This is a genomic window from Neorhizobium sp. T7_12 (genome assembly GCF_002968535.1).
Lineage (GTDB): Bacteria > Pseudomonadota > Alphaproteobacteria > Rhizobiales > Rhizobiaceae > Neorhizobium > Neorhizobium tomejilense.
Genome location: NZ_PVBK01000004.1, coordinates 53,161 through 163,860 on the forward strand (window position 1 = coordinate 53,161; position 110,700 = coordinate 163,860).

General features: G+C 62.8%; 118 protein-coding genes, 1 tRNA gene and 1 pseudogene (2 of these 120 cut by a window edge). 69 read left to right on the plus strand and 51 right to left on the minus strand.

What is annotated here, in order from left to right; genetic code table 11:
- A protein-coding gene (gene cysN / locus C5J26_RS11770; protein ID WP_105401934.1) for a sulfate adenylyltransferase subunit CysN crosses the window boundary here: on the plus strand, window positions 1-37 show its 3' end. Its footprint begins 1,463 nt before the window's first position; the window shows 37 of its 1,500 coding nt (coding positions 1,464-1,500); its start codon lies off the left edge, out of view; its stop codon occupies window positions 35-37.
- Between the two features lie 65 nt (window positions 38-102).
- Here the strand turns inward: cysN and C5J26_RS11775 are convergent, their stop codons facing one another.
- Together C5J26_RS11775 and C5J26_RS11780 are read right to left on the minus strand one after the other, a co-directional pair.
- The gene (locus C5J26_RS11775) at window positions 103-1,128 is read right to left on the minus strand and encodes a LacI family DNA-binding transcriptional regulator (RefSeq protein ID WP_105401935.1); all 1,026 of its coding nucleotides are present in this window, start codon (window positions 1,126-1,128) and stop codon (window positions 103-105) included.
- Between the two features lie 278 nt (window positions 1,129-1,406).
- Window positions 1,407-1,483, minus strand: a tRNA-Pro gene (locus C5J26_RS11780).
- A gap of 259 nt (window positions 1,484-1,742) precedes the next feature.
- On the opposite strand from C5J26_RS11780, the gene C5J26_RS11785 reads away from it, so the two are divergent.
- Together C5J26_RS11785 and C5J26_RS11790 are read left to right on the plus strand one after the other, a co-directional pair.
- A complete protein-coding gene (locus C5J26_RS11785) occupies window positions 1,743-2,099 on the plus strand; it encodes a hypothetical protein (RefSeq protein WP_046664491.1) in 357 nt (118 codons plus the stop codon).
- A gap of 222 nt (window positions 2,100-2,321) precedes the next feature.
- Window positions 2,322-3,233 carry an MBL fold metallo-hydrolase gene (locus tag C5J26_RS11790; protein WP_105401936.1) on the plus strand — a complete coding sequence of 304 codons (912 nt, stop codon included), beginning with the start codon at window positions 2,322-2,324 and terminating at the stop codon, window positions 3,231-3,233.
- 99 nt (window positions 3,234-3,332) lie between these two features.
- On the opposite strand, the gene C5J26_RS11795 is transcribed toward C5J26_RS11790, so the two are convergent.
- Complete coding sequence (locus C5J26_RS11795) at window positions 3,333-4,226, minus strand: DUF1499 domain-containing protein (RefSeq protein ID WP_105401937.1); 894 nt, start codon at window positions 4,224-4,226, stop codon at window positions 3,333-3,335.
- Window positions 4,227-4,335: 109 nt separating this feature from the next.
- Here C5J26_RS11795 and C5J26_RS11800 point away from each other — a divergent pair, with 109 nt between their 5' ends.
- A complete protein-coding gene (locus C5J26_RS11800) occupies window positions 4,336-4,614 on the plus strand; it encodes a hypothetical protein (RefSeq protein ID WP_105401938.1) in 279 nt (92 codons plus the stop codon).
- Between the two features lie 77 nt (window positions 4,615-4,691).
- On the opposite strand, the gene C5J26_RS11805 is transcribed toward C5J26_RS11800, so the two are convergent.
- Both C5J26_RS11805 and C5J26_RS11810 read right to left on the minus strand, forming a co-directional pair.
- A complete protein-coding gene (locus C5J26_RS11805) occupies window positions 4,692-5,051 on the minus strand; it encodes a VOC family protein (protein WP_105401939.1) in 360 nt (119 codons plus the stop codon).
- 75 nt (window positions 5,052-5,126) lie between these two features.
- Window positions 5,127-5,558 carry a GNAT family N-acetyltransferase gene (locus C5J26_RS11810; protein ID WP_105402184.1) on the minus strand — a complete coding sequence of 144 codons (432 nt, stop codon included), beginning with the start codon at window positions 5,556-5,558 and terminating at the stop codon, window positions 5,127-5,129.
- Between C5J26_RS11810 and C5J26_RS32665 the strand changes: the two genes are divergently transcribed.
- Both C5J26_RS32665 and C5J26_RS11820 read left to right on the plus strand, forming a co-directional pair.
- Window positions 5,550-5,864, plus strand: coding sequence for a hypothetical protein (locus C5J26_RS32665; protein WP_172745834.1), 315 nt, complete (start codon window positions 5,550-5,552; stop codon window positions 5,862-5,864). The two genes, C5J26_RS11810 and C5J26_RS32665, sit on opposite strands and share 9 nt — an antisense overlap.
- Complete coding sequence (locus tag C5J26_RS11820; RefSeq protein WP_105401941.1) at window positions 5,857-6,144, plus strand: type II toxin-antitoxin system RelE/ParE family toxin; 288 nt, start codon at window positions 5,857-5,859, stop codon at window positions 6,142-6,144. The genes C5J26_RS32665 and C5J26_RS11820 overlap by 8 nt, the downstream gene beginning before the upstream one ends.
- Before the next feature lie 16 nt (window positions 6,145-6,160).
- Here C5J26_RS11820 and ppdK read toward each other — a convergent pair whose 3' ends face one another.
- From ppdK to C5J26_RS11840, 4 genes are all read right to left on the minus strand, one after another.
- Complete coding sequence (gene ppdK, locus C5J26_RS11825; protein ID WP_105401942.1) at window positions 6,161-8,830, minus strand: pyruvate, phosphate dikinase; 2,670 nt, start codon at window positions 8,828-8,830, stop codon at window positions 6,161-6,163.
- Between the two features lie 441 nt (window positions 8,831-9,271).
- Window positions 9,272-12,733, minus strand: coding sequence for a chromosome segregation SMC family protein (locus tag C5J26_RS11830; RefSeq protein ID WP_105401943.1), 3,462 nt, complete (start codon window positions 12,731-12,733; stop codon window positions 9,272-9,274).
- 36 nt (window positions 12,734-12,769) lie between these two features.
- Complete coding sequence (locus C5J26_RS11835; RefSeq protein ID WP_046664499.1) at window positions 12,770-13,474, minus strand: DsbA family protein; 705 nt, start codon at window positions 13,472-13,474, stop codon at window positions 12,770-12,772.
- A 144-nt stretch (window positions 13,475-13,618) separates the two neighbouring features.
- Window positions 13,619-14,122, minus strand: coding sequence for a DUF721 domain-containing protein (locus tag C5J26_RS11840; RefSeq protein ID WP_046631622.1), 504 nt, complete (start codon window positions 14,120-14,122; stop codon window positions 13,619-13,621).
- An 87-nt stretch (window positions 14,123-14,209) separates the two neighbouring features.
- Between C5J26_RS11840 and mutY the strand changes: the two genes are divergently transcribed.
- Window positions 14,210-15,295: an A/G-specific adenine glycosylase gene (gene mutY, locus C5J26_RS11845; protein ID WP_105401944.1), complete on the plus strand. Its 1,086-nt coding sequence runs from the start codon at window positions 14,210-14,212 to the stop codon at window positions 15,293-15,295.
- A gap of 18 nt (window positions 15,296-15,313) precedes the next feature.
- Entirely contained in the window at window positions 15,314-15,928 is a 615-nt protein-coding gene (locus tag C5J26_RS11850; protein WP_105401945.1) for an HAD family phosphatase, read from the plus strand.
- Between the two features lie 25 nt (window positions 15,929-15,953).
- Here the strand turns inward: C5J26_RS11850 and C5J26_RS11855 are convergent, their stop codons facing one another.
- Both C5J26_RS11855 and C5J26_RS11860 read right to left on the minus strand, forming a co-directional pair.
- Window positions 15,954-16,718: a S24 family peptidase gene (locus tag C5J26_RS11855; protein WP_172745835.1), complete on the minus strand. Its 765-nt coding sequence runs from the start codon at window positions 16,716-16,718 to the stop codon at window positions 15,954-15,956.
- 252 nt (window positions 16,719-16,970) lie between these two features.
- On the minus strand, window positions 16,971-18,101 hold the full coding sequence (locus C5J26_RS11860) for a site-specific DNA-methyltransferase (RefSeq protein ID WP_046631201.1): 1,131 nt from the start codon (window positions 18,099-18,101) through the stop codon (window positions 16,971-16,973).
- 181 nt (window positions 18,102-18,282) lie between these two features.
- On the opposite strand from C5J26_RS11860, the gene C5J26_RS11865 reads away from it, so the two are divergent.
- On the plus strand, window positions 18,283-18,477 hold the full coding sequence (locus tag C5J26_RS11865) for a hypothetical protein (RefSeq protein ID WP_105401947.1): 195 nt from the start codon (window positions 18,283-18,285) through the stop codon (window positions 18,475-18,477).
- Window positions 18,474-18,926, plus strand: a complete 453-nt coding sequence (locus tag C5J26_RS11870; protein WP_105401948.1) for a hypothetical protein — start codon at window positions 18,474-18,476, stop codon at window positions 18,924-18,926. Before C5J26_RS11865 ends, C5J26_RS11870 begins: the two co-directional genes overlap by 4 nt.
- Before the next feature lie 3 nt (window positions 18,927-18,929).
- Here C5J26_RS11870 and C5J26_RS11875 read toward each other — a convergent pair whose 3' ends face one another.
- Window positions 18,930-19,277 carry an antibiotic biosynthesis monooxygenase gene (locus C5J26_RS11875; RefSeq protein ID WP_105401949.1) on the minus strand — a complete coding sequence of 116 codons (348 nt, stop codon included), beginning with the start codon at window positions 19,275-19,277 and terminating at the stop codon, window positions 18,930-18,932.
- Window positions 19,274-19,603 carry an NIPSNAP family protein gene (locus C5J26_RS11880; protein WP_105401950.1) on the minus strand — a complete coding sequence of 110 codons (330 nt, stop codon included), beginning with the start codon at window positions 19,601-19,603 and terminating at the stop codon, window positions 19,274-19,276. Before C5J26_RS11880 ends, C5J26_RS11875 begins: the two co-directional genes overlap by 4 nt.
- A gap of 72 nt (window positions 19,604-19,675) precedes the next feature.
- Between C5J26_RS11880 and C5J26_RS11885 the strand changes: the two genes are divergently transcribed.
- Window positions 19,676-20,359: a helix-turn-helix transcriptional regulator gene (locus tag C5J26_RS11885; protein ID WP_105401951.1), complete on the plus strand. Its 684-nt coding sequence runs from the start codon at window positions 19,676-19,678 to the stop codon at window positions 20,357-20,359.
- Here C5J26_RS11885 and C5J26_RS11890 read toward each other — a convergent pair.
- The 3 genes from C5J26_RS11890 to C5J26_RS11900 form a co-directional block, all read right to left on the minus strand.
- A complete protein-coding gene (locus C5J26_RS11890) occupies window positions 20,310-20,780 on the minus strand; it encodes a DUF1284 domain-containing protein (protein ID WP_105401952.1) in 471 nt (156 codons plus the stop codon). The two genes, C5J26_RS11885 and C5J26_RS11890, sit on opposite strands and share 50 nt — an antisense overlap.
- A complete protein-coding gene (locus tag C5J26_RS11895; protein WP_105401953.1) occupies window positions 20,777-21,364 on the minus strand; it encodes a biotin transporter BioY in 588 nt (195 codons plus the stop codon). Before C5J26_RS11895 ends, C5J26_RS11890 begins: the two co-directional genes overlap by 4 nt.
- A 191-nt stretch (window positions 21,365-21,555) precedes the next feature.
- Complete coding sequence (locus tag C5J26_RS11900) at window positions 21,556-22,224, minus strand: GntR family transcriptional regulator (protein WP_105401954.1); 669 nt, start codon at window positions 22,222-22,224, stop codon at window positions 21,556-21,558.
- Between the two features lie 147 nt (window positions 22,225-22,371).
- On the opposite strand from C5J26_RS11900, the gene C5J26_RS11905 reads away from it, so the two are divergent.
- Window positions 22,372-23,061 carry an HAD family hydrolase gene (locus C5J26_RS11905; RefSeq protein WP_105401955.1) on the plus strand — a complete coding sequence of 230 codons (690 nt, stop codon included), beginning with the start codon at window positions 22,372-22,374 and terminating at the stop codon, window positions 23,059-23,061.
- A 24-nt stretch (window positions 23,062-23,085) separates the two neighbouring features.
- On the opposite strand, the gene C5J26_RS11910 is transcribed toward C5J26_RS11905, so the two are convergent.
- Entirely contained in the window at window positions 23,086-23,655 is a 570-nt protein-coding gene (locus C5J26_RS11910) for a PilZ domain-containing protein (RefSeq protein WP_105401956.1), read from the minus strand.
- 126 nt (window positions 23,656-23,781) lie between these two features.
- Here C5J26_RS11910 and thrC point away from each other — a divergent pair, with 126 nt between their 5' ends.
- The 4 genes from thrC (at window position 23,782) to C5J26_RS11930 (ending at window position 30,068) form a co-directional block, all read left to right on the plus strand.
- Window positions 23,782-25,185 carry a threonine synthase gene (gene thrC, locus C5J26_RS11915; protein ID WP_206051181.1) on the plus strand — a complete coding sequence of 468 codons (1,404 nt, stop codon included), beginning with the start codon at window positions 23,782-23,784 and terminating at the stop codon, window positions 25,183-25,185.
- 33 nt (window positions 25,186-25,218) lie between these two features.
- Window positions 25,219-26,517 carry a pitrilysin family protein gene (locus C5J26_RS11920; protein ID WP_105401957.1) on the plus strand — a complete coding sequence of 433 codons (1,299 nt, stop codon included), beginning with the start codon at window positions 25,219-25,221 and terminating at the stop codon, window positions 26,515-26,517.
- Between the two features lie 30 nt (window positions 26,518-26,547).
- Window positions 26,548-27,159, plus strand: coding sequence for a GNAT family N-acetyltransferase (locus tag C5J26_RS11925; protein WP_046607106.1), 612 nt, complete (start codon window positions 26,548-26,550; stop codon window positions 27,157-27,159).
- Window positions 27,160-27,230: 71 nt separating this feature from the next.
- Window positions 27,231-30,068, plus strand: coding sequence for an EAL domain-containing protein (locus tag C5J26_RS11930; protein WP_245437344.1), 2,838 nt, complete (start codon window positions 27,231-27,233; stop codon window positions 30,066-30,068).
- Between the two features lie 6 nt (window positions 30,069-30,074).
- Here C5J26_RS11930 and C5J26_RS11935 read toward each other — a convergent pair whose 3' ends face one another.
- On the minus strand, window positions 30,075-30,779 hold the full coding sequence (locus tag C5J26_RS11935; protein ID WP_105401959.1) for a helix-turn-helix domain-containing protein: 705 nt from the start codon (window positions 30,777-30,779) through the stop codon (window positions 30,075-30,077).
- A gap of 293 nt (window positions 30,780-31,072) precedes the next feature.
- Here C5J26_RS11935 and C5J26_RS11940 point away from each other — a divergent pair, with 293 nt between their 5' ends.
- The 6 genes from C5J26_RS11940 to C5J26_RS11965 all read left to right on the plus strand — a co-directional run bounded on the left by C5J26_RS11940 (window position 31,073) and on the right by C5J26_RS11965 (window position 34,424).
- Complete coding sequence (locus C5J26_RS11940; RefSeq protein WP_046631613.1) at window positions 31,073-31,396, plus strand: helix-turn-helix transcriptional regulator; 324 nt, start codon at window positions 31,073-31,075, stop codon at window positions 31,394-31,396.
- Window positions 31,393-31,824 carry an SRPBCC domain-containing protein gene (locus C5J26_RS11945; RefSeq protein WP_105401960.1) on the plus strand — a complete coding sequence of 144 codons (432 nt, stop codon included), beginning with the start codon at window positions 31,393-31,395 and terminating at the stop codon, window positions 31,822-31,824. The genes C5J26_RS11940 and C5J26_RS11945 overlap by 4 nt, the downstream gene beginning before the upstream one ends.
- Before the next feature lie 74 nt (window positions 31,825-31,898).
- Window positions 31,899-32,114, plus strand: coding sequence for a hypothetical protein (locus tag C5J26_RS11950; protein ID WP_105401961.1), 216 nt, complete (start codon window positions 31,899-31,901; stop codon window positions 32,112-32,114).
- An 11-nt stretch (window positions 32,115-32,125) separates the two neighbouring features.
- Window positions 32,126-32,593, plus strand: a complete 468-nt coding sequence (locus C5J26_RS11955) for a DUF1801 domain-containing protein (protein ID WP_105401962.1) — start codon at window positions 32,126-32,128, stop codon at window positions 32,591-32,593.
- 21 nt (window positions 32,594-32,614) lie between these two features.
- A complete protein-coding gene (locus C5J26_RS11960; RefSeq protein WP_105401963.1) occupies window positions 32,615-33,067 on the plus strand; it encodes a DUF1801 domain-containing protein in 453 nt (150 codons plus the stop codon).
- A 202-nt stretch (window positions 33,068-33,269) separates the two neighbouring features.
- The gene (locus C5J26_RS11965) at window positions 33,270-34,424 is read left to right on the plus strand and encodes an acyl-CoA dehydrogenase family protein (protein WP_105401964.1); all 1,155 of its coding nucleotides are present in this window, start codon (window positions 33,270-33,272) and stop codon (window positions 34,422-34,424) included.
- Between the two features lie 243 nt (window positions 34,425-34,667).
- Here C5J26_RS11965 and C5J26_RS11970 read toward each other — a convergent pair whose 3' ends face one another.
- The 3 genes from C5J26_RS11970 to C5J26_RS11980 form a co-directional block, all read right to left on the minus strand.
- Entirely contained in the window at window positions 34,668-35,735 is a 1,068-nt protein-coding gene (locus C5J26_RS11970; protein ID WP_105401965.1) for a putative zinc-binding metallopeptidase, read from the minus strand.
- Window positions 35,736-35,827: 92 nt separating this feature from the next.
- Window positions 35,828-36,019: a CsbD family protein gene (locus C5J26_RS11975; RefSeq protein ID WP_046631166.1), complete on the minus strand. Its 192-nt coding sequence runs from the start codon at window positions 36,017-36,019 to the stop codon at window positions 35,828-35,830.
- A 93-nt stretch (window positions 36,020-36,112) separates the two neighbouring features.
- On the minus strand, window positions 36,113-36,718 hold the full coding sequence (locus C5J26_RS11980) for a YqgE/AlgH family protein (RefSeq protein ID WP_105401966.1): 606 nt from the start codon (window positions 36,716-36,718) through the stop codon (window positions 36,113-36,115).
- 162 nt (window positions 36,719-36,880) lie between these two features.
- Here C5J26_RS11980 and C5J26_RS11985 point away from each other — a divergent pair, with 162 nt between their 5' ends.
- The 7 genes from C5J26_RS11985 to C5J26_RS12010 all read left to right on the plus strand — a co-directional run bounded on the left by C5J26_RS11985 (window position 36,881) and on the right by C5J26_RS12010 (window position 41,621).
- Window positions 36,881-37,738 carry a protein-disulfide reductase DsbD domain-containing protein gene (locus C5J26_RS11985; RefSeq protein ID WP_245441156.1) on the plus strand — a complete coding sequence of 286 codons (858 nt, stop codon included), beginning with the start codon at window positions 36,881-36,883 and terminating at the stop codon, window positions 37,736-37,738.
- Window positions 37,739-37,877: 139 nt separating this feature from the next.
- Window positions 37,878-38,363, plus strand: coding sequence for a peroxiredoxin (locus C5J26_RS11990; protein ID WP_046631163.1), 486 nt, complete (start codon window positions 37,878-37,880; stop codon window positions 38,361-38,363).
- A 119-nt stretch (window positions 38,364-38,482) separates the two neighbouring features.
- Window positions 38,483-38,764, plus strand: coding sequence for a hypothetical protein (locus tag C5J26_RS11995; RefSeq protein ID WP_046631161.1), 282 nt, complete (start codon window positions 38,483-38,485; stop codon window positions 38,762-38,764).
- A gap of 172 nt (window positions 38,765-38,936) precedes the next feature.
- On the plus strand, window positions 38,937-39,059 hold the full coding sequence (locus tag C5J26_RS33520) for a hypothetical protein (protein ID WP_256386077.1): 123 nt from the start codon (window positions 38,937-38,939) through the stop codon (window positions 39,057-39,059).
- Window positions 39,056-39,823, plus strand: a complete 768-nt coding sequence (locus C5J26_RS12000) for a metal ABC transporter ATP-binding protein (protein WP_105401968.1) — start codon at window positions 39,056-39,058, stop codon at window positions 39,821-39,823. Before C5J26_RS33520 ends, C5J26_RS12000 begins: the two co-directional genes overlap by 4 nt.
- Window positions 39,820-40,692 (plus strand): metal ABC transporter permease, encoded by an 873-nt coding sequence (locus C5J26_RS12005; protein ID WP_105401969.1) that lies wholly within the window; start codon window positions 39,820-39,822, stop codon window positions 40,690-40,692. Before C5J26_RS12000 ends, C5J26_RS12005 begins: the two co-directional genes overlap by 4 nt.
- 29 nt (window positions 40,693-40,721) lie before the next feature.
- On the plus strand, window positions 40,722-41,621 hold the full coding sequence (locus C5J26_RS12010) for a metal ABC transporter solute-binding protein, Zn/Mn family (RefSeq protein WP_105401970.1): 900 nt from the start codon (window positions 40,722-40,724) through the stop codon (window positions 41,619-41,621).
- Between the two features lie 42 nt (window positions 41,622-41,663).
- Here the strand turns inward: C5J26_RS12010 and C5J26_RS12015 are convergent, their stop codons facing one another.
- From C5J26_RS12015 to C5J26_RS32670, 9 genes are all read right to left on the minus strand, one after another.
- Window positions 41,664-41,972, minus strand: coding sequence for a Dabb family protein (locus C5J26_RS12015; RefSeq protein ID WP_105401971.1), 309 nt, complete (start codon window positions 41,970-41,972; stop codon window positions 41,664-41,666).
- 63 nt (window positions 41,973-42,035) lie between these two features.
- Complete coding sequence (locus tag C5J26_RS12020) at window positions 42,036-42,845, minus strand: endonuclease/exonuclease/phosphatase family protein (protein ID WP_206051176.1); 810 nt, start codon at window positions 42,843-42,845, stop codon at window positions 42,036-42,038.
- A 3-nt stretch (window positions 42,846-42,848) separates the two neighbouring features.
- Window positions 42,849-43,577, minus strand: a complete 729-nt coding sequence (locus C5J26_RS12025; protein WP_105401972.1) for a bifunctional 2-polyprenyl-6-hydroxyphenol methylase/3-demethylubiquinol 3-O-methyltransferase UbiG — start codon at window positions 43,575-43,577, stop codon at window positions 42,849-42,851.
- A gap of 24 nt (window positions 43,578-43,601) precedes the next feature.
- Entirely contained in the window at window positions 43,602-44,042 is a 441-nt protein-coding gene (rnhA, locus tag C5J26_RS12030) for a ribonuclease HI (protein ID WP_105401973.1), read from the minus strand.
- On the minus strand, window positions 44,039-45,022 hold the full coding sequence (locus tag C5J26_RS12035) for a homoserine kinase (RefSeq protein WP_105401974.1): 984 nt from the start codon (window positions 45,020-45,022) through the stop codon (window positions 44,039-44,041). Before C5J26_RS12035 ends, rnhA begins: the two co-directional genes overlap by 4 nt.
- Window positions 45,023-45,164: 142 nt before the next feature.
- Window positions 45,165-46,172 (minus strand): 4-hydroxy-3-methylbut-2-enyl diphosphate reductase, encoded by a 1,008-nt coding sequence (ispH, locus tag C5J26_RS12040; RefSeq protein ID WP_105401975.1) that lies wholly within the window; start codon window positions 46,170-46,172, stop codon window positions 45,165-45,167.
- A gap of 4 nt (window positions 46,173-46,176) precedes the next feature.
- Window positions 46,177-46,368 (minus strand): DUF1304 family protein, encoded by a 192-nt coding sequence (locus C5J26_RS33525; RefSeq protein ID WP_256386078.1) that lies wholly within the window; start codon window positions 46,366-46,368, stop codon window positions 46,177-46,179.
- Between the two features lie 59 nt (window positions 46,369-46,427).
- Complete coding sequence (locus C5J26_RS12050) at window positions 46,428-47,078, minus strand: invasion associated locus B family protein (protein WP_105401976.1); 651 nt, start codon at window positions 47,076-47,078, stop codon at window positions 46,428-46,430.
- 236 nt (window positions 47,079-47,314) lie between these two features.
- Window positions 47,315-47,524: a hypothetical protein gene (locus C5J26_RS32670; protein WP_172745837.1), complete on the minus strand. Its 210-nt coding sequence runs from the start codon at window positions 47,522-47,524 to the stop codon at window positions 47,315-47,317.
- Between C5J26_RS32670 and coxB the strand changes: the two genes are divergently transcribed.
- From coxB to C5J26_RS12090, 9 genes are all read left to right on the plus strand, one after another.
- Window positions 47,490-48,374 carry a cytochrome c oxidase subunit II gene (gene coxB / locus C5J26_RS12055; protein ID WP_046631144.1) on the plus strand — a complete coding sequence of 295 codons (885 nt, stop codon included), beginning with the start codon at window positions 47,490-47,492 and terminating at the stop codon, window positions 48,372-48,374. The two genes, C5J26_RS32670 and coxB, sit on opposite strands and share 35 nt — an antisense overlap.
- An 18-nt stretch (window positions 48,375-48,392) precedes the next feature.
- Window positions 48,393-50,099: a cytochrome c oxidase subunit I gene (gene ctaD, locus C5J26_RS12060; RefSeq protein ID WP_046664526.1), complete on the plus strand. Its 1,707-nt coding sequence runs from the start codon at window positions 48,393-48,395 to the stop codon at window positions 50,097-50,099.
- 67 nt (window positions 50,100-50,166) lie between these two features.
- The gene (locus C5J26_RS12065) at window positions 50,167-51,123 is read left to right on the plus strand and encodes a heme o synthase (protein WP_105401977.1); all 957 of its coding nucleotides are present in this window, start codon (window positions 50,167-50,169) and stop codon (window positions 51,121-51,123) included.
- Window positions 51,123-51,260 (plus strand): hypothetical protein, encoded by a 138-nt coding sequence (locus tag C5J26_RS32675; protein ID WP_172745838.1) that lies wholly within the window; start codon window positions 51,123-51,125, stop codon window positions 51,258-51,260. Before C5J26_RS12065 ends, C5J26_RS32675 begins: the two co-directional genes overlap by 1 nt.
- Before the next feature lie 9 nt (window positions 51,261-51,269).
- Window positions 51,270-51,905 carry a cytochrome c oxidase assembly protein gene (locus C5J26_RS12070; protein WP_105401978.1) on the plus strand — a complete coding sequence of 212 codons (636 nt, stop codon included), beginning with the start codon at window positions 51,270-51,272 and terminating at the stop codon, window positions 51,903-51,905.
- 51 nt (window positions 51,906-51,956) lie between these two features.
- Window positions 51,957-52,832, plus strand: a complete 876-nt coding sequence (locus C5J26_RS12075) for a cytochrome c oxidase subunit 3 (protein ID WP_046664530.1) — start codon at window positions 51,957-51,959, stop codon at window positions 52,830-52,832.
- A 67-nt stretch (window positions 52,833-52,899) separates the two neighbouring features.
- Window positions 52,900-53,670: an SURF1 family protein gene (locus C5J26_RS12080; protein WP_206051177.1), complete on the plus strand. Its 771-nt coding sequence runs from the start codon at window positions 52,900-52,902 to the stop codon at window positions 53,668-53,670.
- A gap of 93 nt (window positions 53,671-53,763) precedes the next feature.
- Complete coding sequence (gene tldD, locus C5J26_RS12085) at window positions 53,764-55,179, plus strand: metalloprotease TldD (RefSeq protein ID WP_046664532.1); 1,416 nt, start codon at window positions 53,764-53,766, stop codon at window positions 55,177-55,179.
- Window positions 55,180-55,185: 6 nt separating this feature from the next.
- Window positions 55,186-55,701 carry a GrpB family protein gene (locus tag C5J26_RS12090; RefSeq protein WP_105401979.1) on the plus strand — a complete coding sequence of 172 codons (516 nt, stop codon included), beginning with the start codon at window positions 55,186-55,188 and terminating at the stop codon, window positions 55,699-55,701.
- Window positions 55,702-55,733: 32 nt separating this feature from the next.
- Here the strand turns inward: C5J26_RS12090 and C5J26_RS12095 are convergent, their stop codons facing one another.
- Window positions 55,734-56,042 (minus strand): pyrophosphatase, encoded by a 309-nt coding sequence (locus C5J26_RS12095; RefSeq protein WP_105401980.1) that lies wholly within the window; start codon window positions 56,040-56,042, stop codon window positions 55,734-55,736.
- 128 nt (window positions 56,043-56,170) lie between these two features.
- Between C5J26_RS12095 and C5J26_RS12100 the strand changes: the two genes are divergently transcribed.
- Window positions 56,171-56,962 (plus strand): sulfite exporter TauE/SafE family protein, encoded by a 792-nt coding sequence (locus C5J26_RS12100; protein WP_105401981.1) that lies wholly within the window; start codon window positions 56,171-56,173, stop codon window positions 56,960-56,962.
- Window positions 56,963-57,034: 72 nt separating this feature from the next.
- Window positions 57,035-58,111 carry a polysaccharide deacetylase family protein gene (locus C5J26_RS12105; protein WP_245441157.1) on the plus strand — a complete coding sequence of 359 codons (1,077 nt, stop codon included), beginning with the start codon at window positions 57,035-57,037 and terminating at the stop codon, window positions 58,109-58,111.
- A gap of 15 nt (window positions 58,112-58,126) precedes the next feature.
- Here the strand turns inward: C5J26_RS12105 and pdxH are convergent, their stop codons facing one another.
- The gene (gene pdxH, locus C5J26_RS12110; protein ID WP_105401982.1) at window positions 58,127-58,747 is read right to left on the minus strand and encodes a pyridoxamine 5'-phosphate oxidase; all 621 of its coding nucleotides are present in this window, start codon (window positions 58,745-58,747) and stop codon (window positions 58,127-58,129) included.
- A 64-nt stretch (window positions 58,748-58,811) separates the two neighbouring features.
- Between pdxH and C5J26_RS12115 the strand changes: the two genes are divergently transcribed.
- The 4 genes from C5J26_RS12115 to C5J26_RS12130 all read left to right on the plus strand — a co-directional run bounded on the left by C5J26_RS12115 (window position 58,812) and on the right by C5J26_RS12130 (window position 62,277).
- Window positions 58,812-59,270 (plus strand): RT0821/Lpp0805 family surface protein, encoded by a 459-nt coding sequence (locus C5J26_RS12115; RefSeq protein WP_046664537.1) that lies wholly within the window; start codon window positions 58,812-58,814, stop codon window positions 59,268-59,270.
- Window positions 59,271-59,543: 273 nt separating this feature from the next.
- Window positions 59,544-60,698, plus strand: a complete 1,155-nt coding sequence (locus C5J26_RS12120) for a DnaJ C-terminal domain-containing protein (protein ID WP_105401983.1) — start codon at window positions 59,544-59,546, stop codon at window positions 60,696-60,698.
- Window positions 60,699-60,848: 150 nt separating this feature from the next.
- Window positions 60,849-61,667 (plus strand): enoyl-ACP reductase FabI, encoded by an 819-nt coding sequence (fabI, locus tag C5J26_RS12125; RefSeq protein WP_046631120.1) that lies wholly within the window; start codon window positions 60,849-60,851, stop codon window positions 61,665-61,667.
- 22 nt (window positions 61,668-61,689) lie between these two features.
- On the plus strand, window positions 61,690-62,277 hold the full coding sequence (locus tag C5J26_RS12130) for a histidine phosphatase family protein (RefSeq protein WP_105401984.1): 588 nt from the start codon (window positions 61,690-61,692) through the stop codon (window positions 62,275-62,277).
- A gap of 57 nt (window positions 62,278-62,334) precedes the next feature.
- Here C5J26_RS12130 and C5J26_RS12135 read toward each other — a convergent pair whose 3' ends face one another.
- Window positions 62,335-62,595: a DUF1344 domain-containing protein gene (locus C5J26_RS12135; RefSeq protein WP_037084286.1), complete on the minus strand. Its 261-nt coding sequence runs from the start codon at window positions 62,593-62,595 to the stop codon at window positions 62,335-62,337.
- Between the two features lie 298 nt (window positions 62,596-62,893).
- On the opposite strand from C5J26_RS12135, the gene C5J26_RS12140 reads away from it, so the two are divergent.
- The 5 genes from C5J26_RS12140 (at window position 62,894) to C5J26_RS12160 (ending at window position 69,051) form a co-directional block, all read left to right on the plus strand.
- Entirely contained in the window at window positions 62,894-66,055 is a 3,162-nt protein-coding gene (locus C5J26_RS12140; RefSeq protein ID WP_245441158.1) for an EAL domain-containing protein, read from the plus strand.
- Between the two features lie 134 nt (window positions 66,056-66,189).
- Entirely contained in the window at window positions 66,190-67,287 is a 1,098-nt protein-coding gene (aroC, locus tag C5J26_RS12145; RefSeq protein ID WP_046664542.1) for a chorismate synthase, read from the plus strand.
- Window positions 67,288-67,298: 11 nt separating this feature from the next.
- A complete protein-coding gene (gene ribB / locus C5J26_RS12150; protein WP_105401986.1) occupies window positions 67,299-68,399 on the plus strand; it encodes a 3,4-dihydroxy-2-butanone-4-phosphate synthase in 1,101 nt (366 codons plus the stop codon).
- A gap of 89 nt (window positions 68,400-68,488) precedes the next feature.
- Window positions 68,489-68,737, plus strand: a complete 249-nt coding sequence (locus C5J26_RS12155; protein WP_105401987.1) for a BrnT family toxin — start codon at window positions 68,489-68,491, stop codon at window positions 68,735-68,737.
- Window positions 68,734-69,051 (plus strand): BrnA antitoxin family protein, encoded by a 318-nt coding sequence (locus tag C5J26_RS12160; RefSeq protein WP_105401988.1) that lies wholly within the window; start codon window positions 68,734-68,736, stop codon window positions 69,049-69,051. Before C5J26_RS12155 ends, C5J26_RS12160 begins: the two co-directional genes overlap by 4 nt.
- 6 nt (window positions 69,052-69,057) lie before the next feature.
- Here the strand turns inward: C5J26_RS12160 and C5J26_RS12165 are convergent, their stop codons facing one another.
- The 11 genes and pseudogenes from C5J26_RS12165 to C5J26_RS12215 form a co-directional block, all read right to left on the minus strand.
- Window positions 69,058-70,059, minus strand: coding sequence for a Gfo/Idh/MocA family protein (locus C5J26_RS12165; RefSeq protein ID WP_105401989.1), 1,002 nt, complete (start codon window positions 70,057-70,059; stop codon window positions 69,058-69,060).
- Window positions 70,060-70,255: 196 nt separating this feature from the next.
- A pseudogene (locus tag C5J26_RS12170) lies at window positions 70,256-70,465 on the minus strand (mannonate dehydratase); the annotation flags it as partial.
- Window positions 70,466-70,561: 96 nt separating this feature from the next.
- Window positions 70,562-71,629, minus strand: a complete 1,068-nt coding sequence (locus C5J26_RS12175) for an ABC transporter ATP-binding protein (RefSeq protein WP_105401990.1) — start codon at window positions 71,627-71,629, stop codon at window positions 70,562-70,564.
- A 4-nt stretch (window positions 71,630-71,633) separates the two neighbouring features.
- Complete coding sequence (locus C5J26_RS12180) at window positions 71,634-72,860, minus strand: hypothetical protein (RefSeq protein ID WP_105402190.1); 1,227 nt, start codon at window positions 72,858-72,860, stop codon at window positions 71,634-71,636.
- Between the two features lie 8 nt (window positions 72,861-72,868).
- Window positions 72,869-73,762: a carbohydrate ABC transporter permease gene (locus C5J26_RS12185; RefSeq protein WP_206051178.1), complete on the minus strand. Its 894-nt coding sequence runs from the start codon at window positions 73,760-73,762 to the stop codon at window positions 72,869-72,871.
- The gene (locus C5J26_RS12190) at window positions 73,759-74,646 is read right to left on the minus strand and encodes a carbohydrate ABC transporter permease (protein ID WP_105401991.1); all 888 of its coding nucleotides are present in this window, start codon (window positions 74,644-74,646) and stop codon (window positions 73,759-73,761) included. Before C5J26_RS12190 ends, C5J26_RS12185 begins: the two co-directional genes overlap by 4 nt.
- Window positions 74,647-74,766: 120 nt before the next feature.
- Entirely contained in the window at window positions 74,767-76,074 is a 1,308-nt protein-coding gene (locus tag C5J26_RS12195) for an ABC transporter substrate-binding protein (RefSeq protein ID WP_105401992.1), read from the minus strand.
- Between the two features lie 88 nt (window positions 76,075-76,162).
- Complete coding sequence (locus C5J26_RS12200; RefSeq protein WP_105401993.1) at window positions 76,163-77,434, minus strand: neutral/alkaline non-lysosomal ceramidase N-terminal domain-containing protein; 1,272 nt, start codon at window positions 77,432-77,434, stop codon at window positions 76,163-76,165.
- On the minus strand, window positions 77,431-78,570 hold the full coding sequence (locus tag C5J26_RS12205) for an N-acetylglucosamine-6-phosphate deacetylase (RefSeq protein WP_105401994.1): 1,140 nt from the start codon (window positions 78,568-78,570) through the stop codon (window positions 77,431-77,433). The genes C5J26_RS12200 and C5J26_RS12205 overlap by 4 nt, the downstream gene beginning before the upstream one ends.
- Before the next feature lie 2 nt (window positions 78,571-78,572).
- Entirely contained in the window at window positions 78,573-79,352 is a 780-nt protein-coding gene (locus tag C5J26_RS12210; RefSeq protein WP_105401995.1) for a sugar isomerase domain-containing protein, read from the minus strand.
- Window positions 79,345-80,133: a 6-phosphogluconolactonase gene (locus C5J26_RS12215; RefSeq protein WP_245441159.1), complete on the minus strand. Its 789-nt coding sequence runs from the start codon at window positions 80,131-80,133 to the stop codon at window positions 79,345-79,347. Before C5J26_RS12215 ends, C5J26_RS12210 begins: the two co-directional genes overlap by 8 nt.
- A 240-nt stretch (window positions 80,134-80,373) precedes the next feature.
- On the opposite strand from C5J26_RS12215, the gene C5J26_RS12220 reads away from it, so the two are divergent.
- From C5J26_RS12220 to glgB, 7 genes are all read left to right on the plus strand, one after another.
- Entirely contained in the window at window positions 80,374-81,366 is a 993-nt protein-coding gene (locus C5J26_RS12220; RefSeq protein WP_105401997.1) for a LacI family DNA-binding transcriptional regulator, read from the plus strand.
- A 64-nt stretch (window positions 81,367-81,430) separates the two neighbouring features.
- Complete coding sequence (locus C5J26_RS12225; RefSeq protein ID WP_105401998.1) at window positions 81,431-81,724, plus strand: DUF3175 domain-containing protein; 294 nt, start codon at window positions 81,431-81,433, stop codon at window positions 81,722-81,724.
- Between the two features lie 25 nt (window positions 81,725-81,749).
- A complete protein-coding gene (locus tag C5J26_RS12230; RefSeq protein WP_172745853.1) occupies window positions 81,750-82,268 on the plus strand; it encodes a cupin in 519 nt (172 codons plus the stop codon).
- 333 nt (window positions 82,269-82,601) lie between these two features.
- The gene (locus C5J26_RS12235; protein WP_172745839.1) at window positions 82,602-83,582 is read left to right on the plus strand and encodes a tripartite tricarboxylate transporter substrate binding protein; all 981 of its coding nucleotides are present in this window, start codon (window positions 82,602-82,604) and stop codon (window positions 83,580-83,582) included.
- 258 nt (window positions 83,583-83,840) lie between these two features.
- Entirely contained in the window at window positions 83,841-87,095 is a 3,255-nt protein-coding gene (locus C5J26_RS12240; RefSeq protein WP_105402001.1) for a maltotransferase domain-containing protein, read from the plus strand.
- Between the two features lie 18 nt (window positions 87,096-87,113).
- Window positions 87,114-90,419 (plus strand): maltose alpha-D-glucosyltransferase, encoded by a 3,306-nt coding sequence (gene treS / locus C5J26_RS12245; protein ID WP_371681919.1) that lies wholly within the window; start codon window positions 87,114-87,116, stop codon window positions 90,417-90,419.
- The gene (gene glgB, locus C5J26_RS12250; protein WP_105402002.1) at window positions 90,416-92,623 is read left to right on the plus strand and encodes a 1,4-alpha-glucan branching protein GlgB; all 2,208 of its coding nucleotides are present in this window, start codon (window positions 90,416-90,418) and stop codon (window positions 92,621-92,623) included. Before treS ends, glgB begins: the two co-directional genes overlap by 4 nt.
- Window positions 92,624-92,672: 49 nt before the next feature.
- Here the strand turns inward: glgB and C5J26_RS12255 are convergent, their stop codons facing one another.
- Window positions 92,673-93,866, minus strand: a complete 1,194-nt coding sequence (locus tag C5J26_RS12255; protein ID WP_105402003.1) for a winged helix-turn-helix domain-containing protein — start codon at window positions 93,864-93,866, stop codon at window positions 92,673-92,675.
- Between the two features lie 108 nt (window positions 93,867-93,974).
- On the opposite strand from C5J26_RS12255, the gene C5J26_RS12260 reads away from it, so the two are divergent.
- From C5J26_RS12260 to C5J26_RS12270, 3 genes are read left to right on the plus strand one after another with little or no spacing between them, the layout of a single operon-like run.
- Entirely contained in the window at window positions 93,975-94,652 is a 678-nt protein-coding gene (locus C5J26_RS12260; RefSeq protein ID WP_105402004.1) for an energy-coupling factor ABC transporter ATP-binding protein, read from the plus strand.
- Window positions 94,649-95,254, plus strand: coding sequence for an energy-coupling factor transporter transmembrane protein EcfT (locus tag C5J26_RS12265; RefSeq protein WP_105402005.1), 606 nt, complete (start codon window positions 94,649-94,651; stop codon window positions 95,252-95,254). The genes C5J26_RS12260 and C5J26_RS12265 overlap by 4 nt, the downstream gene beginning before the upstream one ends.
- 30 nt (window positions 95,255-95,284) lie before the next feature.
- Window positions 95,285-95,848 (plus strand): biotin transporter BioY, encoded by a 564-nt coding sequence (locus C5J26_RS12270; protein WP_105402192.1) that lies wholly within the window; start codon window positions 95,285-95,287, stop codon window positions 95,846-95,848.
- A gap of 14 nt (window positions 95,849-95,862) precedes the next feature.
- On the opposite strand, the gene C5J26_RS32680 is transcribed toward C5J26_RS12270, so the two are convergent.
- Complete coding sequence (locus C5J26_RS32680; RefSeq protein WP_172745840.1) at window positions 95,863-96,261, minus strand: thioesterase family protein; 399 nt, start codon at window positions 96,259-96,261, stop codon at window positions 95,863-95,865.
- Window positions 96,262-96,408: 147 nt separating this feature from the next.
- Here C5J26_RS32680 and C5J26_RS12280 point away from each other — a divergent pair, with 147 nt between their 5' ends.
- From C5J26_RS12280 to dxs, 9 genes are all read left to right on the plus strand, one after another.
- The gene (locus C5J26_RS12280) at window positions 96,409-97,341 is read left to right on the plus strand and encodes a histone deacetylase family protein (RefSeq protein WP_105402007.1); all 933 of its coding nucleotides are present in this window, start codon (window positions 96,409-96,411) and stop codon (window positions 97,339-97,341) included.
- A gap of 3 nt (window positions 97,342-97,344) precedes the next feature.
- Window positions 97,345-97,599: an exodeoxyribonuclease VII small subunit gene (locus C5J26_RS12285; protein WP_105402008.1), complete on the plus strand. Its 255-nt coding sequence runs from the start codon at window positions 97,345-97,347 to the stop codon at window positions 97,597-97,599.
- 125 nt (window positions 97,600-97,724) lie between these two features.
- The gene (locus C5J26_RS12290) at window positions 97,725-98,696 is read left to right on the plus strand and encodes a TAXI family TRAP transporter solute-binding subunit (RefSeq protein WP_206051179.1); all 972 of its coding nucleotides are present in this window, start codon (window positions 97,725-97,727) and stop codon (window positions 98,694-98,696) included.
- Between the two features lie 185 nt (window positions 98,697-98,881).
- Window positions 98,882-100,990, plus strand: a complete 2,109-nt coding sequence (locus C5J26_RS12295; protein WP_105402009.1) for a TRAP transporter permease — start codon at window positions 98,882-98,884, stop codon at window positions 100,988-100,990.
- Window positions 100,991-101,000: 10 nt separating this feature from the next.
- On the plus strand, window positions 101,001-101,360 hold the full coding sequence (locus tag C5J26_RS12300; RefSeq protein WP_105402010.1) for a DUF1850 domain-containing protein: 360 nt from the start codon (window positions 101,001-101,003) through the stop codon (window positions 101,358-101,360).
- A 40-nt stretch (window positions 101,361-101,400) separates the two neighbouring features.
- Complete coding sequence (locus C5J26_RS12305) at window positions 101,401-101,712, plus strand: nucleotidyltransferase family protein (protein ID WP_046631073.1); 312 nt, start codon at window positions 101,401-101,403, stop codon at window positions 101,710-101,712.
- Window positions 101,713-101,728: 16 nt separating this feature from the next.
- A complete protein-coding gene (locus C5J26_RS12310; protein ID WP_105402011.1) occupies window positions 101,729-102,064 on the plus strand; it encodes a DUF86 domain-containing protein in 336 nt (111 codons plus the stop codon).
- A gap of 10 nt (window positions 102,065-102,074) precedes the next feature.
- Window positions 102,075-102,998 (plus strand): pirin family protein, encoded by a 924-nt coding sequence (locus C5J26_RS12315; protein ID WP_105402012.1) that lies wholly within the window; start codon window positions 102,075-102,077, stop codon window positions 102,996-102,998.
- Window positions 102,999-103,098: 100 nt separating this feature from the next.
- Window positions 103,099-105,018, plus strand: coding sequence for a 1-deoxy-D-xylulose-5-phosphate synthase (gene dxs, locus C5J26_RS12320; protein WP_105402013.1), 1,920 nt, complete (start codon window positions 103,099-103,101; stop codon window positions 105,016-105,018).
- A 24-nt stretch (window positions 105,019-105,042) separates the two neighbouring features.
- On the opposite strand, the gene C5J26_RS12325 is transcribed toward dxs, so the two are convergent.
- The 5 genes from C5J26_RS12325 to C5J26_RS12345 form a co-directional block, all read right to left on the minus strand.
- Complete coding sequence (locus tag C5J26_RS12325; protein ID WP_105402014.1) at window positions 105,043-105,882, minus strand: 2OG-Fe(II) oxygenase; 840 nt, start codon at window positions 105,880-105,882, stop codon at window positions 105,043-105,045.
- A gap of 257 nt (window positions 105,883-106,139) precedes the next feature.
- Window positions 106,140-106,727 (minus strand): YceI family protein, encoded by a 588-nt coding sequence (locus tag C5J26_RS12330; protein ID WP_105402015.1) that lies wholly within the window; start codon window positions 106,725-106,727, stop codon window positions 106,140-106,142.
- Window positions 106,724-107,317 (minus strand): cytochrome b, encoded by a 594-nt coding sequence (locus C5J26_RS12335; RefSeq protein WP_105402016.1) that lies wholly within the window; start codon window positions 107,315-107,317, stop codon window positions 106,724-106,726. The genes C5J26_RS12330 and C5J26_RS12335 overlap by 4 nt, the downstream gene beginning before the upstream one ends.
- 122 nt (window positions 107,318-107,439) lie before the next feature.
- The gene (locus C5J26_RS12340) at window positions 107,440-108,435 is read right to left on the minus strand and encodes a DUF4424 domain-containing protein (RefSeq protein ID WP_105402017.1); all 996 of its coding nucleotides are present in this window, start codon (window positions 108,433-108,435) and stop codon (window positions 107,440-107,442) included.
- Between the two features lie 122 nt (window positions 108,436-108,557).
- Window positions 108,558-110,498 (minus strand): methyl-accepting chemotaxis protein, encoded by a 1,941-nt coding sequence (locus C5J26_RS12345; RefSeq protein ID WP_105402018.1) that lies wholly within the window; start codon window positions 110,496-110,498, stop codon window positions 108,558-108,560.
- 153 nt (window positions 110,499-110,651) lie between these two features.
- Here C5J26_RS12345 and C5J26_RS12350 point away from each other — a divergent pair, with 153 nt between their 5' ends.
- Window positions 110,652-110,700: the beginning of a TlyA family RNA methyltransferase gene (locus C5J26_RS12350; protein ID WP_105402019.1), read on the plus strand. It continues 716 nt past the right edge of the window; the window shows 49 of its 765 coding nt (coding positions 1-49); the start codon lies at window positions 110,652-110,654; the stop codon falls past the right edge of the window.

Below are 110,700 nucleotides of genomic sequence, written 5' to 3' on the forward strand. Positions count from 1 at the left end.
GGCAGAGCTTTTCTCCAACGCCGGCGGAGACATCTGATCCCTTCGATCGGCGGGAAATGGAAAAGGGGCCGGAAGGTCCCTTTTTTCGTTGCCCAGCCCCCGTCAGGCGAGCGGCCGCGTCGAACCGCGCTGGATGAGATCGAACGGCAGCTGGATGACGCGGCTCGGCAGGCATTCGTCGTTGATCGCCCGGACGATGAGATCCGCGGCCTGATAGCCCATCTGGAAACGCGGCACGCGGACGGTCGTCAGCCTCGGCTCGGCGCAGAGCGCGAAATCGAGGTCGTTATAACCGCAGATCCCAAACTCATCCGGCACGCGCAGGCCCGCCCGTTGCGCCTCGAACAGCGCGCCGAGCGCAAGATCGTCGTTCTGGCAGAATACCGCGTCGACATCGGGCGCCGTTTCCAGCAGCCGCTTGAAGAGGTCGCAGCCGAGCTGCATGCTGGTTTGCTTGTGCTCGGTCATGACGAGGCCCGGATCGTAGAGCCCCGCCTCCTGCATCGCCAGCGCATAGCCGTCATGACGCCGTTGGGCGCGAAGATCGCGGCTGCCGCCGATCAGGCCGATGCGGCGGTATCCGCAGGCGAGCAGATGGCGCGTCGCAGTCTCCGCCGCCTCGCGGTGATTGATGCCGACCGCGATACCCGAGGGCAGCAGGTTGAGATCGACGATCTGAACCACCGGGCACGGCGCAAGCTCAAGCAGATCGCTGACCCGCTGGTCCTGCAATCCCGTCAGCAGGATGCCGGCCGGATGCTGTGACAGGAAAAGCTTGACCTGACGGTACTCCTGCTCCGCATCGTGGTTAGTATTGGCATATTGAATACGGAAATCCGTATCGCGCACCCGTTCCTCGATGCCGCTCATGATGCCGAGATAGGCATGATTGGTCAGCGCCGGCGCCAGAACCCCGATAATGCCGTTGTGGCGGCTTGCGAGCGCCCGGGCTGCAAGATCGGGCACGTAGCCCATCTGCTCCACTTGGCGGAGGATCTTCTGCCGAAGCGGCTCGGACACCTTTTCGGGTTCTCGCAGGGCACGGGACACGGTGATCGAACTGATCCCGAGAACGTTTGCAACGTCGAGCAGGGTCACCCGTTCCGATCTGGCGCGTCTAGGCGGCATGCGCTCTGCGGCCCTCTCCACGCCCGGGTGCAGGCGACCACCCGAAGCAGTTCCTGAGCCTGGAAGTCTTTCGACAAGTTACAGGTTCCCGCCGCCATGATGCAGCAATGTCATGTCGAGACCTAGTATATTTTTGCCCCGTGAAGGTGCGGGTTGTGGATAAGAGCAATACGCTGCGCCAAGCTCGGCATAGTCAGCCGGATAGCGGTCCACTGGGACTGCAATTTGATCGGAAAAACTTCGGGAGAAAGGAACCCCTGGAAAGCCAGAGTTCTATCTGGTCGGAGTGAGAGGATTCGAACCTCCGACCCCCACGTCCCGAACGTGGTGCGCTACCAGACTGCGCTACACTCCGTGACCAGCGGCGCCTCTATAGACCAGCATTTTTCATTGCACAAGCGCCGCCCATGAAAAATATGCGACGGCATCGCGATCGCCGGCAACCCGGCTCCGGAAAGGCGGAAAACCAGGGCGTTGCAAAAAAGCGGCGCAGGACAAATTTGATGTCGGCGGACGCGCATCGCCTCGCGAAGCCTGACAAAAATCTGTTACGTGCAGTCTCGAAAACCCTGCCTCCCAGGCACAACAGAAGACATGAAGGATTTTTCAGGATCATGAGCCGCCGCGTCATCGCATCGACTGCCCTTTTCGCGCTCGCCCTTTCGGCCTGCACCACCGTCAGCGTTGCCAGCAATCCGATCGAGACCCGCTGGGTGGGTCATTCGGCCGGCGAGTTCTTCGCGAAATTCAGCCCGCCGATCAGCGATATCGATGAGGGCTCCACGACCGTCTATACTTGGCGTGGCGGCTATAACCGCATCAAGCAGCAGGGCGGCCGCACCGCCAGCGTCAGCTGCACAGCCAAGATCACCGTCTCCTCCAGCTACGTGATCCGCGACATCACCATCATCTCCGATCGTCCGGGCGCCAACGGCCCGAGCTATTGCACGGAACTGCTGACCGCCAGCTGAGGCGCGTGAGCCCGCGCAAGCGGACGACATGAGTCATGAAAGTCGCCAGCCGTCGCCCGACAAGGTGACAGCCGGCGGCGATTTCCGAATGCACCGCAGCGAAAGCGATGCTAGATCTCACGAGCGCCTTGAACAGCTTAAACGACGCGATCAGAGGCCCGGCGCAGAACGGCAATGCCGCGACGGCCGTTATCGAGATCGCATCAGGCGCGGAGGCCCGGCATGGCGGAAGACATTACCTTCGACATGGAATTCACCCCTTCCTATGGCGTGCCGGTTACCGTTGCCGAAGGCGTGCAGCGGCTGACCGTCAACAATCCCTCGCCGTTCACCTTTCACGGCACCAATAGCTACATCGTCGGCGGCTCCTCAGTCGCGGTCATCGATCCCGGCCCCGAGAACGAGGCACATTTCGAAGCGCTGATGGCGGCGCTGAAGGGCCGCGAGGTCACTCATATCTTCGTCAGCCATACGCACCGCGACCATTCTCCGCTCGCCCGCCGGCTGCACGAAGAAACCGGCGCGGTCACCGTCGCCGAAGGACCGCACCGGGCGTCGCGGCCGCTGCATGCGGGCGAGGTCAACCCGTTTGCCGAAAGCGCCGACGGCGATTTCGTGCCCGACATCGCCGTCGCCGACGGGCAGTTGATCGAAGGGGACGGCTGGGCGCTGACGGCCGTGCATACGCCCGGTCACACGGCCAACCATTCCGCCTTCGGGCTGGAAGGAACCGGCGTACTGTTTTCCGCCGATCACGTGATGGCTTGGGCAACCACGATCGTCGCGCCGCCGGATGGGTCGATGGCGGATTTCATGGCTTCGATCGAAAAGCTGCTGCCGCGCGAGGACCGCATCTTCTTTCCGGGCCACGGCGGGCCGGTGAAGGAGCCGGGCTCGTTTCTGCGGGGGCTTCGCACCCATCGGCGCATGCGCGAACGGGCGGTGCTGGAGCGCATCAAGGCCGGCGACCGGCTGATCCCCGACATGGTCAAGGTGATCTATGCCAGCACCGATCCGCGCCTGCATGGGGCAGCTGCCCTTTCCGTGCTTGCGCATCTGGAAGACCTGGTCGAGAAAGGCCGCGTGCTGACCGAAGGCCCGCCGTCGCTTGCGGGCGTCTACTGGCCGGCTTGAAGCGTGCCGCGATCCTTCGGATTCGCGGCACGCTTCAAGTCTTTAGTTTCTCCGCATGCCGTTATCGCAAAACCGCCGCACACTTTTGCGCGACATGCTTTAGTTCCCGGCGATTCCCAGAAGTTCGGTATCGAGCCGGTCGAGGAAATCCTCGGCAATGGCTTCGCTCATCCCGAGGTCATGCGGCCCGTAACGCGAGGCGACACGGATATCGACGGATGTCGTCTCGGCATCTTCGCGCAGCCGGATCACCAGGTCGAAACGCAGGCCGAGAACCAAGGTGCGGGTCTCGCCCTGCAGCAGGACATCGCCGGCATTGACAAAAACCGGTGCGAGCGAGGGTTCCGGGCGTGGCAGCGGGATCGGCGCCACGTCGGGCACCGGCGCCTGTTCGTCCTGCGGCGCGGGGCGCTGGGCGATATCCGGCGCGATCAGTTCGACGCCTTCCTTCTTGGTGATCGCGATCCGGGCGGAAAGCACCGCTTTCTGCACACCCTGATAGACGCGGTCGAGGGCGCCCTCGTAACGCCTGCCGGTGAGGCCGGGATAGGCGGCGAACTGCACCCGCCGATCGGCAGGCGTAATGATCGTCGAGCGCGGCAGCCATTTCTGGCCGGCCTTCGGCTCGGCAACCCATGGCGGCGGGTCGGCAATATCGGTGGAAATGTCAAAGAGCGGCGGCAGGGTGTAATAATAGAAGGCTCCGGTCGCCACCACGGCAAGCGGGACACCGGCATAGATCAGCCCTTTCGTCGCCGCGACGCCGCCGGTTGCGCCGACCTGCCAGAGCCGGATCAGGCCAATCAGCGACAGAGGCACCGAAACGGCGGCAATCGCTGCCGAGAGGAACAGCAGCGCCAGGAAATCCGGGGTCGCCAGCGGGCCAAAACGATGGGCCAGCGCGGCGATGACGAACAATGCCAACGCCGACAAAGCCAGCCTGCGGGCCGTATAGGCCGAATGGGAAAAGGGCCGGACAAAACGGACGGGCATGGGATCGGCAAAGGCTCCATGGCAAAAGCGCTTGCTCCTGTGTAAAACAGCTTCGCCCGGAATGGAATCCCAAGGTTGCAGCCCGGCCGAATGAAAAGGAGTTCATCTCATGCGCCCTCACCGCCTTCTCCTCGTCGCCTCGCTTATTGCCCCGCTAGGCGCCCTGCTGGCCGGCTGCCAGACGATGACGCCGGAGGAACGCCGCGCGGCGGACGAGACCACCTGCGCCAGCTACGGCTTCAGGCGCGGCACGGATGCGATGGCACGCTGCATGCTCGACATCGAACTCGACCGCCGCGCCGAAGGCCGTTCGATGCAGTCCCGCGCCGATGCGATGATGTGGCGGCCGATGGTGGTCGAGCGCCGGGTGATCGTCGAGCGGCGCTGAACCGCCGGCATAAGGGCGGTGCTGTAGAACGGCGCACTCCTCCAAACCAGCTTTCCCGCCGAACGCAGCCCATTCGATTACCGGCGGTATTGCAGCTCGATCTTCACGCCTTCCGGGCCGTAGACGAAGATCTGGCCGATATCGGTATCGGGTATGGCGTCGTGTTCGAAGCGGTAACCTGTCGCTTCAATCTCCCTGACGGCAACATCGTGGTCGTAAAAGGAGAAGGCTACGTGGTCGTAGATGCCGACCGGAGGATCGCCTTCCCGCTCGACAATCAGCAGGTGAATGCAGGAATGGCCGTCGATATAGAGCCAGTGGCCCGGGAAAGGGAATGGCGGCCGAAACCCTTCCTTTGCTCCCAGCACCTTCTCAAGGAACGCCATCATCGGGGCCGCATCGCGGGTGCGGATCGTCACGTGGTCCAAACGCGGCATATGCCCCTCCCCTTTGTCGCACGTCTGTGCCGAGCATAACACGGCAACACAGACGTGTGAGCAAAAGATCGAGAGTCAGAAGTTCTTCATGTTGTAATGCGGAATTCCGACGTCGAAGAACTCTTCCCCATAAGTCTTGAAATCGAAACGTTCGTACATGGAAATCTTGTCGCTCTGGGCCGCCAGATGAAAGCGGTTGTCCCGCGCTTGGCCGTGCGCCTCCATGGCGGCGCGGATCATGGCGCTGGCGACGCCCTTGCCGCGCCACGGGCTGGTGACGGCGACCCGCCCGATCTTGACGCAATCTTCCGCGTAAATGACCCGCAACGTGCCGCAGACCTCGCCGGAGACGACGGCGACGAAGTGGAAGGCGGTCAGGTCGTCGGCATCGAATTCCATGTCGGCGGGCACGTTCTGCTCGACGATAAAGACCTCGCGGCGAAGGCGGAAACCCTCGTTGCAGAGCGTGCTGAAAACGGGGACGGCGAGAACGGTGACTTGGTTCATGATGGCCTCCTCGACCTTCATTTCCGAATACGATTTTGTTTTGCCGGTGACGGCCGGCATGACATAAACATCCCCAATCAGCTTTTAAAAGCGGCTTCGATCTGCCATGATCCTTCCATGAGCGAAACGCAAAAGCCAATTTCGATTGAGGATGCTATTTCGCCGGCGCCGACGGAGGCAGCCGACGATCTGCACGCGTGGCAGGTCAAAAAACTGGCAGAGCGAAAAAAGTCGGCTGATGCCGGACGATTTGCTTCCGCGGAGACAGTGAAGGCAGTGATCCGCAAATTCGTCCCCAATGGATGAACTCGTCTGGCTGGACGAGGCACTGCAAGATCTCGATGAGATCGGCTCCTATATCGCACTCGACAATCCGCACGCTGCCGAAAACGTGGTCCGTCGCATAGTGGAAGCTGTTTCAATGCTCGCGTGGCACCCGAAAGTCGGACGACTGACATCGGATGGAGATACACGGCGCCTCACCATCGCCGGCACCCCCTACATCGCCTTTTATCGCCTCCGCGAACGAGCGGAGATATTGGCCATATTTCACACGTCCCGAAAATGGCCGGACCATCTGAAATAGGGAGTGGCTCTCCGGTTCATCCCTTCCTCCTTTCGATCGCCGCCTGGGCTGCGGCAAGGCGGGCGATCGGCACGCGGAAGGGCGAGCAGGAGACGTAGTCGAGGTCGGCATTCTCGCAGAAGCGGATCGAGGCGGGGTCGCCGCCATGTTCGCCGCAGATCCCAAGCTTGAGGTCATTGCGGGTCCGGCGGCCACGCTCGGCGGCCATCTGGATGAGTTCGCCGACACCGTCGAAATCGAGCGAGATGAACGGGTCATGCTCGATGATGCCCTTCCTCTGATAGGTGGGGATGAAGGCCGCCGCATCGTCGCGCGACATGCCGAAGGTCGTCTGGGTCAGGTCGTTGGTGCCGAAGGAGAAGAACTCAGCCGTCTCGGCGATGACATGGGCGCGGATGGCTGCGCGCGGCAGCTCGATCATCGTGCCGGCGAGATAGGCGATCGGAACGCCGGTTTCATTTGCGACATCCTCGGCGACACGGTCGATGACGCCCTTCACATAGTCCAGTTCCTTGCGCAGGCTGACGAGCGGCACCATGATTTCCAGCTCGACCGGCTCGCCTGTGAGCTTTCCGGCCTCCACCGCCGCCTCGAAAATGGCGCGCGCCTGCATTTCGGCGATCTCCGGATAGGAAATCGCCAGCCGGCAGCCGCGATGGCCGAGCATCGGGTTGAACTCGTGGATGGCGTCGATGCGGCGGGCGAGGAAGGCCGGCGGCATCGCCATCGCCTTGGCGACCTCGGCGATCTCGGCTTCCGTCTTCGGCAGGAATTCGTGCAGCGGCGGATCGAGCAGGCGGATCGTCACCGGCAGGCCGTGCATGATCGAGAACAGCTCGATGAAATCCGAGCGCTGCATCGGCAGGAGTTTTCCGAGCGCGTCGCGGCGGCCCTTCTCATCCTCAGCGAGGATCATCTCGCGCATGACGTGGATGCGGTCGCCCTCGAAGAACATGTGCTCGGTGCGGCACAGGCCTATGCCTTCGGCCCCGAAGGAACGGGCAGCGCGGGCATCCTGCGGCGTATCGGCGTTGGTGCGCACCGTCATGCGGCGGGTCTTGTCGGCCCAGGCCATCAGCTTGCCGAAATCGCCTGACAGCGCGGGCTGGATCATTGGCACCGCGCCCTTCAGCACCTGCCCGGACGAGCCGTCTATGGTGACCGTGTCGCCGCGCTTCAGCGTCACGCCGGCGCCGATCAGGAGTTCGTTGCGCAGGTCGACCCGCATCGAGCCGGCACCGACGACGCAGGGGATGCCCATGCCGCGGGCGACGACGGCGGCATGACTGGTCATGCCGCCGCGGGTGGTCAAAATACCTTCGGCGGCGTGCATGCCGTGGATGTCCTCGGGACTGGTCTCGATGCGCACCAGGATAACCTTGCGGCCTTCGTGTTCCGCCTCGACCGCCTCTTCGGCGGTGAAGACGATCTCGCCGGTGGCGGCACCCGGGGAGGCCGGCAGGCCGGACCCGACCACGTGGCGCTCGACGCGCGGATCGATCGTCGGGTGGAGAAGCTGGTCGAGCGAGGGCGGCTCGATGCGGCAGACGGCCTCTTCCTCGGTGATGACGCCCTCCTCCACCATGTCGACGGCGATCTTCATCGCCGCGCGGGTGGTGCGCTTGCCGGAGCGGGTCTGCAGCATCCATAGCTTGCCGCGCTCGACGGTGAATTCGAGGTCCTGCATTTCGCGGTAATGGGCTTCCAGCCGGTCGCAGATCGCCTTGAACTCGGCGAACGTTTCCGGCATCAGCTTTTCCATCGACGGTTTGTCGGAGCCGGAAGCGATACGCCCTTCCTCGGTGATCGATTGCGGCGTACGGATGCCGGCGACGACATCCTCCCCTTGCGCATTGACCAGAAACTCGCCGTAGAGCGCCTTTTCGCCGGTCGAGGGATTGCGGGTGAAGGCGACGCCAGTCGCCGAGGACGAACCGAGATTGCCGAACACCATGGTCTGGACGTTGACGGCCGTGCCCCACTCCTCCGGAATGCGGTGGAGCATGCGGTAGGTCATGGCGCGCGGGTTCATCCAGCTCGAAAAGACGGCGCGGATGGCGCCCCAAAGCTGCACATGCGGATCCTGTGGAAAGCTGCTGCCCAGTTCGTCCTCGATCATCCTTTTATAGAGGCTGACGACGTGCTGCCATTCGACGGCGGAAAGATCGGTATCGTAGTCGTGGCCGAGCCGGGCCTTCTCGTCCTCGAGTATCTCCTCGAAAATCTCGTGGTCGAGGCCCATCACCACATCGGCATACATCTGGATGAAGCGGCGGTAGCTGTCCCAGGCAAAGCGGGCATCGCCGGCGTCGTGCCCGAGCGACTGCACCGTTTCGTCATTGAGGCCGAGGTTGAGGACGGTATCCATCATGCCGGGCATGGATGCGCGGGCGCCGGAGCGCACGGAAAGCAGCAGAGGCTTCGTCCTGCCGCCGAAGACGCGGCCGGTCAGCCCTTCGATCGCGGTAATGCCTTCGAGGACCTGCGCCTTCAGGTCGTCCGGAAGCGTCCTGCCATTCTCGAAATAGAAAACGCAGGCATCGGCAACGATGGTCAGCCCTGGAGGAACCGGCAGGCCAAGGCTTGCCATCTCGGCGAGATTGGCGCCCTTGCCACCCAGCCGCTCGACATCCGTGGCGCGGCCCTCCGCCTCGCCACCGCCGAAGCGATAGACCCATTTCGACATTGCTGCTCTCCACCCGTCGCAGTCTTTTGCGCAATAACTACAAGTTTTATGACGGTTTGGAAACGGATCTAGGCAGGAATATGTTGCGTCGCAACAAGAGCGGCCGGATACAGGCGTCAAATCGACCTGGCAGCGCTGGAAAACAAAGCTTTGCGGGGCCGGATCACAGGCGGCCCCGCAAAGCTTTCCGCCCGGGACAGGAAACCCGGACGGGGGGTAGGAAACTTTGAGTTGGACTGCGAAGCGTATGGACGCTCAGGCGCGTTCCAATTCCACAGTCCACAAAATAACAATAGTCAGAAAATTACATCCCCCATATGGGTGATTCTACGTAGGTCGCAGGTACTTTACCCCCGGATGCAGCTTTAAAAATTGATGCTAGTCAATGAATTGACGTAAATTACGTCGCGAGAGAATGCAACTCGCAACAACGGCACCCATTCAGCTCGCCTCGCGCAGAAGTTCCGCGGTCTGGAGATCGACGGAAACGAGCTGGGAAACGCCCTGTTCGCCCATCGTCACGCCGAAAAGGCGGTTCATGCGGGCCATGGTGATGGGATTATGGGTGATGATGATGAAACGGGTCTCGGTCGATGCCGCCATCTCGTCCATCAGATTGCAATAGCGTTCCACATTGTGATCGTCGAGCGGCGCATCGACCTCGTCCAGCACGCAGATCGGCGCCGGATTGGTGAGGAAGACGGCGAAGATCAGCGCCATCGCCGTCAGCGCCTGCTCGCCGCCTGACAGAAGCGTCATGGTCTGCGGCTTCTTGCCCGGCGGGCGAGCGAGGATTTCAAGGCCGGCTTCGAGCGGATCGTCCGATTCGATCAGCTGCAATTCCGCCGTGCCGCCGCCGAAGAGATGAGTGAAGAGCCGCTGGAACTGCTCATTGACCACGTCGAAGGCGGCCAGCAGCCGCTCGCGGCCTTCGCGGTTGAGGCTCTGGATCGCACCACGCAGTTTGCGGATCGCATCGATCACGTCGGCGCGCTCGCGCATCAGGTTGTCGAGCTTGTCGGAAAGCTCCTTCTGTTCTTCGTCCGCGCGCAGGTTGACGGCACCGAGCCTTTCGCGCTCCATGCGCAGGCGGTCGACTTCGCGCTCGATCTCGCGGACATCCGGCAGGGCGGATTCGGGCTTCAGGCCCGCCAGCCGCAGGACCTCGTGGGGCGCGACATTGAGCGCCTCGCGGATGCGGTTCTCGCTCTCATGGCGCTTCTCGGCAGCCGAAACCAGACGCTCCTCGGCGCGGCCGCGCTTTTCGCGCACTTCGGCCAGTTCCGACAGCGCGACGGTGGCAATCCGGTCAGCCTCGCGCTGATGGGTTTCCGCCTCGGCCAATCGGTCGGCGGCGGCGCGGCGAGCCTCTTCCGCCTTCTGCAACTCGGTCAGCAGCGCGCGGCGCTTGTCGTCGAACTCCTCGGGCGCAGCTTCGAGGTCGACGATCTCCTCGCGGGCCTCTTCCTCGCGTTCTCGGAGGCTGGCGATATGATCGGCGGCACTCGCCGCCCGGGCCGTCCAGGAGGCGCGCTCCTGGGCGATCGCGGCAAGGCGCCGCTTGCGGGCCTCGGTCTCGCGGCTCAGGCCCTCGTAACGGGCGCGCGCTTCGGCGAGCAGGCCGCGATCGATCGCGACAACCGCCTGCTGGTCGCGCAGCCGGTTATCGAGATGGGAAATATCGGGCGCATCCTCGAGTTCGACGCGGGCGTTTTCCTCCTGGACGCCGAGATCCTCGATCTGCGCGGTCACCTGGTTCACCGCCTCGCCGGCCACATCGCGGCGGCGCATCAGGTCGCCGGCTGCACGTTCGGCAGCGGCCAGCGCATCGCGGGCTTCGGATAGCTGGCGCGCGCCGATGCGGGCGCGATCGCGGGCGTCGGTGAGGCGCCGTTCGGCGGAGGTGATTTCGGATGCGGCGGCGGCGAGCGCCACCTCGGTTTCGGACAGCACGATGCGGGCTTCGTCGATCTCGGCTTCCAGTTCCGAGAGCCGGTTCTTCTGGGATAGGCGCAAGGCAGCCGCACCCGGCGCCTCGGAGCCGGTCACATGGCCGTCCCAGCGATAGACCGCGCCTTCGCGGGTCACCAGGCGCTGGCCGGGCCGCAGCAGGCGCATCATCCGCTGGGCCTCCGCCGAAGCCACGACGCCGATCTGGGCAAGGCTGCGGGACAGTTCCGGCGGCGCAGTGACATGCGCGATCAGCGGCTGAGCGCCCTGGGGCAGGCCGGGATCACCGGAACCGTCGCCATTCACCGACCAGTAGGTCGGAGCCGAGGCATCGACGGGGCTTTCGAGGTCGTCGCCAAGCGCTGCACCGAGAGCTGCCTCGAAACCGCGATCGACTCGGATCATGTCGGCGACCGCGACGAAGTCCCCCGATGTGGCGCCGGCTGCGAGCATTTTCGAAATGGTGCGGGCCTCGGTCTCCAGCGCATTGAGCGCAGAGCGTGCAGCCTCCACCGGGCCGCGGGCCATCAATTCGGCCGAGCGGGCGGAGGAAAGTGCCGCCTCCACGTCTTCGACCGCGATCGTTGCGTCCTCGACGGCGATTTCCGCCGCCTCGACCGCTTCACGCCTTTCGGCCGGATCGTCGAGGGCGGATAGCCGCTCGTTGATCGCGTCAAGCTCGCCCGTGGCATCGCCAAGCTGCCGGTCGAGGCGCTGGCGGCGCTCGGCGAGATCGCGGATCAGCCGTTCGAGCTGGTGACGGCCGGCGGCGGCCTCGGCGCGCTCGGCGGTGATTGCCGAAAACAGCGCCTCGCTGGCGGCAAGCGACGCCGCGGCAGTCTCGAAAGTCTCGCGCATCTCCTCGGCTTCGGCGCCGGAATCGGCAAGCATGTCGTTGAGTTCGGCCTCTTCCTCGCCGAGCTTTTCGAGGAAGGCGGTATTGTCGGCGGCGAGCCGTTCTTCACGGCTGATATCCTCGCCGAGCTGGACGAGCCGGCGGGTCAGTTCGTCGCGGCGCTTCAAAAGGCGGTTTGCCTCTTCCTCCAGCTGGCCGCGGGCGATCTGCAGGCGCTGTAGCGCTGCACCGGCCTTCGCCTCCTCCTCGCGCAGTTCCGGCAGCTTGAGGCTGGCGATCGCCTGTTGCTTGGCGGCCTCCATCTGCGCCTGGGCCTTTTCGGCAACGACGCTGGTCACCTGGTTGAGCGCGCTTTCCGCCTCGCCTTCCGCCTCCCTGGCCTGCACCCAGCGGATATGCAGCAGCATCGCCTCGCGGGCCCGGATATCGGCCGACAGGGTCTTGAAGCGGCTCGCCTGGCGGGCCTGGCGTTTCAGGCTCTCGATCTGGCTTTCGAGCTGCGATAGCACGTCGTCCAGGCGTTCGAGATTGCCTTCGGCGGCGCGCAGCCGCAGTTCCGCCTCGTGGCGGCGCGAATGCAGGCCGGAAATGCCGGCTGCCTCTTCGAGCAGCTGGCGGCGCGCCTGGGGTTTTGCCTGGATCAGTTCGCCGATGCGGCCCTGCCCGACCATGGAAGGCGAGCGGGCGCCGGTCGAGGCATCGGCAAACAGAAGCTGCACGTCCTTGGCGCGCGCTTCCTTGCCGTTGATGCGGTAGACGGAGCCCGACTCCCGTTCGATGCGACGGGTCACCTGGATTTCGTCGGAATCGTTGAAGGCGGCAGGTGCCGTGCGGTCGGAATTGTCGAGATAGAGGCCGACTTCGGCAGTGTTGCGGGCCGGCCGGTTGCCGGAGCCTGAAAAGATCACGTCGTCCATGCCGGACGCGCGCATGTTCTTGTAGGAGTTTTCTCCCATCACCCAGCGCAGCGCCTCGACGAGGTTCGACTTGCCGCAGCCGTTCGGGCCGACCACGCCGGTCAGCCCGCGCTCGATGATAAATTCCGTCGGTTCGACGAAAGACTTGAATCCGAGAACGCGCAGCTTGTTGAACTTCATGCCGCGCCCCTCACCTTCCCGTCAGGGAAGGCGTGCTCACAACAGGCTGTCGATGAGCTTGGACATGGATTCAACAGACATATCTCCCGAATACTTCTTGCCGCCAATCAGGAAGGTCGGCGTGGAATTGACGCCAAACTCGTCCGCGCCCCTCTTAACGACGGCGTTCACTTCATCGAGAAGCTTCTGGTTCGTCAAGCAGGCCTCGAAAGTCTGCTGTGAGTAACCTGCGAGTTTGACCGCCTGGAGCAGCGCATTGCGCACATTTCCGTCCGCGGGCGCCGCCCAGCCGCGCTGCTGCTTGAAGAGCATCGACACCATCGGGAAATACTGGGCGGGCGTCGAAAGCTCGGCGGCGTTCTGCGGGCTGCAGCGGGCAAGCATGAAAGCGGCTGTCGCGACCGGATCGAACGGGAACTCGCGGAGGATGAAGCGCACCTTGCCGGTGTCGATATACTTGGTCTTGATCGTCTCGAAGGTCTTGTTGTGGAAATTGGCGCAGTGCGGGCAGGTCATCGACATGTATTCGATGATCGTGACCTTCGCCTTTTCGTCGCCCAGCGCCATTTCCGGCAGCGGACCCGGCTTCACTGCAGCGGCCATGTCCACGGTGCCCTGGGACTCCGGCAATTCCTGCGCGAAAGCTTCGGAAGCGCCCAGCGGCAAGGCTAGGCAAACAGCGGTGACTGCCACTCCGCCGAGAAGCGCGCGCCTGGTCATGGTCATTTCGTTCATCTGCATGGAACACCCGTGTGCGAGAGATCTTCAATAGAGGTGACATTCCGTATCGCGGCGCCCCAGCGCGAACAAGCTGTCGATAGGCAAATCTCTTCAAAGAATTGTGACAAATCGGAGATCTATCAAGAGGATCGGCGGGTTTCTCTCTCAGACCTTGCGTTTCTGCTGCAGCACGGCGGTGCCGAGCCTTGCCACGGCCTTCCTGAGCGCCTCGCTTTCGATGCCTTCCATCATGGTTTCCAGCCGCTTGGCGGCCTCGCCCTTCAAGGGCGGCGGCTTGCGGGGATGCTTGAAGGTCTGGGAGACCGGCTTCTGGACGATGCGGATCTGGCGCACCGCCGGAAAACCGAAAAAGCCGTTGATGCGGGCGATCAGCTCACCCTGGGCATGGGTGAGGAAAAGCGCCCGCGCCCCTTCGCAGGCGATCGTCAACACGCCCGCCTGATGACCGCCGCCCGAACCGGTGCCCTCGTCGCGTCGCGGCCAGGCGATCTTTTCCGGCCGCGTGCAATCGGCAAAGTCCTCGCCGGCGATCTCGTCCCACGAGCCGAGCAGCGCCGTCGAGATGCCGGCGCGGCGGGCGAGCACCGGATCGATGATGCCGTTCGCGATCTCCGATATCTGCAGCTCGCGTTTCTTGGGATAACTCATGACGCCCGCCATTGCGGCCCCGGCAGGCCTTGATGCCGGCGCACTATTCCCACAACTATACGCCATCTCTTCCCATTACGGCAAACAATGCTCCAGACGATCCACATCACCCATGCGCAGAAGCTGCTGACCTGGTACGACCGGCACCATCGGGAGCTTCCATGGCGGGTAAGCCCGGCTGCGGCAAAGGCCGGTAAACGGGCCGATCCCTACCACGTCTGGCTTTCGGAAGTGATGCTGCAACAGACCACCGTGCAGGCGGTGAAACCCTATTTCGCCAAGTTCCTGACGCTCTGGCCCAAGGTGACCGACCTTGCCGCGGCACCGGTCGAGGACGTGATGGCGGCCTGGGCGGGGCTTGGTTATTACGCCCGCGCCCGCAACCTGAAAAAATGCGCCGAAGCGGTTGCGGCCGAGCATCGCGGTGTGTTTCCCGACACCGAGGAAGGCCTGCGAGCGCTTCCCGGCATCGGCGACTATACGTCTGCCGCCGTCTCCGCCATCGCCTTCAACCGCCAGTCCGCGGTCATGGACGGCAATGTCGAGCGGGTGATTTCGCGGCTCTACGCCATCGACGCGCCGCTTCCGGGCTCCAAACCGGCGATGAAGGCGAGGGTTGCCGAACTGACACCGACTGAGCGGCCCGGCGATTTCGCGCAGGCGATGATGGATCTCGGCGCGACCATCTGTACCCCGAAACGGCCGGCCTGCGCGCTCTGTCCCTTCCGCGACGACTGTCTGGCCCTTGCAGAACACGACCCGGAACGGTTTCCGGTCAAGGCGGCGAAGAAGGAAAAGCCCGTGCGGTTCGGCGCCGTCTTCGTGGCCGTGACGCCGGAGGGCGAAGTGCTATTGCGGCGGCGGGTCGACAGCGGGCTGCTCGGCGGCATGACCGAAGTACCGACCACCGCCTGGACGTCACGCATTGACGGCGGGACCACGACCGACCATGCCCCCTTCCCCGCCGCATGGGAGGCATCGGGCTCCGTCACCCACGTCTTCACCCATTTCGAACTGAGGCTCTCGATCTTCCGGGCGAAGACCGCGAGGGTTGCTAGCGCGGACGGATGGTGGGAGCCGGTCACAAATCTCGAGGCCCAGGCCTTGCCTACGGTGATGAAGAAAGCGATCACCCAGGCTATTCCACTGGCCTTCGAAAAATCCTCGAACTAATATTCCCGGGACCTGTTCATGGCAGCCAAGATCGACCACATCGTCTTCGACATCGGCAAGGTGCTGATCCACTACGATCCGAACCTTCCCTATGCCCGCGTCATTCCGGACGAGGAGGAGCGCAGATGGTTCTTTGAGAACGTCTGCACCCATGAATGGAACCTGGAGCAGGATCGCGGCCGAAAGTGGGAAGATGCCGAGGCGCTGCTGGTCGCGCAATATCCGGAGCGCGAGGAACAGATCCGCGCCTTCCGCAAATGCTGGCACGAAATGGTGCCACATGCCTATGACGGCTCGGTCAAGATCATGGAAAGCCTGATCGACAAGGGCCACGACGTGACGATGCTGACCAATTTCGCCGCCGACACGTTCGCCGAGGCCAGAAAAATCTTCCCCTTTCTCAACAAGCCGCGGGGCGTGACCGTGTCGGGCGAGATCGGCCTGATCAAGCCGGACGTGGGGATCTACGAAAAGCACGCCCGCGACTTCGGCCTGACCCCGGAAGCCTCGATCTTCATCGACGACAGCCATGCGAATGTCGAAGGTGCGCGCGCGGCCGGCTGGCAGGCGGTGCATTTCAAGGATGCCGAGACGCTGCGGCAGGACCTGATCGCCCACGGCATCGAGGTATAATGTTTTCGGGTCGGGGGGCCGGTTCCTAGAGGATCCGGCTCGCGGCGCAGACGCGCCCGACGACCTTCAGCTCCGCCAAAGCGTCCTTCAGGACATGCTGCGAGCGATACCGTTCCAGGTTGTCCGGCAGGAGTTCGATACTGCCATCGGCAAACCGCTGCACCCGCCGGGCGATCAGTTCCGCGCCGGCATCGAACAGATAGACGCTCCCGTCCTCCAACTTGCGGTCGCTGATGTCGACGAAAATAGGCGTACCGCCGACGATCGTCGGCGACATGCTGTCGCCGCTCGCAGATACGACCCGCATGTTTTCCGGATCGACCAAGAGCTTCGCCCAGAAACCTCCGGGGATGGCCGTCCACGTGGTATCGAGGGAAGACTGCCCGGGCACGACGTCTTCATAAGCCGGGATGACTATCCGATCGGCGAGATTCCAGACCGGGCTCGGCTCGAAAAACCCGGCCGGCGGGATTTCCGGAGGTGAAAAATGGATGAGTCCATCCTCGACCGACCAGTCGTTGCCGAGATATTCGATCGGCACCTCGGCGAGTTCCGCCATCATGTTAAGCGTGCTGTGGCGCGGCTCGGTCTTGCCGTGACGGTAGTTGTCGAGCGTGTTGTCGTTGAGGCCCAGCGCATCAACGACGCGCAGGCGGCCGCCGGCCAGTTCGCAGAGGATCAGCATCTTCAGCGCCACGGCACGGCGCGCGGCATCCCTGCCCTCCCAGCTTGGAGAGAACCGCGCCAGCGCACGCTCGATCCGGTGGCGCAACTCGCCATTGACAGGCATGGACATTCTAAAAAACGCTAAATTGGAAATTCGTTCAACCCCGTACAACCTACGATATCAAGCGCAGGTGACGGCGGGAATACCTGAAATTTCGCAAAGTCGAGTTTGGCCGGGGCGGCAGAGGCTGCCAACGCCACGCCGAAAAAAGAAATGGCGCCCGGGATCAGCCTTCCCGGGCGCCAATTATCCTCGTCCGGGACTAGAGGTACAAACCGGACAAGGCATTCGGTCGATATGGCGGGGACCGGTGGATCAGTCCAGTTTCGCCATACCGTTTCGGATCACGGATCGCAGTTCATCGATGGGCTTGAGCGATTGCCCGTCGTCGAAATGCCAGAAAGTCCATCCGTTGCATGCATCAAGGCCCTGCACTTTCGCGCCGAGGCGATGAATGGAACCGGCGTCGCCATTTGCCGAGAGCGTGCCGTCGGCGCGGATGATCGCGCTGTGGCGGCGCTTCGCATCGGTCAGGACCTGGCCGGGCTTGACGAGACCGCTTTCGACCAGCGTGTTGAAGGCGACACGAGGTTCGGCCTTCTTGCCGGTCATGACCGTCAGTTCCGCCTTGCCGAGCGGCTCGACGGAGGCGATGCGGGCAGAAGCCGCATCGATATAATCCTGCTCGCGCTCGATGCCGACGAAATTGCGGCCGAGACGTTTTGCGACGGCGCCGGTCGTGCCGGTGCCGAAGAAGGGATCGAGAATGACGTCGCCCGGCTTGGTCGAGGCCATGATCACACGGGCAAGCAGCGACTCCGGCTTCTGGGTCGGATGGACCTTCTTGCCGTCGTCGCCCTTCAGGCGTTCGCCGCCGGAGCAGATCGGGAACAGCCAGTCGGAGCGCATCTGCACGTCGTCGTTGGAGGCCTTCAGCGCATCGTAGTTGAAGGTATAGCCCTTCGACTTGGCGTCGCGGCTCGCCCAGATCATCGTCTCATGGGCGTTCTGGAACCGGCGGCCCTTGAAGTTCGGCATCGGGTTCACCTTGCGCCAGACGATGTCGTTCAGCAGCCAGAAGTTCAGGTCCTGCATGATCGCGCCGACGCGGAAGATGTTGTGGTAGGAACCGATGACCCAGATCGTGCCATTCGGCTTCAAGACGCGGCGGCAGGCAAGCAGCCAGGCGCGGGTGAAGGCGTCATAGATTTCGAAGGAGGCGAACTGGTCCCATTCATCGTCGACGGCATCGACCAGCGACTGGTCGGGACGGTGCAGCGTGCCGCCGAGCTGGAGATTATAGGGTGGATCGGCGAAGATCGCGTCGACGGAATGATCCGGCAAGGCTTCCAGAGCAGCGACGCAATCGCCCTTGATGATGGAGTTTAGCCAAGTGTCCGGACGGACCTGACGCTTCAGGTCGGCCAGCGGAAGAACTGCTGCCATGTGCTACTCGCTACGCTCTACTCGATACGAATTTTACTGCCTGTTATGGTTACCTATTTTGGTTACCAAAGCCTGAAGCGGTGCACGATTTCGGGAAAAATTTTGAGGCGTGGAAAGATGGTGCCGGCTTGATCATTCCCACACATGCCGTATCTTTGGAGAACAATGATGGAGCGCAATCATGCCCACCACAAAGGCATCCGCAAAGCGAGGCGAGCAGCCGACAAGAAGAGTGCTTCTTGCTCGAGAGCTCAGCGATGCGGAAATGGCAGCGATCCGCGCCGCGCAGGTCAAGGCGGACGTGCCCTATAATCTCGACGATCTCGACGACGAGGGCAATCTTGTCTCCCGGAAACCCTCGGATCGGGCGCGTTGAAAATCCCTCTTTCGGCGCCAGTCGGTAGCATTGTCGCCTACGAATATCTCTGGCATTCCCAATCCGGAACAAGGGACGACGGTGAGAAAACGCGCCCTGCGGTTGTCGTCTTATCCGCCGTCCGCGATGGAAGCAAAGAGATCGTCTATTGCCTCGGCATCTCGCATAGCGAACCGAAGTCTCACCAACGCGCATTACCTCTGCCAACAAAGCTGCTGAGGTATCTCGGCCTCTCGGAGGAGCCGTCCTGGGCTTATACCGACCAGTTGAATGTCTTCATCTGGCCGGGCCCTGATTTACGGCCCGCTTCATGGTTGTCGAGCCGACCGCACACCGACGACAGCTGTGTGATTGGCCATTTGCCGAGCGACTGGTTCGAGTTGCTCAAGATGCATCTTGACGAAAGCCGGCAGCTCGGGAAACTCGCCGCCATCAAACGTAGCGAATAACGTCTAAACCGCATGTACCTCGCGGCTATCCTTCGGCGCCTCGTTCCGCTCGAACATGCCGTAGTCCCTGACGACATGGCCGATGCGCAGGCGGTAATCGGCGAAGACGCCGCCGCGGCCGGCTTTCTGGGCGGCGCGATGGCTTTCGAGGTTGCGCCACGCCTTGACCGCCTCCTCGTCCCGCCAGAACGACAGGGAGAGGATTTTTCCGCGCAGGGTGAGGCTTTCGAAACGCTCGATCGAGATGAAGCCGTCGATGGTTTCCAGTTCGGACCTCAGTTCGCCGGCAAGGTCGAGATATTTGTGGCGCTCGCCCATATAGGGGATGACTTCGAAGATGACGGCGATCATGGCTTTACCAAAGCTCCGTGCGGCATGGAGACGTTCTTGAGGAAGATCCGGTCTTCCTTCAGGATGAAGCGCTCGCGTTTCGAGAACGCGTAGTTTTCCTTGCCCAGCGGATCGGCCATCAGCCGGGCGCGATAGGCTTCGTAGGCGGCGAGGCTGCCGATATTGTAGACGCCGTAGGCCGTCGTCGCCGAACCCTCGTGGGGGCCGAAATAACCGATCAGATCGGCGCCGCAGCGCGGGATCGCCTGGCCCCAGTTGCGAGCATACTCCGTGAATTCAGCCTTCTTGAACGGGTCGATCTCGTAGCGGATGAAACAGGTGATCATGACTTCGTCTCCTTCTGTTGCGAGGTGTTTTGCCATATTGCCGGACGAAGATGCTTCGGTTACGGTCGAAGTATGAAAGAAGGTCCAGACATTGCCCGCATCGGGATGCTGTTCGGTGATCCCGCCCGCGCCAACATGCTGACTGCCCTGATGGGCGGCCAGGCGCTGACGGCGACCGAGCTTGCGCAAGCCGCCGGCGTGACGGTGCAGACGGCGAGTTCGCATCTCTCCAAGCTCGAGGATGGTGGCATTCTCGCCCAGCGCAAGCAGGGCCGGCATCGCTATTTCACGCTTGCAGACGCGGCGGCCGGCACGCTGCTCGAAAATATCATGGGGTTTGCGGCAAGCAGAGGCCATCTGCGCCACCGGCCGGGGCCGAAGGATCCGGCACTGCGCAAGGCGCGCGTCTGCTACGATCATCTCGCCGGCGACTACGGGGTCAGGATGCTCGACAGTTTCGTCGCCCGCGGCGCGATCGAGAGCGACGGCGAGAACCTGACGATGACCGAGGACGGCCGCGCGGAACTCGGCACGCTCGGCATCGATGTGGCATCGCTCACATCCAATCGCCGGCCGCTCTGCAAATCCTGCCTCGACTGGAGCGAGCGGCGTTCGCATCTGGCCGGAACGCTCGGCAAGGCGCTGCTTGCCCATTTCCTTGAAAACGGCTGGGCACGGCGCAGTGAAGAGAGCCGCGCGGTGCTGTTTACGCCGGACGGCGAGCGGAAATTTCTGTCGCTGTTTCCGGCGGGCTGAACTTCATCACCAGCGCGCCTTTGTAATGTTCTCCCGCGATGCGATCGCAGAGGCTGCTCCATTCGCAGCCCGTGCAGGCGTCGCGGGTCACACCGGCAGAGAAGGCGCGGCGCAGTTTCTCGTACAGCGCCTGATCGGGGGCGATCACCGCGCCGGTCTCTAGCTCCCGCCCAAGCAGGCAGGCGATATCCGCCAGCGCCGCTGCATCGCGACCGGCAACCGAAGCACCGAAACAATGTACATCTTCATCCGACAGGAGCGGAGCGCAGATATCGTCGGGACCGGAGACGATCTCGATCGTCTCGCCGGCGGAAAGCCGGCCGGCGAGACGACGATAGTTGGCGACGAAGGCCGGGCTATAGCCTTCGCCGACAAAGGTCAGCATGCAGAGAAGATGATGCGGCCGCAGCCTCACCGTCATTCTGTCGCAGCGCGATTGCGGGAGGCGACGACGGCAAGGACGGCCGCAGCCAGGCCCGATTTCAGTGCAGCACCGAGGATGAACGGGGCAACGCCGGCCCAGAACGCCTTTTCAGCGCCGATCAGTGCCGCGAGCCAGGCCCAGCCGAGCGCAAGGCATAGAAGGTTTGCGATCAGATGTGCCGAGAAGCTGGCGAGTATGCGCCGCCCGGTCCAGCCGCGTTCGGCAAGCCAGCCGGCAACGGCTCCAATCACCGGAAAGGAAAAGAGATAACCCGCGGTCGGCCCGGCGAACACGGCAATGCCGCCCGCCCCACCGGCGAGCACCGGCGCTCCAAGCGCAGCCTCCCCAAGCCACGCAAGCACCGTCAGGGCGCCAAGCCGCCAGCCGTAAAGCGCGCCGATCATGGTCACCGCGAAGGTCTGCATGGTGATCGGGACCGGAACCATCGGCACGGCGATCCGGGATGCGATCGCCAGCACCAGCGTACCTGCAACCACGAACAGGGCTTTGGCGGGCAAGGACCGCTCCACGAGCCGAAAGGGATCGAAAACAAGCGTCTGGGGGGAATTAATCAGGGACATCGAGCTCTCCTTCTCAAATTATAGATAATTTTTATTCCCATCTATTTTATGAGATGAATTTTCGACGGACGCAAGAGCTATGGCGTCGGGTACACGATGGAGGGAACCGAAACGACGGCACAAATCCACCCGAACAGGCCGATGGAAGCCAGTTTTCGCGGAAATAAATTATCTATAATTTCGAGGAGTGACTAACCGACGATGGCGAAAGTCTCGCGCGCGGCACCAGTCTTGGCCGGCTGCGGGCCACGGCCGATCCATTGCACATGTTTCTGCAGGATGGCGGCGGCTTCGTCGGCCTTGCCCTGCCTGAGAGCGGCGAGGATGGCGCGATGGTCGTGGTCGGTACGCTTTTCCCAGCCGGACTGCCAGGCGGAGAACAGGAACCTGGCGCTTGCCGCATGCAGATCGTCGATCGAGGCGAGCAGGCGCTTCATGCCGCAGGGGGCGAGGATCAGCCGGTGGAAACGGCGGTTCGCCGCCTCCCAGGCATGCACGTCGGCAGCGGCATCGCCCTCACGGGCCGCGTCCTCCGCCGCGTCGAGGATGGCCGGGGTCAGGTGGCGGGCGGCATGACGGAGCGCCAGCACTTCCAGCACGGCACGCATTTCCGCCACTTCGCGGACTTCGGCGAGATCGAAGGAGGCGACCCGCACGCCACGCCGCGGCTCGCTGATCGCCAGCCCTTGCGCTTCCAGCCGGCGGAATGCCTCGCGCACCGGTACGTGGCTGGTCTCGAATTCCTCAGCGATATGATCCTGGCGAAGACGGGCGCCGGGGGCGAGCTCGCCACGCACGATGCGGTCGGCAAGCACGCGGCTGATGCGGCTGGCGATGGTGTCTTCCGGTTCCTTGCCCATCAGCGTTCCTTAGTGCGCCGTTTTCCGCTTGTCGAGAGCCGCCCGCTACGCTTGTCCCAGCCATGCGCGGCGGTTGGTTGAGGTTTGTCCTGCCATCGTATAAAAGGCCGCCTCACCTTATATCAGGCCCATGGAAGGCATTTCCTCATGAGCAGCTTCGACCTCATCATCTTCGATTGCGACGGCGTTCTCGTCGATTCAGAAATCATCGCGGCGCAGGTGGAATCCAGGCTGCTCACCGAAGCGGGTTATCCGATCAGCGTCGAGGAAATGGGCGAGCGCTTCGCCGGCATGACCTGGAAGAACATCCTGCTGGCCGTGGAAAAGGAAGCCGATATTCCGCTGTCGGCCTCGCTGCTCGACAAATCCGAGACAATCCTTGACGCACGGCTTGCCCGCGACGTGAAGATCATCGACGGCGTGAAATTCGCGCTGGCAAGGCTGACGACGCAGCGCTGCATCTGCTCCAATTCGAGCACACACCGGCTCGACGTGATGCTCGAAAAGGTCGGCCTGAAACCTTATTTCGCGCCGCATATCTATTCGGCCAAGGATCTTGGGCCGGATCGGGTCAAGCCGAAGCCGGATATCTTCCTGCATGCCGCCGAGCAGTTCAAAGTTTCGCCGGAGAAGTGCCTGGTGATCGAGGATTCCACCCATGGCGTCCATGGCGCCAAGGCGGCCGGCATGCGCGTCGTCGGTTTTACCGGCGCATCGCACACCTATCCGAGCCATGCCGACCGATTGACGGACGCCGGTGCCGAAACCGTGATTTCGCGGATGATGGACCTGCCGGCGGTCATCGCTGCGCTCGGCGAATGGGCCGGGGCGCTCTGAGCGCCCCGATCGGTTGGTTCTCTATCAGCTCCGGCGGGCCGGCTTCTTGGCCGGGCCGGTGTCGTAGCCGAGGCGGACGCGGGTGAAGCGCGAGGCGCCGCCTTGCGCGTTCGGGATCTGCACATCCGCCTTGTTGAAGATGAACTGGGTGCCGCCGGCCGGCATGTCGACCGGGAAGGACACCTTCTGCGAATAGATGACGCTGTCGCCGTCGACCACTTCGATGAGGATCGGCAGAGTGACCGTGCCGGGGACGCCGACCGGGCCCTGGACGAGACGTCCTTGCGCGACGACGTTGATGGTCAGCGTCGTCTCATTGGCGGTGCACTGGCGCGTCGCATCGGCGAGCGAGGCCTGGTAGAGCAGTTTTTCCGGCGTGTTCTCGCCGCCGCGCGCATAGGCGCGGTGAATGGCGGTCTGTTCCAGCATGACGACCGGCGGGCAGAATGCCTGCACCACGGGAGTTGCTGCCTCAGCGGCGGGGGCGGCGGTTGCGGTCGGGGTCAGCCCCTCTGTCGGCGCCGAGGAATTGCAGCTTGCGAGAACCGCCACGAGCGACACCGCCAGAAGACCACGCGAAATCTTTGCAAACACCGTACTCAACCCTCTTCCATCCCAATATCTGGGCCATTTACCTGGCGAACCGGAGCATCACTTTCCGGTCTTTCACCGCCCATTTTCCTGGTCTATATCAGCGGCGCGAATAAAAATCGATTGGGGTTGATGGTCGTGGACTATATTTCTACCCGGGGCGAAGCCGCTCCGCTCGGATTCCGGGATGCGCTGATGGCGGGCCTTGCCCGCGACGGCGGCCTTTACGTGCCACGCCAATGGCCTTCGCTCTCCAAAAAGGAGATCCGCGCCCTGCGCGGCAGGACCTATCAGGAGGTCGCCTTCGAGATCCTCAAGCACTTTGTCGGCGACGAAATCCCCGCCGACAAGCTGAAGGGCATGATTGGCGAGGCCTATGCCACGTTCCGGCATCCGGCCGTAGTGCCGCTGGTGCAGACCGGGCCGAACGATTTCGTGCTCGAACTCTTCCACGGCACGACGCTCGCCTTCAAGGACGTGGCGATGCAGTTGCTTGCCCGGCTGATGGACTATGTGCTGGCCGAGCGCGGCGAGCGCGCCACGATCGTCGGCGCGACGTCGGGGGATACCGGCGGAGCGGCCATCGACGCGTTCGCGGGCCGCGAGCGCACCGACATCTTCATCCTTTTCCCGCATGGCAAGGTCTCGTCCGTACAGCAGCGACAGATGACGACCTCCAGTGCCGCCAACGTGCATGCGATGGCGCTGAAGGGCAATTTCGACGACTGCCAGAACATCGTCAAGGAGATGTTCAACGACGTCGCCTTCCGCGACCGGGTGAAGCTCTCGGGCGTCAACTCGATCAACTGGGCGCGCATCATGGCGCAGGTGGTCTATTATTTCACGGCCGCCGTTTCGCTCGGCGGGCCGGACCGGAAAATCTCCTTCACGGTGCCGACCGGCAATTTCGGCGATATCTTCGCGGGTTATGTGGCCAAGAAGATGGGCCTGCCGATCGACCGGCTGGTGATCGCCACCAACGACAACGACATCCTCGCCCGGACGCTGAAGACCGGCCGCTACGAGATGCGCGACGTCAAGGCGACCACCTCGCCGTCGATGGACATCCAGATCTCGTCCAATTTCGAGCGGCTGCTGTTCGAAGCCTATGGCCGCGACGCCGCTTCGGTGCGCGCCGCGATGGCCGGGCTGAAGCAGTCGGGCAGCTTCGAGATCAAGCCGGAGGCGCTGAAAGCCGTCCGCCGCGAGTTCCGTGCCGGGCGGGCGACGGAGCGACAGGTTGCCGCAACCATCCGCGAAACGCTTTCCGAGACCGGATACCTCCTCGATCCCCATACTGCGACCGGTGTTTTCGTCGCAGGCAAGAACGCAAAACCGGCAAGCCCGATGGTCACTCTGGCCACTGCGCACCCGGCCAAATTTCCGGCCTCGGTAAAATCCGCTTGCGGAATTGATCCGGCGCTTCCATCATGGCTTGCTGATCTTATGCAAAGGGAGGAGCGCTTCGATATCTTGGAGCCTGAGCTTAAGGCCGTCGAAACATTCATCGGCCAGCATGCCCGCGCTAAGTAACAGAGGTATCGGCGGCGCCGGAAAGACGTAAACATGAATGTAGAAATCACCCGGCTCGCCTCCGGGTTGACGGTCGTCACCGAAACCATGCCGCATCTGGAGAGCGTCGCGCTGGGTGTCTGGATCAAGTCCGGATCGCGTAACGAGACCGAGGACGAACATGGGATCGCCCACCTCCTCGAGCACATGGCCTTCAAGGGCACCGCCCGCCGCAGCGCCCGTGACATCGCCGAAGAAATCGAGAATGTCGGCGGCGAACTCAATGCCGCAACATCCACCGAAACCACCTCCTATTACGCCCGGGTGCTCAGGGACAACGTACCGCTCGCGGTCGACATCCTTGCCGACATCCTGACGGAATCAGCCTTCGACGAGGAAGAACTGCGTCGCGAAAAGCACGTCATCCTCCAGGAGATCGGCGCTGCCAACGACACGCCCGACGATGTGGTGTTCGACAAGTTTTCCGAGGTCGCCTATCGCGGTCAGACGATCGGCCGACCGATCCTCGGCACGCCGGATACGGTCAAGGGTTTCACGCCAGGGCAGATCCGCAACTACCTTTCGCGCAATTACACGACCGACCGGATGTTCGTGGTCGCTGCGGGCGCCGTGGATCACACGACGTTCGTCAAGCAGGTGGAAGAGCGTTTTGCCCGCCTGCCCATGACCCCGAGTTCGCCGCCTGTGTTGGAAGTCGCCCGTTACATCGGCGGCGACGTGCGCGAAACCCGCGACCTGATGGACGCGCAGGTGCTGCTCGGTTTCGAGGGCAAGGCCTATCACATGCGCGACTTCTACTGCTCGCAGATCCTCGCCAACATCCTCGGCGGCGGCATGTCCTCGCGCCTGTTCCAGGAAGTGCGCGAACGTCGCGGCCTGTGTTATTCGGTCTATGCCTTCCACTGGGGCTTTTCCGATACCGGCATCTTCGGTATCCATGCGGCAACCGGCGGCAACGAGTTGCCGACACTGGTGCCTGTGATCATCGATGAGCTGCGCAAGTCCTCGGAGACGATCCACCAGCAGGAAATCGACCGTGCCCGCGCCCAGATCCGCGCCCAGCTTCTGATGGGCCAGGAAAGCCCGGCCGCCCGCGCCGGCCAGATCGCCCGCCAGATGATGCTCTATGGTCGCCCCATCCCCAACCCGGAAATGATGGAACGGCTGGAAGGCATCACCACGGAGCGGCTTACCGACCTTGCCGGACGGCTGTTTTTCGATACAGTTCCCACCTTGTCGGCGGTCGGCCCGATCGAACAGCTCGCGCCATTGACCGACATCTCCACGGCGCTTTCCACGCCGGGGATCCAGACGAAGAAGGCTGCCGGTTAAACCGGCCGCCCTGCCCGGAGCAGCGTTAGCATGACCAAATCGGTGTTTCGGTTCCTGTCGCGACAGCCGGACACACCAGAGCTTTATGGCGAAAACCACCTGCTCCGGCTTCCCCGTTATTCCGACTACAAACAGTGGCAGCGGCTGCGCTCGGAAAGCCGGCCGTTCCTGCAGCCCTGGGAGCCGATCTGGCGGCCGGACGAGCTGACCGAAGGGGCGTTCCGCCTGCGCGTCGTCAGAAGCGGCCAGGAATATGCCTCGGGCCTTGCCGTGCCGCTGCTGCTCTTCCGCCGCGACGACCAGGTGCTGCTCGGCGGCCTGACCATCGGCTATATCCGGCGGGGTGCGGCGCAGAGCTGCATGGTCGGCTACTGGATGGGCGAGAAACATTCCGGCCAAGGCCACATGTTGGCCGCATTGAAGGTGGCTATCCCGTATATCTACGGCGGACTTCAGTTGCACCGGATCGAGGCAGCCTGTATTCCGGAGAACTGGAAAAGTGTCCGGCTTTTGGAAAAGGCCGGTTTCGAGCAGGAAGGTCTTTTGCGCAAGTATCTCAAAATCAATGGCGAATGGCGCGACCACCTGATGTTTTCCCGCCTGCCGGAAGACGGCGAGTTCGGGAAGATGCTGAAGCCATGAACGCCTCAGTCTTGCGTCTTGCGTCATTGATCCGCTTTTTTCCGGCAATCATCGCTCTCCTCGCTGCCGCCATGGTCCTGACGGCTGCGCCGGGTGCGCGCGCCGCGGAGCCGGTCAAGATTTCGCGAGACGACACGGCGCTCGACCTCACGAGAACCACCGACATCTACGTCAACCAGGGCGAGGCCTTCCAGGTGTCGACGGCCGCTGCTGCGGATGGCATCCGCCGGCGCATCGAGGTGCGTGCAAGCTCTCCCGGCCACCAGGGCGACTGGGCGGTCTTCGCACTTTCCAACGTTTCGGAAGAACAGCTCGAACGGGTGATCGTCGCGCCGCATTTCCGGCTCGCCAACTCGAAAATGTTCTGGCCGGACCTCGGTTCGCAGCGCATCATCTCGATCACGCCTTCGGAAGGTTTTGCGCTCGACCGGATACCGAGCCCGGATGCCGACGTTTTCCGGATCACGCTGAACCCCGGTTCGACCATCACCTTCGTCGCCGAGCTCGCGACGCCGTCGCTGCCGCAAATCTATCTTTGGCAGCCGGACTCCTACAAGGACACGGTCAACTCGTTCACGCTCTATCGCGGCATCGTGCTTGGAATCGCGGGCCTGCTGGCGGTGTTCCTGACCATTCTCTTCGTCGTCAAGGGCACCTCGATGCTGCCGGCGGCGGCAGCGCTTGCCTGGGCGGTACTCGCCTATATCTGCGTCGATTTCGGTTTCCTGGACAAGCTGATCACCGTCACGTCGGGCGACCAGCGCATATGGCGCGCGGCGGCGGAGGTGGCGCTCGCGTCTTCGCTCGTCATCTTCCTGTTCACTTACCTCAACCTCAACCGCTGGCACGTGCATCTCGGTTACGCGACGCTTGCCTGGGTGGTCGGCCTGGTGCTGCTCGGCGGCGTGGCGATCTACGATCCCTCGGTCGCGTCGGGCATCGCCCGCCTCTCGTTCGCACTGACCGGTACCGTCGGCATCCTGTTGATCATCTATCTCGGCTTCAACCGCTACGATCGGGCGATCCTGCTGGTGCCGACCTGGGCGCTGATCCTGGTCTGGCTGTTCGCCGGCTGGCTGACGGTGACCGGCAAGCTCGACAACGACATCATTCAGCCGGCGCTTGGCGGCGGTCTCGTTCTGATCGTGCTTCTCATCGGCTTCACGGTCATGCAGCACGCCTTTGCCGGCGGCGCCTATCAGCAGGGCCTGTTCTCCGATCTCGAACGGCAATCGCTGGCGCTCACCGGCAGCGGCGACACCGTCTGGGACTGGGACGTGGCCCGCGACCGCGTCGTCACCACGCCCGACATCTCGGCCCGCCTGGGGCTCGACGCCGGGGCCATGCATGGGCCGGTACGCAACTGGGTGCCGCGGCTGCATCCCGACGACCGCGACCGTTTTCGTGCGACACTGGACGTGCTGCTCGAACACCGCCGCGGCCGCCTGAACCACGAATTCCGCATCCGCGCCGAGGACGGGCATTTCCACTGGCTGCAGATCCGCGCCCGGCCGGTGCTCGGCTCGAACGGCGAAATCATCCGCTGCGTCGGCACGATCATCGATGTGACCGAGCAGAAGAATTCCGTCGAACGGCTGCTGCAGGACGCATTGCACGACAACCTGACCGGCCTGCCGAACCGCCAGGTCTTCCTCGACCGGCTGCAATCGGTGCTGACGCTGGCGCCGGCCGGCGACACCGTGCGGCCGACCGTCATGGCGATCGACATCGACCGCTACAAGCAGGTCAACGATAGTCTCGGCATCGCGGCCGGCGACAATATCCTGATCGCGCTGACTCGCCGCCTGCGGCGGCTTCTGAAACCGCAGGACACGCTGGCGCGGCTTGCCGGCGACCAGTTCGGATTGATCCTCGTCTCCGAGCGTGATCCGGCCAAGGTGGCGGATTTTGCCGATGCGGTCTCCAAGGCGATCATGGTGCCGATCAACTTCGCCAACCGCGAAATCATCCTGACAGCCTCGATCGGCCTCTCCTCGTGGGTCGACCAGCAGGAAAGCGCCTCCGGCATGCTGGCCGACGCGGAACTTGCCATGTACCGGGCGAAACGCTCCGGCGGCAACCGCGTCGAGCCTTTCCGCCCCGCCTTCCGGGCCGCCGGCGCCGACAAGCTGCAGATCGAGACCGATCTTCGCCGCGCCATCGAGCGCAAGGAACTGTTCCTCGCCTATCAGCCGATCATCAGCCTGAAGGATGGCGAGATAGCGGGTTTCGAGGCGCTGATGCGCTGGGATCATCCCAAGCGCGGCAGCATACCGCCTTCGGAGTTTATTCCGATTGCGGAAATGTCGGACCTGATCGGCCCGCTCGGCCTGTTCGCCCTCGACCGGGCCGCCTCGGACCTGATGGTCTGGCAGGGCCAGACCGGCGACCTGCCGGTGTTCGTGTCGGTCAACCTGTCGAGCGCCCAGCTTCTCAACGCCGATCTCTACAACGACGTGCGCGCGCTATTGCAGAAGACCCAGGTCAATCCGGGCCAGCTGAAGCTCGAACTCACCGAGTCGCTGATGATGGAGAACCCGGAACAGGCGCGGCTGGTGCTTGGCAAACTCAAGGAGACGGGCCTCAGCCTCGCGCTCGACGATTTCGGCACCGGCTATTCGTCGCTCGCCTACCTTACGCAGTTCCCGTTCGACACGATCAAGCTCGACAAGGCGCTGGTTCGCAACGCAACGGAAAAGCGGGCAGTCCTTTTGCGTTCCGTGATCGCCATGGCCCGTGCGCTGGAAATGACCGTGGTGGCGGAGGGCGTCGAGACCGACGAGGATGCGGCGGAACTTGCCAAGATGGGCTGCCATTTCGGCCAGAGTTATCTGTTCGGCCCGCCTGCCCCGGCAGATGCCGTGCTCCGTCTTCTGAAAGAGCGCTTCCCGCTGACCAAGCGGGCGTAGGCTTTCTCAAGCGGCCTTGCCCGCTCTCGGACGCTCGCGGGCGAAGGGGCTGAGGCCCAGCCATTGCTGCATCGAGCTCGCCATTTCCGGATCGCCGTCCAGCTCCAGCCTTCCCTGCGCCATTTCGGTCCGCACCGTCGCGATACCCATCCAGATGGCGGTCATCGTCCGGAGCGAACTGGTCACGTAGAGGTCGATCTCGAAGCCGGGATCGGTGGAGCAGACATCGACATCGCGGCCGTCGACGACCAGCCAGTAGCGCTGCTGGGCCGCCGGCCGCTCCGGAAAGAGAAAGAGGACCGTGCAACGCCGCGAAGGCATCGGCGTCGGATCGAGGTGGCGGCGCATGTCCCACATCAGCAGCGACGGATCGAGTTTCTGAAGCGAATGCTGGGTCTCGACCCAATGTTGGCCCCAGAAGCCGAGGGTCATCACCACCTCGCGCAAATCCTCGCCGGCCGGCGTCAGATGATATTCCATCACCCCATCGGCCGCCTTGCGGTTTTCGACGATGCCCGCCTGGACCAGTTCCTTCAACCGTTTCGAAAGCAGGGTCGGCGACATGCGCGGCACGCCGCGCCGGAGGTCGTTGAAACGGCAGCTGCCGCACAGAAGTTCGCGGAGCACGAGCGGCGTCCAGCGGGTGCAGAATACCTCCGCCGCCATCGCCACCGGACAGAACTGGCCGTAGCTCGCCGTCACCTCCAACATCGCCATCTCCTCGCATGCCCCGGGGCAGAATAATCCCGTTCCGGAAACCGACCAAGTCCGCTTTATGGACTATTGGCCTGACAACGGGGCGGCTCCGGATGACGGATATCAAACACCTCGTCCGTCCCGGCGCGTGCCGAACGCTCGGACACGATACATAGCTGCCAAGGCATGACGAATCTAAACGCTATCATCACAGAGCAATCGATATAGCATTGCCGCCTCATCCCCTCTTGACTCATTCATAGCTCTAGAGCTATACGTCAATCCATAGCCAATGAGGTATGAATTCAGTGTCGAACGCCCACGATGTGCTCTTTCGAACGCTTGCCGACCCGACGCGGCGAGCCATATTCGAGCGGCTGTGCCGCGAAGGCGAGAGGACGGTCGGGGTCCTGACGGCGCAGGCCGGGGTTTCTCAGCCGGTTGTCTCGAAACATCTCGGGGTGCTGAAGCGGGCCGGGCTGGTGCGCGACCGCCATGAGGGCCGCCAGACCCATTATAGCGCCCAGCTCGGCGCGCTCGCGCCGCTGGTCGACTGGACGAGCCAGATGGCCGGGTTCTGGCAAAACCGCTTCGACCGCCTCGAAGACCTGCTCAAAAGGATGGACCAATGAACGATACTTCGACCCAAACACGCACCGTCGTCGTCGAGCGAGAGATTGCTCACCCGGCGGAAAAGGTCTGGCGGGCGCTCACGCAACAGCACCTGATCGAGGAATGGCTGATGAAGAACGATTTCCAGCCGGTCGTGGGTCACCGTTTCAAGCTTCGCGGCGAGTGGGGCGGCGTCCTGGACTGCGAAGTGCTGGCCGTGGAGCTTCACAGAAAGCTCTCCTACACCTGGGACCATGCGCATGAGGATGCGGCCTACGATCTGAGAAGCGTTGTGACCCTGACGCTTACCCCGACCAGCACAGGAACCCATCTGCGCATGGAGCAGTCGGGCTTCCGGCCGGATCAGACGCTCGCCTATAACGGCGCCCGCCACGGATGGCAGGGGTTCGCCAGTGCGCTGGAGACGGTTCTGGCGAGGATCGACTGACGCCTTGCAGAGGCCGGTGCCCGAACTTTTTTACAGGGCGGCAGTGCCGTCCGTTTTTCGAGGAGGTATTATCGTTGAACTGGAACACGTTAACGCGGCAGGCCCACCGCTGGCTGTCGATCGTCTTTACGGCGACGGTCATTGCGAACTTCGTCGCCATGGGCATCGGAGAGCCGCCCTTGTGGGTCGTCTACTCTCCCCTCATCCCCCTGTTCCTGCTAATGTTGAGCGGTCTTTATCTGTTCGCGTTGCCATACGCCCGTCGTAGCGGGCAACGCGCCAGCGGATAGGAGTGAAAAGAATGGTTGAAAAGACGTCCAGGAAATCCGGGGCTGCCAAGCCGGCACCCGCCAGCCGCGTCGCTGCGGAGCCGGCTCTCCTTTCGGGCGGCAACCCGCAGATCGCCAAGGGTTACGGCGACGCACCCGTGCAGGCCTATATCGCCGCCATGCCGGGCTGGAAAAGCGATGTCGGGCGCCGCCTCGACGCACTCGTCACCAGCACCGTCCCCAACGTCTACAAGGCGGTCAAATGGAACTCGCCGCTCTACGGCATCGAAGGCGACGGCTGGTTCCTCAGCGTCCATTGCTTCACGAACTACATCAAGCTGGCCTTCTTCCGCGGCACCTCGCTCAATCCCGTCCCTCCCGGCACGTCCAAAACGCCGCAGACGCGCTACTTCCATATCCATGAGGGAGAGGAACTCGACGAAACACAACTCGCCGACTGGGTGAAGCAGGCCAGCCAATTGCCCGGCGAACGGATGTAGCGACGGGCGAACGGCGACAGCATGAAGAAAGCGACGGCAACAATGAAAACCATAAACAGCATTTCGGCGGACAAAGACCCCTCTCCGGCGCAGTTGATCGATGCGAGGATCCGCGAGCTTGGCGACTGGCGGGGGGAGACGCTCGCCCGCGTCCGGCTCCTGATCAAGCAGGCCGAGCCCGACGTGATCGAGGAATGGAAGTGGCGAGGGGTCCCGGTCTGGGAGCGCGACGGGATCATCTGCACCGGCGAGACCTATAAGGCAGCCGTGAAACTGACCTTCGCCAAAGGGGCTTCGCTGGAGGATCCTTCCGGCCTCTTCAACGCCAGCCTCGACGGAAATACCAGGCGTGCGATCGATTTTCACGAGGGCGACAAGATCCATGAGGAGGCGCTGAAGGCACTCATTCGGGCCGCCGTGGCGCTGAATACCGCCCGCCCCGCCCGCTCGCAGAAGAAGCCGAAGAGCGCCTAAAAGTACCGGCTAAACGGTGCGGATCGATCCGCTTTCCGATGCCATGATCAAGGGCTCCGGGTTACCGGATTTGCCCCGGTCATCCTCGGTGCCGCGGCGGCGGCTATCCGTGTCCGGCAGGGTCTAGTCCATTTCCTGTACTTGCGGCGGCTCGCCGAGCGGCCAACACTCCGCCCATTCTCGACAAATGGGAGGAGAAAAAATGACAACGGCAACCGAACTCAAACCCGCCCACACGGTCCATTCGAATGCGGTCGGCATTGCCAGGTCGCTCGGGCCGGTCTTTGCCGCACGCGCCGCGGAGTCCGATGACGGCGATGCCTTCGTCGCCGACAATTATCGCGACCTGCGCCATTCCGGCCTGATCGAGGCCGGCGTCCCCGCCGATCTCGGCGGCGGCGGCGCTGAGGTTCGCGAACTCTGCGAGATGATCCGGGAGCTCGCGCACCATTGCGGCTCGACGGCGCTCGCCTTTTCGATGCACACGCATCAGGTGGCGATCCCCGCCTGGCGCTGGACACGTCAGAAGGCGGCACCGGTTATGCCGCTTCTCAAACGCGTGGCAGCGGAGCGGGTCGTCCTGCTCTCGAGCGGCGGCTCGGACTGGATCGAAGGATCGGGCAAGGCCCAGAAGGTCGATGGCGGTTACCGGATCACCGCGCGCAAGATCTTCACCTCCGGCTCGCCGATCGGCGACATCCTGATGACCGGCGCGGTGCTCGACGAACCGGATGGACCGAAGGTCCTGCATTTCGGCCTGCCGATGAAATCGCCGCATGTCAAAGTTCTCGACACCTGGAAGGTGATGGGGATGCGCGGCACGGGCTCGAACGACGTGATGATCGAGGGCCATGTGGTGCCGGAAGAAGCGGTCGCGCTGAAGCGCAACCAAGGCGAATGGCACATGCTGTTCCACATCATCTCGATGATCGCCTTCCCGCTGATCTACTCGGCCTATCTCGGCGTTGCGGAAAGCGCACGCGATATTGCGGTCGAGATGGCGAAGCGGAAGGAGCCGGACGCCCATGTGATCGAGCTTGCCGGGCGGATGGAGACCGAACTCAGGGCCGCGCAATACGCCCATGCCGGCATGATTGCCGCGGCCGAGCGCGGCGAACCTTCGCCGGCCACGACCAACGAGATCATGATCGGCCGCTCGCTGGTCGCCCGCCACGCGATCGCCGCGACGGAACTCGCCATGGAGACAGCAGGCGGCGCAGCCTTCTACCGGGACAAGGGCCTCGAACGCCGGTTCCGCGACATTCAGGGCGCCCGTTATCACCCCATGAGAACCGGACCGCAGCAGGAATTTTCCGGCCGCATGGCGCTGGGTCTCGATACGCTCAGGACCTTTTGAGAAACAAAAGCTTGAGGTGGCGACGTCCAAAAACCAGCATAGGCTGCATTTTTACTCCGGAATGCACGATCAAAAAGGCAACTTCAACTTAAAGTAGCGCCTGTTAAAACATGATAATGCATGTTTTGGAGTTGACGAAATCGTGATCTTGCCCCCTAATTCCCAGGGGTCTCTGAATGCGCCCCATAAACTACTTCCCGCCTTTCGATCCACCGAAAGGCGGGTTTTCTTTTTGGGGCGGGGCTATCCCCTCTGCGCCTGGATAAGCCGGTGAATATATTCCAGCTTGACCATGACGGCCTGCGAGAGAACGAAGGGATAAAGATCCGGCTGGCCCATCGAGCGATGGATGCTGTTGAGGGCCATGCTGAACGGCACCCAGGCTGAGACGAGCTGTTCCGCATCACGTGCCGCATAAGGATTAAAAGCCACTTCCGCCGCCATTTCCGCATGGCCACGCGGCTCGATCACCATGCCATAGGCACGGGCTGTCTCCAACGTATCGACGATATGCAGGTAGTGGGCGAAGCACTCGGCAAAATCTTCCCAAGGATGGGTGCTGGCATAGGTGCTGATGTAGAAATCCTGCCAGCCGGGCGGCGGGCCCAGCTCGTAATTTCTCTGCAGCGCCGCGCTGTAATCGATCGTCTCGTCGCCGAAGATGGCTCGGAACTCGTCCAGCCTGCCGCCGTCGCGTACCAGCTTGTCCCAGATATAGTGACCGGTCTCATGGCGAAAATGCCCGAGCATGGTGCGGTAGGGCTCGTTCATCGAGACGCGCACCTGCTCGCGGGTCGCATCGTCGGCCTCGGCGGCGCGGATCGCGATCAGGCCGTCCTCGTGGCCGGTCATGGCCGGTACGATGGTGCCGTCCGGCTGAACCTCATCAATCAGGAAATCGAAAACGAGACCGCCCTGCGGATCCTCGTCGCGATTGGTGTGCGGCAGGTTCCAGCGCATCAACGAGTAGAAGAGATGCCGCTGCGCCTGGCTGATGCGCCGCCACTGGCTGAGGCCGACCTCGGTCGAGGCATCCGGAACCAGGCGATTATGCCGGCAGGCAGGGCAGAAGGGATGCGGATCGTCAGCGCTGACGGTCCAGTTGCAGATATCCATCGCGGCATTGGGGCAGTGGCGCACCTTGTAGTCCGGCCGGGCGACGAGATGCCATGCCCCCTCCTCTTCATCCTGCGCAAGCGCATGCATGGCCAGATGCTCCGGGACGAAGGCCAGCCGGTGGCCGCAGTTCACACAGGAGCGATTGTCGAAGTGGATGGTCTGGCCGCAATGATCGCAGTCGTAGAGGCGCATGGAACGTCCGTCGGTTTCAAATGGGCGGATACAGAAAACCTGCTCCGGCCGGAGCCGGAACAGGTTCGCATTCTAAGCTTGTAGAGTAACCGTTACATGCGGTCGACAACACCCTTCGCCGCATCCTTGACCTTGCCCTTGGCCTGCTGCGCATGGCCCTTGGCTTCCTGGCCCGCACCCTTTGCCTTGAGCTTCGGATTGTCGGTCATGTCGCCGGCTGCCTGCTTGACCTTGCCGGTCATTTCGTTGGCCTTGCCGGCCATCTTGTCACTGGTGCTGCCCATCGTGCTTCTCCTCGGTGAGGACGCCCATCGTCCTGCTGGGAAAAGAACTCCGGGCTGCAGGCTTCGTTCCGGAAATCTTTCGAAATTGAGCGATCAGGCGTGGCCAGCTTCGCTGGAGAGCATTTCCGGACTGACGCCGAGGAGCGCCAGGGCGCGTTCGTATTTGCCTTCCAGCGCGCGGTCGAAAATCAGCGCGTCGCTGGCAGGACAGTTCAGCCAGCCGTTGTTGGCGATCTCGATTTCCAGCTGGCCGGCACCCCAGCCGGCATAACCGAGCAACATCGTTGCGCGCGCCGGCCCCCGCCCGTCGCAGATGGCGCGGATGATATCGAGCGTGGCGGTCAGCGAGATGTCGTCACTCACCGGAATGGAGGACTCGCTGACGAAATCGTCCGAATGCAGCACGAAACCGCGGCCGGTCTCTACCGGACCGCCGGAAAGGATCGGCAGATCACGGGTCTGCACCGGCAGCATGATCGCATCGGCCTGATCCATGATCTTCAGGTGAAGGAGAACGTCCGTGAACGAAATCTGCTGCGCGCGGTTGATGATGAAGCCCATCGCGCCAGCCGGCGAATGGGCACAGACATAAACGACGGCGCGCGTGAAATTGCTGTCCTGCATGCCCGGCATGGCAATCAGGAACTGTCCGTCCAGGAAGCCCCGTTCGCTCTTGTCCTCGAGGGTCGAGAAAGACATGATGCCTCCAGCCTGCCTTCCGGCCCGGCCAAACGGGCAGGAGAGCGTCAATTGCAATTCCATCAAGATGGGGCAGTCGCCCCGATCAATCAACCGAAAATGATCAGTTTGCGTGGGCTCGTGACTGGTTCGGGCAAGGCCAATCGGTTAAACGCTTGGTCGATGAAGAGAATTTTGCCGAGCAGCATTCCGTCACGCGCGCCAGCAGCGCTCGCCGCCTGCATCACTGCAGGCGCAGTCCTGGGCATTGCCACGATGAGCTGCGCCGAGACCACGCCTTGGGCGAGCAACGAGGGCGGCCGGATGCGGGTGGTGGCGATGCCGCCCGAGCCGGACGGCACGGTGCGTGGCGCGCTGCAGATCGAACCGAAGGCCGGCTGGATCACCTACTGGAAGGAGCCGGGCGATGCCGGCATTCCGCCGCAGATGATGTTTTCCAAGGCAAGCGGCGTGACGCTGAACAGCATGAGTTATCCCGTGCCGAAGCGGATCGACAACGGCAAGCTGCGCGATATCGGCTACGACCATGCGGTCACCCTGCCCTTCGAGCTCAAGATGGAGGATCCCGGCAAGCCGCTGAACCTCGGCGCTTCCGCCTTCGTCGGCCTTTGCCGCAACATCTGCATTCCGTTCCAGGCGGAATTCTCGCTGCAGCTTGGAGCCACCAAGGGCACGCCCGTCGAAGAGGCGATGATCCTCAACGCCGCGGCCTCGAAACTCCCGGAACCGCCCTCGGACGATTTCGCCGTCACCTACTACGCGATGACGCAGGGGCGCGACAAGCTGGCCCTGAAGCTGAAACTGCCGCCCGAGGCCTCGGCATCGCCGCAGGTGATCGTCACCGGTCCGCAGGGCCACGTGCTCTTCGACGGCGTCAACGGCCGACGCGACGGCGACGCCTACGCGCTCGACATGCCGGTCGGCAAATTGCCGAAGAATTACGATATCAAGGGCAAGCGCTGGGGCATTCTGGTGATCGCCGGCAACCGCGCCATGGAAACCTCGCTCGCCTTCGAATGACGTCACGTCCTGTTGATCGGACCTGCCTCCGGCGGCGTGTTGCATTGCGGCCCTTCCCTTGTCTTGCGCCAAGTGCGCTCTATAGTGCGCCGCGAATGGCGGGCCTGAAACAGGCGCTCGCCCAACCGAGGAGAGCCCCATGACGATTGCCATCGGCGACAAACTTCCCCCAGCCAAGTTCAAGGAAAAGACCGCGGACGGTCCGGTGGAGATCACCACCGAACAGCTGTTCGACGGCAAGAAGGTGGTTGTCTTCGCCGTGCCCGGCGCCTTTACGCCCACCTGCACGCTGAACCACCTGCCCGGCTATCTCGAAAACCGCGACGCGATCCTCTCCAAGGGGGTCGACGACATTGCCGTCCTCGCCGTCAACGACTGGCACGTGATGGGCGCCTGGGCGACCCAGACCGGCGGTCTTGGCAAGATCCACTTCCTGGCCGACTGGGACGGCGCCTTCACCAAGGCGCTCGGCCTCGACGCCGACCTTTCGGCCGGCGGCCTGGGCGTGCGCTCGAAGCGTTATTCGATGCTGGTCGAAAACGGCGTCGTGAAATCGCTCAACGTCGAGGAAAGCCCCGGCCAGGCCACCGTCTCCGGCGCCGCCGCGATGCTGGAACAGCTCTGAGCGCCATTGATTTTGCTTCCAAAGGACGCCTGCGGGCGTCCTTTTTGTTTGCGGCAAAGTTCGGAACTTCGAGCAGGTCTTCAGGTTACGCAGTCGAGTAACATCGAGAGGATATCGCAATGGAAAACGCCATGTGGTTATTCGTCGTTGCGGGCGGCGCGGCAATTCTGGGACTGGCCCTCGCCTTCGGGATCATCAAGCAGAACCCGGCCAGGGGGATCGGCGCGATCGCCGGCGCATTCATCGTCGCGATCGGGGCCGTGGGACTGGGATATCTGGTTTCCAGCCAGACCGAGACCGCACCGTCCAAACCATCGGATGCGCAAGGCAGCCAATATGAAGCTCCCGCAAGACCTTCCGATCAGAACGCGCTACCGGGGTTGAACCAGCAGAACCGCTGACATTCTCAATCGCAACCGACGACACCGCGTCTATCCGGCGGTGTGGGGGCCTGCACGGCGACGGAACGCTTTGCCGGGCCCCTCCGGCGATCACTGAATATAGACACCCGCCCTCTTTCTGCCGTATTTGTTATAACATACCTGTAATGTTATTACATAAATGGCGATTGCGATGGCACGACTTCCTCACTCCTCCAGCCTGATCGGCAGTTCGGCCCTTGGCCGCCTCGTCCACGTCGCGCTGCTCCTTGGCCTTCTCTGGTTGGCGATCGCCTGGGCGGCGATGCTTCCGTGAACGCCCTCCTCACGCTCGATAACCTCACGGTCACCTACGACCGTCATCCCGCCGTCCATCACGTCTCGGGTTTCTTCCGGGCCGGCAGCCTGACTGCGATTGCCGGGCCGAACGGTGCCGGTAAATCGACGCTGATGAAGGCGATCATGGGCGAATTGCGGCCGGCGGAAGGGCGGCTGCAGCATCAGCTCGCCCGCAGCGATTTCGGCTATCTGCCGCAGGCGGCGGACATCAACCGGCGTTTCCCGATCTCGGTCCTCGATACGGTGCTGCTCGGTGCGTGGCGGCATACGGGAGCCTTCAGGGCGAACGGAGCGAAGGAACATGCCCGGGCGGCCGGAACGCTCGCCGCCGTGGGCCTCGGCGGGTTCGAACGGCGGCCGATCGGCTCGCTTTCGGCCGGCCAGTTCCAACGGGTGCTGTTTGCACGCCTCCTGCTTCAGGATGCGAAAGTCATCCTGCTCGACGAGCCATTTACCGCAATCGACGCGCGCACGACACAGGATCTGCTCGACATCGTCGCGCACTGGCATGGCGAAGGCCGCACCGTGATCGCCGTGCTTCACGACCTCGAGCAGGTGCGGGCGCATTTTCCCGAGACCCTGCTTCTGGCCCGCGAATGCATCGCCTGGGGGCCGACGGCGGAGGTGATGTCGGCCGGCAATCTGCTCAAGGCGCGGATGATGGCGGAGCGATGGGACGACGGCGCAGGGATTTGCGAGAGCCCAAGCGGAAAGGCCTCGACCAACGGGGTTGTCGCATGAGCGCCTACGATCTGCTGATCGCGCCGTTTGCCGATTACGGCTTCATGCGCCGGGCGCTGGTCGCCTGCCTGTGCCTGGCGCTCGGCTCCGGACCGATCGGCGTCTTCCTGATGTTGCGGCGCATGAGCCTGATGGGCGATGCGATGAGCCATGCGGTGCTGCCGGGTGCGGCGATCGGTTATCTCGTCGCCGGCTCCCTGTCGCTGACGGCGATGGGGATCGGCGGGCTCGTGGCGGGTCTTTCTGTGGCTCTGCTCTCCGGCATCGTCAGCCGGGCCACCGTGCTGCAGGAAGATGCGAGCTTTGCAAGCTTCTACCTGACCTCGCTGGCCTTGGGCGTGCTGATCGTCTCGCTGCGCGGATCCAATATCGACCTGCTGCACGTGCTGTTCGGCACCATTCTCGCGATCGACGGCCCCGCACTCGCCCTCATCGGCTCGATCACATCGGTAACGCTCATCGCCCTCGCGCTGGTCTACCGGCCGCTGGTGGCGGAGTGTTTCGATCCGGGCTTCCTGCGCACCGTCGGTGGCCGCGGGCCGGTCTATCACGCGCTGTTCCTGCTGCTCGTGGTGTTGAACATGGTGGCAAGCTTCCAGGCGCTCGGCACGCTGATGGCGGTCGGGCTGATGATGCTGCCGGCCGCGGTAGCGCAGCTCTGGGGCCGCAGCCTGACCGCGATGATGGTTCTTGCCGCCGGCACGGCGGCCGTCTCCGGCTATGTCGGACTGGTCGCCTCCTATCACCTCGAACTCGCCTCCGGCCCGACGATCATCATGACGGCGGCAGTGATCTACGGCCTTTCCATTCTCTTCTCGCCGTCAGGTTTTGCCCGGCGGCTGTTTCCCAGCCCACATCTGAAGGGCTGATACCACCGGTCAATCTCAAGGAGACCTCGATGATATCCCGCAGACTGCTTCTCTCCGCCGCCATTCCCGCCCTCATGGCCTTTTCCGCCGTGCCGGCCTTCGCCGACACGCTCAAGGTCGTCGCCTCCTTCACGGTGCTCGGCGATGTCGTCTCCCAGGTGGGCGGTAAACACGTGAAGGTGACGAACCTTGTCGGCCCGAACGGCGATCCCCACGAATTCGAGCCATCGCCGACGGACGCCCGGAACCTCAAGACGGCGCAGGTGGCCTTCGTCAGCGGCGAAGGCCTTGAAGGCTGGATGGACCGGCTGATCACCGCCTCGGGCTACAAGGGCAAGCCGGTCGTGGTGTCTGAAGGGGTGAACACCCGCACCATGGACGAAGACGGCAAGACGGTGACCGATCCGCATGTCTGGAACAGCCCGGTCAACGTCAAGGTCTGGGTCGCCAATATCGAGAAGGCGCTGTCGGAGGCAGATCCGGGCGATGCCGCCGCCTTCAAGGCGAATGCCGAAGCCTATCGCCAGAAGCTCGATGCGATGAATGCATACGCCCATTCCAAGTTCGACGCGGTGCCGGCCGACCGCCGCAAGGTGCTGACCAGCCACGATGCCTTCGGTTATTTCGGCCGCGAATACAATGTCAGCTTCCTGGCGCCGCTCGGCCTATCGACCGAGACCGAAGCCTCGGCCGCCGACGTCGCCAAGCTGATCGAGCAGATCAAGGCCGAGGGCGTAAAAACCTACTTCCTCGAAAACTCCAACGATCCGCGGCTTGTGAAGCAGATCGCCAAGGCGACCGCTGCCCAGCCGGGCGGCGAGCTTTATGTCGAATCGCTCTCGGATGCCAAGGGGCCGGCGCCGACCTATGAAAAGATGTTCCGCTATAATGTCGACCAGATCGCCACGGCGATGGCGAAGTCGAGCTGACCCCGCAAGAGTAGGCTGCGGGCAAACGCCCGCGGCCTTTGCTCAAACCGCCATATCGAAAACCAGAAGCCCCGACAGCCCGCCGTCCGCAGAGCCGATGATCCGGTCGCCGACAGCTATGTGGTCCGGATGGACGAGATAGGCGTCGCGCGCCTCGGGTTTCTCGAAGGTCACGATGAAACCGTCGAGAAAGCCGCCGTTCAGGCCTTCCGGCGAAACGTTCTGGCCGAATTTCACGTCGAGGATGCCGGGCGTGACATCTTTAAGCGCGGCGACCGCATCGTAGATCGACTGCTTGTCGGCCTGCTGGATGGCCGCCTTGAACCGAACGAATACGCAATGCAGGATCATGAGCGGACCTCCCCGGGTTATTGGCGGCAGAATAGTGACTGATGCTGCGAGCGCAACAGCGGCTCAGGCGATTTCCAGAAGAAGCGCGCGGTGGTCGGAAACTTCCGGCTCGGCGACCACATCAAAACTCTCGACCTTCACATCCGGCGTCACCAGCAGGTAATCCGCATAACGGCCGTCCTTCGGGTACCAGGAGGTGCGGGTGTCGGTGAAGCCGCGGGTGGTGACAAGATCGGTGAGGCCGAGTTTTCCGAGAATGGCGAAGGTCTCGCTGCCGGGCAGCAGATTGAGATCGCCGCAGACGATCAATTGTTCACCCGGCTGCCAGACCTTTTGGATCAGCGCGACGAGAGCATGCGCCTGGGCCAGCCGGGCCGGCGTGTCGCCCTTTCCGGCAAGATCCCGCAGCCCGTGCATCTGCACGATGGTCACCGCCGAGCCTATCCCGTAGCGGTGGATGCGGACGGCGTGGGCGTTGCGCGAGCGCGGATGTTCGCCCCAGCCGCCGGCCGAAAACTCTCCATGCACGAAACCAAGCTGCTGGCCGATGATGGGCAAAGAACCGCGCACGAACGTGGCGAGGCCGAATTCGGAGCCGACCTCCCGCTCACCCTCGAACAGCGTACCGCGGGCGACCGGAGCGTACATCGCCTCATGGCCGGGCAGAACCGCCTTCACATCCTCGTAGAGGCTGGCCCGCTGCGGCAGTTCGAAGGCGCCGTCGCGGTAGGCCAGCCAGTCGGCGGCTGCATCCGGCGTGCGGGTGACTTCCTGCAGGCAGAGCACATCCGGATCGGTGTCCTTGAGATATTGCATCAGCGGCGCATGGACGCGGCCGCCCCAGGCGTTGAGGGAGATCAGGCGCAGGGTCATCGCTCAGCGCTCCGCGGAAACCATGAGGATCATCGGACGATCCATTTCCTCGGCAAGTGCCGGATTGGCAGCAAGCTGATCCGGCGAGGGATGCCATTCGATGACACGGCGGATGGCAAAACCGCCATCGATCAGCGTGTTCAGCGTCGTGCCGATGGTGCGGTGATATTTGACGACGCCCCTGGCGAGCCAGTCGGTCGTGCGCCGACCCTCGATCGAATAACCATCCACCGGCCAGAATCTCTGGCCCGCGTCATCCGTCCGCCAGCCGGAATTTCGGGAGGCCATGTAGATCGGGTGTTCGATGGTGAAAACGAACTTTCCACCCGGCGCGAGGGCAGAATGAACCTCTTCCACCAGCCGGCGGAAATCCTCAAGGTAGTGGAAGGCGAGCGAGCTGTAGGCGAGATCGAAGGCTGCCGCGGCCAATTCGACCCGCTCCAGATCAGCGATGTCATAAACGATAGCCGGGTGGGCGTTTTCCGTCCGGGCCTTGGCGATCATGTTTTCCGAAAGATCGAGGCCGAGCACCGAGGCAGCGCCCTCCTCCGCCGCAAAACGGGAAAACCAGCCGAAACCGCAGCCGAGATCGAGGATACGCAGGCCGTTCAGCGCGGGAAGCAATGTGCGGATCATCGGCCATTCGGCGGCGCCAGCCAGCCCATGCACCGAGCGGCCGAGCTGGCTGTAGCCCTCGAAGAATTCCGGCGTGTCGTAAACGTTCTGGGCCATCGATCTTCTCCCAGGCTTGGCCGATTATCTCTTCTTGAACGGCGCCATGCCGAGGCGGGCAAGCTCGTCGGCGCGCTCATTTTCCGGATGGCCGGCATGGCCTTTCACCCAGTGCAGCGTCACCTTGTGCTTGTTGCGCGCTTCCTCAAGCTGCTGCCAGAGCTCGGCATTCTTCACCGGCTTCTTGTCGGCGGTCTTCCAGCCGTTCTTCTTCCAGCCGAAGATCCACTTGGATATGCCGTCCATCACATATTTGCTGTCGGTATGAAGGTTGACTTCGCACGGCGTTTTCAGCGCGTTCAGCGCGGAGATCGCCGCCATCAGCTCCATGCGGTTATTGGTCGTCTCGGCCTCGCCGCCGAACATTTCCTTTTCCGTGTCGCCATAACGCAGGATGGCGCCCCAGCCGCCCGGGCCGGGATTGCCGGAACAGGCGCCGTCGGTGAAAATATCTACCTGCTTCATGATGCGGACAGTCTTTCTTCAGTCAGCCCGTATTCGGTGGCCGATGTAATTTGGCGGTGGAAGCGCAGCTTGCGTAGATATTCGAGCGGGTCCTTCTTGACGACCAGCGCGCCGGCCGGCGTCGTCAGCCAGTCGTAGAGCCGCGTCAGGAAGAACCGCAGCGCCGAACCGCGGGCGAGGATCGGCAGGGCCTCGATCTCGCCTGCGTCGAGTGGACGGACGCTCTGGTAGCCTTCGAGCAGCGCCTGGCCCTTGGTGAGGTTGTAGGCGCCGTCCTTTTCGAAACACCAGGCATTCAGGCAGATCGAGACGTCATAGGCGAGCAGGTCGTTGCAGGCGAAATAGAAGTCGATCAGGCCGGACAGTTCGTCGCCGAGAAAGAAGACATTGTCCTGGAAGAGATCCGCATGGATGACGCCGGCGGCCAGGTCCTTTGGCCAGTTCCGGTCCAGGTGATCGAGTTCCGAGGAGATTTCGTCCTGCAGGCCGGTTTCGACCTCGTCGGCGCGCGCGGCGGACTTTTCCCAAAGCGTCTTCCAGCCTTCGACGGAAAGCGAGTTTGGGCGCGTCAGCTCGAAATCCTGGCCGGAGAGGTGCATCCGGGCGAGCGCCTTGCCGACCTCGCGGCAATGTTTCGCCTCCGGCTTCCTCAGCCACATACCTTCGAGGAAGGAGATGAGGGCGGCGGGCCGGCCGGACAGGGTGCCGTAGAGATTTCCGTCGTTGCGCGGCAGGGGCAGCGGGCAGGACAGGCCGCCAGCCGCCAGATGCTGCATCAGGCCGAGGAAAAACGGCAGGTCACGCTCATCCGTCCGCTTTTCGTAAAGCGTCAGGATCAGCGGATCGCGGGTCGTGTGCAGCAGGAAGTTCGAATTCTCGACGCCCTCGGCAATTCCCTTGTAGGAGGTCAATTCGCCGACATCGTACTCGGTCAGGAACTGCTTCAGGTCGTCTTCGGTGATATCGGTGTAAACGGCCAAGGTGTCATCCCGCTTGATTCTGCCGCGCAGATAGGTGATGGGGCTTTCCTAGCGGCTCGCCCGGCCCTTCGCTAGAGGCCGGGGCGTCCGAAGCTGAAATCGGACCACTCTATCGTTTTTTCAGGCTTCGCCGGGCTGCTCCTCACCCATTCACCCAGGCCATGTCATCAACCGTCAGAGGCACGCCGCGCAGCTCGCGGTTGACGAGGAAGTTTTCGGTTTCCTCCGCGGTGATCGCGAGCTCGATCTCGGCCTCGAAACGCTCCTTGAAGGCGGCGATGATCTCGTCGACGATGACTTCCGGGGCGGAGGCGCCGGCGGAAAGGCCGAGCGTGCCGATTTGGCCGATCTCGTCCCAATTCAATTCGGAGGCGCGCTGCACCAGGAGGGAGCGCTTGGCCCCTGCCCTCAGCGCCACTTCGACCAGCCGCTTGGAATTCGACGAATTGGGAGCACCGACGACGATAAAGAGGTCGCAGCCGGGGGCAGCTTCCTTGACCGCTTCCTGGCGGTTGGTGGTGGCGTAGCAGATGCTGTCGGCGGAAGGCGCCGTGAGGTTCGGGAAACGCTCCTGCAGCTTGGCGATGACGCCTGCGGTATCGTCCACCGAGAGCGTCGTCTGGGTGACGTAACCGAGGTTGTCCGGATCTTCAGGGACATAGGCTTCCGCGTCGGCGATCGTGTCGATGAGCGACACCGTGCCCGGCGGCAGCTGGCCCATCGTGCCGATCACTTCCGGATGGCCGGCATGGCCGATCAGCACCACATGGCGGCCGAGGCGCTGGTGGCGCATCGCCTGCTTGTGGACTTTCGAAACCAGCGGGCAGGTCGCGTCGAGATAGAAGAGATTGCGGGCCTCGGCATCCTCGGGCACGGATTTCGGTACGCCATGGGCGGAGAAGACAACCGGCTGCTCGCGATGTTCGGCCGGGATCTCGTCCAGTTCCTCGACGAAAACGGCGCCCTTCGCTTCGAGACCCTCGACCACATAACGGTTGTGGACGATCTCGTGGCGGACATAGACCGGCGCGCCATAGGCTTTCAGCGCCAGCACGACGATCTGGATCGCCCTGTCGACACCGGCGCAGAAACCGCGGGGGCCGCAGAGGCGGATCTTGAGCGGGCTTTTTTCAGGTATGGATGATGCCATCAAATCAGGACGCCAGGACTGTCAGCACGAGAGCGAAAATGGCCGGACCGCGCTGGATGAGCAGGATACGCGGCTTGACCGACCACGCGCCATATATAGCGGCAATGATCGCGCACACAAGAAAGAAGAGCTTCAATTGGAAAGCGAAGGCAGGATCGCGTCGCGCACCATGTCGTCGAAACGCACGGGAAATCACGCCTGCCCTCAAGGCCCATAAAGCTCCGATCGCCTTCTTATGACGTCACGCTTATGACGTCACGGAAGCGCGTCGTAGCCCGGGCCGAAGCCGGTGAGCTCGATCGGAATGCCGACCCGGTCCTGATCTGCGGATTCGCGCAGGGCAAAGACGGCAGCCTTGCCGGCGCGCAGGATGCGCATCAGTTCCTCGTCGATCTCCACTTCCACATAACAGCCCTCGGAGAAGCAGCGGGTGAAATAGGCGCGGCCGATATTGTTGTTGTCGACATAGAGTTCCATGCCGTCCTTCAGGAGCACGCCGAGCGGCGCGAGGATGCGCAGAATGCGCGCCTTGCGGTCGGCGGTCTTCAGCACCACCACCGACAGGCCGACTTCCGGCCGGTCCTCGGCGATGACGTTCTGCATCAGCGCGCACTGGTCCGCGGAAGCGCCGGCCGGCCGGTCGCAGATGATCGACCATGCGCCATGGTTCTCGCGCACGTTGCCCGGGGGCTGCGCCTGCTGCCCCGGAGGCTGCTGGGCCTGCCCGCCGTTCGGCGCCGGCCGGGGTGCCTGCGGTCCCGGCTTGGCGCCCGGTGCCGGAACGGGGGCCGGCTGGGGTGCAGCGGGCCGCGGGCCGGGTTGCGGCTGCTGCGCGAACGCGGGAAGCGAAACGGCGGCTGCAAGCATCACGGCTAGACCGGCGCAGATCAGGGAGGGACGACCCATGGAAACCTCTGGAAGACGAATCAGTGCGGCTATTCTTGTCGTTCACTAGACGAAATGAAAAGCCCTGACCTCTTTCCAGTGGAGTACGGCGAAAGTGGGACCCGCCGGGCCACGTGGCCCAGCCGTCACTTTTATCGGGAAAAAGCCGGATTTTGGCCCTCGTACGGTCTATAATGACGCGGCCGGAGATGTGGAAGGCCGTTGAAATACGATGTCGGCCGGGTCGAAAAAGCGAGCTACAGCCCCTGATTATCGCGGGATTCCGGGCTTATCCCATAGGCGCAAAAATGCCGCACGGGCTTTTCCCGCCAGATATTGCGGCGGCAGGCAAACTGTGATTGAAGCAGACCATATAGCTTGGATTCTGCGTTCGGTTTGATCGAGATCAGACGCATGGGGAGATATGTAGTGATGAACAGGGCTTTTGCAGTGATGACGGCGCTCATCTGTCTGCTCTTTGCTTCCGCAGGTTTTGCGGACCAGCCGCATCCGTGGCAGATTGACTTCCAGGCGGCAGCAACGCCGATCATGCACCAGATCCGCTGGTTCAACCACTATACGCTGTGGTTCATCGTGCCGACCACGCTTTTGGTTCTGGCCCTGCTGGTCGTCGTCGTCGTCAAGTTCCGCGCCAGCGCCAATCCGGTACCATCGCGGACCAGCCACAATACGGCGATCGAGATCATCTGGACGCTTGGCCCGGTTCTCATCCTCTTCTTCCTCGCCATTCCCTCCTTCAATCTCCTGAATGCCCAGCTCGAAATTCCGGAATCGGACATGACGGTCAAGGCCACCGCCACCCAGTGGCAGTGGAATTATGAATATGAAGGCACGCCGGCGCCGGTGGCCTTCGACAGCTTCATGCTGAAGGACCAGGACCGCGCCGCCGCCGGCAAGACCGATCCTGCCGTCTATCCGCGTCTTCTCGCCGTCGACAACGAAATGATCATCCCGGTCAACAAGACCGTGCGCGTGCTGGTGACCGCCGCTCCGTCCGACGTCATCCACGCCTTCGCAATGCCGGCTTTCGGGCTCAAGATCGATGCCGTTCCGGGCCGTCTGAACGAGACCTGGTTCAAGGCCGAGAAGGAAGGCCTCTATTACGGCCAGTGCTCCGAACTGTGCGGCAAGGACCACGCGTACATGCCGATCGCCATCCGCGTCGTCTCGGAAGACAAGTACAAGACCTGGCTCGCAGCTGCTGCGACCGACCTGCCGGGCGCCTACAAGGCTCTCGTGGCTGCGGTCGACAAGCCTGCCGGCAATTTTGCCGTCGCGGCAAATGAATCCAAGTAATACGGAGGAGTGAGGACAATGGCTGGACATTCCGCTCACGACGATCACGCTCATGCTCGCACCTCTCACGATGATGCGCATGCCCACGACGATCATCATGATCATTCGCACACGCCGACCTTTGCTCAGCGTTGGCTGTTTTCGACCAACCACAAGGACATCGGCACGCTCTACCTGATCTTCGCGATCTTCGCGGGCATCGTCGGCGGACTTCTGTCGGTCGCCATGCGTATGGAACTGCAGGAACCGGGCATCCAGATCTTCCATGGTCTGGCCTCGATGGTCTACGGCTTCCAGGGCGACGCCGCGATCGACGGCGGCAAGCACATGTTCAACGTGTTCACCACCGGCCACGCGCTGATCATGATCTTCTTCATGGTCATGCCGGCGATGATCGGCGGTTTCGCCAACTGGATGGTGCCGATCATGATCGGCGCGCCGGACATGGCCTTCCCGCGCCTGAACAACATCTCCTTCTGGCTGATCGTGCCGGCCTTCCTGCTTCTGCTGCTTTCGATGTTCGTCGAAGGTCCGGCGGGTGCTTACGGCGTCGGCGGTGGCTGGACCATGTATCCGCCGCTCGCGACCATGGGTCATCCGGGTCCGGCCGTCGACCTGGCGATCTTCTCGCTGCACGTCGCCGGCGCATCCTCGATCCTCGGTGCGATCAACTTCATCACCACGATCCTCAACATGCGCGCTCCGGGCATGACGCTGCACAAGATGCCGCTGTTTGCCTGGGCCGTGCTGGTCACTGCCTTCCTGCTGCTGCTCTCGCTGCCGGTTCTGGCGGGCGCTATCACCATGCTTCTGACCGACCGCAACTTCGGCACGACCTTCTTCTCGCCGGAAGGCGGCGGTGACCCGATCCTCTACCAGCACCTGTTCTGGTTCTTCGGCCACCCGGAAGTGTACATCCTGATCCTGCCCGGTTTCGGCATCGTCAGCCACATCGTCTCGACCTTCTCCAAGAAGCCGGTCTTCGGTTATCTTGGCATGGCCTATGCCATGGTCGCGATCGGCGCCGTCGGCTTCATCGTCTGGGCCCATCACATGTACACGGTCGGCATGTCGCTCGATGCACAGCGTTACTTCGTCTTCGCGACGATGGTCATCGCGGTCCCGACCGGCATCAAGATCTTCTCCTGGATCGCGACGATGTGGGGCGGCTCGCTGACCTTCTCGACGCCGATGATCTGGGCGATCGGCTTCATCTTCCTGTTCACCGTCGGCGGCGTCACGGGCGTCCAGCTCGCCAATGCCGGCCTCGATCGCTCGCTGCATGACACCTATTACGTCGTGGCCCACTTCCACTACGTTCTGTCGCTCGGCGCGGTCTTCGCCATCTTCGCGGCCTGGTACTATTGGTTCCCGAAAATGTTCGGCTACATGTACAGCCAGCGGATCGGCAACCTGCATTTCTGGGTCATGTTCATCGGCGTCAACCTGGTGTTCTTCCCCCAGCATTTCCTGGGTCTCGCCGGCATGCCGCGCCGTTACATCGACTATCCGGATGCGTTTGCCGGCTGGAACTATGTTTCCTCCATCGGCTCCTACATCTCCTTCGTCGGCGTTCTGATCTTCCTCTATGGCGTCTGGGAAGCCTTTGCAAAGAAGCGCATCGCCGGCGACAATCCGTGGGGCGAAGGTGCGACCACGCTGGAATGGCAGCTTTCTTCGCCGCCGCCGTACCACCAGTGGGAACAGCTGCCGCGCATCAAGTAAGCGCTCAATCCTTGAAAAAGGGCATCGCGGCAACGCGATGCCTTGAAATACCAAGCAGGACGGTTCAATGACGGTTATGGACAATCACGACGCTCTCGGCACCGATGGAGGCTCACGCCTCTCGGAAGCGAGTGCGCGCGATTTCTTCGAGCTCCTGAAGCCGCGGGTGATGTCGCTCGTGGTCTTCACCGCATTCGCCGGTCTCATTCTCGCGCCAGGTCAGATCAATCCGGTCCTCGGCGTGATTTCCATTCTCTGCATCGCGGTCGGCGCCGGCGCCTCCGGGGCGCTCAACATGTGGTACGACGCCGATATCGACGCGATCATGACCCGCACCGCCAAGCGCCCGATCCCGGCCGGCCGCATCCTGCCTCAGGAAGCGCTTGCCTTCGGCCTGACGCTCTCGGTCTTCTCGGTCGTCATCCTCGGCCTTGCAGTCAACTGGTTCTCGGCCGGCCTGCTCGCCTTCACGATCTTCTTTTATGCCGTCGTCTACACGATGTGGCTGAAGCGCTCGACGCCGCAGAACATCGTCATCGGCGGCGCCTCCGGTGCATTTCCCCCGATGATCGGTTGGGCCTGCGTCACGGGCGGCGTGTCGCTCGACAGCATTCTCCTGTTCCTGATCATCTTCCTGTGGACGCCGGCGCATTTCTGGGCACTCGCGCTCTTCAAGATGCGCGACTACGGCTCGGTCGGCGTGCCGATGATGCCCAATGTCGCAGGCGAGGCCTCGACCAAGAACCAGATCATCGTTTATGCGGTGCTGACCGCGGTGATCGCGGTCGCCCCCACCCTCACCGGCCTTGCCGGCCTCGGTTACGGCATCTTCGCCGCCTTGCTCGGCGCGATCTTCGTCATCTGTTCCATCGCCGTCCGGCGCATGCCCGACGGCGATGAGAAGATGATGCCGGCGAAGAAGATGTTCGCCTATTCGATCTTCTATCTCTTTGCGATCTTCTCAGGCCTGCTGGCCGACCGGCTGCTCGCGGGACTGCCGCACCTCGTGGGAGGTCTGCTGTGATGGAAAAAATCAAGCTCAGCGAAGCTCAGAGGAAATCCCGCCGCAACCGCAATATCGCGCTTGGCATCGTTCTCGCCGGGCTCGTGGTCCTCTTCTACATCATGACGCTGGTGAAAATCGGCGGAGTCGGGAACTAGGGTGGAGCGATGACGGACGTCAATCAGAACGGTCAGGCAAAGCGGGTCAGCAACAGCGCGATCTTCGCCGGCTGCGCCGTTTTCGTGGCCGGCATGGTCGGCGCCGCCTATGCTTCGGTCCCGCTCTACCGGCTGTTCTGCCAGGTCACCGGCTATAACGGCACAACCCAGCGCGTCGAGCAGTATTCCGACAAGATCCTGAACAAGCCTATCCAGGTGACGTTCGACGCCAACATCTCGCCGGGCCTGAACTGGGAGTTCAAGCCCGCCAAGGCCGTCAACCCGAAGATCGGGGAGACCGTGCAGATCGAATACACGGCGACCAACCGGTCGTCCAAGCCGACGACGGGCAGTGCCGTGTTCAACGTGACGCCGATGGAAGCGGGCGCCTATTTCAACAAGGTCGAGTGCTTCTGCTTCACCGAGCAGACGCTGCAGCCCGGCCAGTCGGTTCAGATGCCGGTGGTGTTCTTCGTTGACCCGGAGCTCGCCACGGCCCAAGAGACCAAGAACATCAAGACGATCACCCTGTCCTACACCTTCTATCCGAGCGAACCGGGCAAACCGGTTGCGGCTCTGCCGGAAGGCTCGAAGGCAGGCGCCCCGAAGACGGGCGCCCAGAACACAGGCGTGGGGAAACTTTAAGAGGGTTCGCCGGTTTTCCGGCGGAGCAGGCATTCATCCGGGGATTCTGACATGGCCGACGCGCATCAGAAAAATCACGACTACCACATCATCGATCCGAGCCCGTGGCCGATCCTGGCTTCGCTCGGCGCCTTCGTCATGACCTTCGGCGGCGTCGCCTACATGCGCTATCTGAAGGGCGGCGAGTTCCATCTTTTCGGCCTTAACTGGGCGAGCCCATGGTGGTTCTACGGCGGCCTGGCGATCATCATCTACACGATGATCGGCTGGTGGACGGACACGGTCAAGGAAGGCAATTCGGGCGCTCATACCCGCGTGGTTTCGCTGCATCTGCGCTACGGCATGATCATGTTCATCGCTTCGGAAGTGATGTTCTTCGTCGCCTGGTTCTGGGCCTTTTTCGATGCCAGCCTCTACGCCAACGAGGCGATCCAGGCGACCCGCGTCGAGTTCCTCGGCGGTCAGTGGCCGCCGAAGGGCGTCGAGGTGCTCGACCCCTGGCACCTGCCGATCTACAACACGGTCATCCTGCTTCTGTCCGGCACCTGCGTCACCTGGGCTCACCATGCGCTGCTGCACGGCGACCGCAAAGGCCTGATCAGCGGTCTGGCGCTGACCGTCGCACTCGGCATCCTGTTCTCCTGCGTCCAGGCTTACGAGTATATCCACGCTCCGTTCGCGTTCTCGAACTCGATCTACGGCGCGACCTTCTTCATGGCGACCGGCTTCCACGGCTTCCACGTCCTGGTCGGCACGATCTTCCTGGCTGTCTGCCTGCTGCGCGCGATCAACGGAGGTTTTACGCCCACCCAGCATTTCGGCTTCGAGGCCGCCGCCTGGTACTGGCACTTCGTCGACGTGGTGTGGCTGTTCCTCTTCTTCGCCATCTACATCTGGGGTGGCTGGGGCGCACCGCTCGCCCATTGAGCCAGGGGACATGAATTCCGGGAGGGCGGCGACAAGCCGCCCTTCTGCTTTTTGAGGACTGGAACGAATGGCAACCAAGGCTCCCTCGCCAACCGCATCGGATAAGAAGCCCGCCCGCGGCCGTGGCCGGGTGATCGCGACCGCCGTCGTGGTGCTGGCGGCGCTCGCCATCCTGCTGTCGCTCGGCACCTGGCAGGTGGAGCGGCTGCATTGGAAGGAAGGCCTGCTCGCCGATATCGCTCAGCGGCGGGCGGCGGCGCCCGTCGCGCTTTCCGATATCGAGGCGATCAAAAAATCCGGCGGCGATATCGAATACCGCCGGGTATCGGTCACCGGCACGTTCGACCATGCCGGGGAGCGGCATTTCTTCGCGACCTTCGGCGGCCAAACCGGCTTCTACGTCTATACCCCGATGATGCTTGCCGACGGCCGCATCCTGTTCGTCAACCGCGGTTTCGTGCCCTATGAGATGAAGGACCCGAAAACCCGTACCGCCGGGGAGGTTGCCGACCAGCAGACCGTCACCGGTTATGCGCGGGTACGGCTTGGCGAAAAGCCGTCCTCGATCGTCCCGGACAACGATCTCGCCAAGAACATCTTCTATTGGAAGGATCTCGACGCCATGGCCTCCACCACGGGTATCGATGCGTCGAAGGTCGTGCCGTTCTTCGTGGATGCCGATGGGTCGATCGTCAATCCGGGCGGCTGGCCCAAAGGCGGCGTCACCCAGTTCGACCTGCCGAACAGCCACCTGCAATATGCCGTGACCTGGTACGGCCTTGCCGCGGCCCTCGTTGCCGTCGTCATCGGCATGATCTTCCGCCGCAAACACGCCTGAGCCCGCAGGATAGGCTTGCTTCGGTCCCTCCCCGGACCTACATCGGTTGGAGCAGAGCGCGCGTCTTCATAGGGCAGCGCCGAAGGAGCACCCATGAACACCGACCTTCTCAACCTTTTCGACTGCGACGAGACCAAGCTGCGCTCGATCCTCTCCGAGGCGCTTACCGGCGCCGATGACGGCGAGCTTTTCGTGGAACATGCCCAGGCGGAATCGCTGACCTTCGACAACGGCCGCCTGAAGGGCGGTTCGTTCAACACCGACCAGGGGTTCGGGCTGCGCTCGGTCGCCGGGGAAGCGGTCGGTTATGCCCATGCAGGCGAGCTCTCGGCGGCAGCGCTGTCCCGCGCCTCGGATGCGGTGCGGGCCGTCACCGCCGGTTATTCCGGCTCCTACGCGGCGGCTCCCCAGCGCACCAACAAGAAATATTACGGCGACGAGAACCCGATCGGCAGCCCCAGCTTCGAGGAGAAGGTCAAGCTGCTCACCGACATCGACGCCTATCTGCGCTCCAAGGACGACAAGGTGCGGCAGGTGACGGCAACGGTGTCCGCAAGCTGGCAGGTGGTCGACATCCTGCGCGCTGATGGCCACCGCGTGCAGGACATCCGCCCGATGACGCGCATCAACATTTCCGTCGTCGTCGGTGACGGCGACCGGCAAGAGAGCGGTTCGTTCGGCACCGGCGGCCGTATCGGCTTCGGCGATTTCGTGACGGAAGGCAACTGGCAGACCGGCGCCGACGAGGCGCTGCGCCAGGCGCTCGTTAACCTGACCGCCATCGACGCTCCGGCGGGCACGATGGACGTCGTGCTCGGCTCCGGCTGGCCGGGCGTGATGCTCCACGAGGCGGTCGGCCACGGGCTGGAAGGCGATTTCAACCGCAAGAAGACCTCGGCCTTTGCGGGCCTGCTCGGCGAGATGGTCGCGGCCCCCGGCGTCACCGTCGTCGACGACGGCACGATCGACAACCGCCGCGGCTCTCTCACCATAGACGACGAAGGCACGCCATCCGCCTACAACGTGCTGATCGAGAACGGCAAGCTCGTCGGTTACATGCAGGATCGCCAGAACGCCCGGCTGATGGGCGTTCAACCGACCGGCAACGGCCGCCGCCAGGGTTATGCCTATACGCCAATGCCGCGGATGACCAATACCTACATGCTCGGCGGCGACAAATCGCCCGAAGAAATCATCGCCTCGGTGAAAAAGGGCATTTACGCCGTCTCCTTCGGCGGCGGCCAGGTGGACATCACCTCGGGCAAGTTCGTGTTCGGCTGCACCGAGGCCTACATGATCGAAAACGGCAAAATCGGCCCCGCCATCAAGGGCGCCATGCTGATCGGCAACGGCCCAGATGCGATGCGCCGCGTCTCGATGGTCGGCAACGACATGAAGCTCGACACCGGCATCGGCAATTGCGGCAAGGGCGGCCAATGGGTCCCCGTCGGCGTCGGCCAGCCGCATCTGCGGATGGACCAGGTGACGGTGGGCGGGACGAAGGCGTAAGGCCTCATGCCGACGCCGGTCGAGATCGTCGATTACGACCCTTCCTGGCCGGCATGTTTTGCGGAGGCGGCGCATGGGCTTGCGGCGCTTCTCGGCGACATGGTCGTTTCGATCGACCATGTCGGCAGTACCTCCGTACCGGGCCTCGCCGCCAAGCCGCTGATCGACATCGACGTGACACTCCGCTCGACCACCGACATTCCGGCCTCTTCCACCCTTCTTCATTCTCTAGGATACGAGCCGCGCGGCTCAAGGCATGGCGACGGCGTCTGGGCGTTTCTGCTCCGCGGAGAGCCGGGACAGCGCGTCTATCTCTGCCCGCCGGACAACGAGACCCATCGGAAACGAATGCTCTTTCGCGATCGGTTAAGAGCCGATGCCGATCTGGCCGCCGCCTACGAGAGATTGAAACGGGACCTTGCCTTGGAATTCCCGCTAGATGGGGACGGATATACGTCGGCCAAAAGCGAATTCATCCGAGCCGCCATGGGAACGACCACGTCGGTAAAACTCTCATCCTGAAATTCCCGATGCGAGACGGCGGGCAGTAAACCTCACCCCTCATCCGGCCTGAACAGCCATTTCCGCTCGATCGCCGCTGCCAGGTCGATCCGGTTGTTGCGGGCAAACAGCAGGACGTGGCCGAGAAGATCGGCCGTTTCATCGCCGAGGTCGCGGGCGAGATCCTCGTCGCTCCTGCCCTTCTTCCGTCCGCGGCCGGTGGCGCGGTTCCAGGCCTGGGTCAGTTCGCCCATCTCCTCCTGCAGCTTCAGGAGAAACCAGTCGGAATCGCGGACCATCCCATGGGTTTCGGCGTAATCCGCGGATGCGGCCTCGAACTGTTCGGTAAGTTTGCCCAGCATGGCGTTCTCCTTTTGTATCCACAGGAGAATGCCGATTCCCGCGCCGTGTCCATAGGGTTTGCTTGACACCCTCATCCAAATCCCGGCAGGTGCGGGCCACTCGATCCCATCTGCATACGGCATTTTTCATGGATTCCGCCAACCCGATTTCCGCTTTGCTGGACGCATGGATACCGGGCCATGGGACGGCACAGCTCGTCTTTCTTTTCCTCTCGGCGCTGATCGCCGGGCTGGCGCGCGGGTTTTCCGGTTTCGGCGGCGCGTTGATCTTCGTTCCGCTCGCCGGTGCTGCCGTCGGGCCGAAGATCGCCCCTGCCCTGCTGCTGGTCATCGACGGTGTGACGACGCTCGGCATGGTGCCGGACGGCTGGAAGCGCGCCAACCGCCGCGAGGTGGGCACGATGCTGATCGGGACGCTGATCGGCGTGCCGGCCGGAACGACGCTGCTGGCGGTGATCGATCCGACGGCGCTGCGCTGGCTGATCTCGGTCGTTGTGCTCTTTCTGCTGATCTTCCTGATTTCCGGCTGGCGTTACCACGGCAAACCAAGAACGCCGCTGACGATCGGCGTCGGAGCGCTTGCCGGCCTGTTCGGCGGTGCCGCGCAACTCTCCGGGCCGCCAGTCGTCGCCTACTGGCTCGGCGGCGCCATCCCGCCGCTCACCGTGCGCGCCAATCTCATCCTCTATTTCGCGCTTTCGACGGTGATCTCCGCCACCGCCTATATCGTCGGCCACCTTTTGACCCTCGACGTTCTTGCGCTCGCACTGATCGCCGGGCCGGGTTATGGCCTCGGTGTGATCGCCGGTTCGAAACTGTTCGGTTTTGCCTCCGAGGGCACCTTTCGGCGCATCTGTTTCCTGCTGATCGCCATGGCGGCGATCGTCAGCCTGCCGCTTTTCGACGCGCTGCGGCCCTGAGCAGGATTCAGCACAGCATTATTCAGCAAGGCTTAACCCGTCCGGCAGTAGGGTCGCCCACTACGAAGTAACGTGGGCGTGATCGCGGTGGGGAATACCAGGGAGAGGTTTCAGGCGCTTTGGCGCCGGGATATCAAACGCCGGCTTGTCGCCGGTGGCCTCGACATGGCTGCCGCACTTGCGCGTGCCGGAATGATGCCCAACGCCCGGGGCCACGGCGCCATATTCACGCTCCACCATGTGCGGCCGAAACAGAGCCGGTCGCTGCAGCCGAGCGGGCATCTGGAAGTGACGCCGGATTTCCTCGGCGAAGCGATCGAGCGGCTTTCGGCCGAAGGATACGAATTCATCCCCTTGAGCGACGTGCCGGCACGGCTTGCCGCGCCGACCAAGCAGCCGTTCGCCGCCTTCACGCTCGATGACGGCTATCGCAACAATGCCGAATACGCGCTGCCCGTGTTTGCCCGCCACGGCGTGCCCTTCACCATTTTCGTCACCCGCGGATTTGCCGAGCGCAGCCATTCGCTGTGGTGGGAAACGGTCGCCGAACTGCTCGGCCGCGAGCGGGAAGTGACCTTCGATTTCGGCGGCGGTTCCGAAGTCCTCGACCTCACCTCCGAAGCCCGCAAGTTCGACGCCTTCGACCGGTTTTCCAGCTATGTCCTCGAAGTCGAGGAGTCCACCGCCGTCTCGCGGATCGACGCGCTGGCGAGAAAACACGGCGTCGATCCGCTGAAGATCACCGCCGACCTCACCATGAATGCCGAGGAGCTCCGCTCGGTCGCCGCCCATCCGCTGGCTTCGCTCGGTGCCCATACAATAAGCCACCGCGCCGTCGCCCGGCTTTCGGCGGAAGACGCCCGGGCGGAAATGAAGCAGTCCGCCGACTGGATCGAGGCTTTGACCGGCGAACGGCCGGACACGATCGCCTATCCCTATGGCAGCCGCGCCGCGGTCTCCGAGCGCGACTGCGCGATTGCCAAGGAACTCGGCTTTTCGGTCGCGGTGACGACCCAGCCCGGCACGCTCTGCGCCAGATCCATGAACCGGCTTACCGGCCTGCCCCGCATCTCGCTCAACGGCTACTACCAGCAGCCGCGCTACGTCTCGGCCCTCGCCTCAGGCATCCCGTTCGCGATCGGGCGGTGAGAGCCACCCTCCCCTTTACGGATACATCCGCACCTTTTCCCACGGACCGTCGGCGACGGCGCGGCGGAATTCGATGCGGTCGTGCAGGCGGAACGGGCGGTCGTGCCAGAACTCGATCGACAGCGGCTTGATGCGGAAACCGGACCAGTAGGGCGGGCGCGGAATGTCGCCGATCGCGTAGCGCGCGGTGTACTCGGCTACCGATTTTTCGAGCGCGAAGCGGGTTTCGAGCGGGCGGGACTGCTTCGACGCCCAGGCGCCGATTCGGCTGCCGCGGGGGCGCGAGGCGTAATAGGCGTCCGCCTCGGCGTCGCTCACCACCTCCACCTCGCCGCGCAGGCGAACCTGGCGACGCAGCGATTTCCAGTGGAAGCACATCGCCGCCTTTTTCTGGCCGAGGATCTCGCGGCCCTTCTGGCTTTCGAAATTGGTATAGAAGACGAAACCGTTTTCGTCATACCCCTTCAACAAGACCATGCGAACGTTCGGCATGCCGTTTTCGTCGACGGTCGCAACCGCAACGGCATTCGGATCGTTGGGTTCTGAGCTCTCGGCATCCTTCAGCCAGGAACCGAAAAGCGCGAAAGGTTCGTTCTCGGCGGTGAAGTCACCAGTTGTTAACCCGCTCTCAGACATATTGAATAAAATACTCCCAATCTCATGAAAAATGCCCGAGTTTTTCAGTCGGACAGGACGCACGGTGGTAGTGATAGCAAAGTCGAAGAGCCGGACAAAGAGGTCGTTTCTCCTCGGCAGACGGGCAGCCGCCCTCTGCCTTGCAGGGCTTTCGCTTGCCGGTTGTACCAGCAGCCTCGATCTCTTCGGAAGCGCGCCCAAAGTCGACCGCTCGATCGCGACCGGCACCGTGCCTAGCGCGTCTCAGCCTACCGGTGCGACGCTTTCCGACGAGGCGACGGTGCGTAACGCCGTCTCCTCGGCCGATCTTGCCAAGGTCGGAGCGGCCTCAGTTCCGTGGGCGAATACCACGACCGGCAGCGCCGGCGTCGTCTCGCAAATCCGCGAGGCCCGCAACGGCGAGCAGATCTGCCGCGCCTTCACCACCACGCGGCATTCCTACGAGGGTATCGCCATGTTCTCCGGCCAGACCTGCCTGACCGGCAGCGGCGACTGGATGCTGACGGCCTTCGACCGCCAGTAGTCGCGGCCGCCCCTCCCCCAAAAACCGACGCGTTGCAAAATCCGTTTCAGGCATTTCCGTGAAAGCCCGCGGAAACCATTCGTTTACCTTAATGAGTACGACTGGCTACCGCGTAACCACTGATTCACAAGTCCTAACATAGGCTCGCCTGATGTAAGCAGTAATCTGTCCGGAACATGAGGAACCGGCCGATGGCTGTCGGAGTTGTGACGAGTATCGGGGGTCCAAGGATCAAGCGGGGGCCTGCCGTTTCAAGTAACCGGTGGTCCCACAATGCGTGATCCCTATTCTCTTCTCGGCGTGAAGCGCAATGCCGAGCCCGACGAAATCAAGGCAGCCTGGCGCGCCAAGGCCAAGACCGTTCATCCCGACCAGAATCAGGACGATCCGTCTGCGACGAGCCGTTTCGCAGAGATCGGCCAGGCCTACGAGGTCCTGAAGGATCCCGAGCGCCGCAAGCGATACGACAGGGCCGCCGAGATGCACCAGACCATCATGCAGCAGCGCAATGCCGCCCGCGAAGCCGCCGAGCGCGCCAAGGCCGCAAAGGCCAACGCCGAAAAGGTCATGGAAGAACTCGCCAAGACCAATGCGCAAAACGCCAAACCCCAGGCACAGGGACAGGCGCAGGCGCGCGGCCAATCGCAGTCCCAGTCCCAGGCCCAATCTCAGGCTCATCCTCAGAACCAATCCGGCCCGGCAGGAGAAACGCCCGAGGACATGATCGAGCGTATCTTCGGCGCCGCGGCGGCCGACCAGGCAAAATCTCACACGGGCGGCTCGGCACCGGCGAACGGCGATTCGACGGAAACGGCCAAGGCAGATGCATCTGGGAGCGAAAGACCGCCCCTGCCGGCGCTTGCCATCGACCTGATCGCCTCCATCGTGCGCCGCTTCCGCGGCACGACGCCTGCTCCCGAAAAGGCTCCGGATATTTCCGTCGAGGCAACGGTGACCTTGGAGGACCTCCTGAAGCTCAACGCGGTCACGCTGAAGATGGCCGACGACCGCGAAGTCCGCCTTGTGCTGGAAAAAGGCATGACGGAAGGCCATGTGGCGCGGCTCAAGGGCCAGGGCCTCAAGCTCGCCGGCATGAAATCCGGCGATCTTCTCGCCTCGATCAAAGTTTCCCGCGACAGCCGTTTCCGCGTCGAGGGTTTCGATCTTCACACGACCTTGTCGATTTCGCTCGAAGACGCGGTGCTTGGCGGGGACGCGTCGGTCGAGACGCCGGAAGGCAACCGCAGCATCAGCATTCCGGCATGGTCCGGTTCCGACCAGACGGTCCGGCTGAACGGCCTGGGCCTTCATGACGATGCCGGCGGCCGCGGCGATCTCGTCGTCGAACTGCGCGTCGTCCTGTGGGAAAAACCGAACGAAAAGGTCACCGACCTGATGCGGCACATGCGTCACGGGCTGTATGTCTGACGGCATCGTCTAGTATGACAGTTTTGCGTCGGTATTCACCGCTAAGCACCCTTTGTTACGGCTACTAACACGAGATGATCCAAGTCTGCTTGAACCCTTGAGCCGCCTATGTCATAGGCAGCGTTCATCTAAGGTATCAGGGGACTATGAATGGTTCAGGCTTCCGGCCTCATGGCAGGCAAACGCGGTCTCATCATGGGCGTTGCCAACAATCGTTCGATCGCGTGGGGCATTGCCAAGGCCATCCACCAGCATGGGGGGGAAGTCGCGTTCACCTACCAGGGCGATGCACTCAAGAAGCGCGTTGAGCCGCTCGCCGCCGAGTTGGGCGCCTACATGGCCGGCCATTGCGACGTCGGCGACGAATCGACCATCGACGAGGTTTTCGACAACCTCGAAAAACACTGGGGCAAGATCGACTTCCTGGTGCATGCGATCGGCTTTTCCGACAAGGACGAGCTGACCGGCCGCTATGTCGACACCTCGGCGGACAATTTCGCCAAGACGATGCAGATTTCGGTCTATTCCTTCACGTCCGTCGCAAGGCGGGCGGAAAAGCTGATGACCGACGGCGGCTCGATGCTGACCCTCACCTATTACGGTGCCGAAAAGGTCATGCCGAACTACAACGTCATGGGCGTTGCCAAGGCGGCACTCGAAGCCAGCGTCAAATATCTCGCCGTCGATCTGGGTCCGAAGAACATCCGTGTCAACGCGATCTCGGCCGGGCCGATCAAGACGCTTGCCGCTTCCGGCATCGGCGACTTCCGCTACATCCTCAAATGGAACGAATACAATGCGCCGCTGCGCCGTACCGTCACCATCGAGGAAGTGGGCGATGTCGGCCTTTATATGCTGTCCGACCTGTCGCGTTCCGTCACCGGCGAAACCCATCATGCCGATAGCGGTTACCATGTCGTCGGCATGAAGGCCGTCGATGCGCCGGACATTTCGGTCATCAAGGACTGATGCTGTTCCAGGGACGTCTGCCGTGCTCATCTACATGATCCGCCACGGGCAGACGGACTGGAATGCCGAAGGCCGGCTCCAGGGCCAGCAGGATATTCCGCTCAATACGCTCGGCCGTTCTCAGGCAACGCGGAACGGCGAGCGGCTGCGCGAGATGATCGGCGCGGCGGACGGGTTTCGCTTCATCGCCAGCCCCCTGTCGCGGACCCGCGAAACCATGGAACGGCTGCGCACCGCCATGGGCCTCGATCCCCTCGCCTACGGGACCGACGAGCGGCTGATCGAAGTCTCCTTCGGCGACTGGGAGGGCCACACGCTCGAGGAAATCAGCCATGTTTCTCCGGAGCGATTGAGCGCGCGCGCCGAACAGAAGTGGAGTTTCATCCCGCCGGGGGCGTCTGCGGAGAGCTATGAGATCCTCTGCTGGCGGATCGGCGCCTGGCTGCAATCCCTCGACGGTCCGACCGTCTGCGTCAGCCATGGCGGGGTGATCCGCTCGCTCTTCCGGCTGATCGGCAACCTCGACGAGGACGAGGCCGCCACCGTTCCGACCCCGCAGGATCGCATCCTCGAGGTCGATACCCGCAACAACCGGATACAATGGCTCTGAACTGCGCCAACCCTGCGCATCGGATATTCTAAATTATACTTCGCTAAATCTTCAGTCTTACTGGACGATCTGAAGGTCGTCGACGACGCGGTTGCCATCGACAACCGTGTAGAAGACCAGCACTTTGACGCCCGCCTTCAGGCCTTCGAAATTGAACTCCTCGGGCACCTTATAGGTCTTTCCGTCGTCCAGCGTGAAGTTGAGCGCCTTTGCGTCCACGGCCTTGATCGTGGCTTCGACATCGGCACTTTGCGCCCAGCTGTTGAGGGGCGAAAAGACGCTGGCCGTGGCAAGCAGAGCAGCAATCAGGATGCGCATGGTCGAAAGCCTTGATGAGGTCGATGATGTCTCGTTTCGACGCACAGATAGCCTGCTGATTGTGGCGAAAATCGCCCGGCACCATGACATTTTCCGTATAAGTAATGAGCTGATAGTTAACGCTTTTCGAGAACCGAATGCCGCCTTGCGGCCGAGCCAGTCACGCCGGCGAAATTATTCAAAGTATTCGTACAATAAATCGCGCCAAAGTTTGTAGGGTGGGATGAAAGCGTAAATTAACCCCCTCCCCATAGGCTGTTCCGTCATGCCACAGGGGTTAATGAGAAGGTTCGCGCGCGTGAAATTCTGGCCGTCGTCCGGTTCCAAGTCACTGCGCCTGGCGCGCAGCACCAAGACGCCGACGGCAATCGCGTTCGTTATCGCCCTTACGGTGATCTCGACCGGCGTGATCGTCGACCAGCGTTATACCGAGGGCTTTCGCAGCGACCTTCGGGCGACGACGGAAAACGTTGCCGGCCTGTTGGCACGGCGCCTCATTGCGCGCGTGGAGACCGACACCGCCGCCGCTGGCCATCTGGCTCACGCCCTGAGGGAGGACGCCGAAGGCTCGGTTGATGAGTTCAAACATTACGTCGACAAGGAACTTGGCGAGGCGACGCATTTTTCCGGCGTCGCGGTCGCGCCCAATTTCGAGTTTCCCCAGGTCATCACGCGCGACGGCGTTGCCGGCGGCACGCCACGCAAGATCGACAGGATCGATGTGCCACGCCTTGCAGACGACCTGAAATCCGTCAACGGCCGGAACCGTGTATCGCTGCTGAGCGGCAGCCAGGAGGGACACCTGACCCTGGTCGTGCCGGTGCCGAAGGAAGAGGACGGCACCGACCTGTGGGGCGCCATCGCCGTGCTGATCGACAAGCAGGGCCTGATGGAAGCTTCCGGCGTCACCTTCTCCCCCGCCACGGCGATGAAACCGAACCTGATTAATCTCGAGTGGCTGAATGTCGTCCTGCGGGACGTGGACCGGCCGGAATATTTCGCCTTCTTCGGCAATGATTCCATCGAGGACCAGTCTCCGATGAAATGGACGGTGCCGATCGGTGGTGCCAACTGGACGCTCCTCGCCGCCCCTCGTTCCGGCTGGGACATCGTGCCGCCCAATCAGCTCGTGATCCGCCTCGCCCTCGTGATTGCCGCACTCGCGGTGATCGTGCCGATCTTCATCGCCACCTCGCTGATCTCGGAGCGCAACCGCAATATCGAGGCGCTGAAGGCGCGTGAACTCAATCTGATAGAGCTATCGCAGCGCTTCAACCTTGCCATGGAAGCTTCCAATATCGGGATCTGGGAGGTGACCGGCAACAGCAACAGTCTCTTCTGGGACAGCCGAGCCGCCGGGCTGCACGACAAGCCGGCTGCAAGCGAAGGCAATCGTCTCTACGACTGGCTCGGATCGATCTATCCGCCCGATCGGACGGCGGCGGAGACACATTTCCTCGACTGCGCCTCCGGCAACATGCCTTGCAGCGAGACCTACCGCGTGCAGTTGCCGGACGGCACTCTGCGATACCTGAGGTCGGCGGGTGCAAACTATCGCAATGCCGACGGTACGCTACGCACCACCGGGATTGTCTGGGACGTCACCGGCGACGTGGTATTGACCCAGACGCTGCGCAACGCCAAGGAAAATACCGACATCAAGAACGCCGAACTGGAGCTGGCGCTCGATGAGCTGTCAAACCGCGAGCAGGACCTGGAAGAGCTGTCGACCAAGCTGGACCTCGCGCTCGACTCCTATAACTGCGGCATATGGGAATCAAACCCGGCAACCCGGGTCGATACCTGGGATGCCCGCATGTGCCAGCTGCACGGCATCCCCTTCACCAACGGCTTCGTCCGGGTCGATGACTGGATCGAGCTTATCCATCCCGACGACCGGAAGCTTGCCAAACTCAGCTCCTATCATTTCACGGAGAACTTCCGGCCGGATCCGCTGGTCGTGCGGGTGCCCCAGCCGGACGGCTCGATCCGCTACATCCGCTCCATCGGCAAGATGCACAAGACGCGCGACGGATCCAAAAAGGTGGTGGGCATCGCCTTCGACGTCACCCAGGATGCCATCCTGACCAGGGAACTCAAGGCTGCCAAGGACGAGGCCGACGCGAAAAACGCAGAACTCGAACTCGCCAAAAGCCGGATAGAGCACAATTCCCTGCATGACCCGCTGACACTGCTGGCCAACCGTCGCAAGCTCGACATCGAACTCGACCGGCTGTCGCGCTCCAGCCATACCGAGCGCCAGAAATTCTCGATCCTGCATCTCGATCTCGACCGCTTCAAGCAGATCAACGACACGCTCGGTCATGCGGCGGGCGACGCCATGCTGGTGCACGCTTCGCGCATCCTGTCGCGCAACGTCCGCGGCAGCGATATCGTCGCACGTATCGGCGGCGACGAATTCGTGATCCTCGCCTCCGGCAATTCCGGCGCCGAAGAGATAGGCCAGCTCGCCCAGCGCATCATCTCGGAATTTCACCAGCCGATCGATTTCGAAGGTTTCGCCTGCCGCTGCGGCGTATCCATCGGTATCGCCCAGGCAAGCGGCATGAACGTCGATGCGCGCCGTACTCTCGTCAATGCCGATATCGCGCTCTACCGGGCGAAGGGCATGGGCCGCAACCGATACGAATTCTTCACGCAGAACCTGCAGGCCGAGATCGTCAGCCACAAACGCACTGCCGACGAGGTGCTGGCCGGCATCGACAACGACGAATTCATCGCCTTCTACCAGCCGCAGTTCGATGCCCGTACCAACCAGCTCACCGGTGTCGAGGCACTGATCCGCTGGAATCATCCGCATCACGGGATTCTTGCGCCCGACCGGTTCCTGAAGATCGCCGAAGACCTCAATGTGTCTGCCGCGCTCGACCATATCGTGCTCCAGACGGTCTTGAAGGACAAGATGCGCTGGGCGGCGCTCGGCATCCGGATACCGAAGGTTTCCGTCAACGTCTCTTCGAAGCGGCTGCATGACGAAGCGCTGATCGACACGCTGCAGACGCTGGCGATCGTGCCCGGCGAGATCTCATTCGAACTGGTGGAATCGATCTTCCTCGACGAGAGCGAAGCATCGGCCGCCGGCAATCTCCAGCGGATCAAGGAACTTGGCATCGATATCGAGATCGACGATTTCGGCACCGGCCATACCTCGATCGTCAGCCTTCTGAAGCTGAAGCCGAAGCGGCTGAAGATCGACCGCCAGCTGGTCATGCCGATCCTGACCTCGCCGCAGGAACGGGCGCTGGTGCGCTCGATCATCGACATCGCCCGTTCGCTCGGCGTCGAAACGGTGGCGGAGGGGGTCGAGACCATGCAGCACGCGAGCCTTCTGCGCGAACTCGGCTGTGACCTGCTCCAAGGTTATGCCTTCGCCCGGCCGCTTTCCTTCGACGATTTCACCGCAGCCGCGCATGCGGGCTGGCGCAAGGCAGCAGCCTAGAGCCACCATTGTTCACCAATCCCGCTGCGACTGTTCTGCCAAGAAAGACTTGTCGCCCGGCAACCTTTTCCATATGACAACCGCGTCAGAAGTTGGCGGAAGGCCAGCTCCGCCACAGCTGGTCCTGTAACGCCATGTCGCACAACACTTTCGGTCACCTTTTCCGCGTCACCACCTGGGGTGAAAGTCATGGTCCGGCACTCGGCTGCGTGGTCGACGGCTGCCCGCCCGGCATCCGCTTCACGCTTGCGGAAATCCAGGCCTGGATGGACAAGCGCAAGCCCGGCCAGTCGCGGTTCGTAACGCAGCGGCGCGAGGACGACATCGTCAAGGTGCTCTCCGGCGTGATGATGGACGCCGATGGCGAGACGATGATCTCGACTGGCACGCCGATCTCGATGCTGATCGAGAATACCGACCAGCGCTCCAAAGATTACGGCGAGATCGCCCGCCGCTACCGTCCCGGCCATGCGGATTATACCTATGACGTCAAATACGGCATCCGCGACTATCGCGGCGGCGGCCGTTCTTCGGCCCGCGAGACGGCAGCCCGCGTTGCCGCCGGGGCGCTCGCCCGCAGGATCGTGCCGGGCGTGCAAGTCCGCGCTGCGCTGATCCAGATCGGCAAGCACAGAATAGATCGCGCCAACTGGGACTGGGATCAGGTCGGCCAGAACCCGTTCTTCTGCCCGGACGCGGCGATGGTGCCTGTCTGGGAAGACTATCTCGACGGCATCCGCAAAGCCGGTTCCTCGATCGGCGCCGTGGTGGAGGTGATCGCCGAAGGCGTGCCCGCCGGTCTCGGCGCTCCGGTCTATGGCAAGCTCGATCAGGATATCGCCAGCCTTCTGATGTCGATCAACGCCGTCAAGGGCGTCGAGATCGGCGACGGTTTCGGCGTCGCAGAACTTTCCGGCGAGGAAGACGCCGACGAGATGCGCATGGGCAATGACGGCAAGCCGATCTTCCTCTCCAACCATGCCGGCGGCATTCTCGGCGGCATCTCGACCGGCGAGGCGGTGGTCGCCCGCTTCGCGATCAAGCCGACCTCCTCCATTCTCACCGAGCAGCGCTCGATCGACGTCGACGGCAACAATGTCGAGGTGCGCACCAAGGGCCGCCACGACCCCTGCGTCGGCATCCGCGCCGTGCCGATCGGCGAGGCGATGGTTGCATGCGCGATTGCCGATCACTATCTCCGCGACCGGGCCCAGACGGGGCGAAATCTCTAGGAACAACACCCATGGCCTATGATCAAAAGCGCGTCGTCGACGCCCTCCGCGCATTCGAAGCCGGCGAAATCGTCGTCGTCACCGATGACGACGACCGCGAGAACGAAGGCGATCTGATCGTCGCCGCGGTCCACTGCACGCCCGACAAGATGGCCTTCATCGTGCGCCACACGTCCGGCATCGTCTGCGCGCCGATGCCGCGCGAGGAGGCCAAGCGGCTCAACCTCAATGCCATGGTAGCGGAAAACGACAGCGCCCATACGACCGCCTTCACCGTCACCGTGGACTTCAAGCACGGCACGACGACCGGCATTTCCGCCGAGGACCGGACGCTCACCGTCCGCAATCTCGCCAATCCGAATGTCGGCGCGAGCGATTTCGTGCGGCCCGGCCACATTTTCCCGCTGATCGCCCGCGAAGGCGGCGTGCTGATGCGCTCCGGCCATACGGAAGCGGCCGTCGACCTCTGCAGGCTCGCCGGCCTTCCGCCGATCGGTGTCATCTGCGAACTCGTCAATGACGACGGCACCGTGACGCGCGGCCAGCAGGTTACCGACTTTGCCGCCAAACACGGATTGAAGCAGGTTTCCGTCGCCGACCTGATCGCCTATCGCCAGCGCAAGGAAACGCTGATCGAGCTGCAGACGTCGTTCGACGTCGAGACGCCGCACGGCAAGGCGAAGGCGCATGCCTATTCGCTGCCCTGGGACCCGATGCAGCATGTGGCGGTGGTCTTCGGCGACATCCGCGACGGCGTCGACATTCCAGTCCGCCTGCATCTCGAAAACGTCACCCGCGACGTGTTCGGCACGCAGCGCTCGGTCGATCGTTACATGGCGAAAATCGAGGAAGAGGGTCGTGGCGTGATCATCTACCTGCGCGAAGGTTCGGTCGGCGTCGGCCAGAAGGATCATGGCCGCAAGCTGCGCCAGGACCAGGAGGGCCATGCCGAAGCCCAGGCCCGCGAGAGCGAATGGCTGGAGATCGGCCTCGGCGCACAGATCCTCAAGGATCTCGGCGTCACTTCGATCAAGCTTCTCACCCGCAGCGAGCGCCACTATGTCGGCCTCGAAGGTTTCGGCATCAAGATCGCCGAGACGGTGATCTGTTGACCGCCCTCAATCCTTAGGGTTGTAAAAGGTTTCGTACCGTTCCATCGTCGCTCGTTGTCGGGCGGCGATTTTTCGTGTACGGATAATAGTTGAAGATCATTTGGGACGAGACGAAGCGGCTGGCGAATGTCGAGAAGCACAATCTCGATTTCGCCGATCTTTATTTCGATTTCTTTCTGACCTCAGCCATCGTGCCAGCACGAAATGGCCGGATGAAAGCCATTGGTCGCCTGAAAGACGGCGTAGTCGCAGCGATCTTCGTGAAACTCGGTTCGGAAGCGCTGTCGGTCATTTCGATGCGTCCCGCCCGAAAGGATGAAAGGAGCCTGATCGAATGAACATCAAGGCCCAGAAACAGAAAGAATTCCAACCCGGCCGTGGTTACACCAAGGAAGACTGGGATGAAGTCTCCGACAATCCTCCCTGGACGGAGGAGGAATTGAAGAGCGCCCGGCCCTTCAGGGAGGTGTTTCCCGAGATCGCCGCAAAAATGGAACAGGCGATCGCCGCTCGCGGCCGACCGAAGGTCGAGGCGCCGAAGGTGGCCGTGACACTCAGGCTCGATCCGGACGTGCTCGAAAAATTCAAGGCGTCCGGCAAGGACTGGCGCGCCAAAATGGCCGAGGAATTGCGCAAGGCAGCCGGCCTCTGAGACGGTCTATCGGCCAGCAGCCAGAATCTGCTCGATGAAGCGGTGCGCCTTGAGCGCATCCTCGCCGGTGACGCGCAGCGGTGCACCGGTTCGAACCGCATCGATGAAATTCCCGATCAGGGCCCGGTGCATCTCGTGGCCGAAGGCCATAGGATTGGCGCCGGCCCCGCTACCGGAATTCTGGCCGCCCTCGGTGACGCTGATGCCGTCCATGAAGGCGGCCTTCAGCGTATCGCCGGTCAGGACTGCCGTACCGTGGGTGCCGAGCAGCTCGATGCGTTCCGGCAGGCCAGGATAGGCGCAGGTGGTGGCGTTCAGCGTCCCGATCGCACCGTTTTCGAATGCGAAGGTCGCCGTCACCAGATCTTCGGTTTCCATCGCATGGATAGGGCTGGTGCGGACGAAGGACGAGACATCTTTCGGGGTACCGGCAAAGCTCAGCAGCAGGTCGATCGTGTGGATGCCCTGGGTCAGCAGCACGCCACCGCCATCGCGTGCCATCGTCCCGCGGCCTTCGACGTCGTAATAGCTTTGGGGTCGCCAGTTGCGGATCGCGACAGACGCCTCGATCAACTGCCCCAACCGCTCGGACTTGACGATCTCGTCGAGTTTCAGCGCCGCCGCGCGAAAACGGTTCTGCAGCACCATGGACAGCAACACGCCCGCTTGCCTCGCGGCGCCGACGATCGCCTCGGAGCGCTCGAACGAGATATCGAGCGGCTTTTCCAGCAGGATATGCTTTTTCGCCGCCGCGCAACGCTCTACGAGTTCCAGATGGCTGCTTGGCGGGGTGAGGATCAGCACCGCCTCGATCGTTTTGTCCGTAAAGATCGCATCGAGATCGCCGGTCGTAGGGATCGGGTATTGGCCAGCAAACGCTTCACGCCGGGCTGCCGTCTGGCTGAAAGCCGCGACGCATTCGATCCTGTCGGACAAATCGATCAGGGCGCGGGCATGGTGCCCCGCCGCCATGCCGAGCCCGATGATTGCTACTTTCAACTTCGTCATATTAACCTCCCGGTACACATAAAATATCGTTTGCGGCGAGCCGCCCCCTCATCCGCCTGCCGGCACCTTCTCCCGCTGGGGAGAAGAGACATGCCGAGCCGTCACTCCTCCTCCTCTCCCCAACGGGGAGAGGGTGGCCGAGCAAAGCGGAGGCCGGGTGAGGGGGCCGCTTGTTCCGGCGTCCGCCAAGCAAGCCTTAACGCAAAACCTCAAGCGTGCGCATGATGCCGCGCAGTTCCGCCAGGCCTTTCAGTCGACCAATGCCGGAATAGCCGGGATTGACGCGTCTGCCTATGTCGTCGACGATCACCTGGCCGTGGTCGGGTCGCATCGCGACGAGATCGTTCCCCGGATTGGCGCCGTAGGAACCTGTGCAGAGCGTGATGCCGTTCGACGGTGACTTAATCGCGGCGCCGGCCTGTTTCACATGCGAAAGCTTGACCGTGTCGTCCGGTCCGAACCAGCGCCAAGTCTGTTCCATTGTCGTCCTGCCTTATGCTTGTCAGCCGAGCCGCATGCCGGTGGCGGCGTCGAAGATGTGGCTGTTGGTGGGCGCGAGCGCCAGATTGAGCACTTCGCCGGTCTTGATGAAAAGCCGCTCGCGCAGCTGCGCCGAGAATTTCTGGCCGTCGACGGTGCCCTGCACGAAGGTTTCCGAACCGGTCGGCTCGATGTTGGTGACGGTCATCGGAATGCCCTCGTTTCCGGCGGCGATGGCGAGATGTTCGGGGCGGATGCCGTAGGTGACAGCGGTGCCGGGGGACGCGGAAGTCTCCGGTCCAAGCGGCAGGCGAACGCCGTTTTCGGTCAGCACGGACTTACCGTCATCGGCCACCGTGCCGGAGAGGAAATTCATCGAGGGCGAGCCGATGAAGCTCGCGACGAACATGTTGACCGGCTTGTCGTAAAGCTCCAGCGGCGCGCCGACCTGCTCGACGATGCCGTCCCTCATGACCACGATCCGGTCGGCCATGGTCATCGCCTCGATCTGGTCGTGGGTCACGTAGACGGTGGTGGTCTTGATGCGGGCATGGATATCCTTGAGCTCCGCGCGCATCTGCACGCGCAGCTTGGCATCGAGGTTGGACAGAGGTTCGTCGAACAGGAAGACCTTGGGATTGCGGACGATGGCCCGGCCCATGGCGACGCGCTGGCGCTGGCCGCCGGAGAGCTGTTTCGGGTAACGCTTGAGGTAATCGGTAAGTCCGAGGATACGCGCGGCATCGTTGACCCGCTCGGCGATCTCCTCCTTGGATTTCTTGGCTAGCCGCAGCGAAAAGCCCATGTTCTCGGCAATCGTCATATGCGGGTAGAGCGCATAATTCTGAAAAACCATGGCGATGTCGCGGTTCTTCGGCTCGACCTCGTTGATGACGCGACCGTCGATACGGATCGTGCCGCCGGAGATGTCTTCGAGCCCGGCGATCATCCGCAACAGCGTGGACTTGCCGCAGCCGGAGGGGCCGACGAGGACGACGAAGGCGCCATCCGGCACATCGACGGACACGCCCTTGATGGTCTCGAAGTCGCCATAGGCCTTGCGGACGTTCTGGATTTCAACGGAAGCCATGTACTTATCCTGAAACTGTTCGGGTTCGGGGCTTCAGCCGATCTGCGGCGCGGATGGCTGCGAGCAGGCTGAGGCCGGTGTGGTAGCCCGGATCGAGATCCGGCGTGGCGGGCACGAAATCGACGGGGCCGTCCCTGGTCATCGTCTGGTAGGCGATCGGTGGCGTGCCGCGCCAGTAGCGCTCGAAGAACGCGGCGTGGGCGACCTTCCAGACATCGAGGCTCTCGGCACTGCCGGTGCGTTCATGAACGAGGGCGGCCGAACGGATGGTTTCCGGCAGCGACCACCAGGGGCAATAGGGGCTTTGCGGTTCACCGTTCTTGATGGAGACGGCGAGCGTGATGCCCGGCCCCACGAAGCCCTTGCGGAAGGACGAGACGAGGATGCGTTCCAGCGTCTCGATCAGCGCCGGATCGGCGGTGTCGTCGAGATAGTCGAGCGCGAAACCGACGAACTCGATTCCGTGGCCGACATTGCATAGATCCTCGCCCGGCACGTTGCGCAACAAGCCGGTCGCGGCATCGTAATGCCTGTCGATGACATGGGCGATGAAACGGTCGGCAAAGGCGAGATGCGCCGTGTGGCCGGCGCGTTTCAGCGGGCCTGCGGCACCGAGCAGGATCATCCGCGGGCCGAAATCATCGGGCTGGACGGCAAGGCTGTGGAGCGAGAGCGGCCGGCGTTCGTCCATCTGGAAACGGCCGGTTTCGATGGCAGTAATCACACGGTCGAAATAGGCAAGGTGACCGGCGATATCCGGCAGGCCATAACGGCTCGCGGCTGCCACCAGCCCCTTCGCCACGAAGGCGTCGGAATAGGTGTAGATCAGCGCCGGTTTTTCCTGAGCGTGGAGCACGTTGGACTGATCCGCATAGACGGCCTGCATGTCGCGGTCGTAGCAGAAATAGGCGTGACCATCCGGCTTCTGAAGTGCAGCCAGAAGGTCGTAAAGGCGGCGACCGGCGGTATCGAGCTTTTTGGCGAGGGGCGGCAGCTCGTCTTCGAAGAACTCCGCATGTCCGACCAAGGCTTCCAGTCCCCGCCCCTGGATCCAGCCATAGGTGTAATCCGGGCCACGGATGCCATCCTCCGAACTGTAGTCCTTCAGCGTCAGGCTGTTCTGCTTGGTGTTCAAAAACCCGCCGCCGAGCATCGGACGCTGCAGCATCCAGTAGAGAGTGCCGGCATTGGCGGCGGCATAAGTGGTACGGGCTTCTGCCAAGAAATCCATCGCCATCGTCACTCCTTGAGCCCGGTGCTGGCAACGCCCTGCACGAAGTTGCGGCGCAGGATGACGAAGAGCAGGATGGACGGAATGAGGACCGTGGCGGAGGCGGCGCTGAGGCGGCCGAGATCGACCGTGAACCCGGTCTGGAACAGTGCGAGTCCCACCTCGATCGTGTAGCTGGTGCGGGTCGTGGTGACGATCATCGGCCAGGCGAAGGCGGTCCAGGCCTGGAAGAAGGCGAGCACCGCGAGTGCGCCGAGCGCGCCGCGCAAAAGCGGCAGGACGATGTGCAGGAAAATCCAGAACTCGCCGGCGCCGTCGATGCGGGCCGCTTCCAGCAGTTCGTCGGGGATCGAGTGGATGACGTTCTGGCGGATCAGGAAGATGCCGAAACTCATCACCAGATAACCGAGCAGCAGGCCCCAGACGGAATTGAGGATGCCGAGGCTTTTTGCCTGGAAATAGAGCGGGATCATGTAGACCTCGAACGGCACGATGGCAGTCGCGAGGAAGAGCGCAAACAGGATGTTCAGCGTCCGGAAGCGGAACTTGCCGAAGATGTAGCCGGCGATCGCCGACGTCGCGACGATGGCGATCGTCGACATCACCGCAAAGGCGATGCTGTTGGCGATCCAGCGCAGGAGTGGCGTTTCGCCGAGCACGGCGGAGAAATTGGCGATGGTCGGGTCGCGCGGGATGATGGTCGGCGGCCAGCTGAGCATTTCGGCCGGCGTCTTGAAGGCGTTGGCGACCAGGAAGACCAGCGGCAGCAGCATCAAGATCGAGACGACAATCAGGAAGACGTCGATCGCGAAGTTCATCACCCGCTTCTTGCGGCGCAGGCGCACGCCCTCGGAAAGCTCTTCTGTAGTGGGCTCGATATAATTGACGGAACCGGTAGTCATGCCTTGCCCCTTTCCCGCAGCGTCGAGAACTGGATGAGCGTCAGCCCCAGCACGATGACCAGAAGCACGACGGCTTCGGACGCCGCGTAACCGACGCGGTAATTGCGAAAGCTGTTTTCCAGCATATCGAGAACCAGCACCCGCACCTGCCGTCCGGGCGCCCCTTGCGCATCGGACGCGAGCACGAAGGCCTGGGCGTAGACGTTGAAACCGGAAACCAGCGTCACGACCGAGACGTAGAGGGTGATCGGTTTCAACATCGGGATCGACAGGTACCAGAAGCTCTGCGGGCCGGAGGCGCCGTCGAGCTTGGCGGCTTCATAAAGCGAGACCGGCAGGTTCTTGAAGCCGACGATATAGATCAGCACCGCGTACCCCAGCGCCTGCCACGAGCAGAGCACGATGATGCAGATGACCGACAGGACCGGATCGAACAGCCAGGATTGCGCCGGGATGCCGAAGAAGGTCAAAAGCGCATTGAGCGGCCCCAGCCGAGCGTCAAAAATCCATTTCCAGGCCATGGCGGCGGGAACCAGCGAGACGACATGCGGAATGAAGATCGCGGTCTCGTAAAAACCGGCCATCCGCGAGCGGGTGCGGTGGAAGATCAGCGCGGCAATGATCAGCGCCATCGGAATGGTGAGGATCAGCACGCCGAAGGCGATTATCGTGGTGTTGACCAGCGCATCGATGAACAGGTGGTCGCCCATCAGCTCGCGGAAATTCGCGAGGCCGACGAAGGGCTTGTTCTTCGACAGGATGTCCCACTTGAAAAGGCTGAGCCTCAGCGTGTCGGCGATCGGATAAAGCCGGACATAGGCAAAGATCGCCAGGGTCGGCAAAATCGCAAGGATCGCAAAAATCCATCTTTTGCGCTTCAGCATAGAGTTTTGGCCTGTAGACAGCAGGGTTCGGCCGCGGCGCGGGTCGGACCCAGGATCCCCGTTTAAGTGCCCGGAGCAATGATGCCCCGGGCCCATGCGATTGGCGAGTGGTGCCGGCGATTATTTCGCGCCCAAGCCTTCGCGGGTGAGGATGGTGTTCACTTCGTCGCTGGTCTTCTTGAGGAAGGCATCGATCTTGGCATCGTCGCTGGCAAGCGAGGCATCACCGAAGGCGACGACGAGCTGGGCGGCAACGCGGGTCAGGATCTCCTCGATCGGGCCGATCGACGGCAGCGTGAAGAACTCGTAGCCCTTCGGATAATCGACGAAGGCGGCAAAGGCCGGCTGCTTGGAGGTGACGGCCGAATAATCGACGCCCGAACGGTTCGGCAGCCAGCCGACGTTCTGCAGCAGCCAGACGAGGTTTTCCGGCGAATTGGCCGCCTTGGCGAATTCCCAGCCGGCCTTGGCATCGGCACCCTTGCCGGCGACGTAGAGGTTGGTGGGCAGCGCGATCGAACCCTTCGGCAACGGCGCGGTGGCGTATTTCAGATCCGGCGCCTTCTTGGCGATATCGCCGATCACCCAGGATTCGCGGATGAACATCGCAGTCTGGCCGCGCTCGAAGGCATCGGCGTCAGCCGGCATCTCCGGGGAGACCGTCTTGGTGGTGAAGATGTTGGTGAGATACTGTTTCAGCGCCTTGCGGCCCGCTTCATTGGCGAAATTGGGCTTCCACTTGCCGTCGCCGGCGGGGACCAGGATCGCGCCGCCATACTGATGCATGTTGATCCAGAATTTCTCGGCAATGCCCTGGCCGCCGCCCGAGAGGCGCATGCTCCAGCCGGAGACGGTGGCCTTGCCGGATGCGTCGCGCTTGGTCAGCTTCTCGGCATAGGCGGAATAGTCCTCCATCGTCTTCGGCGGGGAGGTCAGGCCGGCCGCCTTGAACATGTCGGTGTTGTAGTAGAGGGCGCCCTGGCCGCGGAAGAGCGGCACCCCGTAGATCTTGCCGCCCTTGCCTGCCGTATCGCTGAAGAACTTGTCGAAGTTCTTCGGATCCTTGACGAAGGTCGAGATATCGGCCGGGGCTTCCGGCAGAAGATCGTTTTCAAGGTAGCGGGTAGCGGTCGAACCGGAAAGCTCGATGACCGTCGTGCCGTCCTGGCCGCCGGTGAGGCCGAGCGCGACGCGCTTTTCATGCTCGCGAAGGGCGATCGCTTCGACCTTCACCTCGAGTTTCGGATAGGCGGCCTTCATGCCCTGCGCGACATGTTCATAGAACGGCGCCATTTCCGGATAACCGCTCCAGACCGTCAGTGTTTCGGCCGAAACGGCGGACGCGCCCGAGAGAAGGGCTGCGCCGAATGCCGCGCTCATAAGCAGCGCGCGGGTCGAAATCCTCGTCTTTGCTGATCTGTTTTTCATGTCCCTGTTCCCTTGTTGTTGTTAACAAAAAGCTCTCATGCAACCGGTTGCGTGTCAAGCATCGGATCGTTTCCGGCGGTCCCTTGGCTCATGCGGCCCCGCTTCCGCTGGAGGTCTCGTTGGCGAGCCGGATGGCGCAGGCCGCAAGCGTTTCCGCCGAGCCCGGCGCGAAGGTCGCCGCCAGGCCGTAATAGCGATGCGCCTCGTCCACCTCGTAGCCGCCGAACCGGAATTCGCCGGCCGGCGGAATGTAACCGGGATTATCGTCGGCAAAGCCGATGACGAAGGCTGGCTTGTCCAGGCCGAGTGCCGCGCGGATCGACAGCGCCGTCTCCGCAAAGATCTCACCCGGCAGCGCGACGATCGGCACGCCGCCCCAATCGAGCACGGTCACCCGCGCGGCAAGCGGCTCGGGTTGGGTGGGCGCTATGTCGCGCGCCCAATCCGCCCAATAGCCGAGCAGGCTTTTGCGGGCGGGTTCGGCGTTCAGGGCCTCGTCCCGCCAGCGTTTTTCGAGGGTTTCCGGCGGTTCGGTCTCGCGGCGCTCGAAGGTGAGGCTGACGGTGTCATTTCGGGCGGACACGGCGTTCGAAACCGGCTGTTCCACAGCGGCAAGCGCCGCCTCGGCGATCTTGCGGCCGATCCGTTCGGCGGCGGCAAAGCTGCGATCCGGGTTTTCGGCAAGCGAGATCGAGGCATGCGCGGAGTGGCCGGTATTGGCGTCGCCGACGCAGCCGGTCATGAACAAGGCAACGGCGCCGGGATGCGCTTCTTCCAGCGCCTGCCGGACGAAATGGGGATAATCGGCCGTCCAGAGGAGATTGTCGGCCGCCAGCACCACCGGATGGCAGGCATAGGCGGTGACGACGGCGATCATGCTACCATCCGCAGCGCGGATGCGAAGATGTGGCAGGGAAGTGTCCACGGGTCCGCCGGGATGGCGCCGATTACGCGCAATCCCCGGATCACTTCCCTGCCCCACAGTGATGGTTGCCGGCCGGCGCGCCGTGGCGGCCTTGTCGATGGCGGCGATACAGCCATCTTCCAGCCGCTCCAGATAGGCCGGATCAGCGGCGATGCTGAGCCGTCCGCCCATGGAAACCGGACCCCCGTGATTGTGGAGCGCTGCGACCACGACGTTTTCTGCCGGCAGGACGCAACGCTGCCGGATCCGGGCACTCGTCGCGGCATCGATGCCGATGACATCGGCGACGACGACGGCCGTATCGCCGACCACCACGGCACGCGCCGTCAGGGCGTCATGGGCGCCCCTGGCCGGCAGCGTGCGGGCCGCAAAGCCGGACATGGCAAGGCCGGGCGGCGGGGTGATATCGACGATGGCAACGCCGGCCCTGATCATGTGCAGGATGCCTTTTCGCCGTGGACCCAGGTTTCGCGGATAGACAATTCCCGCTCGCCTTCCGACCATTCGAAGCGGATGAGGTCGGCCCGCGTGCCGACTTCCAGCCGTCCGCGTCCACCGACGAAACGGCCAGGATTTACGGTCGCGAGGAGAAGCGTATCGGCAAGTGGAAGGCCTGCCATCTGCGACGCGATCGCGACATTGGCCGATAGCGGCAGGCTGGCGCCGGCGAGATAGGGCGTGCCGGCGACGCTGATGCGGCCTTCCGCAGACACTTCGACGCGGCCGCCGACCGGCTGGTCGTAGATGCCCGGGGGCATGCCGGCGAGCGCCACCATGTCGGACACGAGGATCGCCCGATCCAGGCCCTTGGCGCGCAGCATCGCCTTGAACGTGTCGGCCGGCAGGTGCCAGCCGTCGGCGATGAAGCTCGCCGTCAGTCGGTCGTCGGCAAGTTGCGCCCAGATGAAATTCGGATGGCGCGGCAACATGGCGGCGGCGCCGTTGCCGAGATGGGTGGAGAGGACAGCACCCGCCTCCACCGCAGCATGGATCTGCTCCGGCGTCGCGGCTGTATGACCGAGCGCCACATAGGCACCTCTGGTCGTAAGAGCGCGGATATAATCGACGCTGCCGTCATGTTCCGGCGCGATCGTCACCATCGAGACCAGGTTGCCGGATGCCTGCTGCCAGCGGTCGAACTCTTCGATCGACGGCGGACGGACATGCGCCAGCGGATGCGCGCCGCGCGGGCCATCGTTGTCGGAGATCGAGGGACCTTCGACATGTATGCCCGGGACCATTTCGGCGATCAGCCGGTGGCCGGCGCGGATTTTTGCGATATCGGCGAGGGCCTGAAGGAGGGACGTCTCGGGCGCCGTGATAAGGGTCGGCAGCCAGGTTGTGACGCCGACGCTTAGCAATTCCTCGCAAAGCGAGAGGAGGATGTTGGGAGTGACTTCGCCACTGTTCAGATCGAAGCCGCAATAACCGTTGACCTGCAGGTCGATCAGCCCGGCGGAGAGGTAACGCGGGCTGGTATTTTCCGCCGGGCGGATGGCGGCAATCCTGCCGTCGGCGACTTCGATCGCAAAACCTTTGCCGGTGCGGGGATCGATACCGTCGACGACCATGGTCAGAGCGCCCTCACCCGGCCTTGGAAATTGGCGATGAAGCGGCCGTTCGCCTCGTCGCCTCCCGGCGCATTGCCGCTGCGCCAGACCGGCGGCTCTATCCCCCGTTCGACAAGCTTCGCCACCGTGCGGATCACCAGGCAGTTCAGGGTGAATGCGTTGGCGAAGGTGGAGATTGCCGCGATATTTTCGCCCATGCCGGGGACCTTCACCACCGCATCGCCGATCGGCACCTTGCAGTCGATGGCGATATCAACGATGTCGTGGAGGTTTTGTTTGGTCGGATGGCGGGCCGGATGGTCCGGCGAGGTTTTCGACGCGTGCTCGCGGGAACTGACGCCGATCAGGAAGGCGCCGCGGCGTTTGGCCTCCAAAGCCGCATCGATCAGCGCGGCATTGATGCCGTAGGCGTTGACGAGGATCAGCAGGTCGGCATCTCCCAGCCGCTGGTTTGATATCACCACCTTGCCGTAGCCGGGCGTGCGCTCGATCGCCATGGAGCGGAGCGCACCGTTCGAGAGCAGCGTGCCCTCGTCGAGGATGGCGCTGATATGCATCAGCCCGCCGGCGCGGAAAAAGACCTCCTGCGAGGCGAGATTGGAATGGCCGCCGGGGCCGTAGATATGCACCAGCCGATCGGCGGCGATCTGATCGGCGAGTTTTGCCGCCGCCTGGTCGAGAGGGGCCTTTTCCTCCTCCAGAACCCGGCGCATCAGGGCATGGGTCGAGGCAAGATAACCTTCGCAGAGCGCGTCCGCATCGATGACGGGATGATCAGGCATCGGGGTCGGAGTCCTTGTCGATATAAAGGGTGCAGGCGGCGTGGAAACGCAGAACGCTTGCCGGGCATTCGGTGGTCAGCGGGCCGTAGAGCGTTTTCGAAACGGCATCGCGTTTGACGGCGCCCGGCACGACGCAAAACATCCGGTCGGCCCTGAGCAGGCGCGGCACGGTCAGCGTGATCGCTTCGTTCGGCACTGAAGCAAGATCGGAAAAGCAGTCGTCATCGACCTGCTGCTGGCGGCAGATATCATCCAGTTCGACGATCTTGACGTCCAGCGGGTCGTTGAAATCGGCGACCGGCGGGTCGTTGAAGGCAATATGGCCGTTGACGCCGATGCCGAGGCAGACGAAATCGATCGGCCCTTCGTTCAGCAGATCGGAATAACGGCGCACTTCGGCGCCCGCATCCGGCTCGGGGGTGATGCGATGCACGGCGGCGAACGGCAACTTGGCGAACACATGTTCGTCCAGCCAGTTGACGAAACGCGCCGGCGAGGACGGCGACAGGCCGATATATTCGTCCATGTGGAAGGCGGTGACGCGGCCCCAGTCGATGCCCGGTGCGGCGCAGAGCGCCTTCAGCATGTCGGCCTGGCTGGGGGCGGCGGCGAAGATCATTCTGACCCCGGCCTGGCTCGCGAGGCGCTCGACCAAGGCGGCGGCAATGTCGGCGGCGGCAGCGGCACCCATCTCGGCCCGTGTTGCAAAGCTTTCGACCGAGAGGCGGTCGAAGGTCCGCCGCGTTTCCGGCGAAGGACGATGGGCGGTGGCGATGGTCAACGCAGTCTCCATGTTCATGCCATGGGAAGCCGGCGGCGCGCAGCGCTATAGAATGGCCGCATCCGTTGCAGTTCCCCTTGTTCTTATTGACCGAAGACTTCCATGCAACCGGTTGCATGTCAAGTGAATGAATGTCAGTCTTTCAAGGGATGACGGGGCAGAATTGATAGCGCCTCGGACTTCATGCTAAGTGCCAGGCCAAACGGGCGAGTTCTCAATTTCCACGATCAAGCGGGGCCGATGATCAAGCGGACCAAAGGCGTCACCATCAGCCAGGTCGCGGATGCGGCAGGCGTTGCGCGTTCCAGCGTCTCGCGCGCCTTCACGCGGCCAGACATGCTCTCCCCGGAAACCGTGACGCGGATCATGAAGGCGGCGGAAGCGCTCGGTTATGTGCCGAACCACACGGCGCGGGCGCTGAGCACCGGTCGGCACGGCAATGTCGGGCTGATCGTGCCGGATATCGCCAACCCGTTCTTTCCGCCGCTGATCCAGGCGGCCCAGCTCGAAGCGGACAGATCCGATTTCTGCATCTTCCTCGGCAATACCGAGGAGAATCCGAAGCAGGAGGACAAGCTCGTCGGCCGGTTCGCCGGCCAGGTGGAAGGCCTGGTGCTCGCCTCCTCACGCCTTTCGGACGAGCGCATCCGCGCCCATGCCGGCCAAATGCCGCTGGTGCTGATCAACCGCGATATCGACGGCATTCCGCGGGTGCTGATCGACAGCGGCTCGGGTGTTCGCGAAGCCGTCGAACATCTCGCCAAGCTTGGGCACCGCCGGATCGTCTATGTCAGCGGCCCCTCGAACTCCTGGTCGAACAAGCAGCGCCGCACTGCCATCAAGGCCGCGGCATCAAGATTGGATATCGTGGTCGAAACCGTGCCGGCGGTGCTCGCAAGCTACAATTCCGGCCGCAACGCGGTCAGCGCGATCCTCGCCACCGGCGCCACGGCTGCCGTCGCCTTCGATGACCTGACGGCACAGGGCGTGCTGGCCGGGCTTTCCGAAAAGCGGGTCTCGGTGCCCGGCGATTTCAGCCTGATCGGCTGCGACGACGTGCTCGGGGCCGTCACCTATCCCGCGCTGACATCCGTCTCCAACCGATCGACGGAGGCCGGCCGGGTTGCCGTCTCGCTGCTCCTCGACATGCTGCAGTCGCGCGCCATCCGCGATGTGCGCTACGTGCTGGAAACGCATCTCGTGGTGCGCAATACGACGGCCCCGGCGCGATAGACGCGGGAACCTTGCCGGCAGCCGCCGGTTTGGGAGGATATCCAATCTTCCACGGGAGGTTCCCATGCCGAAGAAGAACAAGAAGAAATGGTCGAAGGACGTGGCCGAACACAGCGACGCCATGGACCTGAAGGATGGCGTGTTCAAATCGCGCAGCCCGAAAAAGATCGCCGATTCCCTCAAGCACTCCGCCGAAACAAGCGACAGGCGCAAGTCGAGCCCGTTCCAGTCGGCCATGTCGATGCTGAATTTCTACATCAACCGCGCCGGCGAACAGCTTTCGAAATCGCGACGCACCACCCTGGAGAAGGCCAAGGATGAGCTTCGCAAGGATTTCGGCCGTGAACCGAAGCGTTAAGATCACGCCGCCGAGCCTCGAGGCCATGACCTCAACCGCCGACTCCACCTTCGAACCCATTTTCTTCGAGCCCAGCGACTGGGTGCCGAACAATCCCGGTTTGCCGGTGCTGGTCTGTCGCCAAGCCATCGCAGCGGAAGGCGAGATGGCGCCGAAATTCGAAAGCCGGTTCAGCGAAAATGGCTGGGAGGGGATCTGGCGCAATGGCGTCTTCGACTATCAGCATTATCACACCGGCGCCCATGAAGTGCTGGGCATCGCCGGCGGCCGGGCACGGCTGCTGATCGGCGGGCCTGACGGCACGGAACTCAGCGTCCATGCCGGAGACTGCCTGATCCTGCCCGCCGGCACCGGCCACATGCGGATCGATGCCAGCCGGGATTTCCTGGTGATCGGCGCGTACCCGCCCGGACAGGAGGCGGATATCCAGACAGGGCCGGCGAGCGAAGCGCAGCTTGCCCGGATCGCCAGCCTGCCGCTTCCAAAGACCGATCCTCTGGGAGGTGCCGACGGCGCCCTTCTTCGCGCTTGGTCGCGACGCTGATCTTTCAGTTTACCCGCATGTAACCAGCACGTCGGCGCATGCCCCCAAGAATGACGAGCCTCCTATCTTGGTCCGGCTTTCCGAGTGGCGGAATATTGCAGTTTCGTGCTGGAAATCGCCCACAAAACAAGCATTGCAACGTTGCAGCATAAGCGCGGCCCTTAGAGCCATTAGATTTCGGCTTGAAGGCGCTTTCACGCCGGCAGAGCGTTTGACGGCCTTCAAAATGTATGGCCTCCTTATATCACGACGCGAGCGGGAGGAGACTGTTCGCGTCATCACACTCCGGCCTCGCCCGCGAGGTGCCGGACTGAACTCTAGGAGGAGAGTGCAGTGAAGAAATTTCTAGCAGGCGCCCTGGCGCTGGTGTTTTCCGCATGCGTTCCGGGAGGTATGGCCACCGCCGCCGAAGACAACTACCCGAGCCGGCAGATCACGCTGATCGCCGGCTTCCCGGCCGGCAGCGGCGCGGACGTCTATGCCCGCTTCTTCGCCAAGAAGCTCGAAGAACAGCTGAAGCAGACCGTCATCGTCGACAACAAGCCGGGCGGTCTCGGAAGCCTTTCGGTCGTGGCGCTCAAGAACGCCAAGCCGGACGGTTACACGATGCTGATCGGCTCGGCCGACCAGTTCACCGCCGCGCCCTACGTCTTCAACGCCCCGCCCTATGATCCGCTCAAGGATTTCGATTATGTCGCGCCGGTGTTCAGCCAGGCATTCATGATGCTGGTCAACGCCAAGTCGCCCTACCAGAAGATTTCCGACCTGACCAAGGCGATGAAGGAAAAGGGCGCCAAGGGCTCCTACGCCACGTCGAACTTCCCGTCTGTCATCCTGGCCGAAATGTACAAGGCCAATACCGGGGTGCCGGACACGCTTCAGGTGCGCTACAAGACCAGCGCGGACTCGCTCAACGACTTTGCAAGCGGCGCCATCGACTACATGGTCGGCGACCCGGTCTTCGGCCTTGCCCGCTCGCGTGACGGAACGCTGCGCGTGCTGGCAGTCAGCACGGCAAAGCGCATTTCCTCCGTCCCGGACATCCCCACCTTCGCCGAAGAAGGTGTGCCGAATGTCGACGTCCGCATCTGGTGGGTTCTCGCCGCGCCGAAGGGCACGCCGAAGGCCATCCTCGACAAGATGCACAAGGTGATGACGCAGGTCACCACCAGCGAGGACGCCCGCAAGTTCGTCGGCACCAATGGCGGCGAGCCGATGACGCTCGACAGCCCGCAGGCGACCCTCGACTATGCGACGATGGACACCAAGCGCTGGGAAGGGTGGGCCAAGATCGGCAAGATCGAAAAGCAGTAGGCTTCCGGAAGCATGACCGCACCATCAAGGCCGGAGCGATCTCCGGCCTTTTCTGTTTCAGCTTGTCGGAAAATAAGGCCTGTGAGGCGCCCTCGGGGACAACTGCGGATTGATCATCCGCTTCAATGACTTCCGCGAGGATGCATGTCCGAACGGCACGGAAACTGGCTGGCCTCGGGACTTTTATCGGAACAACCGCCGCCGTCCGACAGTTAGACCGCAAATTCGACGGCTCTAATCTGCGGCGAGGAAAATCCGATGAACACGCGCCCCCAATTCATCGCCGGGACATCCCTCGCGCAACTCCCACCACAGATCTACTACGTTCATCCCCTGATGCTGAGAGGGCTCGACGCCTGGCGGGAAGTTTTCGCGCATGCCAGGGATCTCGGTTTCGATACGGTGCTGACGGCGCCGCTTTTCGAACGGGGCCGCAATGCCAGCGTCTTCGTGACGAAGAATTTCGATCGGCTCGACCCGGAGCTTCAGCTCGGTTCCTCCGTCGAGGACGGCATCAAGGCGCTGATCCGGGCAGCGGGCGAAAGCAAGGTCAAGCTGATGCTCGACCTCGTGGTCGACCGGGTCGCGGTGGATGCGGAACATGCCGGGCCGATCCTTGCCGATCCGCGTGTCGCGCCGCGCGACAGCTGCAGCCGCGGCATCGATTTCATGAGCGAAGCCCGCCATATCGAGGATTGGCGCAACCGCATGGCGCGGCTTGCCGGCCTCGGGATCACCGGTTTCCGCTGCCTCGGCATCGGCCGTCTGGCGCCGGAAGCCTGGTACGACCTGATCGTCTCGACCCGCAAGGCGACGCCCGAGACCACCTTTCTGGCATGGACGCCCGGCACCTCTTTCGAGGATCGGAGGGCGCTCGAGGGCGCGGGTTTCGACGGCAGCTTCTCGTCGCTTGCCTGGTGGAACCTGGAGGAGCGCTGGATCCTCGACGAATACCAGATCCAGCGCCAGATCGGGTATCAGGTCACGTTTCCGGAAGCGCCCTTCGGCAAACGCATCGCCCATGGCACCGACAGTTGCGAAGTGCTGCAAAGGAAGGCGGTCCGGTCGCTGAAGCTCGCATCGACCTTCGCAAGCGGGCTGATGATACCGATGGGCTTCGAATTCGGCGCGTCTACGCCGCTCGATCCGCTGCACGGTGACGGGATGGGCCTCCGGGGTCTGCGCGAACAGGGCTCGTTCGACCTCTCGGTCGATATACGCAGCGTCAATGCCGGTACCAACAAGACCGCTGCCGGCTTCGCCCGCCAGCCGCTCCGTCTCATCTCCACCAGCCAGACGCCCGCCGTGGCGCTGATGCAGACCGACCGGGAAGACGTCCGTTCGGCGCAGAAGGTGCGGGTCGTGGTTCTGAACCGCGATCTGCGCCGTGCCGTGGCTGCGCCCTTCAACGCGCTCCGCGAGGCTGCCTCGCCCTTCCTGCCGCTCGAAGCGCCCGAGGCGGATGGCGAAGCCTTTGCCGCACAGCTGAAGCTGAAACCCGGCGAGATCAGGATATTCGAAGGCCGGTCGTCGGTGCCGATCGTCGATGCCGCACCGGTTCCCTCGGTCGACAAGGCGACCGCTTCGCCCCGGCTGGCGATCGAGAAGATCATGCCCTCCGTCGATGACGGCCGTTTCGTGGTCAAACGGGTGGTCGGCGAGACGGTGAAGGTCGAGGCGGACATTTTCGGCGATGGCCATGATCCGTTGGCGGCGGCGCTGTTGTGGCGTGCGGCCGACGAGACGGAATGGACCGAGGAGCGCATGCAGCTCGTGCTGAACGATCGCTGGAACGCGGAATTTACCCTGAAGCGGATGGGCCGGCACGAGTTCCTGATCGAGGCCTGGCGCAATCCCTTTGCGATCTTCCGCTATGAGTTCGTGAAGAAGCACGAGGCCCGGCTTGATCTGCGGCTGGAAATCCAAGAGGGCATCAACCTCGTTCTCGATGCGCTGGATAACTCGTCGGGCAGGATCAAGACCCGGCTCAAAACCCTGTTCGACAAGCTGACCGAGGTGCAGGACCCGCAGCGCACGGAAATCCTGCTGGCGCCCGAGACCGCCGAACTGATGGCGGAGGCCGACCGTCGGCCATTCAAGGTCCGCTCGCAGGCGATCCCGGTCGATGCGGAGCGTATCGCTGCCGGTTTTGCCAGCTGGTACCAGATTTTTCCCCGCTCGCAGAGTGGCGATCCGAACCGGCACGGCACCTTCGACGACGTCATCAAGCGGCTGCCCGCCATCCGCGACATGGGTTTCGACGTTCTCTATTTCCCGCCCATCCACCCGATCGGCAAGACCAACCGCAAGGGCAAGAACAATTCCCTGAGCCCCGCGCCGGAGGATCCGGGCAGCCCCTATGCGATCGGCTCGGAGGAAGGCGGTCATGACGCTATTCACCCTGAACTCGGCACGTTCGAGGACTTCCGGCGGCTGGTGGATGCCGCCAAGGACGAGGGCCTTGAAATCGCGCTCGACCTCGCGATCCAGGCTTCGCCCGACCATCCGTGGCTGAAATCACATCCAGGCTGGTTCGACTGGCGGCCGGACGGGACGATCCGTTATGCAGAAAACCCGCCGAAGAAATACGAGGACATCGTCAACGTCGATTTCTACGCCCATGACGCGATCCCCTCGCTTTGGGTCGAGCTCCGCGATGTCGTGCAGAAATGGGTCGACAACGGCGTAAAGCTGTTCCGCGTCGACAATCCGCACACAAAGCCTTTCCCGTTCTGGGAATGGCTGATCGCCGACATCCGCGCGCGGCATCCGGACGTCGTGTTCCTGTCGGAGGCCTTCACAAAGCCGAAGGTGATGTACCGGCTCGCCAAGGTGGGCTTCTCGCAGTCTTATACCTATTTCACCTGGCGCAATGCCAAGTGGGAGCTCGAACAGTATATGCGCGAGATCACCACCGAGGAGCCGAAGGAGTTCTTCCGGCCGCATTTCTTCGTCAACACCCACGACATCAACCCGGACTTCCTGCAGAACGCGCCGCGTCCCGCCTATCTGATCCGCGCCGCACTTGCCGCGACGCTGTCCGGCCTCTGGGGCGTCTATAACGGCTTCGAACTCTGCGAAGGACGGCCGGACGCCAAGCGCAAGGAATATGCGGATTCGGAGAAATACGAGATCCGCGCATGGGATTACGACCGCCCGGGCAACATCAAGGGCGAGATCACGCTTCTCAACCGGCTGCGCCGGGAGAACCCGGCGCTGCATTCGCATCTCGGCCTGCAGCTTCTCACCGCCTGGAACGATAACATTATGTTCTTCGAGAAGGCGAGCGCCGGTCGCGAGAACGTGCTGCTGATCGCAATCAACCTCGATCCGTACAACGCCCATGAGGCGGATGTCGAAATTCCGCTCTGGTCATGGAACCTCCCGGACCATGGCGCACTTGACGTCGAAGACCTGATCACCGGCCAGAAATTCACCTGGGCCGGCAAGGTGCAGAGGCTGCGTCTCGATCCCCATTGGGGCCTGCCTTTCGGGATCTGGCGCGTGCGATAGGGAGGAAGCAAAATGGATATGACGAGCGCGAACCGGAGCCAGGGGCAGAACCAGGCACAGATGAATGAGGGCGATCCGCTATGGTATAAGGACGCCATCATCTATCAGCTCCACATCAAATCGTTCTTCGATGCCAATGGCGACGGGATCGGCGACTTTCAGGGCCTTCACGAAAAGCTCGACCATATCGCCTCGCTCGGCGCCAATGCGATCTGGCTGCTGCCCTTCTTTCCCTCGCCGCGCCGAGACGATGGCTACGATATTGCAGACTATGGCAGCGTCAGCCCCGACTACGGCACGGTCGACGAATTCAAGGCTTTCGTCGAGGCGGCGCACCAGCGCGGCATCCGGGTCATCATCGAGCTCGTCATCAACCACACGTCCGACCAGCATCCGTGGTTCCAGCGTGCGCGCCACGCGCCGGCCGGCTCTCCCGAACGGGACTTCTACGTCTGGTCGGATACGGATCAGAAATTCCCGGAAACCCGGATCATCTTCCTCGACACGGAAAAATCCAACTGGACCTGGGATCCGGTCGCCGGTGCCTATTACTGGCACCGCTTCTATTCCCACCAGCCGGACCTCAACTTCGACAATCCGCAGGTGCTGGAGGAACTGCTCGGCGTGATGCGCTTCTGGGCGGATACCGGCATCGACGGGTTCCGGCTCGATGCGATCCCTTATCTCGTCGAGCGCGAAGGCACGAACAACGAAAACCTGCCCGAGACGCACGAGATCCTGAAGAAGATCCGCGCGTCGCTCGATTCCACCCATCCCGGCAAGATGCTTCTCGCCGAGGCCAACCAGTGGCCCGAGGATACGAGCGAATATTTCGGCGATGGCGACGAATGCAACATGGCGTTTCATTTCCCGCTGATGCCGCGCATGTACATGGCGATCGCAAAGGAAGACCGCTTCCCGATCACAGACATCATGCGGCAGACACCGGAAATTCCGGAAAACTGCCAATGGGCGATCTTCCTTCGCAATCACGACGAGCTGACGCTCGAAATGGTGACCGACGAGGAGCGCGACTACCTCTGGAACATCTATGCCGCCGACCGCCGCGCGCGCATCAATCTCGGCATCCGCCGCCGCCTTGCGCCGCTGATGGAGCGCGACCGCCGCCGCATCGAGCTGATGAACGCGCTGCTGCTCTCCATGCCCGGAACACCGGTTCTCTATTACGGCGACGAGATCGGCATGGGCGACAACATCTATCTCGGCGACCGCGACGGGGTGCGCACCCCGATGCAGTGGTCGCCGGACCGAAATGGTGGGTTTTCCAAGGCCGACCCGGCCCGGCTGGTGCTGCCGCCGATAATGGATCCGCTCTACGGATATGAAGCGCTCAATGTCGAGGCGCAGGGGGCCGACGCCCATTCGCTGCTCAACTGGACGCGGCGGATGCTGGCCTTGCGCAACAAACATTCCGCATTCGGGCGCGGCGCGCTCAGATTCCTGGCGCCGGGCAACCGCAAGATTCTTGCTTATCTGCGTGAATATAACGGCGACACGATCCTCTGCGTCGCCAATCTCTCGCGCCTGCCGCAGGCGGTCGAACTCGACCTGGCCCAGTTCGCCGGGCGCGTGCCGATCGAGCTTTCCGGCATGTCGCCCTTCCCGCCGATCGGGCAGCTGACCTACCTGCTCACCCTGCAGCCCTACGGTTTCTTCTGGTTTCATCTGGTGGCGGAAGCCGACGGCCCTGTCTGGCGCAAGGAACCGCCGGAGCAGATGCAGGACATGGTGACCATGGTGGTACGCCGCGACCTTCAGGAGCTGGTCGATCAGCCGAGGCTGTCGGCGACGCTGTCGAACGAAGTTCTGCCCGCCTATCTCGGCAAGCGGCGCTGGTTCGGCGCGAAAGGCGAAGTCCTGGGCGGTGCCTCGCTGGTCGCCGCAATGCCGATCGCGTTTGCCAACAACATCCTGCTCGGAGAGCTCGAAGCCGAAGTGAACGGGCGCAAGGATACCTACCTGCTGCCGCTCGCCGTTTCCTGGGATGACGCCCAGCCGACGGCGCTCGCCCAGCAGCTGGCACTCGCCCGCATCCGCCAGGGCCGCCGCGTCGGCTTCCTGACCGACGGGTTCGCGATGGAAGGACTGGCGCGCGGGGTGATCCGCGGCCTCTGCGAGCGGTCGGTGATCTCCGGTCGCGCCGGCACGCTGGAATTCATCGGCACCGACAAGCTCGACTGCCTGACCATCAACGACGAGATGGTCGTCCACTGGCTGTCCGCCGAGCAATCCAACAGTTCGCTTATTCTGGGCGACATGGCGATGGTGAAGCTCATCCGCCACGTCTTCCCCGGCATGCATCCCGAAGTCGAAATGACCCGATACCTGACCAATGTCGGCTATCAGAACACTGCCCAACTGCTCGGCGAGGTCGCCCGCACGGCGCCGGACGGCAACCGCTACACGCTGATCATCGTGCAGAGCGCGATCCGCAACCAGGGCGACGCCTGGAACTGGATGCTCAGCAACCTGCGCCGGGCCATCGACGAAATCGTGGTGACCGGCCTTGAGGGCGAGGTGGTGGACGAGCATTTCAAGCCGCTCGTAAATTTCGTGGCGGCGATCGGCAAACGGCTCGGGGAGCTGCATGTGGCCCTCGCCCAGGCGACCGAGGACCCAGACTTCCAGCCGATCCGGGCGACGGCAACGGATGCCGAGAAATGGCGCGAGGCTGTCACGGGCCAGATATCCCACAGCCTGTCGATCCTCGAAAAAACGGTCGAAGGGATCGAATCGGATATCGCCCGCGAGGCAAAAGCGTTGCTCGATCGCCGCGACGACCTCCTCGGCCTCGCCACCCATCTGGCAAGCGAGGTGGAAGGCACGCTGATGACCCGCAATCACGGCGACTTCCATCTCGGCCAAATCCTGGTCGCGGAAGGCGATGCCTATATCATCGACTTCGAAGGCGAGCCGACCCGCGACCTTTCCGAACGCCGCGCCAAGACCAATCCCTTGCGCGACGTCGCCGGTCTTCTGCGCTCGCTCAGCTATCTCGCGGCCTCTGCCGACCTCGATCGTGAAATGGTCAGCGAGGTGGAAGACGCGCGCCACAGGGCGCTGGTCGGGCGTTTCATGGAGATGGCGGAGCCGGCCTTCCTCGACGCCTATTTCGAAGCCGTCGGGAACTCACAGGAGCTGCGCATCGCGCCAGAGGCCCGCGGGCGCATTCTCGATCTCTTCCTGCTCGAAAAGGCTGCCTACGAGATCGCCTACGAAGTGCGCAGCCGCCCCCACTGGCTTCCACTACCACTTGCCGGCTTCTCGGCGATCGCATCCCGACTTCTGGAGAACGTTTCATGAGATACGAGCGCACCGATTTGATGATCGGCACCGTCCAGGAGGGTCTGCAGGCCCTGGTCGAAGGGCGGCACGGGGACCCATTCTCGATCCTCGGACGCCATCAGTACGGCAACCTTACCGTGGTCCGGGCGCTGCTGCCGGGTGCGCTGTCGGTCGAAGTGGTGGAGGCCGATTCCGGCAAGGTGCTAGCCGAACTCGAGACCATCCACGAGGGCGGGCTGTTTGCCGGGGTGACCGGCAGCACTGCGCCATATTTCTTCCGGATCCGCTGGCCGGACGCCATACAGGAGATGGAAGACCCCTACTCCTTCCCGCTGCTGCTCGGCGATCTCGACCTGCATCTGATCGGCCAGGGCACCCACTATGATCTCGGCCGCACGCTCGGCGCCATCCCGACGGAGGTCGAAGGGGTCGAGGGCGTGCGCTTTGCCGTCTGGGCGCCGAATGCCCGGCGCGTCTCGGTCGTCGGCGACTTCAATTCCTGGGATGGGCGACGTTATCCGATGCGGCTGCGTCCGCAGGCGGGCATCTGGGAACTGTTCATCCCGCGCCTGACCCATGGCGAGCGCTACAAGTTCGAGATCCTCGACGGCAACGGCAATCTGCTGCCGCAAAAGGCCGACCCGGTTGCCCGCGCCAGCGAGGCTGCCCCGTCGACGGCCTCGATCGTTGCCTCCTCGAAACCGTTCCGCTGGAGCGACGAGGACTGGATGCGCAGGCAGCGTGCAGACCGGGATCGTGAAGGTGCGATGTCGATCTACGAGGTGCATCTGGGCTCGTGGCTTCGGATTGCCGAGGAAGGCAACCGCCATCTCGACTGGGTCGAACTCAGCCAGCGGCTGATCCCCTATGTGCAGAACCTCGGCTTCACCCATATCGAGATGCTGCCGATCATGGAGCATCCGTTCGGCGGCTCCTGGGGTTACCAGCCGCTCGGGCTGTTCGCCCCGACCGGACGCCACGGCACGCCGGAGGACTTCGCCTATTTCATCGATCGCTGCCATCAGGCCGGCATCGGCGTCATCCTCGATTGGGTGCCGGCGCATTTCCCGACCGACGTCTGGGGGCTGGCCAAATTCGACGGCACGCCGCTCTACGAGCATGCCGATCCGCGCGAAGGGTTCCACGGGGACTGGAACACGCTGATCTACAATCTCGGCCGCAACGAAGTGAAAGGGTTCCTGATCGCCTCGGCACTCGAATGGCTGGAGCATTACCATGTCGATGCTTTGCGCGTCGATGCGGTCGCCTCGATGCTCTACCGGGACTACAGCCGCAACGAAGGCGAATGGATCCCTAACAAATACGGCGGGCGCGAGAACCTTGAGGCGGTCGAGTTCTTCAAGCACCTGAACAGCATCGTCCACAACCGCTGCCCGCATGCCTTCACCGCGGCAGAGGAATCGACCGCCTGGCCGGGCGTCACCAGGAAGATCGAAGAAGGCGGCCTCGGCTTCGATTTCAAATGGAACATGGGCTGGATGCACGACACGCTGCATTACATGCAGGACGACCCGGTCTACCGGAAATACCATCATGGCGCGATGAGCTTCGGGATGATCTATGCCTATTCCGAGCGCTTCATCCTGCCGCTCTCCCATGACGAAGTGGTGCACGGCAAGGGCTCGCTGATGGCCAAGATGCCGGGCGACCGCTGGCAGAAACTTGCGAACCTTCGCGCCTATTACGGCTTCATGTGGGGCCATCCCGGCAAGAAACTCTTGTTCATGGGCGGCGAACTGGCTCAGGAGAGCGAATGGAACCACGACGCCTCGGTCGTCTGGGACCTGCTCGACAGCCCGGACCACGCGGGCGTCCAGCGTCTGATCCGTGACCTGAACGCGCTCTATGCGCAGGAACCGGCGCTGCAGTTCGGCGACCTGCACCACGAGGGGTTCGAGTGGGCGGTGGCCGACGACGCGGCGAATTCCGTCTACGGCATGCTGCGCTCGTCGCCGGATCGCTCGTCGCATATCCTGGTCGTCTCGAACCTCACGCCGATGCCGCGGCACGGTTATCGCATCGGAGTCCCGGCGGAGGGACGCTGGGAGATAGTGCTGAATACCGACGCGGCGCTTTATGGCGGATCCAATCTCGGACAGACGGAGGCTTGGACGGAGCGGCAGGCGGCGCATGGGAGGGAATTTTCGATCTCCGCGGTGCTGCCGCCGCTTGCGACGGTGTTTCTGCGGTGGCGGGGGTAGAACCTGACGTGAGGCAAACGGTGCGGCCAAAGGTTTTCGCCGGCCGCGCTTATTCGCCCCGCCAGCCAGCCTGGTAGGTAATCTTGTCCACCCCGGCAAACCGCCCGACGCGGAGCAGTTCCGCGTCCAGCTTCTCCAATCGCCCCGCCGAAGTCCGCACGCCCTTTTCCAGCCATAACCGCTTCACATCCAGGGTGCTGGACTTGCGGTCCGCCTTCATGTCGATGCGGCCGATCATGCGGTCTCCTTCGAGCAGCGGGAAGACGTAGTAGCCGTATTGGCGCTTCGGCTCGGGCACGAAAACCTCGATGCGGTAGAAGAAATTGAAGAGCCGCTCGGCCCGGTCGCGGTTGCGGAGCAGCGGATCGAAGGGGCTGAGGACGCGCACGCGGGCCGGTGGTTCGGGGATATCCCCAAGGTTTTCGGGAAAGCCAAGGAAGGCGAAGGACGGGCGTGGCTTGCTGCCGTCGGCGGCCTCGATCAGCACCTCGGTCAGTTCGTCGCGATGGGCTTTCACCCATTCCTTTGCCTCGTCCGGCGTGACCAGATCGAAAAAGGCGGCGATTTCGCCCGAAGTCGCAAAGCCGAGGCGGGCCATGGCGCCGCGGCAGGCCCAGTCGATGAATTCCTCGTGGCTCACTTCCGGCTCGTGATGTTGCCGCGGGATCACCCGTTCCATCAGGTCGTAGATCTTCTGGAAGTTGACGCGGCCGGCGATCGCCAGCTTGCCGGTGTGCCAGTAATATTCGAGCGCCGTCTTGTTCGGATGCCAGTTCCACCAGCCGCCGGACTTGTGATCCTCCTGCTTCATGTCGCGCGACATGATCGCGCCGTTCTCGGCAATATGCTGGAAGGTCTCCTCGAAGGCGGCGTCGAACCCTTCGCCATGCCATTTCCTCCAGCGTTCGGCGAGAATCGGCTCGCGGCGGCGAAAACGGTGTTTCCAGTAGCGGAAGAAGCTCGTCGGGATGATCGAGGCGTCATGCGTCCAGTGTTCGAAGAGCTCGCCGTCCTTTTCCAGAAGCGCGGTCAGGTGCTCGCGGCGGTAGGTCTGGTTGCGCGAAAACAGGATCATGTGATGGGCGCGCTCGACGGTGGCGATACTGTCCACCTGGACGAAACCGAGATCGTCGATGAGCTGTAGCAGGCCGGCTTTGGTCAACGCGCGGCCGGGCGGTTCGCAGAGCCGCTGCCGTTCGAGGAATATCTTGCGGGCCTGATCGTTCGGAATGAGAATCGCCATGGCGTCTAGACTAGGATACCGCCGCGCCGGATTCAATGTTCACGTTCGGTTCCGCATTCCCCTTCCCCATCTTCCGGTCTATAGACCGCTGAACACCGAGGGACCGGCTTGGATATCCGTTTCGAACAGGCAGAAGCGCGTTTCGAGGGACGCACCATCGTTCATCCGCTGACGCTGTCGCTCAGCGAACGGCGGATCGGCGTGATCGGTCTCAACGGTTCCGGCAAGACCACCTTCGCGCGGATGATCAACGGGCTGGTGCTGCCTGCCACGGGCCAGGTGACCGTCAACGGCCTCGATACGGTGAAAGACGGCGACAAGGTTCGCGGCCAGGCCGGCTTCATCTTCCAGAACCCGCAGAACCAGATCATCCTGCCGATCCTGAAAGAAGATATCGCGCTGGGGCTGAAGAGCCAAAAGCTCTCGAAGGCGGATACGGAGGCGGCGATCGAGGCCGTACTTGTCCGTTTCGGCATCGCCCATCTGGCCGACCGGCGTGTGCACGAACTTTCGGGCGGAGAACTGCAGCTGGCGGCGCTCGCTTCGGTTCTGGTGACCCGGCCGAATATCCTGATCATGGACGAGCCGACCAACCAGCTGGATCTCCGCAACCGCGGCCTCGTGGAGCGGACGATCCACGGGCTTGACGAAAATGTCATCGTCATCAGCCATGATCTCGACCTGATCACCGATTTCGACCGGGTTCTGTGCTTCCATGAGGGCCGCCTCGCCGACGACGGCGCACCCGCCGAGGTCATCGCGCGCTACCGCGAGCTTGCGGCATGAAGACGCTCTATGTGGAAGGCGACACGTTTCTGCACCGGCTTTCGCCGCGGGCAAAGCTTCTCGGCCTTGCCGCCCTCAGCCTCCTGCTTTTCGTGATCCATTCCCCGGCTGTTCTTGTCGTAGCGGCCTTGCTCGGCGGTATCGTCTATTCGTCGCTGCAGCTCGGATGGCGCCAATCCTGGCTGCGGCTGCGGCCGATCCTGCTGACCATCGTCATTGTCGCGATCTTCACGCTTGTCCTCAACGGCCGCCACGATGCGCTGGTCGTCGTCACGCGGCTGACGGCGCTTGCCCTCTTCGCCGCGGCGGTGACGGCGACCACCAGCACCGGCGATTTCATCGACGAGATCACCCGCCTTGCCATGCCGCTGGAGCGCCTAGGGCTCGTCAAGGCCGCGGATATCGGGCTTGCGATCGGTCTGGTCATCCGTTTCGTGCCGGAAATACTCAGCCGATACCAGGCCATCCGCGACGCGCACCGCGCCCGCGGACTGAAGGTCCGGCCGCTGACGCTGGCGGTGCCACTGATCATCCTGACGCTCAAAAACGCCGACGAGATCGCCGCTGCCATTGACGCACGTGGCATCCGGGCGCAGAAATAACTTCATATGACAACCAGGGATTCGCATAGCATGACCACCCGTGATCTCGTTCTGGCCGCCCTTTTTGCCGCCATTATCGTGGCGCTCGGTCTCGTGCCGCCGATCATGCTCGGCTTCATTCCCGTGCCGATCACCGCGCAGTCGCTCGGCGTCATGCTGGCGGGCGTCATCCTCGGTGCCAAGCGCGGCGGTTTCGCGGTGCTTCTGGTCCTGCTGCTGGTCGCGATCGGCCTGCCGGTTCTATCGGGTGGACGCGGCGGCCTTGCCACCTTCGCCTCTCCGACCGCCGGTTATCTCGTCGGCTGGTTCTTCGCGGCCGTCATCACCGGTTATTGCTCCGAGCGTTTCGTCGATCGTTCGCAGAGCGGCCTCGTACAGATCACCGGCTTTTTCCTCGCGGCCCTGCTCGGCGGCGTGGTTGTGGACCATGCGCTCGGCATCTTCTATCTCGCCTATGTCACGGGCACCGGGCTTCCGACCGCCTTCATCGGCGACCTGTCCTTCGTTCCGGGCGATGTTCTGAAGGCGATGATCGCGGCACTTGCAGGCCGCGCCGTGATGGTCGGTTATCCGTTGCTGCCGCAACGGGCCTGATCGGCCGCGTCCAATTAGTCCAGGAACTGGTAGAGCCAGTCGCGCAGATCTTCGGGGAGCGGCACCGGTTCACCGCTTTCGGGGTCGCAGGTCATCCAGACGATCTCTGCTTCCGCGACGGCCTCGTTGCCCCGCAGCATATGCACGAGGAAACCTGCCGATTTTCCGCCGATCTTGCTGACGCCGATATGCGTGTGGACGACGTCGCCCAGCTTCAAGGCCGAGTGAAACGTGCAGGTGATCTTGCCGATCCTGAAGAACGGATCGTCCTTCTGCGGCTTGCGGCGGTGCCAGAATTCCGTGACGGCTTCTTCCGCCCGCACGACATAGGACGACCGGAACATCTCCCCGTGCATGTCGACATCGCGGAAAGGAACCCGGAATTCCTGAGACTTGACTGACTCTTTGGCCACGATACCCTCTGGGTTGCACCCCACTATGTAAGACCATTCTTTCAAGCTAAACAAGCGCAAGAGCAAGGGGTTGCGGCTTGAAAAAGTCAGCTTTCTGCGCCATGTCGGAAAGGTCCAGACCGGACTGACCCCTGACGAGGCCGCCGCATGACCACGCGCCTTTACGAACACAAGATCTTCCTCGAACACAGCACGCCCGAAGGACATCCCGAACGGGCGGACCGGCTGCGCTCGCTGGCGATCGCGCTGGAACATCCGAATTTCGCCAGGCTCGACCGCAGGCAAGCTCCCCAGGCGAACGAGGACGCGGTTCTGCTCGCGCATCCGGAGGAGCACCTGCGCGCTGTCATGCGCGAAATCCCCGAGGAGGATACGATCCGCCAGATCGAGGCGGATACCTATGTGGGGCCGAAGAGCTTTCAGGCCGCGCTGACTGGCATCGGCGGTGCGATGGCGGCCGTCGACGACGTGGCGACCGGCAAGGTCGATAACGCCTTCGTCGCGGCAAGGCCCCCCGGCCATCACGCGGAAAAAGACAAGGCGATGGGCTTTTGCCTGTTCAACAATGCGGCGATCGCCGCCCGCCATGCGCAACAAAAATACGGCATCGAGCGCGTCGCCATCGTCGATTGGGACGTGCATCACGGCAACGGCACGCAGGACATCTTCTGGGACGATCCGTCGGTGCTGTTCTGCTCGACGCACCAGATGCCGCTTTATCCCGGCACCGGCGCAAAGGACGAGACCGGCACCAAGAACAACGTGGTCAACGCCCCGCTTTCGCCCGATACCGGCAGCGAATATTTTCGCGAGGCCTTCAAATCGCGCGTGCTGCCGGCGCTCGACAATTTCCGGCCGGATTTCATCATCATCTCGGCCGGCTTCGATGCGCATCACCGCGATCCACTGGCGCAGATCAATCTCGTCGGCGACGATTTCGACTGGGCGACCGGCCGGCTGATGGAGATCGCCGGCAAATATGCCGGCAACCGTATCGTCAGCCTGCTCGAGGGCGGATATGATCTGGAGGGGCTCGCCGAATCGGCGGGCATGCACATCTGCAGACTGATGAAGGGATAGACGATGACCGAAAACACCGAGAGCCTCGATGTGAGCGGCTATTCCTTCGAGAAGGCCGTTGCCGAACTCGAAAGCATCGTGGCGCGGCTGGAACGGGGCGATGTGGCGCTCGACGAATCGATCGCCATCTACGAACGCGGCGAAGCGCTGAAGAAACATTGCGAAAAGCTGCTGACGGCCGCTGAAAACCGCATCGAAAAGATCCGCCTCGACCGCGCCGGCAAGCTGCAGGGCGTCGAACCGCTCGACGGCGAGTGACCGCCGCAGCCTAAAACCAAAGTCTTACAACCTTCGCAAGGATTGCGTCACAAACCGATTGACGCACCGGGACCGCCTCCCCATGATAGCCGCCATCTAAGTGGTTACTTTGGGAGGAGACCATTATGAATTTCGGCGTGAAGTCCAGTAAAATCAATCTCATGTTCGTGGCGGCACTTGCCGTTTCGACGGCATTTTCCGCCGTCGGCGCGAAGGCTGCGGAATTCATCAACGTGCTGACCGGTGGCACGTCCGGCGTGTATTATCCGCTCGGCGTGGCGCTTGCCGAAATCTACGGACAGGGGATCAAGGACGCGCGCACCCAGGTGCAGGCCACCAAGGCATCCGTCGAAAACCTTAACCTGCTGCAGGCAGGACGCGGCGAGATTGCCTTCTCGCTCGGCGATTCCGTCCAGGAAGCCTGGAAGGGCAACAAGGAAGCGGGCTTTCCCGCCAAGCTCGACAAGCTGCGCGGCATCGCCGCCATCTACCCGAACTATATCCAGGTGGTCGCCAGCGCCGATTCCGGCGTGAAGACGCTCGCCGATCTCAAGGGCAAGAGCCTGTCCGTCGGCGCACCTGCCTCCGGCACGGAACTCAACGCCCGCGCCATCTTCACCGCTGCCGGCATGTCCTACAAGGATCTCGGCAAGACCGAGTACCTGCCGTTCGCCGAATCCGTGGAGCTGATCAAGAACCGCCAGCTCGATGCGACGCTTCAGTCGGCTGGTCTCGGCGTCGCTTCGATTCGCGACCTTGCGACCTCGGTGAAGATCAACGTGGTGGCGATCCCTGCCGCCGAAGTCGCCAAGATTGGCGCGCCTTACATTTCAGTGAAAATCCCGGCCGGCACCTATGAGGGCCAGACCGCGGATGTCGAGACCGCCGCCGTCGGCAACTTCCTGATCACCCATTCGGGCGTGTCCGACGAGACCGTCTACCAGATGACCAAGCTCTTGTTCTCCAACCTGCCGAAACTTTCCGCAGCCCACGCCGCCGCAAAGGCGATCGACCCGAAAAAGGCGCTCGAAGGCATGCCGGTGCCGCTGCATCCGGGCGCCGAACGGTATTACAAGGAAGCCGGGTTGATGAAGTAAACGAGCGAGGATGAGAGCGATTTGCCCCTCATCCGGCTGCCGCCACCTTCTCCCCGTCTTCACGGGGAGAAGGAGTTATGCCGCAACTGTATCCGTCCCCCTCCAACGCCGTTTGGGTCACCTATCCTCTTCCCCTGAGCGAAGAGAGGATTAAGGTGAGGGGCAACGGAGACCTCGGAGAACCAATGTCCGAAACCCCAACGCAAAACTCGATCACCTCACACTCGGCCGAAGAGCCGATCGAGGGCCTGCCGGCCGGTTTCGGCGAAGGGATCACCGGGCGGATTGCCTTCTGGATCGCCTTTGGCTTTACCCTTTTCCAGCTCTGGACCGCCGCCTACGGCACGCTTGCGAGCCAGATCGTCCGCGCCATGCATGTGGGCTTCCTGCTGTTGCTCGGTTTCGTGCTGATCGGCAATCTCGTCGCCAAGACGAAAGCCGGCAGGATCTGGTTCTGGTCGCTCGGCATCGTCGGCTTCCTCACCGGCATCTATAATTGGGTGTTCTATACCGACCTCATCCAGCGCAGCGGTTTCCTGACGATGCCTGACCTCGTCATCGGGGCGGTGCTCATCGTGCTCGTCTTCGAAGCGGCGCGGCGGCTGATGGGTCTGCCGCTGACGATCATCGCAGCCATATTCCTCGCCTACTGCTTTTTTGGGCAATACGCCCCCGGCCCGTTCATCCATCGCGGCTATGATTTCGAACAGATCATCGAGAATTTCGCCTACGGCACCGAAGGCATTTACGGCACGCCGATCTACGTCTCGGCGGCCTATATCTTCATCTTCGTGGTCTTTGCCGCGTTTCTGGAACGCGCGGGCATGCTGGCGCTGTTCAACGATTTCGCGCTCGGCCTCGTCGGCACCTGGCGCGGCGGGCCGGCACAGGTCTGCGTCATGTCGTCGGCGCTGATGGGCACGATTTCCGGCTCGGGCGTCGCCAATGTCGTCGCCTCCGGCCAGTTCACCATTCCGCTGATGAAGCGCTTCGGTTTCCGCTCCGCCTTCGCAGGCGGCGTCGAGGCGACCTCCTCGATGGGCGGCCAGATCATGCCGCCGGTCATGGGTGCCGTCGCCTTCATCATGGCCGAGACGCTCAACGTCTCCTATGCGGAGATCGTCAAGGCGGCAATCATCCCCGCCGTGCTCTATTTCGGCGTCTGCTTCTGGATGGTGTTCCTCGAGGCGGGCAAGGCCGGCCTCAAGGGCATGAACAAGGCCGATCTGCCGAACCCATGGGCGGCCGTCAGGGAGCACTGGCCGCTGATCCTGCCGCTCGCCGCCCTCGTCTACCTGCTGTTTGCCGGTTATACGCCGATCTTCGCCGGCACGATGGGGCTGGCGCTGGTCATCGTGCTGATCCTCGGCATGCCGCTTGCCGCAAGCATCGGCCCGCTCGCCTTCCGTCTCGTCTTCTGGGTCGTGCTCGGCATCGCCGCCGCCTCATTCCTGCGTTACGGGGTCAACTTCCTGGCGATCGTCATCCTCGCCCTGATCGTCGGCTGCATCTTCGTCAAGGGCGGGCGCGAGACGCTTGCGATCTGCCGTGACGCCATGGCGGAGGGTGCCAAGAACGCATTGCCGGTCGGCATCGCCTGCGCCATCGTCGGCATCGTCATCGGCACGCTGACCCTGACCGGGATCGCCTCGACCTTTGTCGGCGCCATCATCCGGGTCGGCGAGCACAACCTGTTCCTGTCGCTGGTCTTGACGATGATCACCTGCCTGATCCTCGGAATGGGCATTCCGACGATCCCGAACTACATCATCACCTCGTCACTTGCCGGGCCTGCCCTTCTGGAACTCGGCGTGCCGCTGATCGTCAGCCACATGTTCGTCTTCTATTTCGGCATCATGGCCGACCTGACCCCGCCCGTCGCACTCGCAGCCTTCGCGGCGGCACCGATGGCCAAGACCTCGGGGCTGAAGATCGGCGTGGAGGCGACCAAGCTCGCGACCGCCGGTTTCGTCGTACCGTTCATGGCCGTCTACACGCCGGCTCTGATGCTACAGGACCCGGGCGCGATTGCTGCGGCTTGGGGTTATCCGGTCGAGGTCGCCTATGTCTTCCTCAAGGCATGCTTCGGCATCGCGCTCTGGGGCACGGTGGTGGTCGGTTTCCTCTTTGCCCGTATGGCACCGTGGGAGCGCCTGCTCGCCCTCATCGCCGGTGCCAGCCTCGTGATGGCACTTCCCTGGACCGACGAACTCGGCTGGATACTCGGCGTCGTCGTTGTCGCCCAACACTGGTGGCGCAACCGCAATGCGCCTACCGCACCGGCACTGACATGAGCGCCGGGCAATGAGCCTCTGCATCCTGGCGGGCGGCAAGGTGACGGCGCTCGCTCTCTCGATGTTCACGCTCTCCTGGACCCATTCGGTGCAGAAGACGGAATGGCGGGAGACCTGGGCCGTGACGCCGGCCGGGCTGGAGCTTCGCCAAGCCGAGGTGAAAGGGTCCGGCGCCGGCATGGAGCCCGGGACGGATGCGGTGCTGAAGGACGGCCGGTGGGTTTGGCACCCGACGCTGCCGCCGCAGGAACGCATCTCGCTGGCGGCGTCGGGCATGACGCCGGGTGGGTGGAGGCTGTGTCATGCGGACGGCTGCGTCGAGCTTGGGGCGACGGCTGGGGATGAGGTGAGCTTAAGCGGGTGTCGCTAGCGCTCTCGACCAAATCCGAGGGCTCCACTATATTGTCCATATGGACAAGGATCTGGTTATCGCCAAGCTGAGAGAGCATGAAGACGAGCTGCGCGCTGCGGGTGCGGAGCATGTGTCGGTCTTTGGCTCTGTCGCCAGAGGTGAAGCGACGGAGGAGTCCGATCTCGATATTCTTGTCAGGCTGACCGACCCCGTAGTCAAATCCGGTCTCGGATACTTCAGTGCTTTAGCGATCCTGCAGGAGCGTATCACTGAAATTACGGGCTACGAAAACGTTGATGTGATTGCCGAACCGATTCAAAAGGAGAACGTGCGGCGCTCCATAGAACGGGATCGCGCCATTGCCTTCTAAGCGCCCTCTGACGCGGATGCGCGATATCGTCGAGAATGGCGCTGCAATCCTTGAATATACTCTGGGCATGGATTTTCAGGCATACGCGGGAAATCGACTGGTCCGTGACGCCGTCGAGCGATGTTTTGCGCGCATTTCCGAAGCAGCGGTCAAACTCAGTTCATTGGCCGAGGAGCTGTTCCCGGTGCATGACTGGCTCGCCATACGAAATCTAGGCAACGTTCTGCGCCACGACTACAGGGGCGTTCTGGATTCGGTAATTTGGACGACCATCGTCGAACGTCTCCCTCCCCTTCTCATTGAACTCGAAACGTTCCTGGCGCAGTATCCGGCCGAACAGGAAACACTGTAGCGAGTACCCCATGTCCTTCTTTCCCGGAAACGACCCGGTCGCGGGTGACGCCTTTGCCTGTGATGCGATCGAGAACCTGATCATTCCGCGCACCAGCGATATCGGCGGGTTTTCCGTGCGGCGCGCTTTGCCGAGCCGGCAGAAAAGACTGGTGGGGCCTTTCATCTTCTTCGACCGGATGGGACCGGCGCTGCTGCGGGCCGACGAGGCGCTTGATGTCAAGCCGCATCCGCATATCGGGCTTTCCACCGTCACCTACCTGTTCGATGGCGAAATCAAACATCGCGACAGCCTCGGCACGGAACTGGTCATCCGGCCGGGTGACATCAACCTGATGACCGCCGGCCGCGGCATCGTGCATTCGGAACGCACGCCTGAAAACCTGCGCGGCCATCCGATGTCGGTCTCCGGGCTGCAGACTTGGCTGGCACTGCCAGACGACAGGGAGGAGATCGATCCGACCTTCTCGCACACGGACAAGGAAAAAATGCCGGTTATCGATGCGGACGGCGCGAACGGCCGGGTGGTCATCGGCGCTTTCGAGGGCCTGGGCTCGCCGGTCTCGACCTTCACCGACACGCTCTATGTCGATCTCCGCCTCGAGGCTGGCAAGCGCTTCCCGTTTGCAGCGGCGCATGAGGAACGGGCGATCTACATTCTCTCCGGCGAACTCGTCGTTTCGGGTGACCGGTTCGCAGCCGACCAGCTTCTCGTCTTCCGACCGGGCGACAATATAACGCTCGAAGCCGGCGCTCCGGGCTGTCACCTGATGCTGTTCGGTGGCGCCGCGCTGAACTCCAGGCGCTACATCTGGTGGAACTTCGTTTCCTCCTCCAAGGAGCGCATCGAAAAGGCGAAAGATGAGTGGCGCACCGGCCGTTTCGACATCGTGCCCGGGGACGAGGAGGAGTTTGTCCCCTTGCCCGTAGCCTGAAATCGGATAGAACCGCGGGTCATGCAACTTGAAAAAGCCTGCTTTCTTCTCATCTTGGGGAGGAACACGCTTCCGGAAAAGAGCAGAAAAGGCACTATTCGTGACATCAACTCCCGCCACGCCATTGCTCGACAAGGTCATGCTTCCTGCCGATCTTCGCGAGATCGAAGATCGCCACCTGACGCAGCTTGCCCGCGAATTGCGCGACGAGATGATCGATGCGGTGTCGCGGACCGGTGGCCACCTCGGTGCCGGCCTCGGCGTCGTGGAACTGACGATCGCCATCCACAAGGTATTCAACACGCCGGACGACAGGCTGATCTTCGACGTCGGCCACCAGTGTTATCCGCACAAGATCCTGACCGGCCGGCGCGACCGCATTCGCACGCTGCGCCAGGAGGACGGGCTCTCCGGCTTCACCCGCCGGGCCGAGAGCGAATACGATCCGTTCGGCGCTGCCCATTCCTCCACCTCGATTTCGGCCGGCCTCGGCATGGCGGTCGCGGCCGACCTTTCCGGCTCGAAGCGCAATGTGATCGCGGTCATCGGCGACGGCGCGATGTCTGCCGGCATGGCCTATGAGGCGCTCAACAATGCCGGCGCGCTGGATGCGCGGCTGATCGTCATCTTGAACGACAACGACATGTCGATCGCCCCGCCGACCGGCGCGATGAGCGCCTATCTGGCGCGTCTCGCCTCCGGCCGCACCTATATGGGCTTTCGCGATCTCGGCAAGAAACTGACCGCCTACCTCGGCAAGAATGTCGACCGGGCAATCACCCGTGCCGTCGAACATGCGCGCGGATACGTCACCGGCGGCACCATGTTCGAGGAGATGGGTTTCTACCATATCGGCCCGATCGACGGTCATTCCTTCGACCACCTCCTGCCAGTGCTGCGCAATGTCCGCGACAACGCCCGCGGCCCGGTGCTGATCCATGTGGTGACGCAGAAGGGCAAGGGCTACGCGCCGGCGGAAGCCGCCGCGGACAAATACCACGGCGTCAACAAGTTCGACGTCATCACCGGCGCGCAGGCGAAATCGAAGCCGAACGCACCGAGCTATACGAGCGTGTTCGGCGAGGCGCTGGTTCAGGAAGCAGGGCTCGACGAGAAGATTGTCGGCGTCACCGCCGCAATGCCGAACGGCACGGGCATCGACAAGCTGGCGGACGTCTTCCCGGCCCGGACCTTTGACGTCGGCATTGCCGAGCAGCATGCGGTGACGTTTGCGGCGGGGCTTGCGGCGGAGGGCTTCAAGCCGTTCTGCGCACTTTACTCGACCTTCCTGCAGCGGGGTTACGACCAGGTCGTCCACGACGTGGCGATCCAGGGACTGCCGGTCCGCTTCCCGATCGATCGCGCCGGCCTTGTCGGCGCCGACGGGCCGACCCATGCGGGATCGTTCGATACGACCTTCCTCGCCACTTTGCCGGGCATGGTGGTGATGGCTGCCGCCGACGAGGCGGAGCTGAAGCACATGGTGCGCACGGCTGCTGCCTATGACGACGGCCCGATCTCCTTCCGTTATCCGCGCGGCGAAGGCGTCGGCATCGAACTGCCGGAACGCGGTCAGATTCTGCAAATCGGCAAGGGCCGGGTGGTGAAGCAGGGTGCCAAGGTCGCCTTGCTCTCCTTCGGCACGCGCCTCAAGGAATGTGTGCTTGCAGCCGAGGATCTCGATGCTGCCGGGCTTTCGACGACGGTTGCGGATGCGCGTTTCGCCAAGCCGCTGGACCAGGATCTGATCCGCCAGCTCGCCCGCCATCACGAAGTGCTCATCACCATCGAGGAAGGTGCGGTCGGCGGCTTCGGCAGCCATGTGCTGCAGTTCCTCGCGACCGAGGGCCTGCTCGACAACGGCCTGAAAATCCGCTCGCTGGTGCTGCCGGACATCTGGATGCAGCAGGCGAGCCCGGATGCGATGTACGCCAAGGCCGGCCTCGACCGCGCCGGCATCGTTTCGACCGTCTTCAGGACGCTCGGCCAGCCGCAGATCGGTGTCGGCTTTGCCGGTTGAGCCTGACCGTCGGGTTCTCTCGGCCTAGAAACCGAGTCTGCTCAAGGGCCCGATGATCCTGCGATAGAGCATCGGCGGCGTGAACTCCCGCAGCACGTCACGGCGGATTTCGGCATAGTCCTTCTTATCCGCCGAGTTCGGACGCGGCTTGAAGAGCGTCGAATGCGACTTGCGGGATTCGTCCCAGGTCGCCGTGTAATAATAGAGGGCGATCGAGTCCCTCGTCTTGTCCTCCGGATGGTTCACGACGCTGGGATTGCCGTGGAAGGAGTCCGATGTGGTCGAGAAGGTGACCATGCGGTTGAACAGCGGGGTGAAACTGTGCACCTTGCCCTTCATCTCCTTGTCCCAGATTTCGAACGAACCACCCCACTCCTCCCGCCAGCCCTTGTTGAGATAGATCAGCGTGTTGAGACGGCGCTCGACCTTCATCTTGGAATGAAGATTGAAATCCGCGTGGATATCGAGATGCCCACCGTTGGCGGTCTCATGGACGCCGGCGCCGAAAAAGAACGGGTCGGGGATCAACCCCTCGATGCCGGTCATCTCCTCCAGGAACAGGATGAAGGGGCGCGAATTCAGCGCGTAGAACAGGTTCTTGGTGTAGGCCGGAAGCCGCTCCGGAACATAGGAGACCTTCTTGTTCTCCTGCGCCCTCGCAAAAGTCGTCTCCTTTTCCGGGCGGTTCCTGAGATCGGCCAGGACGTTTTCCAGAACCTGCTCGGGCAGGAAATTGTCGATGCAGATATGCGGATAAGGCGATGCCGATTGGTAAGCCTCAGCATAATTCCTGGCCATCGAGCGAGCAGCATCAACATCTGCCAGAAGAGTATCCGGATCAATGGGATATACTAACTGCGCCATTACACTCCCCCAAACTATACTTCGGTCACAGTGTCATGTTTTTTGGATGGCGCAAGCATGCCAAAAGCCCATACTTCGAAAGCGTTAGTTGTTAGAGGGATTCCAAATCAAGCCTCTTCTTTTGAAATCCTGATATAGAATCAATAAGTTCGGTTGACGGCGCCTAGCATCCCGGCACCCCTTTTCCAAGGCAAGGCTCCGAAGCAGTATGCTTCTACGTCGAATGAAGTAATGGGGCCAATCGAGGGGCGCTGTCTCTAGCTCCGCTCGCCCTCGATCACCATGTCGAACTGTACGACATTGGAATAGATCGGCGTGCCGACATCCATGGCATAGCGCGAGCGGTAGATCTTGCCGCTGACGTTGAAGCCTATCTTTCGGCCGTTCCAGGAGGTCAGTTTCACATCGAAGATTTCGGATGAGCTATGCCCCTTGGCGGTCAGCGTGCCGGTGATGCGGGCACTGTCCGGGCCGGTCTGCTCGATCCGCTCCGACCGGAACGAGATCGTCTCGAACCGGGAGGAATCGAAGACGGCGCCAGAGCGCAGGAAAGCATCGATACGATCCTGGCCGGTGCTGACGCTTTCCGGCTTCAGGTCGAAATTCACCATGGAATGGGCGAGATCACCGGCTTTCAGGTTGAACGTGCCCGAAAACTTGCCGAATTTGCCCTTGATGCCGCCGCCGCCGACCTGATCCACAGCAAAGGCGATACGGGAACCGGGCGTGATGGCATAGCGCCCGGCCGCCTCCGTGAGGCTCGGGACGTCGACCGCGGAGAAGCTGGCCTGTGGAAGCGACATGGTGAGCAGCATTGCTGCAATGACGGTTGCCTTGCGGGTCATGGTCCCGGCTCCTCGATTGACGTTTTGACGGTACGGTGCCGGCTGCCGAGCATGCGGGTGAGCACGTCGTCGTGCCTGACATAGTGGTGGTAGAGTGCGGCGGCGGAATGCAGGAAGACGAGCGCCAGCGTGGAATAGGCGAGAACCGCATGGACGGTCGTCCACCACGCCTCGGCAGCTTCCGACTTCGGCACCGGAAGATGCGGAATGACGACGAGGTTGAACGCGAAGGTCGGAATTTCGAGCGGCGACACGGAGGCGATCATCCAGCCGGCCACCGGCACAGCCACCGCCAAGGTCAGCAGCAGGTAGTGCATCCCATGTGCCGAGCGACGTTCCAGGATACCCAGACCTTCCGCGGGCTTCACCCGCGCGACGCTCAGCGAACGGACGAGCCTCACGGCGGCCAGAAGAAGAGCCAGCATGCCAAAGGATTTGTGCCACTGGAAGAGCTGGAACTGCAGGGCGGGATCGATCGATCGGCGGGTCATGACAAAGCCGAGGATCAGCAGGCCGAGGATCAGCACCGCGATCAGCCAGTGCAGAGCAATCGCGACAAGATCATAGCCATCGGCGGAGCGACGCGGCATGGGATGTTTCCGGAATTCTTCGGCAAGTCACAGGGTGGAAACATCGTACTTTCCGACCCAAGCGGCAAGCGTCGGCACGATCACGCTCATTCAATATTATTGAATAGGGATTTGTGCCGCCGTTACTGATCGGCGGCCGTCAGGAACAGGATATTCAAATCCTTTTCCGGGGAGAAATCGTCGGCAGTCATCTCGAAGGTCGTCGGGCCGACCTTCTTAATACCGTTGCCGCAGAAGCTGACGTAGTCCTGCGCCCTGCCCTTGTCGATCGTCAGCTTGAACTTGCCGATCGAGCCGCCCCAGTTGGCACCGGTGGTGAGGATATACGACACCCATTGCTCGGTATAGTTCGGGCCGCTTTTCCCAGCCGCGGCTTCGAGCTTTGCGGCCGTCTTCAGGAAGGCGGCGTCGATGCAGTAGCGCTCGGCATAGTCCTTGTAGTTGGTCGCCGGCTTGCCCTGGTCGATGAAGGTCATGGCGACAGTGCCGCCGACGCTCGGCTTGTAGCGATGGCTGACGCGGATGGGCTTGCCTGCCGGGAATTTCGTCTTCCACCAATAGACCGATCGCAACGTCCAGGCAGGCGTCAGGTCCTCTTGCCAGCCCTTGCCGGCATCGTAACGGTTGACGAACACCAGCCCCTCGGCGATCCAGGCGGCCTTCACGTCTTCGGGCAGGGCCTTGAGTGCGGCAAGCGTCCTGTCGCTATAGGGTAGAAGCGGAATGTTGCGCGCAACAAGTTCGTCGGTGCGGTCGACGCCTGCCGCCAGCACCCGCTGCTGCAGTTCCGGCTTGATCTGCCGGCTGTCCTGCACGACGGAGAAGCCGAGGAAATTGTCGGCGTCGGTCTCGTCGAGCGCGATATTGCTGTCCATGCTGCCGGTAACATCCGGCATTGGGAAGGCGATGACGCTTTCGACGTCCTTGTCGCTGGTGTTCTTGAAGACGTAATCGACCAGCACTTCCTCACGGGAAATGTAGAGCTGCTCCTCGGCCATGGAGACGTCGGAGGTCTGGACGTAGATCAGCCCGCCCGTCTTCAACTCTGCCATGGTATCGTTGGCGAGTGCCGGGTTCGAGACAAGCAAAAGCCCGCCGATCAGCAAGGTCCACCGCATTTCCGTCCCTCCGGTTCGTTGCCGGCTTTCCGGCCGCCGGAAGATAGACGCAAATGCTGAAACAGAGAAGGCAGGCCGGAGGGTCTTCCGGCCTGCCTTTGAGATCGAGCCATATGGGCGGATCAGAATTCCGACCACTCTTCCTTCACGGCCGCGGCGCTCGCCGCCTTGCCGGAAAAGGCGCGGGCGACGGTGGAACGCAGGGCATTTGCCGGCGATGCCACGGGACGGGCTGCCGACGGGGCCGCAACCGGACGCGAAGTCCGAGCTGCCGGTGTGCCCCCGAAGTTGAACTGCCTCAGCAGGGCATCGAGCGCCTGGGCTTCCTGGGCGAGCTTGTGGCTTGCCGCGTTCTGCTCTTCGACCATGGCGGCATTCTGCTGCGTGCCCTGGTCCATTGCGTTGACGGAGGTGTTGATCTCCTGGAGGCCGGTCGACTGCTCGCGGGTGGAGATGACGATGGCGGAGAGGTGCTGGTTGATCTGCTGCACTTCGCCGACGATCGCTTCCAGCGCCTGGCCGGTCTCACCGACCAGCGCGACGCCCGCATCCACCTGTTGGCTGGAGGTGGTGATCAACGCCTTGATCTCCTTTGCCGCATTGGCGGAACGCTGAGCGAGCTCGCGGACTTCCTGTGCGACGACCGCGAAACCCTTGCCCGCCTCGCCGGCGCGAGCCGCCTCGACGCCTGCATTGAGCGCGAGCAGGTTGGTCTGGAAGGCGATATCGTCGATGACCGAGATGATATTGCTGATCTCGCCGGACGACTTCGAGATCTGCTCCATGGCGGAGACCGCCCGGCGGACCACCTCGCCCGATTTCTCGGCGCCGATGCGGGCCCGCTCGACGCGCTGGCCGACATCTTCTGCACGGCGGGCCGATTCCTTCACCGTCGTCGTCACCTGTTCGAGTGCTGCGGCTGTCTCTTCGACGGCTGCGGCCTGCTGTTCGGTGCGACGTCCGAGATCGTCGGCAGCGGAGCGGATCTCGCCCGCGCCGGAGCTGATCGCCGAGGCGTTCTCACCGACCGCCTGGAGGGCTGACTGCAGCCGGCCGAGCGCCTGGTTGAAGTCGGTGCGCAGCCGGTCGAGATTGCCGGAGAACGGCTTTCCGATGCGGTAGGCGACATCGCCATCGGCAAGGCTTGCAAGCCCGGTGGCAAGCGCGTCGATCGCAAACTCGAGATTGGCGGCTTCGCGGGCCTTGTGGGCGTCGTTGTCGAGGCGCTCGCGCTCGCTGGTGCCGCGCAGGATATCCGCATCGCGGGCCAGGCGCTGCTTTTCGATGGCCGCGTCCTTGAAGACCGTGACGGCCTTGGCCATCCGGCCGACTTCGTCGCCGCGTTCGAGAGCCGGGACCTGGATGTCATGATTGCCGGCTGCAAGGCTGGTCATGGCGTCCGTCATGCCGACGATCGGCTTGACGATGACGCGCGACAGGGCCAGCACGAGGGCAACCGCGATCAGGCCGGCAATGCCGCCGCCGATCAGAAGCGTCAGCAGCAGGTCGGTGTGGGCGCGGGTCTGGGCATTGACCATGGCGGTGGACAGGTCGAAAGCCTGCTTCTTGATCTTGGCGGCAGCCTCGCGGAAGACGTCGAGCTGGCCCTTGGACTGGTTGCGGCCGATCTCGATGACTTCGTCGATCGGCTTGCTGGTGTTCTTGCGCGCATCGAGCTGCGGAACGGTGAGCTGGGTGTGGAACACATCGGCTGCGGCCCGCATCGCATCGAGCGAGGCGAGCATATCCGGCATGCCGGCGGCGGCCTTCTTGGCGGCGTCGATCGCCGCAATCATCTTCTCGCGGTTATTGAAGACATCCGCATAGGTGCTGTCGCTCTTGAAGAGCAGGAAGCCGCGCTGATTGACGGCCTGTTCCAGCATGGCTTCGAGCGCCGCGTCCACATGCATCAGGATGGTCTGGGAAACGACCTGCTGCGCGGAAGACCGGCTCGATTTCAAGGCCTGCCAATAAACGCCGGCGGACGCCAGCAGACAGACCGACATCAACGCCGCAAAGGTGATGATCAGCTTCTTGTTCAGGGATAGGTTTTTAAGCGACATCAGTGGCTTCCGCTCTCAGTTGAAACAGCATTGGATATCTCCTCCAGTCTGGAGAGAATCCGAACATGATTAAAATTTGATTGAACGCGGCCGCGAGTTTTCATGGATCAAGCCCCTTGCAAGCCAGGCGATAGGCAGGCATTGACTGCACCCATGTCCTCAACTCCCGAAAACCAACGCCTCGACCAGCTTCTCGTCTCGC

Coding starts and splice junctions, on each gene's coding strand:
- C5J26_RS11775 (WP_105401935.1), bottom strand. CDS start 1,128: ATGCCGCCTAGACGCGCCAGATCGGAACGGGTGACCCTGCTCGACGTT.
- C5J26_RS11785 (WP_046664491.1), top strand. CDS start 1,743: ATGAGCCGCCGCGTCATCGCATCGACTGCCCTTTTCGCGCTCGCCCTT.
- C5J26_RS11790 (WP_105401936.1), top strand. CDS start 2,322: ATGGCGGAAGACATTACCTTCGACATGGAATTCACCCCTTCCTATGGC.
- C5J26_RS11795 (WP_105401937.1), bottom strand. CDS start 4,226: ATGCCCGTCCGTTTTGTCCGGCCCTTTTCCCATTCGGCCTATACGGCC.
- C5J26_RS11800 (WP_105401938.1), top strand. CDS start 4,336: ATGCGCCCTCACCGCCTTCTCCTCGTCGCCTCGCTTATTGCCCCGCTA.
- C5J26_RS11805 (WP_105401939.1), bottom strand. CDS start 5,051: ATGCCGCGTTTGGACCACGTGACGATCCGCACCCGCGATGCGGCCCCG.
- C5J26_RS11810 (WP_105402184.1), bottom strand. CDS start 5,558: ATGAACCAAGTCACCGTTCTCGCCGTCCCCGTTTTCAGCACGCTCTGC.
- C5J26_RS11820 (WP_105401941.1), top strand. CDS start 5,857: ATGGATGAACTCGTCTGGCTGGACGAGGCACTGCAAGATCTCGATGAG.
- ppdK (WP_105401942.1), bottom strand. CDS start 8,830: ATGTCGAAATGGGTCTATCGCTTCGGCGGTGGCGAGGCGGAGGGCCGC.
- C5J26_RS11830 (WP_105401943.1), bottom strand. CDS start 12,733: ATGAAGTTCAACAAGCTGCGCGTTCTCGGATTCAAGTCTTTCGTCGAA.
- C5J26_RS11835 (WP_046664499.1), bottom strand. CDS start 13,474: ATGCAGATGAACGAAATGACCATGACCAGGCGCGCGCTTCTCGGCGGA.
- C5J26_RS11840 (WP_046631622.1), bottom strand. CDS start 14,122: ATGAGTTATCCCAAGAAACGCGAGCTGCAGATATCGGAGATCGCGAAC.
- mutY (WP_105401944.1), top strand. CDS start 14,210: ATGCTCCAGACGATCCACATCACCCATGCGCAGAAGCTGCTGACCTGG.
- C5J26_RS11850 (WP_105401945.1), top strand. CDS start 15,314: ATGGCAGCCAAGATCGACCACATCGTCTTCGACATCGGCAAGGTGCTG.
- C5J26_RS11855 (WP_172745835.1), bottom strand. CDS start 16,718: ATGCCTGTCAATGGCGAGTTGCGCCACCGGATCGAGCGTGCGCTGGCG.
- C5J26_RS11860 (WP_046631201.1), bottom strand. CDS start 18,101: ATGGCAGCAGTTCTTCCGCTGGCCGACCTGAAGCGTCAGGTCCGTCCG.
- C5J26_RS11865 (WP_105401947.1), top strand. CDS start 18,283: ATGCCCACCACAAAGGCATCCGCAAAGCGAGGCGAGCAGCCGACAAGA.
- C5J26_RS11875 (WP_105401949.1), bottom strand. CDS start 19,277: ATGATCGCCGTCATCTTCGAAGTCATCCCCTATATGGGCGAGCGCCAC.
- C5J26_RS11880 (WP_105401950.1), bottom strand. CDS start 19,603: ATGATCACCTGTTTCATCCGCTACGAGATCGACCCGTTCAAGAAGGCT.
- C5J26_RS11885 (WP_105401951.1), top strand. CDS start 19,676: ATGAAAGAAGGTCCAGACATTGCCCGCATCGGGATGCTGTTCGGTGAT.
- C5J26_RS11890 (WP_105401952.1), bottom strand. CDS start 20,780: ATGACGGTGAGGCTGCGGCCGCATCATCTTCTCTGCATGCTGACCTTT.
- C5J26_RS11895 (WP_105401953.1), bottom strand. CDS start 21,364: ATGTCCCTGATTAATTCCCCCCAGACGCTTGTTTTCGATCCCTTTCGG.
- C5J26_RS11900 (WP_105401954.1), bottom strand. CDS start 22,224: ATGGGCAAGGAACCGGAAGACACCATCGCCAGCCGCATCAGCCGCGTG.
- C5J26_RS11905 (WP_105401955.1), top strand. CDS start 22,372: ATGAGCAGCTTCGACCTCATCATCTTCGATTGCGACGGCGTTCTCGTC.
- C5J26_RS11920 (WP_105401957.1), top strand. CDS start 25,219: ATGAATGTAGAAATCACCCGGCTCGCCTCCGGGTTGACGGTCGTCACC.
- C5J26_RS11925 (WP_046607106.1), top strand. CDS start 26,548: ATGACCAAATCGGTGTTTCGGTTCCTGTCGCGACAGCCGGACACACCA.
- C5J26_RS11930 (WP_245437344.1), top strand. CDS start 27,231: ATGGTCCTGACGGCTGCGCCGGGTGCGCGCGCCGCGGAGCCGGTCAAG.
- C5J26_RS11935 (WP_105401959.1), bottom strand. CDS start 30,779: ATGTTGGAGGTGACGGCGAGCTACGGCCAGTTCTGTCCGGTGGCGATG.
- C5J26_RS11945 (WP_105401960.1), top strand. CDS start 31,393: ATGAACGATACTTCGACCCAAACACGCACCGTCGTCGTCGAGCGAGAG.
- C5J26_RS11955 (WP_105401962.1), top strand. CDS start 32,126: ATGGTTGAAAAGACGTCCAGGAAATCCGGGGCTGCCAAGCCGGCACCC.
- C5J26_RS11960 (WP_105401963.1), top strand. CDS start 32,615: ATGAAGAAAGCGACGGCAACAATGAAAACCATAAACAGCATTTCGGCG.
- C5J26_RS11965 (WP_105401964.1), top strand. CDS start 33,270: ATGACAACGGCAACCGAACTCAAACCCGCCCACACGGTCCATTCGAAT.
- C5J26_RS11970 (WP_105401965.1), bottom strand. CDS start 35,735: ATGCGCCTCTACGACTGCGATCATTGCGGCCAGACCATCCACTTCGAC.
- C5J26_RS11975 (WP_046631166.1), bottom strand. CDS start 36,019: ATGGGCAGCACCAGTGACAAGATGGCCGGCAAGGCCAACGAAATGACC.
- C5J26_RS11980 (WP_105401966.1), bottom strand. CDS start 36,718: ATGTCTTTCTCGACCCTCGAGGACAAGAGCGAACGGGGCTTCCTGGAC.
- C5J26_RS11985 (WP_245441156.1), top strand. CDS start 36,881: ATGAAGAGAATTTTGCCGAGCAGCATTCCGTCACGCGCGCCAGCAGCG.
- C5J26_RS11990 (WP_046631163.1), top strand. CDS start 37,878: ATGACGATTGCCATCGGCGACAAACTTCCCCCAGCCAAGTTCAAGGAA.
- C5J26_RS11995 (WP_046631161.1), top strand. CDS start 38,483: ATGGAAAACGCCATGTGGTTATTCGTCGTTGCGGGCGGCGCGGCAATT.
- C5J26_RS33520 (WP_256386077.1), top strand. CDS start 38,937: ATGGCACGACTTCCTCACTCCTCCAGCCTGATCGGCAGTTCGGCCCTT.
- C5J26_RS12005 (WP_105401969.1), top strand. CDS start 39,820: ATGAGCGCCTACGATCTGCTGATCGCGCCGTTTGCCGATTACGGCTTC.
- C5J26_RS12010 (WP_105401970.1), top strand. CDS start 40,722: ATGATATCCCGCAGACTGCTTCTCTCCGCCGCCATTCCCGCCCTCATG.
- C5J26_RS12015 (WP_105401971.1), bottom strand. CDS start 41,972: ATGATCCTGCATTGCGTATTCGTTCGGTTCAAGGCGGCCATCCAGCAG.
- C5J26_RS12020 (WP_206051176.1), bottom strand. CDS start 42,845: ATGACCCTGCGCCTGATCTCCCTCAACGCCTGGGGCGGCCGCGTCCAT.
- C5J26_RS12025 (WP_105401972.1), bottom strand. CDS start 43,577: ATGGCCCAGAACGTTTACGACACGCCGGAATTCTTCGAGGGCTACAGC.
- rnhA (WP_105401973.1), bottom strand. CDS start 44,042: ATGAAGCAGGTAGATATTTTCACCGACGGCGCCTGTTCCGGCAATCCC.
- ispH (WP_105401975.1), bottom strand. CDS start 46,172: ATGGCATCATCCATACCTGAAAAAAGCCCGCTCAAGATCCGCCTCTGC.
- C5J26_RS12050 (WP_105401976.1), bottom strand. CDS start 47,078: ATGGGTCGTCCCTCCCTGATCTGCGCCGGTCTAGCCGTGATGCTTGCA.
- coxB (WP_046631144.1), top strand. CDS start 47,490: ATGAACAGGGCTTTTGCAGTGATGACGGCGCTCATCTGTCTGCTCTTT.
- C5J26_RS32670 (WP_172745837.1), bottom strand. CDS start 47,524: ATGAGCGCCGTCATCACTGCAAAAGCCCTGTTCATCACTACATATCTC.
- ctaD (WP_046664526.1), top strand. CDS start 48,393: ATGGCTGGACATTCCGCTCACGACGATCACGCTCATGCTCGCACCTCT.
- C5J26_RS12065 (WP_105401977.1), top strand. CDS start 50,167: ATGACGGTTATGGACAATCACGACGCTCTCGGCACCGATGGAGGCTCA.
- C5J26_RS32675 (WP_172745838.1), top strand. CDS start 51,123: ATGGAAAAAATCAAGCTCAGCGAAGCTCAGAGGAAATCCCGCCGCAAC.
- C5J26_RS12070 (WP_105401978.1), top strand. CDS start 51,270: ATGACGGACGTCAATCAGAACGGTCAGGCAAAGCGGGTCAGCAACAGC.
- C5J26_RS12075 (WP_046664530.1), top strand. CDS start 51,957: ATGGCCGACGCGCATCAGAAAAATCACGACTACCACATCATCGATCCG.
- C5J26_RS12080 (WP_206051177.1), top strand. CDS start 52,900: ATGGCAACCAAGGCTCCCTCGCCAACCGCATCGGATAAGAAGCCCGCC.
- tldD (WP_046664532.1), top strand. CDS start 53,764: ATGAACACCGACCTTCTCAACCTTTTCGACTGCGACGAGACCAAGCTG.
- C5J26_RS12090 (WP_105401979.1), top strand. CDS start 55,186: ATGCCGACGCCGGTCGAGATCGTCGATTACGACCCTTCCTGGCCGGCA.
- C5J26_RS12095 (WP_105401980.1), bottom strand. CDS start 56,042: ATGCTGGGCAAACTTACCGAACAGTTCGAGGCCGCATCCGCGGATTAC.
- C5J26_RS12100 (WP_105401981.1), top strand. CDS start 56,171: ATGGATTCCGCCAACCCGATTTCCGCTTTGCTGGACGCATGGATACCG.
- pdxH (WP_105401982.1), bottom strand. CDS start 58,747: ATGTCTGAGAGCGGGTTAACAACTGGTGACTTCACCGCCGAGAACGAA.
- C5J26_RS12120 (WP_105401983.1), top strand. CDS start 59,544: ATGCGTGATCCCTATTCTCTTCTCGGCGTGAAGCGCAATGCCGAGCCC.
- fabI (WP_046631120.1), top strand. CDS start 60,849: ATGGTTCAGGCTTCCGGCCTCATGGCAGGCAAACGCGGTCTCATCATG.
- C5J26_RS12135 (WP_037084286.1), bottom strand. CDS start 62,595: ATGCGCATCCTGATTGCTGCTCTGCTTGCCACGGCCAGCGTCTTTTCG.
- aroC (WP_046664542.1), top strand. CDS start 66,190: ATGTCGCACAACACTTTCGGTCACCTTTTCCGCGTCACCACCTGGGGT.
- ribB (WP_105401986.1), top strand. CDS start 67,299: ATGGCCTATGATCAAAAGCGCGTCGTCGACGCCCTCCGCGCATTCGAA.
- C5J26_RS12160 (WP_105401988.1), top strand. CDS start 68,734: ATGAACATCAAGGCCCAGAAACAGAAAGAATTCCAACCCGGCCGTGGT.
- C5J26_RS12165 (WP_105401989.1), bottom strand. CDS start 70,059: ATGACGAAGTTGAAAGTAGCAATCATCGGGCTCGGCATGGCGGCGGGG.
- C5J26_RS12175 (WP_105401990.1), bottom strand. CDS start 71,629: ATGGCTTCCGTTGAAATCCAGAACGTCCGCAAGGCCTATGGCGACTTC.
- C5J26_RS12180 (WP_105402190.1), bottom strand. CDS start 72,860: ATGGATTTCTTGGCAGAAGCCCGTACCACTTATGCCGCCGCCAATGCC.
- C5J26_RS12185 (WP_206051178.1), bottom strand. CDS start 73,762: ATGACTACCGGTTCCGTCAATTATATCGAGCCCACTACAGAAGAGCTT.
- C5J26_RS12190 (WP_105401991.1), bottom strand. CDS start 74,646: ATGCTGAAGCGCAAAAGATGGATTTTTGCGATCCTTGCGATTTTGCCG.
- C5J26_RS12195 (WP_105401992.1), bottom strand. CDS start 76,074: ATGAAAAACAGATCAGCAAAGACGAGGATTTCGACCCGCGCGCTGCTT.
- C5J26_RS12200 (WP_105401993.1), bottom strand. CDS start 77,434: ATGATCAGGGCCGGCGTTGCCATCGTCGATATCACCCCGCCGCCCGGC.
- C5J26_RS12205 (WP_105401994.1), bottom strand. CDS start 78,570: ATGGTCGTCGACGGTATCGATCCCCGCACCGGCAAAGGTTTTGCGATC.
- C5J26_RS12210 (WP_105401995.1), bottom strand. CDS start 79,352: ATGCCTGATCATCCCGTCATCGATGCGGACGCGCTCTGCGAAGGTTAT.
- C5J26_RS12220 (WP_105401997.1), top strand. CDS start 80,374: ATGATCAAGCGGACCAAAGGCGTCACCATCAGCCAGGTCGCGGATGCG.
- C5J26_RS12225 (WP_105401998.1), top strand. CDS start 81,431: ATGCCGAAGAAGAACAAGAAGAAATGGTCGAAGGACGTGGCCGAACAC.
- C5J26_RS12230 (WP_172745853.1), top strand. CDS start 81,750: ATGACCTCAACCGCCGACTCCACCTTCGAACCCATTTTCTTCGAGCCC.
- C5J26_RS12240 (WP_105402001.1), top strand. CDS start 83,841: ATGAACACGCGCCCCCAATTCATCGCCGGGACATCCCTCGCGCAACTC.
- treS (WP_371681919.1), top strand. CDS start 87,114: ATGACGAGCGCGAACCGGAGCCAGGGGCAGAACCAGGCACAGATGAAT.
- glgB (WP_105402002.1), top strand. CDS start 90,416: ATGAGATACGAGCGCACCGATTTGATGATCGGCACCGTCCAGGAGGGT.
- C5J26_RS12255 (WP_105402003.1), bottom strand. CDS start 93,866: ATGGCGATTCTCATTCCGAACGATCAGGCCCGCAAGATATTCCTCGAA.
- C5J26_RS12265 (WP_105402005.1), top strand. CDS start 94,649: ATGAAGACGCTCTATGTGGAAGGCGACACGTTTCTGCACCGGCTTTCG.
- C5J26_RS12270 (WP_105402192.1), top strand. CDS start 95,285: ATGACCACCCGTGATCTCGTTCTGGCCGCCCTTTTTGCCGCCATTATC.
- C5J26_RS12280 (WP_105402007.1), top strand. CDS start 96,409: ATGACCACGCGCCTTTACGAACACAAGATCTTCCTCGAACACAGCACG.
- C5J26_RS12285 (WP_105402008.1), top strand. CDS start 97,345: ATGACCGAAAACACCGAGAGCCTCGATGTGAGCGGCTATTCCTTCGAG.
- C5J26_RS12290 (WP_206051179.1), top strand. CDS start 97,725: ATGAATTTCGGCGTGAAGTCCAGTAAAATCAATCTCATGTTCGTGGCG.
- C5J26_RS12295 (WP_105402009.1), top strand. CDS start 98,882: ATGTCCGAAACCCCAACGCAAAACTCGATCACCTCACACTCGGCCGAA.
- C5J26_RS12300 (WP_105402010.1), top strand. CDS start 101,001: ATGAGCCTCTGCATCCTGGCGGGCGGCAAGGTGACGGCGCTCGCTCTC.
- C5J26_RS12305 (WP_046631073.1), top strand. CDS start 101,401: ATGGACAAGGATCTGGTTATCGCCAAGCTGAGAGAGCATGAAGACGAG.
- C5J26_RS12310 (WP_105402011.1), top strand. CDS start 101,729: ATGCGCGATATCGTCGAGAATGGCGCTGCAATCCTTGAATATACTCTG.
- C5J26_RS12315 (WP_105402012.1), top strand. CDS start 102,075: ATGTCCTTCTTTCCCGGAAACGACCCGGTCGCGGGTGACGCCTTTGCC.
- C5J26_RS12325 (WP_105402014.1), bottom strand. CDS start 105,882: ATGGCGCAGTTAGTATATCCCATTGATCCGGATACTCTTCTGGCAGAT.
- C5J26_RS12330 (WP_105402015.1), bottom strand. CDS start 106,727: ATGACCCGCAAGGCAACCGTCATTGCAGCAATGCTGCTCACCATGTCG.
- C5J26_RS12335 (WP_105402016.1), bottom strand. CDS start 107,317: ATGCCGCGTCGCTCCGCCGATGGCTATGATCTTGTCGCGATTGCTCTG.
- C5J26_RS12340 (WP_105402017.1), bottom strand. CDS start 108,435: ATGCGGTGGACCTTGCTGATCGGCGGGCTTTTGCTTGTCTCGAACCCG.
- C5J26_RS12345 (WP_105402018.1), bottom strand. CDS start 110,498: ATGTCGCTTAAAAACCTATCCCTGAACAAGAAGCTGATCATCACCTTT.